Here is a 115,343-nt window from a genome sequence, read left to right on the forward strand (position 1 = left end):
GGGTAATGTCGATGTTCTTTAATAATGATCTTTTCCACTGTGTTTACTTTAATGTAAACCCATTTCCGGACAAGACAGTTTGTAGAATAATGTGAATTTAATTTTAGCGTGCCGTAGGTACGCAACTCCCGCTTTTCTCATCGACGCTACAGCTCATCATTGCATTTTAATAAAACGATTCCCCATCACTGGCACAGCTATTGTTTTAACTACCCTGCATCAAAACTATACGCTATGAAATCATTAAAAATAAAGCTGGCCATGATGTTACTGGGATTAACGCTCGGAGCTGCTGCACCGGTATTGGCACAGTCATCAAAAGATACTTCATCATTAACTACAAAGGCCAACGGCGCCGGGGCCGGAAATGGGGCCAGCCAGGGAGCGCCTGGTACAGCTACGGTATCCGGTACCGGGACTGGCACCTTGCAGGATAGCGATAAAGCCAGCGTTCCCAGCGGCGATGCCAGTATAAAACAGAACACAGATCAAAAAATGGTAAACCCTTCGCAATCGGCCGGATACTGGATATTGGGAGCGTTTAGTTTGGTTGGACTGATCATGTTGATCATATTACGCAGAAAGAGGCATGTAAATCCATGATCAGGTATGATGCTGACTATTAGCTTCGCGCTCTTTGATAATGCGGTAGCCAAATTTTTGAGCAGGCAGCTCAATAAAGTGATGTAAAAATGTGGAAATAAGCATGCTGGCCGATAACACTATTATTAATCTTATGATGTAATTGGCTATGGCGCCGGCTGGGCCTTGCACCGGCAAATAGTCAATTATATGAAAACGGGTTAGCCAATGCAGTACAGCAAAATGGCTTAAATACATGCTGAAACTTATTTTGCCGGCATAGGCAGTAAAGCGGTTAACTAAAATTTTGTATTCGTGCCTGCTTAATGCAAGTGCCAGCACAAAAAACGCGATGGTACAAAATACATGATCAGGAAGAAGCACTACACCCAGATATTGTGTTAGTAAAAACAGTGCAGCAATCAGTATAGTATAGGGCTTAACCCTGGGCTGGTAATTATCTTTAATGATAAAATAAAACAGTATGCCCAATGCAAATACGGGCAACTGGGATGGCAGATAAAAATAAAGATAGTTATACCACAACATATCATTTTGCATCAGGTGAAAGCGGCGTAGTATGATATCGAGCACAAAACGAAGAACAAGTGTTAAAAGAAAGAATACCGTGGCCTGCTGGGTGTTTTTGATTTTATAAAATAAAAAAGGGATGGTGAGATAAAAAAGCATCTCAACAGCAATTGACCAGCCGCCAGGCACAAGGCTGTTTATCCAATAAGCATTAAACCCGTGTATAAAAAATACATTGCCGGTTATATTGCCGATAGTTACACCCAATGCATCGCCTAACCAAAAACGCGGGCCGAAGCCGTCCTGCCATAGGTAATAAATTATGGCGATGTAATACATTGGGGCAATCCTAAAAAAACGGCGGATGAAAAAATTGCCCGTAAAATATTTTTCCTTTTCATATCTCGCATTTACAGAAAGAAACAGCGTGAATGCACTCACAAAGAAAAATAGCTGCACTCCGTTTATACCGCGGCTTATTGCATGAACAAGCATAGCCGGCAACAGTGTATTGTTACCAAACTGCGAAGTATGGGTAATTACAACTGCTAAAATAGCCAAGCCTCTTAAAGCATCAATATATCTTAATTTTAGCATGCCCGCGCGTATAGTAAACTACTCATCTTCATTTCAGAGGGCCTAAAAATGTAAAAAAGATAACAGAATATAAAGGCTGAAAGCATAATGCATAAAGCCCAAAGCTAATAAATTGATTATTAATTAGCTTCAGGCTTTATATAACTTGTTTTCCTTGCGGTTATTAGTTTACCTCTATGATCTTAACACCCCATGGTTCCAGCTTTAAACTGGCTTTTTTATTAACGTTATCACCCGATAGCAATTCTTTACCATTGCCGTAAGGGTAGGTGAGGCTGGTTTCACTGGCCGAATAATTAAAATAATAATGTACCGTTTTGCCGCCCTGGTTTACCCCTTGTTTGGTAATAACCGGCCAGGCTATCTGCTGATCGGCTCCCCATAAGCCAATGGATTTTACTTCATCGGCGAGTAGTTTATCGGTAACGGCGCCGGTGGTGAGCGTGCCTATATAGGTAGCTACACCTTTACCATATTTGTTTTGGGTGATAGCAGCGTATTTACCCCAAACCGGGTGATCGTAATAAGCCAGTACCTTGGCCGTGGTTGGAGTAATGAGCTCCATCCAGGTGTTTAGTCTTTTATCTTCGGGTTTCAGGTTCCAGTCGTCGGCTTTTAATGCGGTATTGCCTGGTTCGGTGAACTGGCTGTAGTAAATACCACAAGCTTCGTCAATAATGCCCGGCTGATGCGTGGTGCGTACCTTTACGTTTTCATCGGCGAAGCCACTTTTGAAGGTATAAATGATATGTCCGCCGTTTTTAACGTAGGCATTAAGGCGTTTCAGCAAACTATCCGGTGCTGCATACAGCAAAGGCACTACCAGCAGTTTATAATCTTCAATATTTTTGCTTGTCGGGTCTACAAAATCACAGCCTACGTTCATGTGGTACAGGCCATCGTAAAACTGTCGCAATATATCGTTGTAGCCGGTTCGTGTTCCCCAGCCAAAGCCAAAAGCTTTAAAACCGGTAAGGGCTTCGTTGCTGAACAGGATAGCTACATCGTTTTTCTTTTTCAGGTTGATGAGCTTGCTGCTTAACCTGTCGAAATCTTTGCCGATGGTTTTGGCTTCATCATAAACCGGGTTGGGCTCAAAATCATGACTTAGCAAACCTTTCCAGTAAGTTTCGGCAGAGTTATGGATAGAATGCCATGGCCAGTAGCTCACCATATTGGCGCCTGATGCCAGGTGACTAAAAGCCTGCAACCTTAGCTGACCGGGATACGGTACCCATTGGGGAAAGCCCTGCGCCTCGGTTTCGATAGTAAGATAATTTTTACCGCCCTTCATGGAGCGGGCTACATCGCCGCCGAAAGAAATTTCTACGCCGGTAAGCTTATCCTGGCTGGGGTGATAAATATCTATGCCTGCAATATCCAATGCTTTAGCTGCTGCAAAGTGGTCAACATCCGGCTGGATGCCGAACGAATAGCCATGCCATTCCAGATCGAAATTTTGGGTGATGAACTGGTCGGGCCGTTTGTATTCGCGCACTATGGCGGCCTGCCATGCTAAGTAATCGGTAACCAGCTGGCGTTGAAATTTCGCAAACTCCGATGAAAGACTACCGTTGATCGTATTAACCATCGACGGAAAATCGTCCCAGTTATTGATGCGGTTGCTCCAGTAATCGAGCCCAAAAATGTGGTTAATATTATCCAGTGTTTTATACTTTGCCTTCATGTAGTTAACAAATAAGGCCTGCACGTTTGGTCCCGCCGTACCGTACGATTTGGTTTCGTTGTCAACCTGGTATCCTATCACTGCCTTGTTGTCTTTCACATGCTCCATTATCTTGCGGATAACACGTTCGGCATAAAAACGATAATCTTTATTAGTGATATCCATATTTTGCCTTGGCCCATACTGGTTTTGACCCGATGGGGTAATAGCTAAAATTTCCGGGTGCTTTTTTACCATCCATGTGGGTACGGCATAAGTTGGTGTACCGATGATAACATGGATCCCCGCTTTTTGCATGGCATTTAATACTCTGTCAATATGGGTAAAATCGAAAACACCATCCTGCGGTTCTTCTGTGCTCCAGGTTGACTCGGCAATGCGCACTACGTTAATGCCGCAGGCTTTCATCATTTGCACATCCTTGTCCAGCCTTTCGTAAGGCATGTACTCGTCATAATAAGCCACGCCATAAAGCAGCTTATCCATTTTGGGATATTGTGCGAAAGCGGATACAGCGAAAAGTAATTGCACGATGAAGAGCAGCAGGTATTTCTTATTCATAACAGCGATATTTAGGGTAATTGGCTTACGCTGATGAAAGTACGAATTAATTGTATTTTTAACACACATTAAAAAATATTTTACGATGTGAAACAGATGTAGTAGTACACAAAACATTTATTGCTGTTTAAAAACTGATATTAGCCCCCTGTTGTAGTACCATTATAACCTGTTAGTATTTCCTTATGAAAACAGTTATCCGTTACCTGCTTATCCTGATGTTTTGTTGCGCGATGAGCGCCCATGCGCAACAAAGGCGCCTTACCTACTGTAACCCGCTTAACCTCGATTATGGTTACACCCCCTTCGAAACATTTGCAGGCTGGGGTAAACACCGCGCTACTGCCGACCCAACTATGACTTTGTTTAAGGGCAAATACTACCTGTTCTCAACCAATCAATTCGGTTACTGGTGGAGCGATGATATGCTGAACTGGAACTTTGTTTACCGCAAATTTGTCCGCCCGTATAACGAGGTGAAAGGCGATGAACTTTGTGCTCCCGCTACATTAGTTTTGGGCGATACCCTGCTGGTGATCGGATCTACCTATAATAAAGATTTTACCCTGTGGATGAGCACTAACCCAACTCATGACGACTGGAAAGCCGCCAAAGATTATTTTAAAGTAGGTGCCTGGGACCCGGGCATGTTTGCCGATGATGACGGCAGAGTTTATATTTATCATGGCTCAAGCAATACCCTGCCGCTTTACGGGCAGGAGATTGACAGGCATACTTTTGAACCCATCGGCCCTAAAAAAGAAATGGTTAAACTTAACCCCGAAGAGCACGGCTGGGAACGTTTTGGCGAACATAATGATAACGTTTTCCTGCTGCCCTTTATTGAAGGCTCGTGGATGAACAAGTATAAAGGCAAATACTACCTGCAATTTGGCGCTCCCGGTACCGAGCAAAGTGGTTATGGCGATGGCGTTTTTGTGGGCGATCATCCGCTTGGGCCTTTTGCTTATCAAAAACATAACCCATTCTCGTACAAACCCGGTGGTTTTGCCAAAGGTGCAGGTCATGGCGCTACCTGGGCCGATAAATATGGCAATTACTGGCATATCAGCACGATGGGGATCTCGGTGAAAAATAACTTTGAGCGCCGTATTGGTTTCTGGCCTGCCGGGTTTGACCAGGACGGTGTACTGTACAGCAATACTTCCTACGGCGATTACCCGCACTATTTATCCAATGGCCCGGAAGACCACCTGAAAAGCAATTTTACCGGTTGGATGATCCTTAATTACAATAAACCCGTAGAGGTTTCGTCAACCCTGGGGGCTTATGCGGCTAACAATGCTGTTGATGAGGATATCAAAACTTACTGGAGTGCCAAAACAGCCAACAAAGGAGAATGGTTAAAAACCGACCTGGGTGAAGTGAGCACAGTAAACGCCATCCAAATAAACTATGCTGATCAGGATGCCGGTTTTATGGGTAAATCGTTAGGCGTGTACCATCAATATATTATCTACTCATCCCTCAACGGCAAAACATGGCAGCCGCTTATCGACAAAAGTAAAAACCGTAAAGATGTACCACACGATTACATCGAACTAAAAACTCCAGCCAAAGCCCGCTATATCAAAATGGTAAACCTGCACATGCCTACGGGCAAATTCGCACTATCCGGCTTAAGGGTATTTGGCAAAGGAGCCGGTGCAAAACCCGATACCGTGCAAAACCTCATTGTGCTGCGTGGCGACAGCGAGCGCCGTAACGCATGGCTTAAGTGGAAACCAAACGACAATGCCACCGGTTACACCGTTTATTTTGGCATAGCACCAGATAAGTTGTACAATAGTATGATGGTTTACGGCAAAAATGAATACTATTTTAATGGGATGGATAAAAGCCTGCCATACTATTTTCAGATAGAGGCGTTTAATGAAAACGGTATTTCGGCAAGGACGAAGGTTGTGAAGGTGGAGTAGTGTTGACTCACTGTTATTGTCATCCTTCGTACTTCAGCATGACACAATTAAAAAAACGTTCCCGTCAGCAGTTAAGCTTCGGGCGAAAGCAGGCAGAACAATGGTGGCCCGAGCGTAGGAAAGGGCATAGCAAGTTTTGCAGAAGCAGGGGTAAGCGGGAGCGCAGCAGGGCAAAATAATTGCAGCCGTGGTTCTGACTGATTTGCGGGGCAAGGCCTGTGCGGCAAAGAAGCCTATCTGCTGACTTGATTTTTTGGGTACTTTTGTATCAAGACAAAAGTACCTGGCGCCGCGCGGCCAAGAGCGCGACGATGTAAGTTAAATACCCTTAAGCTAATTATCCCCCCAATGCTAAAAACTATCTTCCCCCTCATCATAACCCTAATGCTCAGCATTGCTGCAAAAGCCCAGCAGGCCGACAGCACCCTGAAAAAATCGCCCATAAAAACGCTGAGCGATAAACAGTTTACGCTGTTAATTACCGGCGAGTATCTGTTTGACGATATGGAGCAGGTAGCCCGGCTAAACCATTACCCCATGCCCGATGCTGCACTGAAGTTCAAAAAAGAGCTAAGCCTGAGCCCTATGCAGGTAACCAAAATAACCGCTATAGCTACCGAACTGCACCGTAAACGGATGGAGATGGGCAATTTTATAGTCACCAATGAAACTACGCTTGATAAATTGATGAAAAAAGGGACGGATAATGGTAGTATCATCTTTTACTCCAACCGCTCGGGGTTATATTATGGCGAGCTTCGCAACGCCATTTTACAGGCCTGTTTAGGTACGGGGAATGCCCTTGCGCCTCAGCAAATCACAAAGTTAGAAACACTCGCTGCTCATAATTGAAAATATCCCGTTTGATTTGCTTAATTTAGCGCCTCCAAATAAAGTGTATGAAGATTACGTTTGATTTTGAAAAACCACTGGCTGAGCTACAGCAGCAGATAGAGAAGGTAAAACAGGTTGAGGAAAAAAACAAACTCGACATGTCGGCAACAGTAGCCGAGCTGGAAGGAAAGCTGGAAGAAGCCAAAAAAGATATATACAACAACCTTACAGGCTGGCAAAAAGTACAAATTTCCCGTCACCCTGAAAGGCCATATACGCTGCAGTATATTGAGCTGATGTGCGATGATTTCATCGAGCTGCATGGCGACCGTACCGTTGGCGATGACAAAGCTATCATCGGCGGTTTCGGTACGCTGAATGGTCAAACAGTAATGTTTATCGGTCACCAGAAAGGCCGTAATACAAAGGAGCGTCAGTACCGTAACTTTGGTATGGCCAACCCAGAAGGTTACCGTAAAGCCTTAAGGCTAATGAAAATGGCCGAGAAATTCAATAAGCCTGTAGTTACCCTGATAGATACCCCCGGAGCATTCCCCGGTTTGGAGGCGGAAGAGCGTGGACAAGGTGAAGCCATTGCCCGCAATTTGCTCGAAATGTCTGTGCTTAAAGTGCCTGTAATTTGCGTGATCATTGGCGAAGGTGCATCAGGTGGTGCATTGGGCATTGGTATTGGCGATAGGGTTTTAATGCTGGATAACTCCTGGTACTCCGTGATCTCTCCCGAAAACTGCTCAACTATCCTTTGGAAGACCTGGGAAAATAAAGAACGTGCTGCCGAAGTGCTTAAACTAACCTCGACAGAGATGTTGAAGAACAAACTGATCGACGGTGTGATCAAAGAACCACTTGGCGGTGCACACCAGGATCCTGTTGCTATGGCCGGCATCCTCAAAAAACAATTACTAAAAGACCTCAAAACCCTTAAAGAGCGTAATATCGAAGAGCTTGTAGCCGAGCGAATTGATAAGTTTTGCTCAATGGGCGTGGTTAATGAATAATAACAAGGTATCGCGATGCAATCGCTAAACCATATTAAGCGCTCGTTGCAAACGAGCGCAAGTTTAAGAAGAAAAAGAGCTGCCTGTAAGGCGGCTCTTTTTCTTTCAATAGCTAACTTCTTGCGCTCGTTTGTAACGAGCGCTTAACATGGGTTTACGTTTGTAACGTAAGCAAATTAAAACTTTTGCTCTTGCGCTCGTTTGCAACGAGTGCTTAAAATGGGTTTACATTTGTAACGTAAACAACCTAAAATTTTACTGAGATAAAGCCCCTATCCAATAAAATAACCTCCAATAGCCCCTTCTCCCCGGCATAGTTAATTGCCGAACTATAAATATAATGTTCAGGATGGCTTACAATTTCTGCCCGTACAGGGTTATCATGGATGTAATCCAGCTTTTGAAAAAGTATTTCTTCCCGGTCACACTCAATAGAATGATAGCCATCTTGCCATACTTTATAATTTTGTATCCGATCGTCAAATCTTGCATTATACTGAAACCGGTATAGCATCCAATCCCGACGGCTTTCATTTTCTGTTTCTACCAGTTTAATGAGTTGTTTGTTGGTGTGCTTTTTAAAGTCGCGCACGATGTCAGGCAATCGTATCGGGTGTTTGGCTGATACCAATAAATGAAGATGATTGGTCATCAAGCAAAAAGCGTATATCTCTAATCCCTTATTTTGCTGGCAATAGATAAGTGAATCGATAATAAGTTGTTTGTAAGCTGGTCTGATGAAAACATCAACCCAATCAATTATAGTAAAAGTAATGAAATGGATTTCTTCATGGTTTCTAACCCGGTATTGATGCGACATTGTGGATAAAGGTTTAGGCTAAATTAATGATCGTGCGATACAATCGCAAAACCATGTTAAGCGCTCGTTGCAAACGAGCGCAAGAGACAACGAGCACAAGAGAAGAATTACAAACCCCACCCCACAATAGTCGCAAATGCCCCTTACATAAAAGTTAGTTTGATGGTAAATTTAATCATCAATTAAACCATGCATTATGAAGACTGAAGAATCAGAAAGCCCTTTTGGCAAATTGGGTAACCCGGCCCGGCGTGCACTGGCCAATGCGGGGATTACATCATTACTTGAACTGTCAAAACTTACCGAAAAAGAATTTTTGCATTTGCACGGTGTCGGCAAAAGTTCGGTGCCGGTGGTGAAAGAGAAAATGAAGGCCGCAGGGTTAAGCTTCAAAGAATAAAAGATTAAAAACAACCGGGTTAGCTTTTTAAAATGGGTGGTGGTTTTAATATAAATCGCTGTAACTTGTATGCTGAAGTTTGCGTCACACCTCTAAAATACAAAAGCCATGAAGCGCCTGATCTTTTTGCTGTTTTTGCTTCCGGTTTTAACAACTCATGCCCAGCAAATCAATACTGTTAAGCTTGATAGCCTGTTTACTTCACTTGCCAAAAATGATGAAGCAATGGGGAGTATCGCCATAACAAAAAACGGGAAGGTAGTATACCAAAAAGCAATGGGATACGCGGTAACGGAAAGCAATACCGTGGCTGATGAAAATACAGAATATCATATCGGTTCCATAACAAAAATGTTTACCGCAGTTTTGGTTTTTCAGCTCATTGAAGAAAATAAGCTTTCTTTGGATGATACACTTTCCATGTTTTTTCCTCAGTTGCCAAATGCAGGTAAGATCACCATAAGTAACTTGCTTTATCACCGTAGTGGTCTTCCTGGTTTTACGAATGATACCAATTTCCCAGATTGGACGGATAAACCTAAAACGCATGAGGAGTTACTGGGGTATATTGTTGGCCGAAAACCTGATTTTGAGCCCAACGCCAAAGCCGATTATAATAATTCCAATTACCTGGTATTGAGTTATATTATTGAAAAGGTTTGCAAAAAAACTTATCAAGAGGTTTTAAAGCAAAATATAACCGACAGGCTAAAGCTTACCAAAACATATTATGGCGTTGACGCTGTGCTGCATCCAAATGAAAGTGCCTCATACACTTACTTTGACAATAAATGGAAAAAGGAAAAGGCTGCCAACCTGAATAATTATTGCGGTGCGGGAGCAATAGTTTCAACACCTGCCGATCTGGCCAAATTTATCGACGCGTTGTTTAATTATAAACTGGTAAAAAAGCAAAGCCTCGAAAAAATGAAAACCCTGGTTGATGGCTACGGAATGGGGTTGTTCCCATTTGAATCCGGCACAAGAAAGGGGTATGGGCATAACGGGAAAACAGAAGGCTTCTCTTCCTCACTTACCTATTATCCTGATGAGAAATTGGCTGTTGCCTATTGCACCAATGGCGAAATTTATCCCAAAGCCGATATTTTAAATGGTGTTTTAAGTATTTGTTTTAACACACCATATGTGATACCAACATTCCAACCGTTAAAATTAAGCGCTGCCGAACTGGATAGGTATTGCGGCACCTATTTATCAAAACAGCCGCCAATTGAAGTGATTTGTACAAGAAAGGATAGTGTTTTAACACTGCAAACCAAAGGACAGATTTTTACTGTCGAGCCCGTTGAAAAGGACAGGTTTATGAATAAACAGTTTGGATTTTTCTTTGATTTCGACTTATCAAAAAAGCAGCTGGTAATAGAGCAGGGCAGTGTTAATTATTACCTTGATATAAATAAGTGAACCCCTGTGCCTTCCCGCACAGGGGCGTAAAGCTTACAGTATATAATATACGTCGGCTTTAGCGGCGGCAGGTTGTACTGCTGCCTTTTCACTCTCATGTTTATCGTTAAGCATCTGCTTTAAATCGCGTTCAATGGTTTGCGATATGGCAGTTGTTGGGGTATCTGTTGGTTTGTTTTCAAATGGGTCCTGCAGGTGGATAGCCATTTTTTCTACCAGTAAAAATGCCGCTGCTATGGCTATGATCAAAGGCACTTCAAACATGCCGAAGAACTCGATCAAACCAAATGGCAACAGTATAATGAACAGGTACAAACAAAAATGGATGTACAAGCTGTAAGTAACCGGGAACACCGTGTTCTTGATCCGCTCGCATTTACCCATGGCATCGCACAACCGGGTAAGCGTACCGTCTATTTGTACCTGCTGGTAATCATTAAGCCATCCGTTTTTATAAGCCAGTTTCAGGTCGAGCCCGTGTAGCTTTAACAAGCTGTTAGGCATGTTGTTAAAACGATGGGTAAACTTCACTTCTTCGTCAACCAACAAATGCGCGTTTTTGGCATAAGGATCTTGTTTACGTAACGACTGGCTCAAGCCGTAGCACCAGGCTATCTGCCTGTAAACAAAACGTTTTTTAAAACCTTCTACCTCCTCGCACGCAGCATTATCGCCATCTAAAAAGGTGATTAATTCGCGGGTGAGGGATCTTGAATCGTTAACTATCGCTCCCCAGATGCTCCGGGCTTCCCACCAGCGGTCATAAGCCTGGTTTGAGCGGAAGGCCAGCAACAACGATATGATGGTTGCCAATATGGCCGGTACAGCAATTGGAATTGAGATCCTGTATTCGGGAAAAAAACGATGGAATAAAGCTATAGATACCGCATAAACAGCAACCAGTAAAAGCTCATTCTTGATTTTCCCTACCACATATTTTACCGGGATATTTTCTTTCAATAGCATAGATTATCTTTTTAAATGAATTTGATAAATATTAAACTTCCAGTAATTCGTGTTCGGTTTGGGTTTTAAGTACAGTTAAAGGCTGCTTCACTTCAGCTTTAAGGGTGATTATTTTGTACCTGCTCCGTTCCATTAGTATGGTAGGATCAAAACTGTTGGGTGTTAACCTTTGGTAGTTATGATTTTCAGGCATGGCTATCAGGTCGGTTTCTTTTGCTTCAAGATAGTTTTTAAATACCGCTACTGTGTTGCCATAGAAAAAGTCGGGTGTGATGCTGATGATCTGATCCGGGTAATCGGCTTTAAGCATGGTACAACCGGCATAAAATTCATCGCTGATGAGCTGGTATTCCCTGCTTCTGCGTGATAATAATAACAGGTCGGATATGGAGTCGGATAATTGCAGGAAGTGAACGAGCGAGATATTGAGCTTTTGCTTTGGATACCGCTCTGCTAAAACAGGTATAATGTTTAATGATGATAAGGCGAAATCAGACGGGATAATGATGTTTAATGTTTTCATGATGATACCTTTTTTGTGAATACTACTGTTTGTTGATACAATAGTAGGTACCGGGCATTAAAGCCATTTAAGAAAGAAATTAGAATGTGATTAGAGTTTTTAAATAATGAAGAAATTATGTGGGTCGATTGGACAGGGAGGAGTGAGATGGAATAATATCTTCCCGTCATGCCGAACTTGTTTCGGCACCCCACAAGTCAGATAGGCGATTTGATTAGCCGGCGGCTCAGCGCATGGGATCCCGAAATAAATTCGGGATGACGCAGGGGGCAAAGCTACTAATTTTTCTCCACCTCATAAACCGGCAACATCACCCTTATCTCGGTGCCTTCACCCTCTTTAGAAACAATGCCGATATTGCCCTTATGCAGCCTCACAATATTTAGCGCCAGCGGAAGCCCCACGCCATGGCCCTCATATTTACCTGTATTTGAGGCGCGGAAAAATGGCTCGAAAATATGCTGAACATCACTTTCAGGGATACCAATGCCCTGGTCCTTTACACTAAAAATGATGCTGTTGTTTTCGGCATATACTTTAAGCACTACGGGTTTGTTCTCGGAGTATTTACAGGCATTGAGGCCTATATTACTTATAGCCAGTTTGAGCAGGTTGATGTTTCCCTGTGTTACCAGGCTATCCACATCATCGGGTAGCGACGAAAAATCAATGCTGAGCTGGTTGGCCGGGTTGATGTGATCAACAGCCTCTTTAACCATAAACGCCATTTCATCGGCACGGATCTGTTCCCAGTTTTGCTTTTTGCCGTCGAAACCGCTTTGAGCCAGTCCGAGCAGACTGGTAATAATATCCTGCAGACTTTGAGTGCCGGTTAATATTTCCTGCAGGTTTTTATGCAGATCGGCACCGGGTTGGTCTATGTTTTTGAGCGAAAGCTCGGCCTCTCCTTTAATAATGGCCAGCGGCGTACGCAGTTCATGCGAGGCATTGCTGATAAAGTTGTTCTGCGTTTCAAAGGCGGTTTCCAGCCTGTCGAGCATATTATTAAAGGTTTGGGTAAGCTCGGCTATTTCGTCTTTCCCGCTGTAATCTTCCAAACGCAGGTGCAGGTTACTGGCCGTAATGGTGTTTACTTTTTTGATGATGTTACGTACCGGCTTAAAGGTATGGTATGAAAAACGGCGGCCAATGAGGTAAACAATTAATATCGAAATCAGGAAACTAACAATCAATACCTGTTCAAGGTCATTAAGCTCACTAAGGCCCGAAGGATTGGTTGCCGAAACTACAATAATAGCGTCACCTTCGGGAAAGTGAAATATATTGCCGGCATAAAATACATTGTTGGCCTTAAATCTTGATTTTCCGTTAGTAAGGATATTATCTATCAGTTGGCGCGGAACACCTTTTACTGTTTTGCCTTTTGTATAAACCTCCGGTTTAATGACATATTGCTTTTCGGCAATGAGGCGCTCAAGATAGCGCTGGCGAATTTCCCTGTACATGCCAAGGCTGTCGCGATCATTAAGGTGATGGATTTGTGAGGATATGTTTACCCTTGTTTCCAGACGTTTAAAAAAATCGTCGAAGGTAAACTGGTGTACAAAATAAAAAATGGCGCCGCTAAATACCAATATTACCGATACCGTTAAGGCCAGGAACAGCAGCGCAACTTTTTTCTGGATGCTCATTTAGGCTGCGTTGTTTTTTAAAATATAGCCCATGCCTATAACCGTGTGGATAAGCTTGTTGTCAAAATCTTTATCCACCTTTTTGCGCAGGTAGTTGATATACACATCAACCACGTTGGTCCCCATATTAAAATCAATGTTCCAAACATGCTCCAATATCTCAATGCGGCTAAGCATATGGTTTTTATTTTTGGCCAGAAACTCCAGCAGGCGGTATTCGGTAGCTGTAAGGTCGATGGTTTTATCTCCGCGCTTAACTGATTTTTCGTCACCGTTAATTACCAGGTCGGCAATTTGGATCACGTTTGCCGGTTGTGTAAGATTTGAATTGCGACGGGCTAATGTCCGGATGCGCGCGTTGAGCTCGGCCAAACTGAAAGGTTTAACCATGTAGTCGTCGGCTCCGCTGTCAAGGCCTACTACCACGTTTTCGGTAGTGCCGAGTGCGGTAAGCATTAATATGGCAGCGTTTTGGTTGGCTTGCCGTAAGCGGCGACAAACCTCGATGCCATTAATACCGGGCAGCATAATATCCAGAATGATCAATTGAAAATCCATTTTAATGGCCATGTCCAGCCCGGTTGTACCATCAAGGGCAACACTTATTTCGTGGCCTTCGGCAGTTAGGTCGCGCTGGATAATGGATACCAGTTTAGCTTCATCTTCTATGAGGAGGATCTTCATTGTGGCAAATATATATTACGCTTATTATAAACAATAAATAACGCCGATGTTTTAGTTAAACTCATCAGGAATATCGGTAAATTAATGCAATATTAATTGTAAGCCAGATTATGCCTAATCCTTTCAAAATCATCAGTATTTTAGCCTGTATCGTGTTCCTGTTAGGGGCATTGGGGTGCCATCCTGCAAGTAAACCGGCAGATAAACAAGCGTCGAAAAAAACAGCCGGAAAAAAAGTAAAAGAATATAAAGAGATCAAATATTCATACGAACAGCTTATTGCTTTTTTTGACAGTGTGGGTAAACTACCTGTTGACCCAATGGCAAACAAAGTGGCTTTCTATGCCGATTCCGTTTTTAAAACTTTTACTAAACCAGTAAACCGCCAGCTTTCGGCTGCCGATTTTGCATTGTTAAAACAAGCCATACGGGCTAAAAGAATAAACGTGCATATCGCAAAAAAAATATTCGGGGAGTTTACGGTGGATAGTAATTGCAATTCAAACGGCTTATTTGATTCGGTCAAGAGAGGATATGTTTATTTGGAGGCCTATCCTTTTATCCGTAATAAAAATAAGTTTGATGAATTTGCGGTTGGCGTGGCTGATCGCGGACATTGTCCGGGCGCTATGATCTATTATTTTAGAGGAAGTAAGATTATAGCAAAACAAGACGGTTATTCGCGATATGGAAGTGAGCCGGAATATTTTACTAACGTGGATGGCGAAAATATTGTTTACAGGCAATATGAGTTTGCTGTAGGATCAGGCGTTGGATGGTTTAATTACTTTTTTTATAAATACGATGGCGATAGATTAATCCCGGTGTTAAATGAACTTGCAACCGGGAATGTGCAGGGAAGTTGGATAGGACGGGTTATATGGCTGGATGCATCAATTAAGAAAACAAATCCACTTACCTTAAAGATGGTTTACTACAATCATTTTGTTAAGGATGATAGAACTGGTTGGGGGCCTGCGGTCATCGATGATTCAACAATGGTTAGCTATAGGTGGGATGAAAAATCAAAAACATTTATCGGGCAATACGAAAAATCTAAAATTAGTAAAGCTCAGATTTTGTCATATTATCTGGATGATAATGATCTGTTATTTATTAATGTTTTTAAGAAGCCTTTAAGGGGGGCTTTAAATAGCAAAGAAAACAGGCAGTTAATATTGAGATACCTCACTAATGTAAAAGCCTATCAGGATACCATTAGTAAATGATTTTATTCTGTTCTAAAGCTTCGACTAATTCTCAAAAGCTGTTTAAAAACCAGAGAAAATATTTTTGTAGAGACGCATAATTGCGTCTCCCGGAGGACAAGCCGATTTCAAAAGCGTCTCTACTGCCGTAAATTGCAAGCGGGAGACGCAATTATGCGTCTCCTACATTAAAAAAACTGTCGTTTTTAACGGCCTCTCAGGTGAGTAAATAAAACAAAATGCCCGCTTTTGGCGGGCATTTACATATCAAAAATGAAACTTACCTTTTTCCTGTCACTCCAAATTTCTTTTCAAACCCACTTAACTGCGCGCTGAACTTGTTGAATAATTGTGGCTGCTTGTATTGTTTGCTAAACTCAACCAGGCCGCCCAAAATCTGCATTGAATATTGCAGATCACGGTTTTCGAGGTTAGTTTCACCTTTCTGGATCAGCGCATAGCTGTAATCGAGCTGGTTATTTACATAATCATCAACCAGGTTAGCCAGTTTGTTGCCCAATTGAATATCATTTAAGCGATATGCGTTTTCAATCATGTAATATTTGCGCACCGCTATCTCTAACGAGTTGATGGTGGTTGGCATTACCTCGTCATATTTTTTAAGCACTTTGCGGGCCGAATCCGGTTTGCCTGCTTTTGCCAGATCATCGGCCAGGGTTGAATAAAGCCTGGTGATCAGCGGGTAAAACATGGTCATTGATTCGTGATCAAGATAGCTGGCGTTTTTCATGTTGCCCCATTTGTATTTGGTCATCATGTTTTCGTACATCTTACCTGTGTTGCTGGCTTCAAGAGGGCCAACTGCAGTATCCGGTTTTAATGGCAGCAAACGGTAAGCAAAACCTTCGTTATACATGTATTTATCCAAGCCAATCATGTTGCTGTTAGGTACAGTAACTGAAAAATAGATAGGGCGTTTCCAGTCGTTGTGCGATAAGATATCCATCATCGCCAGTACATCTTTGGTAACATAACGGCCGCTAAATGTCCAGTCCATTTCAGGAGCTATCTTGTCTTTGTCGGCTGCCGCTACGGTGCCGGTTTTAACAACCTCATCGGCATTAACGGTCAATTTGAATTTGTTGGTTGGCAAATAATTGGCAACATCGCCGTTATTGTATTCAACCATGGCTTCTTTTTTATCAGAAGTAATAAAGTCAAAAACGTCTTTTAACTCGGTGGCTCCGGGAATTTTCTGATCACTAAAATAGATCACGTCGCGTACGCCCGGTTTAAACTTGTCGTTTGTCATGCTGATCGGCAATGGCTCCGACTCATTCATCTTGTTTTTCATGCCACGGATATACCAGTCGGTACCCAGCAAGCTCAGGTTCACGATGCGTACATCGGGACGCACATTTTCAACCTCCTGGATATACCAGAGCGGGTAGGTATCATTATCGCCATAAGTAAACAAAATGGCATTTGGTGCACATGAGTTAAGATAGTTATAAGCCATGTCATGCGGTGTAAGCTTGGTTGAGCGGTCGTGATCGTCCCATTCCTGGTTAGCCATTAGTAAAGGCGCCGCAACAAGGCAAACTGCTGTAGAAATGATTGCGCTCACCTTTGCATTAAGCTTTTTGCTCAGCACATCGGCAATGCCAATCACGCCCAGACCTATCCATATCGCGAAAGCATAAAAGGAGCCGGCATAAGCATAATCACGTTCGCGTGGCTGCAGCGGGTCCTGGTTTAGGTAAAGCACAATGGCTAAACCGGTGCAAACAAACAGGATGGCAACAACACCGGCTTCGCGCTGGTTACGTGCAAAGTGAAATACCGCGCCAAACAAACCTATGATAAGCGGTAAAAAGAACAGGCGGTTGTAGCTTTTACTTTCGGTAACAGAATAGGGCAGAGGTTTGTTAAAATTCCATCCGCTAATCCATTCACCATCGGCACCTGAATTTAAACTTTGACCATCGAGATCGTTTGACCGGCCTGCGAAATTCCACAGGAAGTAGCGGGTATACATCTGGTTAATTTGCCATTTAGCAAAAAAGTTAATGTTTGAGCCAAAGGTAGGGTGTTCGCTTTCGCCAAGGCCAGTCCACTCCCGATAAAATTCCGGGTGACCGGGCTTATCGCTGAACATACGCGGGAATATGGTATTTCGGTCGTAAACGGTATTGAGTTTTTTGCCGGCAATTTCGTATTTGGTTGCGCCGCGGCGGTAAATATTGGCTCCTTCTGTTTGTGCTGTAGCTTCCGAATCAAAAAACTGGCCGTACAATAATGGGGTATCGCCATACTGGTCGCGGTTAAGGTAGCTGTTCAGGGCGAAGGCATTCTCAGGGTCGCTGTTGTTAAGATTAGGATTGGCTTTTGCACGCACCACGATCATCACAAACGAGCTGTAGCCGAACAGGATAAATAACAGGCAGATCAAAAAGCTGTTAAGTGCAAAACGCTTTTCGCGGATTTTTACGACGTATTCCAGCAGGGCTAAAATACCTACGCTTACTATAAGGCCAACTATGCCACCACTAATACCTAATATCAGCACAAAACATGCGGCAGCTAAAATAATAGCGGGTTTAACCGGATTTATAGTGTAGTAAATGCCTGCAACAATGGTGATGATCAACAACAGGAAGAATACCACCGCACCACTGCCAAAGCCCATACCCAGCGTATTAACAAAAAGCAGATCAGAAAACGCTGCACCTTTTACGGTATACTGAATAACTCCCCAAAGCACAAATGCAAGTGCTACAACGCTTGCCAAAAAGGTAAGTAATGTGCCTTTTGTAGTAACATTTTTTGCCCTGCGGAAATAGATCACCAAACCGATAGCAGGTATCACCAGCAAGTTTAATAAGTGGATACCTATGGAAAGGCCCATGATATATGCAATAAAAACTATCCACCTGTCGGCATGTGGTTCATCTGCGTGGGCATCCCACTTTAATATTGCCCAAAATACAACAGCGGTACAAAGAGATGATTGCGCGTAAACTTCCGACTCAACGGCCGAAAACCAAAAGGTATCCGACCAGGCATAGGCTAAAGCACCTACAATGCCCGAACCGATGATCAGGATCAGGTTTGTTGAATTGAGCTGCTCCTCTGTTTTAACCAAAAGCTTTTTGGCAAGGGCCGTAATGGTCCAAAACAGGAACATGATGGTAGCGCCGCTGGCCAGTGCCGATGCCATGTTGGCCCAATAAGCCACTTTGGTATTATCACCCATAGATAACAAGGTAAATACCTTGCCTATCATGGTAAATAAAGGGGCACCGGGCTGGTGAGCTACCTGTAAACGATAGATACAGGCTATAAATTCGCCGCAATCCCAGAAGCTTGATGATGGCTCAAGGGTTAAAATGTAAGTTACTGTGGCAATAATAAAGGCTACCCAGCCAAATATATTGTTGAGTTTTTTGTAATTCATGATTGGACACTATGTGAAAAAACAGGATTAATGCAGCCGAAAATAGTAAAACTATTGGGATGTTACCATCAAAAACGGGCTTTTGAGCCCTGTTTTAATTTTATTTTGCTGTATTTGAGGTGTTAATGAAATTTTTTAAAATTCTATTTTGACTTTCAAATATTCGCGCTATATTTGCATTCCTTTTCGGGGAGTAAGACAAACCAAAGGAGATTGCCTGATAGTATAATGGTAGTACGACGGTTTTTGGTACCGTTTGTCTAGGTTCGAATCCTGGTCGGGCAACAATAAAAATTCGGATTTCGGATTTTCAATTTCGGATTTATTCTGATTGGAAAACTTGAAATCCGAATTGTGTTTTAAGGCGTTTGTGAGCGGGATGTCTTATTTTTATAAGGCAGAATAATCAATCCGAAATCGAACATCCGAAATCCAAAATCAAAGAAAATGCCCTTACAATTTAACCCGGTTAAATTATTTGCAGGATCAGGCTCACAGGAGCTTGCGCGTTTGATAGCTGATGCTTATGGCCGCGAATTAGGTGAAGTTGTGATATCGCGTTTCAGCGATGGTGAATATCAGCCGCATTTTAATGAATCTGTAAGGGGGAGTGATGTTTTCCTGATCCAGTCAACCCACCAGCCTACCGATAATTTAATGGAGTTACTCATGATGATTGATGCCGCCCGCCGTGCATCTGCCCATTATGTAAACGCTGTTATACCTTATTTTGGTTTGGCGAGGCAAGACAGGAAAGATAAACCACGTGTTGCCATTGGCGCAAAACTGGTAGCTAACCTGTTGGTAGCAGCCGGCATTAACCGTATCATGACCATGGATTTGCACGCAGCGCAAATTCAGGGCTTTTTTGATGTTCCGGTTGATCACCTGGATGCTTCTATCATTTTTGTGCCTTATATTAAAAGCCTTGGTTTAGGTCACCTTACCATTGCTTCGCCTGATATGGGCGGTTCATACAGGGCCCGTAGCTTTGCTAAGTTCTTTAATGCCGAAGTGGTAATTTGCGATAAACGCCGTAAACGCGCTAACGAAATTGAAGCCATGACGCTGATAGGTGACGTTACCGACCAGGACATTGTACTAATCGATGACATCTGCGATACCGCAGGTACATTGGCAAAAGCAGCCGGACTGATCATGGAGCGTGGTGCGCGCAGTGTACGCGCGGTTTGTACACACCCGGTATTATCAGGTAAAGCTTATGAAACTATCGAAAACTCGGCTTTAACCGAATTGATAGTTACAGATACTATACCGCTTAAGCAACAAAGCCCGAAAATTAAGGTACTTTCAACTGCCGAACTTTTTGCCAAAGCGATAAGCAATGTAAATGAGCATGGCTCGATAAGCACCTTGTTTAAGGTGGAGTAGTAGGTAGTTCATGGTTGATGGTTCATAGATCATAGTGAACATTTATCATGGAAAATAAAAAGAATAAAGTAATTGGGAAATTAGGCCATGAACAATGATCTATGAACCATGAACTAAAAAAAGGCTTTGTGGAAAGTAGAACAATGATCTATGAACCATGAACTAAATAAATAAAATAAATAAAAATGAAATCAATTGCTATTAGCGGTTCTCCAAGAGAGAACGTAGGGAAAAGAGACGCGAAAGAGCTGCGTTACAATGGCCAGGTGCCTGCAGTGCTTTACGGTGGTGCTACCCAGACCCACTTCTATGTGTCCGCAGCTGATTTGAGAGCCGTTGTTTATACTCCGGTTGTTCATTTCATCGATCTTGAAATTGCCGGTGTTAAATCACAAGCTATCATCCAGGACATTCAGTTCCACCCACTAACTGAAAAAATCACTCACGTTGACTTTTTATTGTTAGACGAGAAAAAACCTATCGCTATCGAGATCCCAGTTAAATTAACCGGTACTTCTCCAGGTGTTAAAGTAGGTGGTAAACTGGTTCAAAAATTAAGGAAACTGCGTATCAAAGCGCTTCCTAAAGATCATCTTGATGCTATTGAAGTAAGCATCGAGTCTTTAGAAGTTGGTAAATCAGTAAAAGTATCTGATATTAAATTAGATAACTTAACTATCACCAACGCTAAAGAAGATACCATTGTTTCTGTAACTACCTCACGTGCTTTACGTCAGGCTGAGCAGGAAGCAGCTCAAGGTAAAAAATAAGCCCCTAACCCCCTGAAGGGGGAACAAGAGGTGAAATTAAAAACAGCGGTAGAGTATCTCTATCGCTGTTTTTGTTTGGGCAATAAATAATATCTTCGCATAAAAATTTAAGCAAATCAAAAAATTCTCTGTCGGCTGACGGAGGTTAGGGGGCATGAAATATTTAATTGTAGGTTTAGGAAATATTGGTCCGGAGTATGCCGATACAAGGCATAATATCGGTTTTATGGTGTTGGACGAACTGGCTAAGCAGGAGGGAACAAGGTTTCAAAACTCGCGCCTGGCCTACTATACCGAAGTATCGCACAAAGGCCGTACGCTTTGCCTTATAAAACCTACCACCTACATGAACCTGAGTGGGAAAGCCCTCAGCTACTGGATGAAAGACCTGAAAATTCCGATTGAAAATGTTTTGGTTATTGTAGATGATCTTGCATTGCCATTAGGTACCCTGCGTTTAAAACCCAAAGGCAGTGCTGCCGGGCATAATGGCCTCAAAAATATTGAAGCTGTGCTTGGTAACACCAACTATGCCCGCCTGCGTTTTGGTATTGGCGATAATTACCCCAAAGGCCGCCAGGTTGATTTTGTACTGAGTGCTTTTGATAAAGACGAACTGCCCGAACTCCCGGCATTGATTGATCGTTCGATAGAAATGGTGAAGAGCTTTGCCACTATTGGTACTGAACTTACCATGACCCGCTATAATAAGTAACAACACCGTTACAAACTAATATTTTAGTTAAAATTCCGTTCAAATCATGATTCGCGTTGTAACGCGGATGACGTTCTTACGTCTTGTAAACCTAAATAACCTTATGAAACAAATCCTACTAACGGTACTTTGCTGTTGCTTTTCCACCATCATATTTGCACAAACAAAAACTGCTGCTACGGTTGCAACGGCAGTTCCTAATATCACCGTAAAAGGAATTATCATTGATTCGGCTAACAACAAGCCTATGGGGTATGTTACCGTAGCCCTGCAGGATGCTGCTTCCAAGGCCCCTGTAAAAAGTACCCTTGCCAAAGATGACGGCAGTTTTGAATTAAAAGCCCCCGAAGGTAAAACTTACCAGTTGGTAGCTGTTTTCATTGGCTACGCTACTAAAACCATCCCGGTAAAACTTACAGGCAATACATTTAATGCGGGTAGAATCCTGCTTTCGGCATCAAGTAAGCAATTGAAGGAAGTTACCGTGACTGCGATAAGGCCTGTAATGAAACAGGAGGTTGATCGCCTGAGTTATGACGTGCAGGCCGATCCCGAAAGTAAATCAATTACAGCACTGGATATGATCCGCAAGGTGCCGTTGTTATCTGTAGATGGTAGTGACAATATCAAATTGAGGGGTAACGATAATTATAAGATCCTGATCAACGGCAAGGAATCGGCCATGATGGCCAAGAACCCATCGGATGTGCTTAAATCGATGCCTGCCGCTAATATCGAAAAGATAGAAGTGATCACCACGCCGCCCGCAAAATATGACGCTGAAGGCCTGGCGGGGATCATCAATATCATCACAAAAAAGAATGCCGACCAGGGCTATAACGTAAACATCAACACCGGCTACAACAATGTTTTTGGCGAACGTGCTAATGTGAACATAACAGTTAAGCAAGGGAAATTTGGTTTTAGTGGCTATGCCGGATACAACCATAGGCCTGTGCAAACCTCGTCTTTTGAAAATATCAGCAACTTTTATCACCCGGTATCATCACTTAGCCAAACCGGAACAAGAGGTAACGGGGCCAATAACGTTTATGGTAGTGGCGAGTTAAGCTACGAAATTGATAGCCTGAACCTGGTTACAGGTATGTTTGATTTTTACAATGGTAAGGGTAAACAGCAAAATAACCAGGTTACCAGTATTAAAGATAGTGTTGATGCCGTTACCCAGTTTTATCGTTTGTTCAATGCCGGTAACAGCACTTTTCATGGCTCTGATTTAGGGCTGAACTACCAGATAGGCTTCAGGAAGCATAAAGATCAATTGCTTACCGTATCCTACAAATACAACAATAATAATAATGGCCAAAATAATGGCGCAACAGTAGCCGCCGATTCAATAGGTAAGGCGCCTACCGATTATAAGCAATACAACAAATCGGGTTCAAAGCAGCATACGTTCCAGCTTGATTATATTCAGCCCCGGAAAATATTGACTCTTGAGGCCGGCGGTAAAATTATTTTAAGGGATAACTACAGCGATTTTTATACCGACCTGAAGCAACCCGATGGAAGCTATAAAACTGATGATAGCCAAACCAATGATTTTACCTATGATCAGGATGTTTATAGCTTGTATAATTCGTACTCGGTAAAACTCAGCAAATGGTCGTTTAAAGGTGGCTTACGTTTAGAGCACACAAAAGTAAACGCCGACTTTTCAACCACTAACAGTACCGTTCACCAGGATTATAATAACCTTGTGCCATCGGTATCTATTCAGCGCTCGTTAAAGAGCAGCAGCCTTACATTGGGCTTTACTCAACGCATCCAGCGCCCTGGCATCTACCAGTTAAACCCCTATACCGACAGGACAAATCCGCAATACATTAATATGGGAAACCCCAATCTGAAAGCTGCCGTTACCAATAACTTTGAGCTGGGGTACAGCAATTTTGCTAAAGGCTCCATCAACTTAACTACTAATTACTCATTCGCCAATAATACTGTGCAGAACCTGGCGCGGGTTGATTCGGTCGGAGTAACTACCAACACCTATGATAACGTAGGCTCCAACAAAAACTGGGGTTTTGATGCAAATATCAATTATCCTATTACTTCAAAACTAAACGTAAACATCAATGCCGAATTATTATTTGTTTGGCTTAAGGGCTACTATAACGGCTCGCTTTATAAAAACAGTGGTAACCAGGGACATATTTTTACTTATACCAGTTATAAGTTTGACGGCGGTTATCGTGCCGGCGTCAACATAGGTTATGACAGTCGTTATGTATTGCTGCAGGGAAAGGATAATTACTACTTCTTCAGCTCCATCAGCGGTACCAAAACCATGTTTAAGGAAAAGGCCACTTTATCAGTTAACGTTAACAATCCTTTCAAAAAATTTAACAAACTCGACTTCTACACCAAAACACCCGACTTTGATACCTATACAGCCAACAACAACTTTTATCGCACCATTAACGTGAGCCTGAGCTACAAATTTGGCAGGCTTAACAGTAGCATAAAGAAAAATCAACGTGGTATTAATAATGATGACACCAGCAGCGGAAGCCGCAATTAATAACCTGAGTAACTAATCCGTTACCCGGCGCTGGCAAACGTTAAAAAGTGTTAAACGCATACTTTTTGCTGTCACACCCGGGTATCTTAAACGTCTTATGACCAAAATCGCAATTATGAAACAATTTTTACTAACAGTGATCTGCTGTTTTGTCACGGGGATGGCTATGGCCCAGGCCGCAGCGCCGGTTCCTGTTCAAAATATAACTGTTAAGGGCACCGTGATCGACTCTGCAACCAACAAGCCATTGGGGTATGGTACTGTCGCACTGCAGGATGCCGCTACCAAAAAACCGGTAAAAAGCACCCTCGCCAAAGATGATGGCAGCTTTGAGCTGAAAGCACCCGAAGGAAAAATCTATCAATTGGTGGTGGCTTCTGTTGGATACGCAACCAAAGTACTCCCGGTAAAAATGACTGGTAAAACGTTTGATGCCGGGCGCATCCTGGTGGCAGCATCAAGCAAACAATTGAACGAAGTAACCATTACTGCTGTAAAACCGGTGATGAAACAGGAGGTTGACCGCCTCAGTTACGATGTTACCGCCGACCCTGAAAGCAAAGCTGTTTCTGCATTGGATATGATGCGCAAGGTACCGCTTTTGGCTGTAGATGGTGATGATAACATCAAGTTAAAAGGCAGTGGCAAATACAAGATCCTGATCAACGGAAAAGAATCGGCGTTGATGGCCAAAAACCCGTCGGATGTACTGAAGGCAATGCCTGCTACCAATATTGAAAAAATTGAGGTGATCACTACGCCGCCTGCAAAATACGATGCTGAGGGTTTGGCCGGTATAATTAACATTATCACTAAGAAGAACGCCGATCAGGGCTATAACGGCAGTGTTAATATGCGCTATAATACTGTTTGGGGCCCGGGCTATAACCTGAACATGACCGCCAAGCAGGGTAAGTTTGGAGTTTCGGGTTATGCGGGTTTTGGTAATCAAAAGCGAAATACCAATACATCAACCACCAAACAAACCTTTTTTGATCCTGAGTCAAACATTCTGCAAACAGGCAATAATTCATTTGGCGGCAAGTATCGTTATGCCAATGCAGAACTGAGCTATGAGATTGATACACTGAACCTGCTTACTGGTTCATTCGAGTTTTTCCATGGCGAATTTGACCAGGACGGCTCACAACGATCGGCCCAGACGAATGCTGCCGGGGACCTGACCCAGGGTTATAACCTGTTGAGCAATGGTTACAACCACGATCAGGGATTGGACGCATCTATCAATTATCAGTTAGGTTTTAAAGGTCATAAAGATGAATTGCTGACCTTATCTTATAAATACAGCTATGGGCCGAGCAAAAATTTTACCGACAACCAGTTTTCGGACAGGGTTAATTATTACAATGCCCTTCAGCCCGATTTCAGGCAGTATAATAATGCAGGTAACCGCGAGCATACCTTTCAGTTAGATTATGCTTATCCATTAAAAAAGATCAGTATTGAGGCGGGCGGTAAAGTAATTCTTCGTAACAATTTCAGCGATTACAGGCGCGAAGATAAAGATTCAACCAGCTCGGTATATAACGTAAATACGGGTCAAACCGGTGCATTTGATTACCACCAGGATGTGTACAGTGCTTATAACTCGTACCAGTTAAAGTTTGATAAATGGACAGGCAAGGCGGGTTTGCGTTTAGAGCATACACAGGTAAATGCGGTGTTTACGGGTACGCCGCTTGATAAAAATTATAACAATTTTATTCCTTCGATATCTATCCAGCGTTCACTGAAAAGCAGCAGCATCAGTTTGGGCTTTACCCAGCGTATCCAAAGGCCGGGCATTTACCAGTTAAACCCTTTTATTGATAAATCGAACCCTAAATTCATCAGTACCGGTAACCCCGATCTGAAACCGGAGCTGAACAATACTTTTGAGCTGAACTACAGTAATTTCTCAAAAGGATCAATTAATGTCGGCTTGAGCTATGCGTTCTCCAACAACGCTATCCAGAATGTGACCAGTTTGATTCAAAACAACATGGGCGATCATATTGATACGGTTACCTTTACTACTTATCAAAATTTGGGCAGTAACCGTTCTCTTGGCTTAAACCTTAATACCAATTACTCAATCACTAAAAAGTTTACGGTTAATATCAATGGGCAAATTTCGCACATCTGGTTAAAGGGAACTTATAATGGTCAGTTTTATAAAAACGACGGTTACACCGGCAATGCTTTTGCCAATATCGGTTACAAGTTTGATGGGGGCTACCGTTTAGGGCTTGATGCAGGTTTCTTTAGTGGTGATGTTACATTACAGGGTAAATCGAGCAACTTTATTTTTAACTCCTATGTGCTCTCTAAAGAGTTCCTGAATAAAAAGCTAACCATTTCGGCAGTAGCCAACAATCCATATAGCCAATATCGCACTTTCAGATCAACCACGCATACTGTTGATTTTGACCAGGAATCGTTGTATCACAACCGCTACAGGAATTTTGCTGTGAGGTTAAACTTTAAGTTTGGCAAGCTGAACGGCGATATTAAAAAGAACCAGCGCGGCATTAATAACGATGATACCAAAGGCGGCGGCAAAAGTAATGGTGGCGGCAACGGTTAATTGTTAAAGTATTTTTATGAAGAGAGGCGCGTAATTGCGCCTCTTTGTGTTTTGTATCGAGCTATTGTAAAAAGAGACGGATTGGAGGCAATCACACCTCTTTAAGAAATTTCGAAATCCGTAAATTTACCACATGAAAGTTTACGGAATAACCAATTGCAATACAGTAAAAAAAGCCCTCGACTGGCTTAAAGAAAATAAAGTAGCTTATGATTTTCAGGATTTCAAAAAACTGGGAGTAAGCACCGAAAAGCTACAGGAATGGGATACCAAAGCAGGCTACGAAAAATTCATGAACAAACAAGGCCTCACCTGGAAGCAGCTTGATCCGGCAGTTAAAGAAAGCATCAAAACCAACACCGATGCACTGCAATTATTACAGCAAAAAACCAGCATGATCAAACGTCCGGTTATTGAGGATAATGGTTTCCTTTTCTTCGGCTTTGATGAAAAGGTTTATGCCGATCATTTTTTGGGGAAGTAGGGATAGCAGGACTAACGAAGCCGAAAGGCTTCGTTAGTTTTAGTTACTTCAAACTCATCCGGGTTTCGTCTCTCGCCGTTGTTGGTGTTGTCACCAACAACTCTACGCCATCCAATTAATAATCTCGGTTAACCCATCCAATCGTTGTCACCAACAACTAATACATATTAATCCTCATCCAAATCCACCTGATATATAGGCTTTAAGCATGCATTTAATTATTTAATAAATCGGTAACAATCGTTTTACCAATCTTTTGCATCTGCCTAATTTGTAGTATACTTGTTCCTTTACGCAATTTATTTGACTGAACATGAAACTAAAACTGACGGCAGGTTGCAGCCTTGCCTTAATGTTGGCCGCAAGCGTAAGTTACGCCCAGCAGCCAGCACCTACCACCACTACCACTCCCGCCGGATCTGTTTATGATTATCACGAAACTTTTGGTCCTGGGTTTTACACTAAAAACGGCACCGAATTTCGCGCGGCAAGCGGCGAACCAGGATATAAATACTGGCAAAATCGCGCCGACTATCAATTGGCTGCCAAACTGAACGATCAAACCAATGAAATTACCGGGTCGGAAGTTTTAACGTATACCAATAACAGTCCGCAAACATTGGGCTTTATGTGGATGCAGTTGGATCAGAACTTATTTAAGCTTGATTCAAGAGGTACAGCCATTGTTCCGCCTGCGGGCAGCCGTAACTGGGGCAGGGGCGAAGCATTTGACGCCGGTTATAAAATTAAATCGGTAAAGGTTGCCGGCCTGAAAGGCGAATATGTTGATGTTAAATTCCTGATTACCGATACCAGGATGCAGGTTTTCCTTCCGAAGGAAATTGCGGCTAATGGCGGTCAGGCTAAACTGAAAATTGAATATTCATTTGTGTCGCCAAATTATGGATCAGACCGCATGGGGTATTTGCAAACTAAAAACGGTAAAGTTTATACCATTGCACAATGGTATCCACGCGTATGTGTGTACGATGATGTAATGGGCTGGAACACGCTCCCATACAGCGGTCCGGGAGAGTTTTACCTGGAATATGGTGATTTTGACCTGAGCATCACCGCTCCGGCAAACCATATCGTAGTAGCATCCGGTGAATTATTGAACCCGCAGGAAGTATATACCCCTGAGCAATTGAAACGTTGGGCTGCTGCCGAAAAAAGCGAAAGCACTGTCATCATCCGCTCGGCTGATGAGGTTACCGATCCAAAATCGCGCCCGGCTGGTAAAGCACAGTTGACCTGGCATTTTAAGATCAAGAATGCCCGCGATGCTTCATGGGCTTCATCAGCAGCATTCATTGTTGATGCTGCCAAAATGGATTTGCCAAGCGGTAAAAAATCAACTGCAATATCTGCCTACCCGGTTGAAAGTGATGGCAATGATGCATGGGGCCGCTCAACCGAGTACGTTAAAAAATCAATTGAGTACAACTCATCAAAATGGTTCGAATACCCTTATCCTGCTGCTACTGCCGTTGCCGGTATTGTGGGAGGTATGGAATATCCTGGTATCGTATTTTGCGGAGCTAAAGCAAAAAAGGCAAGCCTTTGGGGTGTAAACGACCACGAGTTTGGTCACACCTGGTTCCCGATGATAGTTGGTTCAAACGAGCGTATGTACGGTTGGATGGATGAAGGGTTCAACACGTTCATCAACACGCTGTCTACAGCTAACTTTAACAATGGCGAATACAAAAACACCCGCGTTCAGGACATGCACGCTACCGGCGCTTTCTTTACCAGGCCCGATCTTGAGCCTATCATGAGCCAGCCGGCCAACCTGAAAGAAAGAAATACAGGTACTTTGCTTTACTCTAAACCAAGTGCCGGTTTAGTATTACTGCGTGAGCAGATCTTAGGCCCTGAGCGTTTTGATTTCGCATTTAAAACATATATTAACCGCTGGGCATTTAAACACCCAACTCCCGATGACTTTTTCCGTACCATCGAAAATGCAGCCGGCGAAAACCTGCAATGGTTTTGGAGAGGCTGGTTCCTGAACGACTGGCGTTTGGACGTTGCTGTAAGCGATGTAAAATATGTTGATAACGATCCAACCAAAGGTTCATTGATCACTTTGGATAACCTGGGTAAAATGGCGATGCCGGTTATCCTGGAGATCAAAACCAAAAGCGGTAAAGTTGAACGAATGAAACTCCCTGTTGATATTTGGGAGCGTTACGCTTCATGGACATTCAAATATCCGTCGACGGAAGAAATTGAATCAGTTACTTATGATCCGGACAAAGTATTGCCTGATTACAACCAAGACAATAACGTTTGGAAGAAATAAGCGGCCCTCTAAATCTCCCCTAAAGGGGAGACTTTTAAAAGCGACAAGAGAAAAACTTGTCGCTTTTTTGTTTTTCTCAGACTTAAGTGTAGCCGCCCATCGCCGTTGTTGGTGTTGTCACCAACAACTCTTTTGATCCCAGATGTATTTATAGCGCCGGAAACTTAACTTCAAAAGCGGTGTGTAAAGCTGTTGGTGACAACACCAACAGCGGCAGAGAAACGGTGGTGAGTGTTAGCTCATCGCCGTTTTTAGTTTTGTTGCTGTTGATGGAAAATGAAAGTCGATTGCAAAAAAACATGTCATTGCTGAGGCACGAAGCAATCGCACGGAGGCAGGGCCGCTCTGTATAGCATGCGATTGCCTCGTCGCCCCCAGAGCTCATTCCCATTTCGCTCCTCGCAATGACATGTTTACTATTTGTGGAAGAGGATTAGAAAATCCTCTTCTCGCTGCTGTTGGTGACAACACCAACGGAGTTAAAGCCCTCTCCTTTGGAGAAGGTTGGGGCGAGGTCTTTGTAACAATGAAGTTCAACTGACAAACAATTAGATACGACTTCGTTATTTTACATGATCAAACACAAACTATCATGAAAAACAAAGTGTGGTTAATAACCGGTTGCTCAACCGGCTTCGGCAGGGAGCTGGCAAAGCTTGTTTTGCAATTGGGCTATAAAGCCGGTGTTGCAGCGCGCAATACAGATGATGTAAAAGACATTGTTGAAGGTTACCCCGAAACGGCTGTTGCACTTAAACTTGATGTAACAAAGCCTGAAGAAATCAAAGCTGCGGTTGAAACTATTACACAAAAGTTTGGCACTATTGATGTATTGGTGAACAACGCAGGTATTGGCTATTTCGGTGCTATTGAAGAGAGCGAGGAGGATGAAGTACGCCGCATGTTCGAGATCAACTTCTTTGGCCTTGCCAATATGACCAAGGCTGTTTTGCCAATTATGCGTAAGCAGAAAAGCGGGCATGTAGTTAACATAGCATCTATCGGCGGACTGGTTGCTTTTCCGGCAGTTGGTTTTTACAATGCAACAAAATTTGCTGTGGATGGCTATTCTGAAGCGTTATCTAAAGAAACCAAACATCTTGGTATTAGAGTTACGGTTATTGCACCAAGTGGTTTCCGTACCGATTGGGCAGGCCGTTCGGCTAATAACAGTAAGATTGTTATCGACGATTATAAAGAAACTGCAGGCACCAACAAAAACAACATCCGCGGCTATAGCGGCAAACAGCCCGGCGACCCGGAACGTGCTGCCAAAGCTATTGTTGACGCAGTTGAAGCCGAAAACCCACCGTTACGTTTGTTATTAGGCAAAGCCGCATTGAGAGGCGCCCGCAACAAACTACAGGAACTACAGAAGGATTTTGACACATGGGAAGCGACTACCGTAGGTGCTGATTTTCCGGAAGGGGAATGACATTGAATTTGTAGGTTTAAGCGTCTGCGCTTGAACCCATACATTGGTAAGCGTCCACGCTTAATTTATTAAGTTAATAACCGGGAGCGTGGACGCTCCATTTAAAAAAGGTTCAAGCGTCAGACGCTTAAACCTGCATGATTTACTTTCTGAAATTTGTCATTTCGATTGAACTGGGGCGGAATGTGCATGAGGGCGAAAGAGAAATCTTATACGCCAGGCACGGGCGCTATGCAAATCCGCTTTATATGTTGTACAAGATTTCTCCCTACGGTCGAAATGACATTTTTTTCGATTGTACATTAGAAAGGATCTCTATTTAAAAGCCCCGCAGTTTTTTCGTAAATTGCATTTACAATAAACTGAAACCTATGGGACAGATTGTAATTGTTGCCTATAAACCAAAACCAGGCAAGGAGGAAGCACTAAAACAATTGATGAAAACGCATTTACCCCGTCTGAAACAAGAAGGGCTGGTAACCGATCGTGAATCCATCATCATGGAAGCTGCCGACGGCACCATCATTGAAGTTTTTGAATGGTTGAATGCCGAAGCTATCGCAAATGCCCATCATAATAAAGCAGTGCAGCAAATGTGGGGCGAATATGCTGAAGTATGCGATTATGTGCCGTTGAATACATTAAAGGAGGCTGGTGATATGTTTGCCGGTTTCAAGCCTGTTGATTAAGATGGTACTAATTTATCCACCTATCTGCAACCGCTCATTCTTTAATTTTTTTTGCACATCCTGCTTATAATTACGGCCTATAGGCAACTCATGCCCTGCGACATCCATACTATAGGCATAGAAAGAATCTATTTTGTTGAGCGCTACTATAAATGACCGGTGAATGCGTACAAAACGGCTCTCGGGAAGCATTTCTTCCAGCAGGCTGATCTTTTGCCTGGTGATATGGACCTGGTTATTAACAGCCACTACCTTCACGTAATCGCGCAGGCTTTCTATCCATAAAATATCGTTAATATTCACCTTGATGGTTTTGCGGTCTACCTTCAGATAGATGAATGTGTGCGCATCGCTTACAGGCTCTTCGTGGGTAATAACAGGTTTGCCTTTATGCTCGTTCAATTGGTAGATCTTATCAACAGCCCGCAAAAAACGTTCGAAAGAGATCGGCTTCAACAGGTAATCAACCGCGTTCAGCTCAAAACCATCAAGCGCATATTCACTATGGGCTGTAGTGAAAATTACCTTAGGCGGATTCTTGAGACTTTTTAACAGATCGGTACCCTTTATTCCCGGCATCTGGATATCAAGAAACATCAGGTCGATAGGTTTTTGTTGCAACAATCTGAAAGCCTGGATGCCATCGGTACAGGTTGCGGTAACCTCCATCTCGCTGAAACGCTCAAGGTAATTTTTCAGTACCTCAATGGCGTGCGGCTCATCGTCAACTATAAGCGTGCGGATTTTCATGCGGTTACCATTTGTGGGGTTGCGGTTTGCTTTACAGTTTTCAGGTCGAGATCAAGTACAACAAAAAAAGTATCTTCTTCGTTCACGATCTTCAGGCGTGAGCTGTGAGGGTAAAGCAGGTTAAGCCTTTTAGTCACGTTTTTTAACCCGATATGCCCTGGCGTGTCGCTACTATCGATAACTTGCTCGGGCTTGCTGTTGGCTACTTTTAGTTTAAAATGATTGAGTGTAAGGCTGATATCAATATTGATCCAGGCAGCGCCTACCTGTTCGCTGGTGCCATGTTTAAAAGCGTTTTCAATAAAAGGTAAAATCAGGAGCGGTGCTATGGTTTTTTCTTTCAAATTACCTGTGATGTTAAAGTTGATATCGATGCGCTCTTCATAGCGGAGTTTTTCCAGCTTTACATACTGCTGCATCATAAACACCTCTTTTTCCAAAGGCACTTCGTTATCTGAGCATTCATAAAGCATATACCGCAATAGGTCCGACAGGCCAATAATAGCCTGCGGCGATTTTGGAGAATTGTTGAGGCTCAACGAGTAAAGGTTATTAAGCGTATTAAATAAAAAATGCGGATGTACCTGGGCTTTCAGCGCATTGAGCTCGGCCTCAAGAGCTGCCTGCTTACGTTCATACCACATTTTAAAAAGCTTTATGGCCAAAACAAAACCCGTGAACAGGTTGGTTCCTTTAAACGAGTTTACAAGGCTTTGTCCATCCAGCAATTGCTCAAGAAAAGGGCGGTGGGTAGAGGCTATATAGCCTGCATCGGTTACGCGCATTACCCTGATCAGGTAGGGCGCAACAAAAGTAATCCCGATGGCGCGGCTGATAAACATGCACGCAAAAACAAGCGGTATCAGCATCAGGAAAAACATTATATATCGTTTTTCAAAAACGTATTTGGGTACCAACCAATAGGCAATAGCATAGTAATAAGCAATTTGTATGGGCATGTACAAAAGGTTATTGCGAAAGGAGACCCAAAAATTGGTTTGCAATGAATAAAGCGTGGTGATAAAAAATGACACTATTACCCAAAATATCACATGCTGCCAAAAGCGCGGCAGTTTGATATTATTAAGTATCATATCAAAACCATTATTCATATAGCTAATTTACTGCAAAACAGTTTAATTGAGCGGTTTTTTAAATGAATTGCGACAAACTGCAGTCAATTGATGACGAACTGCATGAAAGGGACGAGCTTCAGTACATTTTGTGTGATAAATGTGCATTCGTCGCATAAAAATACAGTTTATCATACCTGGCCGGTAATGCGCCTACGTTGTTTTTGCCGGATTTTATAATGCCTTAAGTTTAGTTTATAATTTAAAAATAAGGCCATGAAAAAGTTAATTATCACAATTTGCATCCTGGCATTTGCAGCAGCTGCAGTGCAGGCCCAGAATAAAACAACAGATGTACACGGATTTTGGGTAGTTGAACACAACGTTAATTTACCCCGCGTGCAAACCGTTAAATTTTATAACGATAGCAATAAGCTTATTTACGAAGAAACAGTTTACAGCAAACTCAATATCCAAAAGAAAAAGACCCGTCTGGCCCTTGACCAGATACTGGACAGGCTGAATGAGCGTACAGCTTATATCGAAAATAAGAACCTCGTAATGCTGAGCCTTAATTTAAGGAATTAAGATTTTTTTAAATATACGTTTAAGAAACCGGTTGCCAACGCGAGGTATGGTGCCGGTTTATTTTTTGTAGGAAATTCTTTTTCTGTCCCCGTCAGCAGGTAAGCTTCGGGCGAAAGCGGGCAGAACAATGGTGGCCTTTGTGTGGAGGAAAGGGCATAGCAAGTTTTTGCAGAAGCGGGGCCAAGAGCGTGCGCAGCAGGGCAAAATAATTGCAGCCCGTGGTTCTGCCCGGTTTGCAGGGCAAAGGCACTGAGCGCAAAGAAGCCTCCCTGCTGACTTGATTTTTGGGTTACTTTTGTGTCAAGACAAAAGTAACAGCCCTCCCGCGGCAATTGAGCGGGCCGATGATGTTATGTACAACTAAATCCTATTGCTACCCTTAATTGGAAGTTTGGTAACTAATTTTTTAATACTCCAGATACTTCTCCACCCTTACCGCCACAAAATCCCCTTCAACATATTTCCCGGTCTCTTCACTTAAAACCCGGAGAATAATACCGCCATGCTCAAGGATCAGATCCTCATAAAAACCTTTAAACAATACCTGCTTAACAACCCAGTTTTTTACCGCGGCTATCAGCTTTATTTTGATCTGCTCTGGGTAAATAACAGCATATTCCTTTGAAATTTCAATACCGCAAAGGTGGGCTTCATGAGCAGTAAGTACATTGCAGTTGCTCAAAAGCTGTGCGGTATAAAGAAATTTAGGGTGTTGGTATAATGATTTAGGTGTCCCGTGCTCTACTACTTCGCCTTTATTAAGTACGATGAGCTCATCGGCCATGGAAAGTACTTCGGCAGGGTCGTGGGATACCATAATCACGGTTAATCCCGTTTCTTTAACTATTTGCCTGATATCGTGCTGTAAGCCTTCCCTGAAGGATGTGTCTACCTGGTTAAAAGGCTCATCGAGTAGGAGCACCTCGGGATGAGTAACGATGGCTCGGGCAATGGCTACCCGCTGTTTTTCCCCTCCGCTCAGGTCGGCCACCCGCTTATCGGCCATGGCAAACATGTTGAGCTGTTTAAGCACCCTTTCGGTTTTCTCCTGTTTGGCTTTGAGGTCGGTTGCGGGGAGCATAGCTGCTACGTTATCCCAGACTTTGGCAAAAAGGTTAAGATCGTCAGTATGCTGTGTCACCATTTTCATGGCATCATGACCGGGGATCAGCTTTTCTTCGGGACCCCAAATGCGTTCGCCTTTAAAGTAAACAGTACCTTCATCGGGCGAAAGCAGCCCATATAGCAATCTTAGTAAAGTACTTTTACCGCTACCGCTTTCGCCGATAATGGCCGTGATTTTACTGGGCTCAATAATCAGTCCGGTTTTTTTTACGCCGGCCTGCTGCTTTCCCGGATATATTTTACTTACGGCAACCGCCTGCAAAAAAGGAATCTCTGACATCAGGGGCAAAGATAAACCGTTGATGCTTATGATTACGTTGATTGCGTTGATTTTTTACCGTTGATTCCTTTCTTGATTCCGCTGATTTCGTTGACGTTTTTATCGTGCGGGTTTTGATTGCTCAAAATCATCGTAGCTTAAATCTATTTAATCACTACAAATGAGGACAGAATCAGCGAAATCAACGCAATCAAATAAATCAACGGTCAGAAGCCAAAAGTCAACCCGAACGAGAAGTTTCTCAAGCCTTTTTGATCCGGGCTGTTCTCAAACATATCGTTGAAGTAATACTTGGCATAAAGGCCCATGATGCCGTAACCCATGCGTACAAACACGCCTTTACGCAGTTTGGCAAAATGATAATCGTCGTTAAATTTCTGTTTGCCGTTTTCCTCACTGATCTGTTTTACGCGGCCATTAAGCAAGATGCCAATCTCCGGACCTGCAACTAACCTGAAATAGTTCCCCCGGTCATCTTCATGGCTGCGGTAATAAAACGATAGCGGGATACGCAGGTAAGTTGATGAAAAACGGTTTTTGCTGAAATGGATGCTATCCTGAACGTAGGTTAATACCGGCGCATTACGCTGAATGGTGATATCATTACGCAGGCGGATGTGTGTCCAGTCGAAACCGCCGGATACATAGATTTTGAAAGCGCTGTTAAAGCGATAGCCAAATTGCAGCACATCAAAACCAAAATTGCTTGTTTTCCACTGGCGGTAGCTTAAAAATTTGTTTTTGTCGGATAAAGTAAAGCTGCCGTTGTCAATCAGCGTAGCAAAACCAAGGTCGATCCTTGAAAAGGTTACCCCAAATGAAAAGCCAGGTGCTTTATGTGCGTGATAGGTGGTATCGGGCTCATCATTATTAATATTAACCTGCGTTACATCATCCCCAAAGCCAAGTTTTACTTTAACATGCTTTTTATGTGTGGTAGTATCAGATGTGTTTTGTGCAGAATCGGCAGGTGTGCTTTGAGCAAAAGCAAAGCTCGCGGCAAGGCATATTGTGATGGTAAAAATAAGGCGTTTCATATGTTGTGGTATATATCTATCGTTCGCTAAAATATTATTTGTCTTTCTCTTTTTTTACTTTAATAAAGCCCAGGTTTAAACCTGTAATGGTGGCATCATCTTCATCGGTATTGCTAAATTCAATCACTTTATCTTTACGTTTATCAACAGCAGCTATCACCACGTTAAAAACATCGCCAAGGCTGCGAATACGGTGTTTTTTTACAGGTTTGGCCGCAACAGCAGCAGCTTGCGACGGTACCCTGGCTATCAATACCGGCTGTGTACTGTCGTTATTGATAATGGCCAACTTTGGGCTGATCCTGGTTGCTGTATCCGGGACTGCGGCTTTAACAACAGGATAATCCACTGCAGGGGTATTTGCCAGTAAGGGCTCGTCTGTATGGGCAGTTACAGGTGATTGGACAGGGCTTACAGGCTGTGGTACAGATGGCGTCAAATTGCTTTTTGTTTTGATCTTATTAATGTGCGCTAACTGACTAACAGGTGCTATAACCGGATTTGCAGGTACTTTGTTTTGGGCCAGGGCTGGAGGTGCCATATGCTCAACGGTAACTGCAACAGGTTGTTTTACCGGTTGATGGCTTTTAACTATTGCTGTTGAACGGTCATGATGTTTAACCGGTTGTTTAGGGATAAACAGGATGCCTGCGGTGATCAGCAATATAACGCCTGCTGCTGCGCTTAGCAAAGGAAATATTATTCCTTTACGCTTGCCGGCGTTTAATTCGGCGTTGATGCCCTGCCATACCTGGGCCGATGGTTGTATCTCCAGGTCATCAAGCTTTTGTTGAAACAGCCTGTCCAGTTCTTTATCCTGCATATCCATATTTATTGCCCTCCATTTTAGCAATTTGTTCTTTCAGTATTGTACGGGCCCTTGATAGCTGCGATTTAGAGGCACCCTCGGTAATGCCCACAATCTCTGCTATCTCTTTGTGCGAGTAACCTTCAAGCGCATAAAGGTTAAACACTATCCGGTAACCCGGCGCCAGTTGTTGTATTATGCCCATCAGCACCTTTGCATCCAGGTTGGCCGCAGCCAGGGGATTAACGGACGGCTCGTGCCCGGCCTCTTCAATATCAATTACCTGCATCATTTTATGATGTTTACGATAATACTCAATTGAACTGTGAACCATAATGCGCCTAACCCAGCCTTCGAATGATCCCTCGCCCCGGTAATCATTCATTTTTTGGAAAACCCTTATAAAGCCATTCTGCAACATATCTTCGGCCTCCATGCGGTCGGTAGCGTAGCGCATACATACCCCCAGCATTTTTGAGGCAAACTGTTTATAAAGCAGTTCCTGTGCCTTCCGCTCGCCTGCCCGGCAGCGGTCTATCAATTGGTGAATGGTATATTTAGGTTCCAAAAACATCATTTATAAGTAAGATGGTATAGTGATGTAAATGGTTGCATGGTGGTGTAAATATTTTGATGAATAGTTTAAGCGATAGGAAAGAGGGAATATAGTGAATGTAAGAATAGATACTTTATTTAATGTTTTTTGTGTATATTTATTGAAATTCATGTGTATGAGAACCAATGTTGATATTAACGATGAGCTGATAGCTAAAGCTCAAAAGCTGGGTAATATAAAAACAAAGAAAGCAGTAATTGAAGAAGCTTTGAAGTTATATGTTACGATTGAAAATCAAAAGAAGCTTGCCGAATTATGGGGGAAGGTTGAACTCGATGATAAGGCTTTTGAATAATGGATATTATTTTGGTAGATACGTCTGTATGGATCAATTTTTTTAAAGGAATTGAAACAGATTCAAGTAAATTTTTAAGAAATAATTTGGCAAATATCGTAGTGGCAACCTGTCCTACAATAATGCAAGAGATGTTGCAAGGTGTAGTTTCAGAAACCGAAGCAAAGAAAATTAAATCTTATTTTGATAGTATGACCAAATTAAAAGGAGATCCTTATGTAGCCGCTACTGAAGCCACAAGCCTATATCGTGATTTACGAAAAAGAGGTATTACTGTGCGTAAACCAAATGATTGTCTCATTGCTGTTTACGCTATAAAGAATAAAGTAACCCTGTTAAATGACGATAGGGATTTTTATTTCATTGCAGCACATTCACCTTTAAAAGTGATGAACTTCACCTAAGATTACTTCTTCTCCCGGTATCTTTTATAAATCTTCACGGCGATCATCAAAATTCCCCCCAGAGAAACTATCCCGATTACGCCAAATACCCAGCTCAAAGCATCTTTTTTTACAGCGAGGAAAACAATGGCGAAAAGAAAAATAGTGGCCAGCTCATTCCAGAGGCGTAGCTGACTGGAAGTCCATTTGAAAACACCATTGCGCATTTGCTTGATCTTGGATTCGCAAATGTGATGATAACCCACCAGGCCAAATACAAAAGCTAATTTGATATGCAGCCAGGGCATTTTTAACCACGCGGGATATAAATACAGCATGGTACAACCTGCAAGGATGGTAAGCAACATGGATGGTTTGGCTATCACGTTCCACAGCCTGCTTTCCATAATTTCAAATTGTTTGGAAAGTATGGTACGTTCCGGCTCGGGTTTGTCCTGCGCCTCGGTATGATAGATAAATAAGCGCACAATATAAAACAGCCCCGCCATCCAGCAGACTACAAAAATGATGTGTATAGCGAGAACGTATTGGTACATTAGCCCCCCGACCCCCTAAAGGGGGAGTTTTAAATCGTTTATATTATTTGTTACTCCTCCGTTACTCCCCCTTTAGGGGGCTGGGGGGAATTCTTTTATCACTTCCACCGCGTACTTAACATTATCAAACGGGATATCGGGCATAATGCCATGACCCAGGTTAAAGATGAAGCCATTTTCGCCCTTCATACGGTCGAACAGGCGGTAGATACGTTCTTTAATTACTTTTTTATCAGCATAAAGGATGTGCGGATCAAGGTTACCCTGTACTGCTATGCCTGCCGGTAAGCGTTTTTTAATATCTAACAGATCAACATTCCAATCGATAGAAATTACATCCGGTTTAGCCTCGGCCATTAACGGCGCAAAAACCGAGCTGCCTTTACAGAAAGAGATCACAGGGATATCTTTACGGTTTAGTTTGCTAATGATCTCGGCAATATAACGGTGACTAAATTCTTTATAATCATCCCACGCCAAAGCCTGTGCCCAGCTATCGAAGATCTGTACAGCGTTTACACCGGCAGCAATCTGCATGTTCAGATAATCTGCAGTAACGTTGGCAATTTTTGATAACAGCTGATGGGCCATTTCGGGCTCATTGTGCAGCATCAGTTTGGTACGCTTAAAATCTTTTGATGATCCGCCTTCAACCAGGTAGCTCATTACTGTAAACGGCGCACCGGCAAAACCGATAAGCGGAATACGACCGGCAAGGCGCTGTTGAATTACTTTGATGGCATCGCCAACGTATTGCAGTTTATCCAATACATCAGTTTGTAATGCATCAATATCGGCCTGTGTACGTACAGGGTTTGCAAACAGCGGACCAACGCCTGCGTTAAAGCTCAGGTCGCCGCCCATGGCTTCACCTGTTACCAGGATATCTGAAAATAAAATTGCGCCGTCGATGCCTAACAGGTCGACAGGCAGCATGGTAACATCGGCAGCAATCTCCGGTGTTTTACACATTTCAAGGAACGAGTATTTGTTTTTAATGTCCCAATACTCTTTCATAAAGCGGCCCGCCTGCCTCATCATCCAAACCGGTGGGCGTTCTGTTTGCTCCGAAAATGCCGCTTTTATTAATAACGAATCTCTCATATTTTAGTTAGATGCAAGAAGTCAAGAATCAAGAGCCAAGAAGAGAACTTGCCCCTTCATAATTCTTGCTTCCTGACTCTTGCCGTCTTATTTCTTAATATCTCGTCTCTTGACTCTTAAAGTCTTGACTCCTTTTTTCTGGTTCTTTTTTCAATTCCTGCTGAAGGCGGCTTATCACTTCCCTCATTTTGGCAGTTATTTTTTCTTTATGCTGCTCAGTTAATTGCAGGTAGGCTTTGGCTTTTTCAAAATTGCCGCGCCTGATACTAATATTGGCCACGCTAACTAATGCGGCTACGTGGTCATTAACCGACCGTAAGGGGTATTGTGCTGCTATTTCATAGTGCATTTCTGCCCCTTCAAAATCCTGCCTTTGCAGGCATAAGCCACCGTATATGAATTCATAATATCCCCGGCGGTTTTTGCTGAGCCATTCGGGTTTCATGATCTCATTTAACGATGCAGCTGTTTTATCATAATCCTTTACATGAAAATGTTTGGATGCTACAACCAATGTACCCTGCCTGAAATAATCCCAAATAAGCAGGATGATCATCATTACTGCTACTGCTGCAAGCTCATAAATACGGAAATACACCAGTACACCTAACGACAGCAGAAAAATAAACGCAATGAATATACGTGTCCTGTTACTGAACATTAATGCTGGTTATCGGTAAATTTATAGCCTACACCGCGGATAGAGTGAAAATAAACCGGGTTTTTAGGATCTGGTTCAAAATACTTACGGAAGGTTAGGATGAAGTTATCGATGGTACGGGTTGACGGATAAACGTCATAATTCCATACAGTTTCCAGGATCTGCTCGCGCGATACAGCATCATTACGACGCTCAATCAACAGTTTAAGCAGCATGGTTTCCTTTTTAGTAAGGGCGGTAATTGAGCCATCTTCATTAACCAGTTCAAACGAGTTAAAGTGGATGGTTTTATCACCTATTTTGTAGCTGTTAAACTCTTTAAGGTCTTCGCCTTTCAGGCTGCGTTTTACCAGGTTGTTCACCCTTAAAATAAGCTCCTCGAGGTTAAACGGTTTGGTAAGATAATCATCAGCTCCTTTTTTCAAGCCCGAAATCTTGTCCTCGTTGGTGTTTTTAGCCGTAAGGAACATGATAGGTACTTCGGTATTTTCAAGCCTGATGGTTTCGGCAACAACAAAGCCGTCAATCTCCGGCATCATCACGTCAAGTATCACCAGGTTAAAGCGTTCTTCTTTAAATAGCTGTAAAGCTTTTTTGCCGTTTTTAGCCGGAGTTACCTTGTAGCCTTCCAGCTCAAGGTTAAGCTTAATTGCTTCTAACAAATGCTCTTCGTCTTCGGCCAATAAAATCCTTTTTTTGTTTGGCATGCTCATATTTCAATTTAGGTTAATCCAAATGTAACTTCAAAAATACTACCAGCAGGGCGGTTATCTTTAACCCTGATACTGGCCTGGTGTTTATCCAACACCTCCTTAACAATATAAAGGCCCAGTCCGGTACCTTTAGTGTTACGGGTTTCTTCGCTGCCTACGCGGTAAAAGCGCTCAAAAATGCGGGTCTTTTCCTCGTCGGCTATGCCGATGCCATGATCGGCTACCTGTAAATAAACTTTATCGTCTTTCGAAAATAGCTTTACCCCAACAGATGAGCAGGGGCTTGAATATTTTACAGCGTTTTCGATTAAATTGGTCACTACCGATGTAAGGGCAAATTTATCGCCTACAATCTCCACTTTAGGTTCTATCTCGGCCTCTATGATCTGCTGATTGCAATCGCATTTGGAGATCTGCAGGCGGTTAACAATGCTGTCAACCAAAACCGAAAGGTTAAAGCTGGCCTTAGGGAAGCTGTATGAACGGTTTTCGATCTTTGATGCCAATAGCATATTCTCAACCATATCGTCCAAACGCTCTACGTCGTTCAGTGATTTCTCAATAAAATCAAGAAGCTGTTCTTTGGTCAGGTGACGCTTTTGAATAGTTTGCAGCAGGATCTTAATAGATGCCAGCGGCGATTTCAACTCATGCGTTACCGAAAGCAAAAAGTTCTTTTTTTGCTCCTGCAGGCGGCGTTCTTTATTGAAAGAACGGTGCAGGTTAATTGCGCCAATTAAAAATACGGCTACAAACATGGCCCCTTCGCCCAGGATCATACCGGTACGGCGCGGTTGCAGCGTAACCAGCATATAGCCCCACCACACCAGTTCGGCAACGGCATAGGTGATAAGCGCGTAAAAAATAACAAATGACTTCTTCATAAACCCCCTCTAAATCTCCCCCGAAAGAGGAGACCTTCTATGATTATTTAATGCCACCTCGCAATAGCCCTCCCTTTGGGGAGGGTTGGGTGGGGTTATTTACCGTTAAATACTAAATCTAAACTATCAAATATAGCACGTTTTGTTTTCTCCAGGTCGGTTTTGGTGTGTGCCGATGATATAAAGCCAACTTCATACCCCGACGGGCCTAAATAAATACCCCTGTTCAGCAATTCGCGGTGGAATTTTTTGAATTTCTCCATGCTTGAAGCATCAATATCTTCTGCTTTACGAATATACTCTTTATCTGTAAAAGCAAACCAAAATATAGAGCCTATACCAAACACCTTGAACTTGTAATTGCGGGCTGTGGCAAAACGCTGAATGGCTTCTACGAATTCTTCTGTTTTATTGTTCAGGTCGCGGTAAAAGCCCATGCGCAAAAGCTCACTAAGCTGGGCGATACCGGCACCCATGGCAACCGGGTTACCCGATAGTGTACCCGCCTGGTAAACCGAACCTTCTGGTGAGATATTACTCATGATTACTGCCGATGAGCCATAAGCACCAACAGGCATACCGCCACCAATGATTTTACCATAAGTGATAATATCAGGTTTGATTTGGTAGTAACCGGCAGCGCCTTCAAAACCAACGCGGAAACCAGAGATCACCTCATCAAATATCAGCATGGTGCCGTTTTGCGTACAAATATCGCGCAGGTATTGCAAGTATTCTTTTTCCTGCAATAGTAAACCATTGTTGGCCGGCACAGGCTCAATGATTACTGCCGCAATCTGCTCTTTAAATTCGTCAAAAGCTTTAGCCAAAGCTTCTTTATCATTAAGTGCTACCACAATGGTTTCGTCGGCAACTGATTTTGGTACACCGGCTGATGAAGTTTCACCAAACGTAACCAGGCCCGATCCTGCTTTTACCAATAAGGCATCGGCATGACCGTGATAGCAACCTTCAAACTTCAGGATCTTATCGCGTTTGGTATAGCCTCTTGCTAACCTGATGGCCGACATTACGGCCTCGGTACCCGAACTTACAAAACGGATCTTTTCAATAAACTTATTGTTTTTCAGGATCAGTTCGGCCAGTTCATTTTCCAATGCGGTAGGTGCTCCGAAGCTCATGCCGTTTTGCATTACTTCGATAACTTTTTCCCTTACTTTGGCATTGTTATGGCCCAGGATCAGTGGTCCCCATGAGCAGCAATAATCGATAAACTCGTTGCCATCGGCATCCCAAATATGGCTGCCATCACCTTTTTGAATAAACAGCGGTGTACCATAAACAGATTTAAAAGCCCTTACCGGTGAGTTTACCCCACCCGGAAAATAGGTTTGTGCCTTGGCGTAAAGCTCGGCCGATTTTTCACGACTGATATCGGGCTTTCCCGTAGTATTTACCGGTTCATCCTCTGCTGAAAACATCTTTTTTATTGAATCGAACATATATGTTGAAATTCTAAACTCTGATTTTATTTAACAATTACTACCTGCTTTCCTGTAATTAGGTAATTGTAGGTAAGGGGTATTAATTGTGCTTTTCGATTATGTCTTATTACTGTGGGCGTTGCCTGCGGCCCGGGCTTTTCGTTGCAAGTCCTCGCCTTGCCTTCCCTTAATCCCAGCCCGCGCTGCGGGCTTTCCACTGCAATCCCTAACGCGCCCTACGCACTAACCTCTTATAACTGACTAATCTCTTATCTCTAACCTCTAATCACTACCCTACAACCACTTATTCTCCAAAACCTCTTTGGCATGGTAAGTTAAAATAGCAGTTGCGCCTGCACGGCGGATGCTGGTAAGCACCTCGGTGATGGCACGCTGCTCGTTTAGCCAGCCGCGTTGTATGGCAGCTTTGATCATGGCATACTCGCCGCTGACATTGTAGGCTGCAACAGGCAGTTCGGTATTGTCTTTTATTAATTTAATAACATCCAGGTAGGGCAGGGCAGGTTTCACCATCAGGAAATCTGCGCCTTCCAGTTCATCCAGTTCGGCCTCAATCAAGGCTTCGCGCTGGTTGGCGGGGTTCATCTGGTACGTTTTTTTATCGCCAAACTTTGGTGCTGAGTTTAAAGCATCCCTAAACGGGCCATAAAACGCGCTGGCATATTTAGCTGAATACGACATGATAGACACGTTGGTAAAACCATTATCGTCAAGCACATTACGGATATACCCAACACGGCCATCCATCATATCCGATGGGGCGATGATATCAGCACCTGATTGCGCATGTGCTAAAGCCATTTTGCCCAAAACATCCAGCGTTTCATCGTTCAGGATCACGCCGTTTTCCACAATACCGTCATGTCCGTCGCTGCTGTATGGGTCCATGGCTACATCGGTAATAACGCAGGCTTCCGGGAAGTTTTTCTTTACCTCGCGGATGGCGCGTAAGTAAAGACTTTCATCGCGGTAGCTTTCGGTAGCAAATTTATCCTTCAGCTCTTCGGCTATATTAGGAAACAGGTCGAAAGAGTTTAAGCCCAGTTTAAGGCAGCTTTCAATTTCGCGCAGCAGGTTATCGATAGAATAACGGAAGATGCCCGGCATTGACGCCACTTCACTTTTCTGGTTCACGCCATCAATAATAAAAAGCGGGAAAATCAGGTTAGCGGCACTAACATGCGTTTCCTGCACCATCTGGCGTATCACTTCACTCTTGCGGTTCCTTCTTGGTCGTTGTAACATTTTTTAGTTCATTAGTTCACTGGTTCATTAGTTTATTGGTCTTTTCTCAGTTGCAAAGCTTATCAAAGCGATACTAATGAACCAATGAACAAGTGAACCAATGAACGTTTTATAATCCAAACACTGCCTCTGCCAGCCCAACTTCGTCGGGTGAGTAGGGGAGCGTGTATTTTACACCCATTTCGTCAAATTTTTTGCCGGTTGATTTGCCTATGGCTACAACTTTTTGGTATGGGTCGAGCAGGTTATCGGCAAAATAAGCCTCTACGTTTGATGGACTGGTGAATACCATTACATCTGCGCCGCTGGCCTCAACATCCTCTTCCAGTACTGTTTCGTAAACTGGCAGGTCGATAATTTTGGTATCGGCAGATAGGCCTTGCTGTATGCTCCTCATCGGGCTTTCGGCACCGGGGAACAGTACTATTTTACCATTAGCCAGCTTGGCAAATTCTTCGGCCACTTCGGCAGTGTCGGTGCCTTCGCCAACATAATCGGTAAAGTGACCTTTACGACGCAGCATTTCTTCACTGCCGCTGCCCATTACCCCAAATTTTACTTTTTTAGGAAATTGTGGGTTTAGCTGGAAAAAGTACTCAACCGCGTTTTTGCTGGAGAAGAATACCCAGTCGATATTTTTTAAAATATAAGAGTCAAACCGGGTGATCACAGGAACTGTACGGATCAGCGAACGGTCTTCTATCTGGATACCATGTTTTTCAAGCGCTTTGCGGAAATAGCTTTGCTCGCCAAGCTCGCGCGAAATAAATACACTTGATGGGTGCTTGCGGTCTTTTGCAAATTTGGCTACAACTTTTTCTGCCAAACCTTCGGTGGTTGGCGCTTCTAAAAATAACCTGTCCGGAAATTCATCTCCTTCGTTGGCCTTTGAAGTAAACACCTGGAAAAGGCCATCTTCCTTACGGCAGTAACAGCCTAAAGGCAGGTGGCAGCCACCGCCAAATAATTTTAATACGGTACGTTCAACGGCCAGTTCTTCAGCAACATCTGCATGGTGTAAGGCCTGCAGCGCTTCGTAAAGCTCATGGTCAGTTTCGCGGATCTGGATAGCCAGTGCACCTTGTGCCGGTGCAGGGATCAGTTCAACCGGGGTGATCTCTTCCACATGAAACTCGCTCAGGTCGAGGCCTAAGCGGGTGACACCAGCTTTTGCCAGCATAATGGCATCATATTTTTCATCGCGAAGCTTACCGATACGGGTAGGTACGTTACCGCGAAGATCTTCAATTTCAAGATCGGGGCGGTGGGCCAGTAGCTGGGCTTTGCGGCGGTTTGATGATGTGCCCACGATAGCACCGTATTTAACAGATAGCTTTTGATGAACATCAACACAATCCTTAAGGATCAACAAAAGTTCGGCGGGGTCTTCCCGTTCTGAAACTGCCGCGATAATGAGTCCCGGAGGATTTTCAGTTGGCAGGTCCTTATGTGAGTGCACGGCGATATCAATAGTGCCGGCAATTAATTCTTCTTCTAATTCTTTGGTAAAGAAACCCTTACCTTCCAGCTTGTCAAAGCTGAGGTTCAGGATACGGTCGCCCTGGGTTTTAATGATCTTTAACTCGGCGGTAATGTTAATGGCAGCAAGGCTATCTTTAACAAAATTGGCCTGCCATAAAGCCAATTCACTGCCACGGGTTCCTATAATCAGTTTTCTGTCCAAAAGAATGAATGTTTGCAGCTGCAAATTTAAATTTTTATGCCGATGATAAGGTACATCAACTTAATGAATTATTGTTAATTGCAACAAAATGACTGTAATGTGTGGGTTTTGATGGTCGTACAAATTTGCCTTGCATATTTCATACTTAGCATATTTACCACAAGACACTGCCTTGCGGCCGCGACTTTATTACTGTAACAAAGTGGGTGTCCCAATTTTTTGATTCCCGAAAAAAAATGAAAAAGTTTGGCGTGTCTTTTTCTTGAAAAACAGCTATGTTCCGTTTTTTAAGTGTGAAACAGTGGAACGGTTGTTAAACGTTATTAATTGATAATCAGCAATTTAAGTTTTGATATGAGACATGCCTAACCTATTGATAATCAACATTTAAAGCTTTTTGGAGTGATGGCAGGGTGTTCCACTGCCTCTGTAGATAAAAGCTGATTTTTGCCACATTTTTTATACTTTTTTTTATGATTTTTTAAATCGGGCCGGGTGTTTGATTTTGATAGTGACAAAACGCTGCCACCATGGATTAAGGCAAGGATGCTTAGCTTTGGGGTTTTCTTTGGCACGGACGAAGCGTAGCTTCGTCCGTGCCAGGTTAAAGGGTTTCCATAACGCTATGCCGGGCAAAAACGCACACCCGTTGTAACGTTTCCGAACGGTATTATAAATAAAATAATATTAATGTATTGTTTGTCAGCGCTTTAAATAGGTGGCATGGGTTTTAGGCACTACCAGTTTGTCAAATAGTTTATTTAAGTTTAACAACGCCTACAATCAGCATATCTATGTTAAAAACATATTTTAAATTGGCCTACCGGAACATAATCAAGGATAAAGCTTATTCCATTATCAATATATCGGGTTTAGCTATTGGCCTTGCCTCAAGTATCCTGATTTTGCTTTGGGTGCAAAATGAATTAAGCTACGATAAATTTCATGAAAATGCAGGCCAGATCTATCGTATCGACAGTGATTTCGGCGATTCAAAAACCGCCGCCAGTTCGGCGGGGATGCCCGCAGGTTTGAAAGCGGAGATCCCCGGCGTTAAAAATGCAGCCCGTTTATACCCCGGTTTTCCTTCCGTTTTATTTGACATCGGCAACCGGAAATTTCAGGAAGAACACGTTTTTTATGCTGATCCGGGCTTTATGGACATGTTTTCATATCCTTTATTAAAAGGTGACAAGGCTACAGCTTTAAATCAGGCAAACGGCATTTTAATAACAGAAGATATCGCCACAAAATACTTCGGAAAAGAAGACCCTATTGGTAAGGTAATCCGGAAAGATAACAAGGAAAACTTAGTGGTAACAGGTGTTATGGCTAATATCCCTACCAACTCCGATCTGCAATTTGACATCCTGCTTCCGATGGCTTTAATAGCTCAAACCAACAATGATCTGAAAAATAATATATGGGATAATTTTAACTTTTACGGATATGTTCAATTCGATAAGAAATTTGATTCTTCTGCTGCTAACGTGTCTAAACTGGAGCAACAAATAATTCAGATTTTTCATAAACATAGTCCCGGCACTAAGGCCACATTTAAATTACAGCCTTTAACCAAAATCCACCTCGATCCCGAAAGGTTAGGGGATTCGCCCGGCCATGGGAACGCGCAATACGTCAGCGTCTTTTTTGTGATTGCGATACTGATACTTGTTGTAGCTTGTATCAATTTTATGAACCTGGCTACCGCGCGCTCGGCACGCAGGGCTAAGGAAATAGGCTTACGTAAAGTTGCAGGCGCTGTTCGCGGACAATTGGTGCTTCAGTTTTTAAGCGAATCGGTTTTTATTTCTTTCCTGTCCATGTTACTTGCACTTGTGATTGTAAAGATGTTTTTGCCGGTGTTTAATGACCTGGCCAACAGGAAGCTTATCATTAATCTGTCGGACGCTAAACTTTGGTTAAGTCTTGTTACCATCGCGTTAATAACCGGTCTTATCTCGGGTAGCTATCCAGCTCTGTTCCTTTCGGGTTTTAACCCGGTTAAAGTGCTCAAGGGCAACGTAAAATCAATGGGCGGTAATTTGTTTTTTTGGAATGCCCTTGTCGTGGTGCAGTTTATGGTATCCATCGTATTGCTGGTGGGCACGGTAGTGATCTACAACCAGCTTAAATTTATCAGGGACCGGAACCCCGGTTTTGAGAAAGCCAATCTTTTATATATGCCAATGACGGGCGAGATCTGGAGCAAACAGGAAGCCCTTAAAAATATGTTAAGGCAAACCTCGCTCACAAGCGATTTTTCCATAATTACCGATTTGCCTACCGAACTTGGCGGCTGGACACTCAATGTACAGTGGAATGGCAAAGACCCGCGGTCGCAGTTATCTATCCCTGTAATGGCCGTTGATGAGGATTTTACGCACGCATTCAGAATGAAGATGGCGGCCGGGCGGAGCTTTTCTGCTGCATTTAAAACCGACTCGAACAATTATATGATTAATGAGAAGATGGCAAGCGTTATGGGTTTTACTGCAACCACTACCGTGGGTAAGCCATTATCGGTTTGGGGTAATAAGGGGACAATTGTTGGTGTTGTGAAAGACTTTAATTTTAAACCTGTTCAGCAAACCATTGAACCGCTGGTTTTACCTTTTAATAAAACAGGCGGGTATGTTGTAATCAGGACTTTGCCCGGAAAAACCAATGCTACTATAAAAACGCTGGCAGCCATGAGCCAGGCGCTTAATCCTGCCTACCCCTTTAAATTTGATTTTATTGACCAGGAACTATCCAAACTTTACAAAGGCGAGCAGCAAATGGGCAATATCTTTAACCTTTTTGCCGGCCTGGGCATTTTTATTTCGTGCCTTGGTTTATATGGTTTATCGGCATTTATGGCCGAGCAGCGTACCAAAGAGATTGGCGTACGCAAAGTATTGGGTGCATCTGTATTAAACCTGGTTTATTTACTGTCCTCCGGGATTACGAGGTTGATTCTCATCGCCATAATTATAGCTGTACCGCTATCGTGGTATGCCGTTAATAGCTGGTTGGCTGGTTTTGCCTATCACATCAATGTGGGGTGGCTGGTGTTTTTCATGGCTTCTATAGCCGCATTGGGTATCGCCTGGATCACGGTTAGTTATGAATCTGTAAAAGCAGCGACCGTTAACCCGATAAAGAGTTTGAGAACGGAGTGATTATTTGTTTAGCTTTCCATCTCCTCCGTGCCGTTGTTGGCGACAACACCATGGGGTTCGGAAGATGAAATTATCTCAGTTTTTAAAAAAATAGGTCTTTGCAAGTGACCAGGAGGGAATCCCTGAAAAAAACTGCGATGACGTGTAAAATATATTTAGGGATGTTGTGCGGGGGCCGCGTTAGGGATTGCAGCGGAAAACCCGCAGCCTGCGCAGGACTTTGTGCTTAGGGAAAGGCGAGGATTTGCAGCGTAAAGCCCGGACCGCAGGTAACGCCTATATTATAAAACAGATAAAGAAAATAAGCTTAATAATCAATAATTTACCATCACGTCATTAGTGCGGCAATCTCATAACAAATGCATATCCGATCTGTAGAGCTACGGGATCGCCGCGTTGCCCCAAATGCTTTTGTCCACGCCGCTCTTCGCAATGACATGGCTTTTTAACCAGCATTTTCAACCGGTCTTTATCTTCCGAACGCTATGGTGAAAATACCAACAACGGCAACGGTATCAGAAAACATTCTGGTAATTCTTAAATTCGGGTTCTGGCAAAAGCAAGCATCCTGTTAATCCTCAAATTCTGCAAATTCTGATTCAGACGGTTTTAATTTTCATTGATCAATATATCCTTCGCCATGATCATGGGTACGCTGATATATTTTTTCTCCATGTAGTTGATCACCTTTTCCAGGATTTCGCGTGATTGTTCATCCAGGCCTTGTACCTCGTCGGCAAAAACGGTGTTGATAGCGTTATTACGGATTTCTTTGATTTTTTCAGGAACCTGGCGCATGGCTACTTCAATACGGCGCTGTTTAAGCTGCTGTATAAATTCGGCAATGTTTTGCTCAATAATAGCTTCTGCATGTACCAGTTCGTGATAACGTTCCTGCAGGTTCTTTTTGGCAACTTCGTTAAGGGAGTGTACTTCAATAAAATTAACCGGGAATTGTTCCAATACTTCAGGAGCGGTATCGTTAGGGATGGCAAGGTCAACAATCGTTTTCCTACCGGTTTCGCCGTTTAGCAGCGATTGGTAAATTTCGGTAGTGATGATAGGCTCAACTGCAGATGTACAGGTGATAATAGCATCAAAACCTTTTTTATAGGTTTTCAAAGCTTCCAGGTCAAACGCTTCACCACCCAAATCGGCAGCTAATTTTTCGGCATTGGCCACGGTACGGTTAAACACCGCGAAGTTTGAAAATTTATGTTTTTGAAGATATTTAGAAATGTTGCGGTTAGTTTCGCCTGCGCCGATGATCAAAACACGGGCATTTGAACATAGATTGAGATCTTTTAACTTACGGTACGCCAACGATACTACCGAGATTGGGTTTTTGGAGATGTTGGTATGCGTATAAACTTCCTTGGCTGTTTTCACCACGCAGTTCATGATCATGCGCATGGCATCGCCGGTTAGGCCGGCCTCTTTACAATGCTCATAAGCTTTGCGCAACTGGGCAAGGATCTCCTTTTCGCCCACGATCAAACTCTCTAACGAACATGAAGTACGCAACAGGTGTACCATAGCTTCCTGATCTTCATAAATAGATGCGCTATTCATAAAGGTGCTTAGTGAATCATGGCAAAGCTCTGTGTTAAAGGCTTCTATGAATTTTTTGGCGAAGTCTTTATCAACCGATTGCGGTGTGGTCATCACAAATTCCACACGGTTACAGGTAGCCAGATAGAAGATCTCGGGTATATTAAACTGCTCTTTAACCTGCGCAAGTTTATCTGTCAGATTTTCCTGGCAAACCACCAATCTACCCAATTCCTTCAGTTCAATCTGTTTGTGCGTAAAAGCTATTACCTTTAGATACTTCAAAGCAGTTTTAAAATTTGACCGAACAAAAGTATCACTATTCGGCACATCCTATGTCAACACTTTGTCAAACAGGATTATTTGGAATGGTTATAAATTGTAAAAACGGCTTGTTTTGCAGTATTTAAACTGTTTTACCATACGTATCACAAAATATTTGTAAATTAAAACATGGATAAGTATAAAAAAATAAGCCTGGTAATACTCGTGGCGTTTTATGTGCTTGCAGGCCTCAATCACTTCCGCGATCCTGACTTTTATTATGCCGTTATGCCCAATAATTTGCTTTACCCAGAGGCAGTTAACATATTGGCAGGGATAGCCGAAATTTCATTAGGACTGTTACTGATTTGGCCTAAAACAAGGTACTGGGCTGCCTGGGGAATTGTATTAATGCTGATAGCTTTTTTACAGATCCACGTGAGCATGGCGTTTAAAGCGCCGATGAAATTAAATTCGATGACAGTTACACCTTTTTTAGCATGGCTGCGTTTAGCGCTGCAGTTTGTGCTCATATACTGGGCCTGGTGGCATACATCAGACCAAAAAAAAATAGCCTAAACCAAAAGTGGTTTTGGCTGTTGGGAGATGGGGCAGGATTACGGAGGAAGTGATGTTAATGAAGTAAGTTTGTCACTATAGCTTGTCGAAGACTTGCGTGCAGGGGCCGGTCCACTATGTTTCGGCAGGCTACCCGTGAAATTTTCTTTAGTTTGTCATGTTGAACAAAGTGAAACATCTTCTTCGCCATGCTAACCGGAGAAGATTCTTCGCTATCACGCAGGATGACGAGGAAAAAACTGATACAACAAATTACCTATGGATCTGCAAAGTATTGAAATGCGTAACTTGGAGGTACAGGACTACCAGGAGCTTAAAAAGTCAATGAAATCGGCCTATATGGATATGGATGAGGACTATTGGGACGCCAATTCTATCCGCAGGCTCATCAAAATATTCCCCGAGGGACAGATCTGTATCACCGTTAATGATATGGTTGTAGGCTGTGCGCTGGCTATTATTGTCGATTATCAGAAATTTGGTGATAACCACACCTATAAACAAATAACCGGCGACAGCACTTTTAAAACCCATAATGACAATGGCGATGTGTTGTATGGTATTGATGTGTTTATCCACCCTAAATATCGGGGATTGCGCCTGGCCCGCAGACTTTATGATGCCCGCAAGGCCCTCTGCGAAAAGTTGAACCTGAAAAGCATTATTGCAGGCGGGAGGATCCCCAACTATCAAAAATTTCAGAACGAGCTTACGCCCCGGCAATATATCGATAAGGTAAAGTATAAGGAGATCTATGATCCTACGCTTTCTTTCCAGTTATCAAATGATTTTCATGTGCGCAAGGTGTTGAGAAATTATCTGCCGGAGGATAGCCGCTCTAAAGGGTTTGCTACACTTATTGAATGGAACAATGTGTATTACGAAGAGGTAAGCGATGTTATTAATCATAAAACTGTGGTGCGCATTGGGTTAGTACAATGGCAGATGCGATCATATAGCAACATCAGCGAACTCATGAAACATGCCGAATATTTTGTTGATGCCGTGAGTGATTACCAGGCCGATTTTATCTTGTTTCCCGAACTGTTCAACACGCCGCTTATGGCTGATTATAATCACATGGATTCGGCCAAGGCCATGCGTGAGCTGGCCAAATATACCCAGCCCATTATCGAGGAATTTTCAAAGCTGGCGGTATCCTACAATGTGAATATCATTGCAGGCAGCATGCCTTATATTTTCGAAGAATCGTTGTATAATGTATCTTACCTGTTCAGGCGGAACGGCAGTATGGAGGAGGTATACAAAATTCACCCCACCCCAGCCGAGATCAGCTCATGGGGCATGCGTGGCGGCGATGAGGTGAAAGTTTTTGATACCGATTGCGGCAAAGTAGGCATCCTGATTTGTTATGATGTGGAGTTTCCGGAACTATCACGCATCCTTGCCGGCCAGGATATGCAGATCCTTTTTGTGCCCTTCCTTACCGATACCCAAAACGGATACAACCGGGTTAAGTTTTGCGCCCAGGCCCGAGCTGTTGAAAACGAATGTTATGTAGCCATTGCGGGCTGTGTAGGCAATTTGCCTAATGTTAATAATATGGGTATCAGTTATGCACAATCAGCGGTGTTTACGCCTTCGGATTTTGGTTTCCCGACCAATGGTATTCAATCGGAAGCTACGCCAAATACCGAGATGATCGTTATTGCCGATGTTGACCTTTCATTGCTGGATGAGCTGCATGAATATGGGAGTGTGCAGAATATCAAAGACAGGCGCACCGATCTGTATAATATTACTTTTAACGGGAAGAGGGTGTAGAGATTAATTTTAAAAGTATAATAAGAAGCGTCATTCAAAAAACTGTCCCATCAGGGTCTCTCGCAGAGGACCCTGATGCTCTACGTCATACCAGCTGCTATGTTTAATTAAAGCAGCCTCACTGGTTTCACATGATTAACTGTCCCATCAGGGTCTCTCGCAGAGGATCCTGATGTTCTACGCCATGCCAGCTGCTATGTTTAATTAGAGTAGCCTCACTGGTTTCACATGATTTATGTCTGCCCAAAAATCCCGGTAATCAGTAATAATTACAAGTTTATGAGGTTTTGCCAAATGATAGAAAGTCGCGCTGCTATGTGGGTATTCGGTAAAGTCATTACAAAGCGACCATTTTCCTGATACCGGATTATGATGTATGTAATCTATTTTTTGATGAAGAAACGCCGTGGAGTATATGGGTTTGGCATCAAACGATGGTTCAAAAACCTTATGCTTTTGTCCTTTGATTTTTTCTTTTTCAGTACACGCCGCCGAAAGCTGATCAAGGATATCGGTTCTGCCTGATGCAGATAGTTTTTTAACAAGCTCATAAGCCATAAACCTTTTGCCGTTACTGATCATCTTATTAAGCCCTCCATCTGTATCAGGCATTTTAATAATCAGATGGACATGATTAGGCATCAATACAAAAGCATGAGTTTGCACCTGATAACGTTCTGCTATAAACCCGAACCAATCATATAGTATGTTATACGATTGTGTGATCTCGAATAAAGGGATCCAGTTATAACATGTAAACGTTATAAACCAGGTTTCGCCAGGATCGTTGTGTAAGGTATGGGTGGCCATGGTTAAATATAAAGATAATTATGGATCTTAAGATGATTGTCAACCTCAGGGTCCTCTACGAGAGACCCTGAGGGGACGGGAAGACAGGCGCACCGATCTGTATAATATTACTTTTAATGGGAAGAGGGTGTAATGCGGCATATTTTATATATTGCGATGGTGTAATCCATTGTAATGAAAACCGTTGACATTAAACCTAAGCCATATATTAAGTTGCGCATCATAGCTACATTGATAGATTACGGCATTTATTTTGTTTTCTTTTATACCTACGTAACGGTATTTAATCAAAGTCCTGTACCGGGTGTTTCCCGGGTAGATGGTATAATGGCGTTGCCCATATTTATAGCATGGTTTCTTTATTTTGTTGTAATTGAGTCGGTAAATGGAACTACGCCGGGGCATGATATATGTAAATTGAAAGTAATCAAAGTAGACGGCGGTAAATTAACTTTAGGTGATGTGTTTAAACGCAGGATATGTGATTGTTTTGATATACTCTTTTATGGATTGCCGGCAATTATCTGTATCAAAAAAACAGAAAAGCACCAACGGATAGGTGATCTTTTAGCAGGAACACTTGTTGTAAAGCGCTCGGATATTACCGAAACCGAGATAATATTTTAATATGATCAGGAAAGATAATTTCACCCTTCCCGGTGCCAAGGGGAGGCCAATGCTTATTGATGTTACCTATGATGATGTTTTTAAAAACGCACCGCTGGTAATTTTTGCCCATGGCTTTAAAGGGTTCAAAGATTGGGGTACGCATGATCTTTTGGCCCGGTACTTTGCCGAAAAGGGTTTCCGTTTCCTGAAATTTAACTTTTCGCACAATGGCACAACACCCGCCAATCCCTTAGACTTTGCCAATCTGACTGCCTTTGCCGATAATACCGTCTCTATCGAACTGGAGGACCTCGACACCATCATTGATTTTGCCTGTAGCGGTGCAAGCATCCCGGTTGCAAACGGAGTATATCTAATAGGGCATAGCATGGGCGGAGGTGTAAGTATTATCAAAACTGCCGAAGACGCCCGCATCAAAAAGCTGGTGAGCATGGCTTCTATATCCGGTTTCCGGAACTTGTGGCCTACACAAATAGAACAGCAATGGCGCTTGCAGGGTGTTTTTTATTTTGAAAATAAACGTACCGGTCAGCAAATGCCTGTCAAATCGACCTTATTGGATGACCTGGACAAGCACCCGCTCAGGCTGGATATTATCAGGCAGGCAAGCCTCGTAACGCAACCATGGCTCATCGTTCATGGTGATGCCGATCCTACGGTGCCTGTAAGTCACTCACAACAACTTCACGAAGCTAATCCTGCTGCCGAATACATCGTACAAAAAGGGGCCGATCATACTTTTGGCGGTGAACACCCTTTTACAGGTGACGCTTTGCCGGCTTCGCTGATTGAGTTTTGTGATACGGCAATATCATTCTTAAGTAAATAAAGGTTGAGCCGCTTCAACCATTCGTAACTTTTTTGCGTTAGTTATATCATACCTGATATAAGTACTATAATTGCTACTATGAGTTTACCCGCATCGCGTAAAAAAGGACGAAAATATCAAAATACCATACCCACTGATGAAGCCGGCTTTGGCAAAATGATCCCTATTTTGAGGGAATACATGAACAACAAGGCCGAGAATACGCCTAAAAAAACTTTAGGTCCGTTTAAAACAGATCCATCAGTTTATAGCACTCCGCCCGCATCGGGTTTACGCATTACCTGGATCGGCCACTCCAGTGTCCTGATCGAGATCGATGGTAAACGCATCCTTACCGACCCGGTCTGGAGCGACAGGGTTTCGTTTTCACAGTCATTCGGGCCTAAGCGGTTTTTTAACCCACCGATAGCTTTGGAGGATCTGCCTCCGCTGGATGCCGTGATCCAATCACATGATCATTATGATCATTTAGATAAGGCCACTATTAAATTTTTTGCTGATAAAAACATCCCCTTTTTCTGCTCGATGGGGGTAGCGCAATATCTAACCAATTGGGGTATGGCAGCCAACTTCATCACCGAAATGGATTGGGGCGACAGCGCCATGATCGGTAATGAAATTGTGCTCACGTCAACACCCTCGCGCCATTTTTCGGGCAGAGGAATTATCGGACGGAATGAAACGCTGTGGTCATCATTCGTGATCAAAGGACCGCAGCATAATATTTACTTTGGTGCAGATTCCGGCTACTCGCCCGAATTTAAGGCGATAGGGGAGGCTTTTGGGCCATTCGATCTGACCATGCTGGAGATAGGCGCTTACGGAAAATTCTGGCCGGATATTCATATGGGGCCGGATAATGCTTCAAACGCGCATCTCGATCTGAAGGGAAAACTGATGATGCCAATTCATTACGGCACATTTAACCTGGCCCCACATGCCTGGTACGAGCCTGTTGAATGGTTAGTGCCGATGGCAAAACAAAAACACATCAATTTATTTGTACCCAAACCCGGTGAACCAACCGAAGTAAAAGGTGCCTATAATTCTGATTGGTGGAAGGAATATTTATCTTAGTGGGATAAAACAAATAAAATAATGTCATTGTGAGTAACCACCAGAGAGACCCTGGAAAAAATCGTGATGACGTGCAAAATATATTTAGGGATGTTGTGCGGAGGCCGCGTTAGGGATTGCAGTGTAAAGCCCGCAGCGTGTGTAGAGAGTGAGGGCAGGAAAGGCGAGGACTTGTAACGGAAAGCCCGGGCCGCAGGCAACGCTCATGTTATAAAATCGATTTTTAAAAAAAAATATATTTAATAATCAACAACTTACGATCACGTCATTATAAGCGTAGCGTGGCAACCGCACGGAGGCAAGTCGGCCCTGTATAGCATGCGATTGCTTCGTCGTTCCTCCTCGCAATGACATGGTTGTGTAATTGATCATTCCATGCCCCAATCCTATATATTAGTCATTAACGGTAAACCCGAAGGCCCTTTTACCTTTCCTGAGCTCAAAGCCCGCGGCATTAAACCCGGTGATTTTGTAAAGACCGATGATATGGTAGATTACAAAGAAGCCCATGAAATTGCCGAATTAAGAGAATTGTTCGGCTTTGCCCGGCCTAAACTACTGATGCAGTATTACGGCAGTTTTGACCAGCGCTGGCTGGCTTCGGCGTTGGATTGGTTTATCCTGTTTGGGGTGTTTATTTTACTTGCGGCTATGGCGGTGTTCCTGTTTATTACAGATAAGCAGGAGCGCATATATGCTTCAATTGGTATAGTTGCTTTTACGCCAATTGGTAAATTTATTTATCATGTTGTGATGGAAAGCTCGGCTAAACAAGCTACTTACGGTAAACAAATGCTCAAAATTAAAGTGGTTGATATGGACGGAAACAGGATCACTGTTGGCAAAGCCATTGGCCGTAACCTGGCCAAGATATTTTCGGTACTGACTTTTTTTATCGGCTACCTGATAGCATTTTTTAATAAGCAACAACAGTGTTTACACGATATGATAGCTGGGACGCTGGTGATTAAGGATAGGTTGGTGTGATTTTACTTAAAATATCGTTTGGTGTGTAGCACCCGGTAAATTGTGATTTTGCTCTTGCTTTCTTTGTAATGTATCCCGTAAGGAAAGCGATATAACGGCGCTATTCTGATTCCCCTGTATCTTACTTGAAATAGCTGAGGCGTATCTTCGATGAATTGCATCGTTTCGAAAAACTCTTTAAAGAATTTGTCGGTAATAGAAGGAAGAATTTCGTTGTAGTAATCCTGAATATCTTCCAAATCTTTTTCAGCTTCAGCCCTGAAAACAAGCTCCCTGATCATTTAGCTTGAAACTTGTCTTTAATGTGCTGAAGCGAAACATATTTAGCGTTGCCTTTGTCTTCATCCTCCAACATCGAATCTATCATGGTTTTATATTCATCGGTTAATTCAAGATTAATATGATGTTGATGCAGCAAATTTTCGTATTCGCTTATCGGAATAATTACAGCGGTTTTTTTACCTTTTTCATTAGTGATGAACTGAGTTGCCATATTCAAATTTAGTGAATATTGTTTGTATTTAATAAGTGGTGAAAGTGCATTTAACCCAAACATTACAGCCTTTAAACATTACAACTTCCTCCCATCAAACAACTTTCGTATTTTTGCATTCTAATTTCCATCATTGATGAATACTGATGCTGTTAAAGTGCTGCCCGGCCGTTATTGTAATTCGTTAACCGAATATTCACGCTTTGTTACCCGCGAGGTTAATATTGGCGACGTGCCTATGGGCGGGAATAATCCAATCCGCATACAAAGCATGACCACTACCGATACCATGGATACCATTGGTACGGTTGAGCAGTCAATCCGCATGGTTGATGCCGGTTGCGAGTATGTGCGGATCACGGCCCCCAGCATCAAGGAGGCCCAAAACCTGGCCGAGATCAAAAAACAGCTTCGTGCCCGTGGTTATACTGTGCCGCTGGTTGCTGATATCCACTTTACCCCAAATGCGGCCGAGGTGGCTGCCCGCATAGTTGAAAAAGTGCGCGTAAACCCCGGTAACTATGCCGATAAAAAGAAATTCGACCAGATAGATTATACCGACCTGGAATACCAGGGCGAGCTGGAACGCATCTTTCAGAAATTTACACCGCTTGTAAAAGTTTGTAAAGAGTATGGCACTGCCATGCGCATCGGCACCAACCATGGTTCGCTGAGCGACAGGATCATGAGCCGTTACGGCGATACCCCGCAGGGCATGGTTGAATCGGCTATGGAATTTATGCGGATGTGCGAACAGCTTAATTTTTATAACCTCGTGATCTCCATGAAATCGAGCAATCCGCAGGTAATGGTGCAGGCCTACCGTTTGTTAGTGGAGACCATGGTTGCAGAAGGTATGAACTACCCGCTGCACCTTGGCGTAACCGAAGCCGGCGACGGAGAGGATGGCCGTATTAAATCTGCCGTAGGCATAGGTACCTTGTTGGAGGATGGCCTTGGCGATACCGTACGCGTATCCCTCACCGAAGAACCCGAAGCCGAAGCACCGGTTGCAATTGAGTTGGTTCGCCGTTACACTTTGAGGGAAAAGGCGAAAAGCGAAAGGCAAAAGGCCGAAACTCCGGGAGAAAATAAAAACCTTTCGCCTTTAACCTTTGACCTTTCACCTTCAAAACACAATCCCTACGAATATAAAAAACGCGAAACCTACGAGGCCAACGCTTTTATCGGCGGACATTTAGTGCCGAGGGTTGTTGTTGATCTATCTAAAAAGAACCTTAAAGATCCTGCTGTGTTGAACGAGGCCGGCTACCTGTACTCGCCTTTACTGGATAAGTATAACATGGCCGAGCAATCGGTTGATTTTGTTTACCTGGCGGATGAATTACCTTCATTTACCCTGCCGGGCAACTTAAAGCAGCTTTATAATTACAACACCTGGCTTAAACTTGCCGATAAAACCAATTGCCATCCTGTATTTACCTTACAGGAATACATTGGCGATGTTGACCGTTCATCAAAACTAAACCTGGTACGTTTAAAACCAGCCGATATTGACTCGGATACTTTCGGATCTATCCAGCTGGATAATTCACTGGTACTGGTACTTGAAACAGATGCTCTGCATGGCATGGCCGAACAGCGTTCTTTCTTCTTCAAAATGGAAGAACTGGGACTTGATGTACCGGTGATTGTGAAGAGAAGCTATGCTTTTGAGTCCGAAAGTCCGGAAGTCGGAAAGTCCGAAAGTGAAGCTGATCTCAAATCTCAAATCTCAGATCTCACATCTAAATTACAACTCTACGCCTCAACCGATCTTGGCGCTTTATTGGTTGATGGTTTTGGTGACGGCATCTGGATTGATGCACCTGAACTGCCTACAAATGTAATAACCTCTACCGCGTTTGGTATTTTGCAGGCTACCCGCTCACGCATCTCTAAAACGGAATATATTTCATGTCCAAGCTGCGGGCGTACTTTGTTTGATCTGATGGTTACCACCCAGATGATCAGGAGCCGTACCAGTCACCTTAAAGGTTTGAAGATTGGTATCATGGGCTGTATCGTAAATGGTCCCGGTGAAATGGCCGATGCCGATTATGGTTATGTAGGCTCTGGTACCGATAAAATCACCCTCTACCGTGGTAAAGAAGCTGTGAAGAAAAATATCAGCTCGGCCAATGCACTTGATGAATTGATCAATATCATTAAAGGCGATGGCAATTGGATTGATGCGGTGCAGGAGTAATTGTCTGAACGGGGATTAAACTGAGTTAAGGAATTTGCAGAATAAGCGTGATGAGAAACTTACGAAGTTTTTAAAACTTCGTAAGTTTTCAAGCGATAAGCAAAAAATGACTTAATGACTAATGACTATAAAAGGTCAAAGCCTATATCTTTCCTAAAGTACATACCGTCATAATAGATCCGGCTTGCATCGGCAGTGGCTTGTTGCAGGGCGCTGAACATATCATCCTGTATAGTAGTAATAGCCAGCACACGGCCGCCTGTAGTTATTACATCGTCTCCATCCATTGAAGTACCTGCATGGAATACGATCGAGTCGCGCACGTTTTCGGTACCGGTGATCACTTTATTCTTCAGGTATTCGCCGGGATAACCGCCTGCAACCATGACTACGGTGGCAGCTGTTTTAGGGCTTATGATGATCTCTTTTTCGTTCAGATTTCCTTCGGCAACGCCTAATAGTAGATCTACAAAATCCGAATCTATACGGCGCATCACGCTTTCCGTTTCCGGGTCGCCCATGCGGCAGTTATATTCAATTACCCATGGCTCGCCGTTGCTGTTCATCAGGCCGATAAAAATAAAGCCTTTATAAGGTATGCCATCTTTTTTTAAACCCTCAACAGTAGGGATAATCACGCGCTCTTCTACCTTTTTCATATAGGCGGCGTCTGCAAACGGAACGGGGGAGATAGAACCCATACCACCGGTATTTAAACCTGTATCGCCTTCACCTATGCGTTTATAGTCTTTTGCTTCGGGTAAAATTTTATAGCTGTTGCCATCGGTCATCACAAACACCGATAGCTCAATGCCTGTTAAAAACTGTTCAACAACCACGCGTGAGCTTGCTTCGCCAAATTTGGCATCGGCCAGCATAGCGGTAAGCTCGGTTTGAGCTTCCTCTAACGTAAGGCAGATCAGTACGCCTTTACCGGCTGCAAGTCCATCAGCTTTAAGCACCACCGGTAAACCGGCAGTTGCCAGATAGGTAAGGCCATCCTGTAAAGTATCTTTAGTGAAAGTTTTATAGGCGGCAGTAGGGATATTGTGTTTCTCCATAAACTGCTTGGAGAAATCTTTACTGCCTTCCAGCTGTGCGCCTTCCTGTTGAGGCCCAACAACCGGGATATTCTTCAATTGTTCATCGGCCAGGAAAAAGTCATGAACGCCTTTTACCAGCGGCTCTTCAGGGCCAACCAATACCAGGTTAATGCCCTCGTTTAAAACAAGCGCTTTAATACCTTCAAAATCGGTAACCTTAATATTTACGTTTGTACCGTACTGGGTGGTACCGGCATTGCCGGGAGCAATAAAAAGTTTGTCGCACTTAGGGCTTTGGGCTACTTTCCAGGCGAAGGCACTTTCCCTTCCGCCCGAACCAAGAATCAGGATGTTCATGCGGCAAAGATAGTTTTTTTAATAAGCCTTTAATACTATATATGAGGCTACTTGTGTTATAAGTAGTAAATTTACCACATGGCCCGTAGACTCGAAAAGTTTGAAAAGCTCCCGGTATACCAAAAATCGCAGGAATTATTTGACCTGGCAGATGTAATTGCCGAATCATTAAAAGAAGACAGCATGAAGGAACATCTGGCTATCCAGATGTGCAGTAATGCCGCCCTCATCCAGGCAAAAATAGCCGGCGCCGAAGGTGGAAGCCTGTATTCGCTGCGGATGCAGAATGCTGTGCTTATTAAACTGGCTGTGCAGGATATGTTCAACGCGGTGTCTTTTGCATCGATGGTAAAAATTAATGAAGAGGATTATGTGCAGTTGATGCGGGAAAAAGTGGAAGAGTTTCGGCTGGTTTTTGTAGAATGGATCAGGGGATTTGATAAAAGTTACGATATTCCGGATAACTGGGCCATTCGCTTTGACACCAGTACGCCCGAACAGGAAAAACTGGAAGAACTGATGTTTGACGAAGACCGCTTTTTTGGCGAGTTTAATGAAGATGACGAAGACACGGGCGATTTTGATGATTTTGACGATGATGACAGATATGATGATGAAGGGGATGAGGATAAAAGCAATAATGATAAATAGAATGATATTTCGGATGTTCGATTTCGGATTTTTTTTCTGAACTCGAATTAAACGAATTAAAGAATTTTTGGAATTTTTTCACCCCGTTGCCGTGTCCTCACGGCAACTGACCGGCCTAAACGTAGCACATGAATGCATGTTGTCGTAAGGACACGACAACGGGGCGAATCATAACAATAACAAACACCACAATGTCAATCTTACACCCCATACAGCGCTTTAAGCCTTTATCCTTTCGGCTTTCGGCGCAAAATCTTACATTTGCCTGTCAATTTGGCTCTAATGGCTGCTATGGCGCAATTGTTGAACCGGGTTGTATCATAATAAAATAATATGTTAAATTTTATCAGTAAGCTTTTCGGAAGCAAATCAGAACGGGATGTAAAAAGTATACAGCCTATAGTTGAGAAAATTAAGGCTGAATATGCAAAACTTGGCTCCCTGAGTAATGATGAGCTTAGGGCTAAGACCATATATTTTAAAGAAACCATTGCCGAAGGCCTTTCAGGTATCGACAGTGAGATACAAGCCATTAAAGATCGTACAGAAAACGAGCTTGATATGGATGTAGCCGAAAAAGTTGAGCTTTATACTCAGCTTGATAAGCTTGAAAAAGACCGTAACAAAGAGCTTGAAGATATATTGATGAATATATTGCCGGAGGCATTTGCTGTAGTTAAAGAAACAGCAAGCCGCTTGTCTGCCAATAGTTCATTAGAAGTTACCGCTACCGACTTTGACCGCACACTGGCTGCCCGCAAATCAAATGTTACTATAAAAGGCGATAAAGCCTTCCATAGCAGCACCTGGATTGCTGCCGGTAACGAGGTTACCTGGAACATGGTCCACTATGATGTGCAGCTGATTGGTGGTACCGTATTGCACCAGGGTAAAATATCGGAGATGGCAACAGGTGAAGGTAAAACGCTGGTAGCCACGCTGCCTGCATACCTGAATGCCCTTGCCGGACAAGGTGTTCACATCGTAACGGTGAATGATTACCTGGCCCGCAGGGATAGTGAGTGGATGGGCCCGTTGTATGAGTTCCACGGTTTGTCGGTTGATTGTATCGACAAGCATGAGCCAAACTCGGAGCAGCGCCGTGCTGCTTATTTAGCTGATATTACTTTTGGTACCAACAACGAATTTGGTTTTGATTACCTGCGTGACAATATGACACGCAGTCCCGAAGAGCTGGTACAACGCAAACTGCATTATGCCATGGTGGATGAGGTTGACTCTGTTTTAATTGACGATGCCCGTACACCTTTAATTATATCTGGCCCTATCCCACGTGGTGATGAGCATGAGTTTTACGAGCTGAAACCACGCATTGAGCGCTTGGTTAATGCGCAGAAAAACTACATCAACGGTGTATTGAACGAAGCCAAAAAAGCGATTAACGATGGTAATACCGAAGTTGACGGCGGTGGTTTGGCGTTATTACGTGCTTACCGTGGTTTGCCAAAAAACAAAGCACTCATTAAATTCCTGAGCGAAGGCGGTAACCGTACCATCCTGCAAAAAGTGGAAAACCATTACATGCAGGATCAGGGTAAAGAAATGCCTAAGGTTGACTCTGAACTTTTCTTTGTTATTGACGAGAAAAATAACCAGGTTGAACTTTCTGAAAAAGGTATTGAGCTGATCACCGCGTCTGGCGAAGACCCCCATTTCTTTGTGATGCCTGATGTAGGTACCGAAATTGCCGAGATCGAAAAATCAGCTTTAAGTACTGAAGAGAAAATTGCTCACAAAGATGAGTTGATGCGTGATTTCTCTATTAAATCTGAGCGTATCCACTCGGTTAACCAGTTGCTTAAAGCTTATACCCTGTTTGAAAAAGATACAGAATACATCCTTGACGAGGGCAAAGTAAAAATCGTTGATGAGCAAACCGGTCGTGTATTGGACGGTCGCCGTTACTCTGATGGTTTACACCAGGCTATTGAAGCTAAAGAAAACGTTAAGGTTGAGGATGCAACCCAAACTTTTGCTACCATCACGCTGCAAAACTACTTCAGGATGTACCACAAGCTTTGCGGCATGACCGGTACTGCTGTTACTGAAGCAGGCGAGTTCTGGGAAATATATAAACTGGACGTGGTTGAAATTCCAACCAATTCGGGTATTGTACGTGATGACCGCCAGGATTTGGTTTATCGTACCGTACGTGAAAAATACAACGCAGTTGCCGAAGAGATTGTTAAGCTTACACAAGCTGGCCGTCCGGTATTGGTTGGTACAACTTCGGTTGAGATCTCTGAATTATTGAGCCGTATGCTTAAGCTGCGCGGTATTAAACATAACGTACTGAACGCCAAAATGCACCAGAAAGAGGCCGATATTGTGGCCGAAGCCGGTAAAGCAGGCACGGTGACCATTGCTACCAACATGGCTGGTCGTGGTACGGATATTAAATTAGGCCCTGGCGTTAAAGACGCAGGAGGTTTAGCTATCGTAGGTACTGAGCGTCACGAATCACGTCGCGTTGACAGGCAGTTACGCGGTCGTTCTGGTCGTCAGGGCGATCCTGGTTCTTCTCAGTTCTTTGTATCGTTAGAGGATAACCTGATGCGTTTATTCGGATCAGAACGAATTTCAAGCCTGATGGTACGTATGGGTATTGAAGAGGGCGAGGTTATCCAGCACTCTATGATCTCTAAATCAATTGAGCGTGCACAGAAAAAAGTAGAAGAAAACAACTTCGGTATCCGTAAACGTTTGCTGGAATATGACGACGTGATGAACTCACAGCGTACGGTGATCTACACCAAACGTAAAAATGCCTTGTTTGGCGAACGTTTAGACGTTGACCTGAGCAACACCATTTTTGATGTGGTTGAAGATATTGTTACCGAGTATAAAGAAAGCGCTAACTACGATGGTTTCACTTTAGAGGTGATCCGTTTGTTCTCTGTTGATATTGAGCTTAGTGCTGATCAATTTACATCAACAACAATTCCGGCATTAACAGATTTGACCTTCCAAACGGTAATGGATTTCTATAAACGTAAACAGGAAGCGGTTGCACAACAGGCTTACCCGGTTATTAAAGATGTTTATGAAACCCGCGGCCAATACGTTGAAAATATTGTTGTTCCGTTCAGCGACGGTATTCACGGCATCCAGGTAGCTGTTCCGCTTAAAAAAGCGGTTGAAAACCACGGTCACGAGGTGTTTAAATCGTTTGAGAAAAACGTTACCCTGTACCTGATTGATGATGCCTGGAAAGAGCACCTGCGCGAAATGGACGAGTTAAAACAATCGGTACAAAACGCGGTTTACGAACAAAAGGACCCATTGTTGGTTTATAAGTTTGAAGCGTTTGAACTGTTCAGAGGCATGTTGGCCAATGTGAACAAGGAAATTGTAAGCTTCCTGTTCCGTGGTGGAATCCCGGTTCAGCAGCAGGCCGAAGAGGTAAGGGAAGCAAAGCCCGAACCAAAGCTTGATCTGCGCAAAATGAAAACCACCAAGGCCGAGGTAGTAAGCGAAAGCAACGGTGTGCCAATGGATGATTTCCCTCAGGAACAGCAAAAAATCACCCCGGTAAGGGTTGAAAACAAAATAGGCCGTAATGACCCTTGCCCTTGCGGTAGCGGTAAAAAATACAAAAACTGCCACGGCGTAGGGCAGAATTAACCCCTCCCAACCCTCCCCGGAGGGAGAGGGCTTTAAAAACGTAACTAAAAGACTACCATAAAAAAGTCTCCCCCTCGGGGGAGATTTAGAGGGGGTGACTATGAAAAAAGCAGTATTTGATCATCAAGCTAAACCAGCCATCATCAGATACTGCTTTTTTATTTTATTGCTATTGGCATCCACCCAAACCTTTGCCCAAACCCGCGGCAAAGTTGAGATTATAAAAGATCCATTATTGGACAGCCTGATAGCCAAACGGTTTTCACTCAATGGTGCAACCGGTACCGATGCGGCCGGTTATTCATCATACGGTTACCGGGTGCAATTCTTCAGTGGTTCAAACCGGAAGGATGCCTATAACGCACAAAATCGTTTACAGCAGCAATATCCCGAGCTGCGTACCTACATCAGCTACCGAGAGCCCAATTTTAAAGTAAAAGCAGGCGACTTCCGTACCCGGCTCGAAGCCGAAAAACTGGTACAGGAGCTGCGTTCGTCGTTTTCGAGCATATTCATCATTTCCGAAAAAATTAATCTTCCTAAAACGGATCCTAATAATGATTAAAGAGCAAATACAGGAATTATCCGCAAAAATATTCAATGAGGTAGTGGCCAACCGCCGTCACCTGCATGCCAACCCCGAGCTTTCATTTCATGAACTGCAAACCTCGGTGTTTGTAGCCAACAAGCTTGAAGAGCTGGGTTTGGAATACCATAAAATGGCCGATACCGGTTTGGTGGCCCTTATCAAAGGTGAAAAGCCATCTGATACAAACAATGTAGTAGCATTGCGCGCTGATATGGATGCCCTGCCGATACTGGAAGCTAATGATGTTCCTTATAAATCGCAAAACCCGGGCGTGATGCATGCCTGCGGTCATGATGTGCACACTTCATCATTATTGGGGACCGCTAAAATATTAACCGAACTGAAAAGCCAGTTTGCAGGTACCGTTAAGCTGATCTTTCAACCAGCCGAAGAAAAGTTACCCGGAGGTGCAAGCATCATGATCAAAGAAGGAGTTTTGGAAAATCCAAAACCTGCAGCTGTTTTAGGCCAACACGTAATGCCGCTGATTGATGCCGGTAAAGTTGGTTTCCGCGCGGGTAAATATATGGCCTCAACCGATGAGCTTTATGTTACCGTTAAAGGTAAAGGCGGCCATGGCGCACAGCCACAGCAAAATATCGACCCTGTAATTATTACTGCTCATATATTAACTGCTTTGCAACAGGTGGTAAGCCGTTTTGCCGATCCTAAAAGCCCGTCGGTACTGTCGTTTGGTAAGGTGATTGCCAATGGCGCTACCAACGTGATCCCTAATGAGGTTTACCTGGAAGGTACTTTCCGTACCATGGATGAGAAATGGCGCGAGGAAGCCCACAAACGCATGAAAAAAATGGCCGAAGGTATTGCCGAAAGCATGGGCGGAAGCTGCGATTTTAATATCATGCGCGGTTATCCGTTCCTGATCAACGAAGAAAAATTAACCCATGCCACCCGCGGCCATGCCGAGGATTATTTGGGTAAAGAAAATGTGCTCGACCTGGATATCTGGATGGCAGCCGAAGATTTTGCCTACTATTCGCAAGCCGCCGATAGCTGTTTCTACCGCCTCGGCACCCGCAATGAAGCCCGGGGTATTACTTCTTCTGTACACACACCAACTTTTGATATTGAAGAAGATGCATTTAAAGTAAGTACCGGTTTAATGGCCTATCTGGCGGTTAAGCAGTTAGGTAACTAATTTTGAGCTGAAAGGTAAAAGGCGAAAGGCAAAAGGTGCAGCTACCTTTAACCTTTCGCCTTTTACCTTTAACCTAATTTTACTATGAAAAAACTACTCCTGATCCTTATCCTTACTACCGCAAGTCTGTTCGTGAAGGCGCAACAGATCAACCGCTTCAATCCGGATACCATTCGTACTATCGTAATCGACTCGCTGGTTGATATTCGTTCGCATAAACTTAATGCACAGGATTTTATTGATGCTGTATTGGCCGATACCGGTTTCTACCAAGCTTTCCAGAATATGAAGAAATTCGGCTTTACTGCCGAAAACCGCATTTTTACTTACGATAATAAGAATAAGGTAAACGGGCGCATCTACCGCAAAATTCTGCATAGCAACGCGGCCGGTAAACATAAAATTGAATATATAGCCAAAAAGGATAGTGGCGATGTTTATAAAAAGAACGGCAAATACCAATTGTACACTGTGGAGATGTTCGATTTTATTTTCATGAACGCCTATAATTCTGATTTTACCAAGGGGGATGCCCTGCCAGGTTCGGGGGGTAAAAATGAATCGTACAAAAGCAAACTCAAAACGCTGATTTTTACGCCGGGCCGTAAGGTGAGCGGGATTCCTTTCATCAGCAGCAAAACAGAGATATTCTCGGGCGATATGCGCCAGTATTACTATTACGAATTTGCCCGTGGCAAATACCTTGATACCATTCCCGTTTACCGTTTTAAGGTGAGGTGCAAACCCAGCACGTCCGACAGTGATACCATGATCAAGGAAATGACTACTATTTTTGATGAACGCACCTTCCAGATCCTTGGTCGCTATATCGATATGAAATTCAGCAATATGTTCTTTGATTTCAATGTGCAGATGAACATCGAACTTAATAATTTCCAGGGAGAACCATTACCTACCAAAATCACCTACCAGGGTAACTGGAACATCCCTTTCCATAAAGAAGAACGCGCCAGTTTTTTGATTGTGCATAAGGATTATAAGAAAGAGTAGATGGCCCCTAACCCCTAAAGGGGAATGATCTTAAGGGGTAACGATAAAAAGCTATGTCATTGCGAGGTACGAAGCAATCGCACGTAAGCACGGCCGCCCTGTATAGCATAATGAAAGGAAATATAATAAGCTTATTTTTCATATTAGCAGGCTTTTGTATACTAATAGTTAACTTTTTAAATGCGAGGATTGTTTGGGATAAGTGACTGTTTTGCAGTGTATAATATATTCATGGTTTAGCAGGTTTTTATGCACCGGCGTAACCAAAAAAATATATTTTTGGTGGTTCGATGTTTATATTCCCAACCGTTTAATGCCTTTTAATACAATTAAATTATTTCTGTTGGTCTTGTTTGCGTTTGCTTGTGTACAAGTTAGAGCGCAGACGGTTGTTTGTAACGGAAGTTATGGCGACCCGGTGGTGAAACTTGATTTTGGATCGGGAGTTAGTCATACCGGCCCTCCACTGGCTACAGGTATTACAACTATGAACTACACTTCTGATTGTCCAAAAGACACGTATTATTCAATTGTAAGCAGTCAGACCGCATGCCACCATGACACATGGCATACGGTACTTCATGATCATACAGGAAATACCGGCGGCTACATGATGCTCGTGAACGCGTCATATGAGCCGAGTGTTTTTTTTACCGAAGCAAAGGACCTTAATCTTTGCGAGAATACGACTTACGAGTTTTCGGCGTATGTACTTAACCTTATGAAGCTTTCATCAAGCGATGCAGATACTAAGCAGCCCGATTTATTATTTACCATAAAAAAGCCAGACGGAACAATTTTGGTTCAGTACGATACCTATACCATACAGCCTACCGCAGACCCTCAATGGAATAAATATAGCGTGCCGTTTTCAACAGGTGCCGGGGTTACTCAAATTGTATTGGAGATCTCAAATAATGGTGCAGGTGGTAATGGAAATGATTTGCTTCTTGATGATATTGAATTCAGGGCCTGTGGACCTACTATCAAGGTGGGATTTACCACCGTTGACGACACCCAGCCTAAAAATAGCTGTAAAGGGCAGGTTCAAAGCTATAACCTTATAGCCGATCTGAATAATGGCTACAGCAATCCCAAAGAACAATGGCAAAGCAGTACCGACGGTGGTGTTACCTGGGTAAATATACCCGGAGCAACAAATCTCAGTTATTCATTTCAATTTGATGAAAATAAACCGGTTGGCACTTACCTATATAGGATGGCTGCTGCCGAGGGGGACAATATCAATTCGCCTAATTGCCGCGTTTATTCAGATGTGCGTACTGTAACTGTTAACGCTTACCTGGACAAACCTACAGTTACTGCTCCTGCAGTATGCGAAGGTGACGCGCTTACACTCGCAGCTACCGCGCCCGGAGCGGTGAGTTATGAATGGACGGGGCCGGGCGTTACTGCTGCCAATAAAAATCAAAATCCGTTAGTCATCGACAATGCCACTGTTGCTGCAGTAGGTGACTACCAGGTTACCGTAGTTTCGGCCGGCGGATGTCCCACCCCATCGGATAAAGTAAAGGCAACCGTCAATTTAAAACCCGTGATACCGGCTATTGCCCCTGCTCCAATTTGTAAAGGGAGTGCCACCATTCTCAATGAAACCACGCCTAACGCCAAAAGCTATAGTTGGTCGCCGGTGGCAGGCTTATCTGATCCAACGGCAGCGAGTCCCGCTGCTAAACCTGCCGAAACCACTACATATACTGTAACCGTAATCAGTAATGAGGGTTGTACAGCCACCCAAACGGTAACCGTAACGGTTATGCCTGTACCCGAGGCAAGTATCATTCCGCAAAAAAAGATTTTTGAAGGGCAGTCTGTAGTACTGGATGCCCAGACGCAATATACCGACACGTACTTATGGAGTCCTGCCACCGGGCTTGACGACCCTACTAAAAAGAATCCTGTTGCCAGTCCTACCGATGATATCACTTATACACTGAAAGCTACATCAGGTATTGGCTGCGGATCTGCCTATGCCTCAATTTTTGTACGGGTGTATAAAAAAATTGTTATTCCTACCACGTTTTCGCCTAATGGAGACGGTTTAAATGATTATTGGGATATCGAAGCTTTGTCAACCTATCCGCAAAGTACGATGAATGTTTTTAGCCGCAGCGGGCAAAAAGTATATAGTTCCACAGGTTACGACAAACCCTGGAATGGTGCCTATAAAGGATATGTTTTGCCATCGGGTACGTATTACTACGTGATTGATCTTAAAAGTGGCGCACCACTTTTATCGGGTTGGGTGCTTATTGTCCATTAATGAGCTTTAGTCTTTAGCCTAAAGTCATAAGTGCTAAGAAGCTTTTGAATTTGATTGTTTTTCTAAGAGACTGTTTAAAAACGATAGTTTTTGAATGTAGAGACACATAATTGCGTCTTCCGCTTGCAATTTACGGCAGCAGAGGCGCTTTGAAATCGGCTTGTCTTCCGGGAGACGCAATTATGCGTCTCTGCAAAAATACTTTCTCCCATTTTTAAACAGCTTCTAAACAATCCGATTTGTGACTTCCGACTTAGGACTATTGACTTAATTTATAAAACTGACCGTTGACTGCTGCCTGAATTAGAGTGGTTGAACATACTTTTGATGTTTTAAGTGTTGATTCGGTCATGCACGTGCGTCTTTCCCCGATTTTTTTACTGTTGATGTTATTTTGTACCAGTGTCAATGCTCAAAGCATGGATTGTACCGGAAAATTAGGGCATTGGTTATTCAGGGAAGATTTTGGCTCGGGCATCGGACATGGGCCTGCATTACCGGCTGGTGTTACCAATATGGTCTATACACCCTATTGCCCGGCCGACGGCTTTTATACACTGGTTAATACTTCGGAAGGCTGTGCTGAAGAGTCCTGGAATAAGGTGATACATGACCATACCGGTAATAATAATGGCTATATGATGATGATCAATGCATCAAACGAGCCGAGCACTTTTTATACCCGCATGGTGCCCTCTCTTTGCCCCGCTACAACCTATGAGTTTTCGGCCTATATCCTTAACCTGCTTAAAAATACCGTAGTTGGGCCAACGGTGCAGCAACCGGATATTCTTTTTTCTATCGAAACAACAACCGGCGAAGTGCTTGAAACACTGCGTACGGGGCCGATAGCTGCAACGTCGGGGCCGGTATGGAAAAAGTATAAGCTGGTTTTTAAAACGCCGGATAATGTAAGCAGCCTTGTTTTAAAAATAAGCAACAATGCCCCCGGCGGTCCAGGTAATGATTTGTTGCTTGACGATATCGAATTTATAACAAGTGCGCCTAAATTAACCATCCCTACTGCATTTTCGCCCAATGGCGATGGGGTTAATGATGTGTGGAATGTTGTTAATCTTGATGCTTATACCGATTGTGTTTTGACTATTTATGATCGCGGCGGTGCAGTGATTTTTAAAAGCATAGGCTATAACACCCCCTGGAATGGTACCCGTAACGGTGCCCCTCTTGACACCGGGACTTATTATTATGTAATTGATTTCAAGAATGAGATCCCAAGGGTATCGGGATGGGTGTTTTTGATTAGATAGGTTTTTGGGGATTACACCGATTATTTTTTGATTTCACCGATACTCAGCTGATTTAATTAGTTCCGCCCAATGTTGAAATCTTTCTTTTATCAAAATAATCCCTGCAATCGCAGAAAAAAGGAATCGGTGTAATCAATTCCAATCGGTGCAATCTCCCAAAATCAAAATCTAATGATCTTATCGATCTGCTCGTTTACAAACTTTATGGTATCGGGTTTAAACAGGTTTTCTTCTTCGTCAAACTCTTTGTGTATGGCTGCTATGTGCAGTTTAAGCGCCATGATGTTGAGGTGCAGGTAGTGGCAAACGCCGGTGAAATGGTCAACGCCGCGAATGTTGCCGTATTTACCCGATGATAAGCCTACCAAAGCCGCTTTTTTATCGTAAAAACTTTCCGGAAAACTGCAGGCATCAATAAAAACCTTGAGTACGCCCGGAAAGCTGCCATTGTATTCGGGGATAAGAAAAATAAATTTATCGGTATTGGTAACTACCTGCTGTATAGGCTCAAACTCAGCGCTCCTTTTATTATACAGGTCGGTTTCAATAATATTAGGCGGTAGTTGTGCAAGCGATAAAATACCTGCTTCCACGCCTTTTTCGCGTAGCTTTTGCTGGTAAACATGCGCAAGCTTAAGCGTTGAGCTTCCGGGCCTGTTGGTTGACGATATAATGGTTATCATTTATTATTGGTAAATTGCTGATCGGTTTGATTAGTGATATTGCTATTTTTTTTATTATTAATATTCTGTTAATGAGTGCTTTAATTTTGAATATGATTTAAGCAATAATATTCACCCGCTTATTAAGTTGATAATTCACTAATTGATCAATATTGTTTGTAAATAGGCAAAAGCTGTGGAATTCTGCATTATTTAATTCCGTATCTTTATCACCGGATAAAAACTTTACGAAAGTAGAAATTTCTGTTTCTATTTAACGTTGTTATAAATCACAGAACTATAAATTTTTTTAAACTATAGAATGAGTAAAATTATTGCTTTAGCCAACCAGAAAGGCGGCGTAGGGAAAACTACATCATCTATAAATCTGGCTGCAAGTTTAGCTGTATTAGATTATAAAACTTTGTTGGTTGATGCCGATCCGCAGGCCAATTCAACTTCGGGTATTGGCTTCGATCCCCGCAATATAAAAAACAGTATTTACGAATGTATCATCAATGAGGTTGACCCTCATGAGGCCATTCAGAAAACTGAAACCCCTAATCTTGATTTATTGCCCGCACATATTGACCTGGTAGGTGCCGAAATTGAAATGATCAATTTAAGCGGCCGAGAGTACAAAATGAAGCAGGTATTTGACAAGGTGCGCGACGAATATGATTTTATCATTATTGATTGTTCACCGTCATTAGGTTTGATCACCATTAATGCTTTAACCGCTGCCGATTCGGTAATTGTACCTGTACAGTGCGAGTATTTTGCGTTAGAGGGTTTGGGTAAATTATTAAATACTATCAAAATTGTTCAGTCGCGCCTTAACCCGCAGCTGGAAATTGAAGGTATTTTGTTAACCATGTACGATGTCCGTTTGCGCCTGAGCAACCAGGTGGTTGACGAGGTTAAAACCCACTTTGAGGATATGGTTTTTGATACCATTATACAGCGTAATACCCGTTTAAGCGAGGCGCCAAGCTTTGGTGTATCGGTAATTATGCATGATGCTACCTGTAAGGGTGCAATCAATTATTTAAACCTTGCCCGCGAAATTTTGGAAAAAAACGGGTTGGTTAAGGGTGAACAGGCAACAGCTACAGCAACAGTATAGTAAATGAGTGGTGAAAAGAGAAATGCCCTGGGCAAGGGACTGAGTGCGCTATTGAACGACACGCCTAACGTACAGCCATACCAAAACAGAAATAAAGAAACTGCAAGCCCTGCCGAGGTAAATGACCTGGGCTCGGTTAATGAAATAAAACTAACTGAAATTGAGGTAAACCCTTTTCAGCCCCGTACCGATTTTGATGAGCAGGCACTAACAGAGCTTTCGGAGTCGATTAAATTGCAGGGTTTAATTCAGCCTATTACACTCAGGAAATTAAGCGCGCATAAATACCAGCTAATATCGGGCGAGCGCCGTTTTCGTGCATCAAAGCTGGCTGGTTTAACCCAGATCCCGGCTTATGTGCGTACTGCCAATGATCAGCAAATGCTGGAAATGGCACTCATTGAAAACATTCAGCGCGAAAACCTGAATGCCATTGAGGTTGCCCTGAGCTTTCAGCGTATGATTGAGGAGTGTAACCTGAAACAGGAAGAACTTGGCGACAGGGTGAGTAAAAACCGCTCGACAGTCACTAATTACCTGCGCCTGTTAAGGCTGCCACCGGTTATCCAGGCTTCTATTCGCGATGGGGAGCTTACTATGGGTCATGCCAAAGCTATTTTAACGTTAACTGATCCTGCAAAACAATTATTTATACATCAGCATATTATAAAGGAAGGTTTATCCGTTCGTAAGGTTGAAGAACTGGTAAGAGAGATGCAAAAGTCGCCGGTAAAAAAGGAGGGCAAACAGCCTGAGCCGGTATCATACCAGTTGCAAAAGATCCAGGATGACCTGGCTTCAAAATTTAGTACAAGGGTAAAGCTAAAAGTTGGCAGCCGCGGAAGCGGCGTTATTGAGATTCCTTTCCTGTCGGAAGATGACCTTGGCCGCATCCTTGAAATGCTTGATTGGTAATTGTTAATTTTAAAAATGTATAAATTCCTGTTTTTTTTAGGTGTATTCACTTTTTTTATTTTTGCTGCACAGGCTCAAATAGTTGATAGTACGGAGAATAAAAAAAGTGATACGCTGAAAGTAAAGCATCCCGTTAAAACCCCTTCAGGCTCGTTTGCCCCAAAAATCGATCCTGCTAAAGAAAAGATCTATCACCCGGATAGTACGCACATTCCGCATAAAGCAGTAATACATTCATTGATGGTACCGGGCTGGGGACAAGTATATAATCACAGGTGGTGGAAAGTACCGTTAATTTACGGTGGTTTAGGCCTGTTGACTTCGGCCATTATTTATAATCAGCATTATTATCACGAGTATTTAATATTATCGAGATATCGCCAGGGCAACCCGCCAAATCCCGGCGATCCTTATTATAACGAATATTTTTTATATAAGGATGTACCCGATGCCAACCTGAGCGACGCGCGTGAAAACTCAAGGCGTAACCGCGATTTAAGTATTTTTGGTTTTTTAGCCGTATGGGGTATCCAGGCTATTGATGCTTATATCGATGCCAAGTTTATTCACTCGTATACGGTTGATAATAATTTGTCGTTTAAGGTAACCCCCGGTTTAATTAATCAGCCGGTGTATGCGCAGGGTGCTAATAATGCTTATATTCCGGGTTTAAAAGTTACCTTTACGTTTTAATAAGGAAAACCACAATACCTGAAATGAAGATAGCACTACTTGGCTACGGAAAAATGGGCAAAATCATTGAAAAGATAGCCCTTAGCCGCAAGCACGAAATTGTACTTACCATTGATCATGAAACCCTTCATGACCTTACCACCGAAAACCTGCAAAAAGCAGATGTTGTAATTGAATTTACCACACCGGCATCTGTCTTGTCAAATATTGAACATTGCTTTAATGCCAATGTTCCTGTTGTTATTGGTACAACGGGCTGGTACGAGAAACTGCCGGAAGTAAAGCAGCAATGTATTGACGGGAATAAATCATTATTGTGGGCTTCAAACTTTAGTGTTGGTGTTAATGTGTTTTTCCATGTGAATAAGCTGCTGGCTAAAGTGATGAACAAGTACCCTTATTATGAGGTACAGGTTGAAGAAATTCACCATACGCAAAAAATGGACTCGCCAAGCGGTACGGCCATAACCATTGCCGAGGGGATTATTAATAATACCGATACCAAAAACGAGTGGATTAATGTATTAACTACCGATGACAAGGATGACGATGCTAACGTTGCCCCAAATCAGTTGCTCATTGAATCGTTAAGAATTGACAGCGTACCGGGCACTCACACCGTTATTTATGACTCGGAGGTTGATAGCATCGAATTTAAGCATACTGCGCATAACCGTAATGGCTTTGCTTTAGGCGCTGTACTGGCTGCCGAATGGCTTCACGATAAAAAAGGCTTTTATTCGGTTGAAGCCATGTTTGATTTTAACAGCTAATAGCTTTAATATAAATGGCAATAGCGGGCTATATTGGGTTTTATATCATGATAAGCCCGCTATTGGTTTTAATACTGGCCGGATACTGGAAACTTTTTGAAAAGGCCGGTCGCCCGGGCTGGGAAGCGCTCATTCCGGTATATCACCTTTATATTATGCTCAAGTTGAGCCAGCGGCCGCTCTGGTTGCTTTTGCTGCTTTTAATACCGGGTATTAACTTCATTATAAGCATCGGTATCCTCATTGATTTTATTAAGTCGTTCGGGAAAGTTGGTATAGGGCAAATTACCATGTCTGTACTGCTGCCTTTTATATTTATCCCTAAATGGGGGTTTGATAAAAGTACCCGCTATGTTGGACCATCGGCAAGTGATGATTTCAGAGAGAAATACCGGGATCTCAGTAAATCGCCCGTACGGGAATGGACAGAAGCCATTCTTTTCGCTGTAATAGCGGCAACCGTTATCCGCGGGCTTTTCCTGGAGGCTTTCACTATCCCTTCATCATCTATGGAAAGCTCGCTAATGGTTGGCGACTTTTTATTTGTAAGCAAGATCAATTACGGTGCCCGCCTGCCTATGACCCCGATAGCATTTCCGTTTGCACATCATACTCTGCCGCTTACGGGTACTAAAGCCTATTGGGATGGGATAAAGCTGCCATATTACCGCTTACCCGGTTTTAGCCAAGTTAAAAAAGGTGATGCCGTGGTGTTTAATTATCCTATGGATGCCGATTCGCCGTTTTATCGACCGGTTGATAAGCAGGAAAATTATATAAAACGTTGTCAGGGCAGCCCCGGCGATACCATTAAACTTGAGTATGGCCAGGTGTATGTAAATAACCAGCCGATGCCAATTCCGCGAAGTGGAGAAATGGAGTATCGCATACGTACAGACGGTTCGGTAAAAGGAATTGACCCCGGTACGCGCTATAACCTGCATATGGAAGATCTCCAGCAGTTTACAAGGGTTGATTTTACAGCGAATATGACGGTGCAATCGGCCGAAAAGCTGAAAGCCTATCCTTTTGTTAGAGCAGTGAAACCCGATATTAAATTAAGGGGCGTGTATGATCCGGAAGTTTTTCCGCACGATCCGCACTTTAGATGGAACGAAGATAACCTGGGGCCAATCATTATACCGAGAAAAGGCTGGACAGTGACGCTGGATAGCTTGACCATGCCTTTTTATCAGCGTGCTATTGAGGTGTATGAAAATAACAAGGTGCAGATTAAAGGCAATGAGATATTGATTAACGGTACTAAGGCCGATAGTTATACCTTTAAAATGGATTACTATTGGATGATGGGCGATAATAGGCACAACTCCGAAGATTCGCGTTTTTGGGGTTTTGTTCCCGAAGATCACATTGTTGGCAAGGCGGTGTTTGTATGGATGAGCTGGGATGCCAACGCGCCGTCATGGTGTAAGATAAGATGGGATAAGGTGTTTAGGCGGATCAATTAATGTGCGGATGAGGGAAGATGTGCGGATGTGCAGATTTCAGATGTGCAGATGAGGAAGGATGTGCGGATGTGCAGATTTCAGATGTGCAAATGATTGAGGAAGGATGTGCGGATGTGCAGATTTCAGATGTGCAGATGATTGAGGAAGGATGTGCGGATGTGCAGATTTCAGATGTGCAGATGGGGGAAGATTTGGGGATTTCAGATGTGCAAATGATTAGGAATGGGTGCGAATGAATGATTTGATTGGCATCTTTTAATTATTATTGGGGAGCGTAACATATAACGTGTAACATATATCTTATACATAAAATATAAACATTAAAAAATCTGCACATTTGCACATCTGAAATTTGCACATTCGATATATCATATGAACTGGAAATTCTGGAAAAAGAAAGATTCAACTAAAGTAAAAAAGAAAAAAAGTGCGCTTCGTGAATGGGGCGATGCCATCATATTTGCAGTAATAGCCGCTACCCTGATCCGTACGCTGTTTATCGAGGCTTACGTTATCCCCAGTGGTTCGATGGAAAACTCGCTTTTAATAGGCGATTACCTCTTTGTAAGCAAGGTTAATTATGGTGCAAGGATGCCAATAACCCCTGTTTCATTTCCTTTTATGCACCATACTACGCCTTGGGGAACTCAGGCTTACTGGGGCGGAATAAAATTGCCTTATTATCGCCTGCCAGGATTAAGTGACATAAAAAAACAGGATATCGTGGTTTTTAATGCACCAATCGAGGCCGATTCACCTTATTTCAGGCCGGTTGATAAACGCGAAAACATTATCAAACGTTGCCAGGGCACGCCGGGCGATACATTGAGCGTTGTTAATGCGCAGGTGTACATTAACGGTAAGGCTGCGCCAAATCCCGAAAGAGGCAAGGAGGGTTATTTTGTTGAAACTAACGGGCAGGAATTTAACCCCGCTATTTTAAATGAACTCAAGATAGGGATCAGGGGGAACACCGGCAATCGTTATGAAATGATGATGGCAAAGGAATCGGCCGCTACTTTGAAAACTTATTCAAATGTAAAATCGGTAGTGCCCGCAGTAACACTCAGAGGTACCAGCGATCCGCTGAACCCGGTTTACCCTGCCAAGTATCCGCGCTATAAGATCACGCCTAACTTCCCGGATTTTAAATGGAACGTTGACAACTACGGCCCTATCATTATCCCTAAAAAAGGCTGGACTGTTAAATTAGATAGCCTTACTTTCCCGGTTTATGGCCGCGCCATTGAGATTTATGAAAATAATAAAGTAAATGTTGTAGGTAAGGATATCATGATTAACGGAAAAAAAGCCGATACTTATACCTTTAAGCTCAACTACTATTTTATGATGGGTGATAACCGCCATAACTCGGAAGATTCGCGCTTTTGGGGTTTTGTTCCGGAAGATCACGTAGTAGGCAAGGCATTATTTACCTGGATGAGTATTGATAGTACAGCCACTTTCTTTGATAAAATAAGGTGGAACAGGCTATTCAGGGGCATACATTAATTGAAAATATAAAAACACTGAAGTGAACGTTGTAGGATTTGTAATTGCATTTATTATTTTAATCATATTGCCTTACGTAGGCTTATGGAAGTTATTTGAAAAGGCCGGCAGACCGGGTTGGGAAGCTATAATTCCGCTCTACAATTTTTATATAATGATCAAATTAAGCGGAAGGCCTGGCTGGTGGTTTGTATTGTTACTTATACCGGGGTTGGGCTTTCTTGTTGCCTTGGGTATAACAATTGATTTTATTAAATCTTACGGCAAGTTTACGTTTGCCGAACATTGTGCAGGTGTTGCACTGCAATTTATCTACCTGCCAAAATGGGGTTTTGATAAGGATACCAAATATTTAGGCCAATCGGCCAGTCCTGAGTTCAGGGCTAAATACAAGATCGCCTTAAAGAAAACCCAGGCACGTGAATGGGCCGATGCTATCATTTTTGCAGTGATAGCCGCCACGCTGATCCGTACGCTGTTTATTGAGGCGTATGTAATCCCTAGCGCTTCGATGGAAAGCTCGTTGCTTATTGGTGATTACCTGTTTGTAAGTAAAGTGAATTACGGGGCACGTTTACCCATGACGCCCGTTGCATTTCCTTTTGCACATCATACCATGCCGCTAATTAATACCAAGGCATATTGGGATGGCCTTGAGTTGCCATATTATCGTTTGCCAGGTTTAAGCGATGTGAAAAAAGGCGATGTGGTAGTTTTTAACTATCCTATGGATGCCGATTCGCCATATTTCAGGCCTGTTGATAAACGCGAAAACTATATTAAACGCTGCCAGGGCACTCCTGGTGACACTTTGAGCGTCGTTAACGCACAGGTATTTATAAACAACAAAGCGGCTATTACGCCGCCAAAAGGGGAGATCACTTATGATGTTAAAACAGACGGAAATGAGCTGAACCCGCAGATAGCAACGGATTTGCATTTGTCTGATATCTCATCGATAAATAACACCGAATTTGTTACCAATACTACCGAGGAGTCGGCAAAAGCACTGAGGGGATATTCAAACATCAAATCGGTTACACCGAGATTAACACCCAGGGGTGCTTCTGATCCTATGAACCCGGTTTATCCTGCCATTTTCTCCAATTACAAAATAGGGGCAAACATTCCTGATTATAAATGGAACGTTGACAACTTTGGGCCTATCATTGTACCTAAAAAAGGCTGGACAGTAAAGCTGGATAGTTTAACCTTCCCGATCTATGGCCGCGCTATCGCTGTATATGAAGGTAATAAAGTAGAAGTAAGCGGTAAGGACATCCTAATCAACGGACAGAAAGCCGATAGCTATACTTTTAAAATGAACTATTATTTTATGATGGGCGATAACCGTCATAATTCGGAAGATTCACGTTTTTGGGGCTTTGTTCCTGAAGATCACATAGTAGGTAAGGCGCTATTCATTTGGATGAGTGTTGATGATAACGCTTCATTCATTCATAAGATTCGTTGGAGCAGGTTGTTTAACCTGATCCATTAGGCTCCCTAACCCCTAAAGGGGGAACAATAGACAAGGCCTGTTTTGCAGAGCAAAACAGGCCTTGTGCTTTATTGTATACGCTGCCGCGGGCTTTATTATGGTTTCAGCTTTCAACTGAATTTTATGTAAGCTGGAAGCTTACATCGTAATCCCACAGGTTACGCTGCGCTAAACCTGCGGTAGTGGGTAGTTGTTGATTTAGAACTGTTGTTCCCCCTTTAGGGGGTTAGGGGGCTAATTCCGAACCTTTCCGCAAGTTTATTCAAATCCTCCACAACAGCATCAACTAATGGGATTCCATTGGCAATCCTGTCCGCTTCGGCTTCCATTTCAGGTTCGCCGGGGATGATGACCTTTTGCTCCGGATCAACCGTAGTTGATGATTTAAACCGCTCTATCCAGTTATCTAAATGATTTTTGAACTCATCAACCGGCCGGAAACCATCAACACGCATGGCGCCTAAAAAGTGGCCTATACCTGCGCCAACCGGGGCATTCGGCGGGTCAAGAAAAGCAACGAACGGCGGCACCCAGGGGCCGTAGTTTGCGCCGGATAGTACTGCTGATAATATATCAACGGTAGCGCTCAAGCCAAAACCTTTGTGGCTGCCATGATCACGATCGCTGCCGAGGGGCAGGAGGGAGCCTCCTGTTTTTAAGGCATGCGGATCGGTAGTGTAATTGCCCTCTTTGTCCTGAATCCAGCCTTCGGGAACTTGCTTGCCCAAACGCTGGGCTATTTCAAGTTTACCATTGGCAGCAGCCGAAGTAGCCATATCAACTATGACCGGCGGATATTTACCTGCCGGAAAGGCATAGCACATGGGATTGGTACCCAAAAGTCGCTCACTTGAAAAAGTAGGGGCAACCAGCGGACTGGCATTGGTCATGGCAAAGCCTATCATATCTTTCTCTACAGCCATTAATGCATGATAGCCTGCAATACCAAAATGATTGGAATTGCGTACTGACACCCAGCCCGAGCCGTATAATTCAGCTTTTTTAACGGCTACCTCCATTGCAAAAGGGGCAACCACCAAGCCAAGCCCTGCATCTCCATCTATTGTAGCCGTTGTAGGCGTTTCATGAACTATCCGGATATTGGGTGTTGGGTTAATGCGTTTCTTTTCCCAGAGGCGTACATAGCCGCTCAGGCGGGCCACGCCATGAGAATCGATGCCCCGCAGATCGGACTTGAGCAGCACATCAGCAGCTAAAACAGCATGTTCATGACTGCAGCCTATTGCTTTAAATATATCTTCTGTGAAGGTGCGTAGGGTAGATGGTGATATCAGCATAGGGGCAAAGATAACCGTTGATTTTTTTGATTACGCTGATTTCGTTGATTTTTGTCTGAACCTGGATTTGGGGGGATTTTTGGGATGGAAGGATTTTTTTGTCTGAACTCGAATTTTAAGGAATTATAAGAATTTATCGAATTTGGTGAGCATTCTGCTCATTCCTTAATTCTCCCAAATTCGAGTTCAGACCAAAGCAGGCAGGCAAAATCCTATAATCCGATTAATCCCATAAATCACGGTTCAGGCAAATTCTGCGTTAGGGATGGGAGCGGATACCTGCCCGTGCGTAATGCCTGCAGGCGTATGAGCGTACAGCCCGGGCCGCAGGCAACGCCAATAGCAGTGTGTTTAAATAATTATTAAAATATACGTCATTGCCAGGTACGAAGCAATCGCGAACTATACAGGGATGATTTGCATGGTTGCTCAGTAAAGTTAGGGATTGCTTCGTGCCTCGCAATGACGGGTGGGTGAGGATTGCTTCATTTCCTTACAGCTAATCCAATAAATATCCCCATAAAAAAAAGACCATCCGCTTACGCAAATGGTCTTTTTATTTTTTGATCCCACACCTTTCAGTGGGCCGGTCGTCTATCAAACTTTGATCTCAACCTCAACACCGCTTGGCAATTCAAGCTTCATCAGGGCATCTACAGTTTTTGAGTTAGAGCTGTAAATGTCTAATAAGCGCTTGTATGAGCAAAGTTGGAATTGCTCACGTGCTTTTTTGTTTACGTGTGGTGAACGTAATACGGTGAAGATTTTCTTTTCGGTTGGTAACGGAAGTGGTCCGCTAACTACAGCGCCTGTTGGCTTTACTGTTTTTACGATTTTCTCGGCAGATTTGTCTACCAGATTGTAATCGTAAGATTTCAATTTGATCCTGATTCTTTGGCTCATTGTTAATTTGAATTTTAACTACCCTAAGAGCTATTTATTAGGGATAGTTGATTGTTTATTTACTGTATTTGAAAATTTGGTGATTTGAAGATTTGAAAATTAAAAAGCATCTTCAAATTATCAAATCATCCAATCTTCAAATTAAATTTAGTCGATAGCAACTTGTTTGCGGCCTTTTGATTTGGCAACAACTTCGTCCTGTACGTTACGAGGTGCATCAGCGTAGTGGTCAAACTCCATAGTTGAAGTTGCACGGCCTGAAGTGATAGTACGTAATTGAGTTACGTAACCAAACATTTCAGAAAGTGGTACCATAGCTTTGATTACCTGTGAGCCGTTACGGGTGTCCATACCTTGCAGCTGGCCACGACGACGGTTCATGTCACCGATAACATCACCCATGTTTTCTTCAGGGGTTAAGATCTCGATTTTCATGATTGGCTCAAGCAATACCGGTTTACATTTTGGCAATGCTTCGCGGTAAGCAGAACGTGCAGCGATCTCGAATGATAACGCGTCCGAATCGACAGCGTGGAATGAACCATCAATCAAACGAACTTTTAAGCTTGTAAGCGGGTAACCTGCAAGTACACCATTGTCCATAGCGGCTTTGAAACCTTTCTCAACAGATGGGATAAACTCACGTGGGATAGAACCACCAACAATTTCGTTAACAAACTGCAAGCCTTCTTTGTTGTCGTCGGCTGGAGAGATAACAACCTGGATGTCGGCGAATTTACCACGACCACCAGTTTGTTTCTTGTAAGTTTCACGGTGTTGAATAGTACCGGTGATAGCCTCTTTGTAAGCTACCTGAGGAGCACCCTGGTTAACTTCCACTTTAAACTCGCGTTTTAAACGGTCCATCAAAATATCCAGGTGTAACTCACCCATACCAGAGATAACTGTTTGACCAGTATCTTGATCTGTTTGTACGCGGAAAGTTGGATCCTCTTCGGCTAGTTTACCTAAAGCAATACCTAATTTATCAACGTCGGCCTGAGTTTTAGGCTCAATTGCCAAACCGATAACCGGCTCAGGGAATACCATCGACTCAAGAACCAACTGATGTTTCTCGTCGCAAAGGGTATCACCTGTTTTGATATCTTTAAAGCCTACTACCGCAGCAATATCACCTGCACCTACGTTAGGGATAGGGTTTTGCTTGTTAGCATGCATCTGGAAGATACGGCTGATACGCTCTTTGCTTTCTGAACGCATGTTGTACACGTATGAACCAGCATCAAGGTTACCAGAGTAAACACGGATGAAGCATAAACGGCCCACAAACGGGTCGGTAGCAATTTTAAATGCTAATGCTGCAAATGGTTCTTTAACGTCTGGTTTAACCAAAATTTCGGCACCGGTGTCAGGGTTAGTACCAACAACACCTTTTGAATCAAGAGGTGAAGGCATTAACTCCATCACATAGTCAAGCATGGTTTGTACACCTTTGTTTTTGAAAGATGAACCGCAAGTCATCGGAACGATTTTACCGGCCAAAGTAGCCTGACGTAAAGCGTCTAATACTTCGCGCTCAGTGATGGTTGTAGGATCTTCAAAGAATTTCTCCATTAAAGAGTCATCAAACTCAGCAACTGCTTCCAATAATTTCTCTCTCCACTCAGTAGCTTCGTCAAGCATATCGGCAGGGATAGGCACTTCGGTAAAGGTCATACCTTTATCGTGCTCATTCCAAACAATACCACGGAAGTTGATCAAATCAACCACACCTTTAAACTGGTCTTCAGCACCGATAGGTAACTGTAATGGGATAGCAACGCTGCCCAACATTTCTTTAACCTGTTTTACCACGTTTAAGAAATCGGCGCCAGAGCGGTCCATTTTGTTAACGAAACCAATACGCGGTACGTTGTAGTTGTTAGCCAAACGCCAGTTGGTTTCTGACTGAGGCTCAACACCGTCAACCGCGCTGAATAAGAACACCAAACCATCAAGTACACGTAATGAACGGTTTACCTCTACGGTAAAGTCCACGTGACCCGGGGTATCAATGATGTTCATGTGATAGTTGTGGTTACGGTATTTCCAGTTTACGGTTGTTGCAGCCGAAGTGATGGTGATACCACGCTCCTGCTCCTGGGCCATCCAGTCCATAGTAGCGGCACCTTCGTGTACCTCACCAATTTTGTGGCTTACACCAGCATAGTAAAGGATACGCTCGGTAGTGGTAGTTTTACCAGCATCAATGTGAGCGGCAATACCAATGTTTCTTGTATATTTTAGATCTCTTGACATGTCAATTATTGAGTTTTTGAATTAGTGAATTAGTGATTGAATAAAAACGTGCGGATCAAGTCCTATTGTATCTTCAATTGTTAATTCAATCCTTTTATTTGTTTTTTATGGGATGAATTGCCGAAATAATGAATTATTGATTAGTAAAATGTTACCAAATCAATAATTCACTAATTCAGTCATTCACTAATTAGAATCTAAAGTGAGAGAACGCTTTGTTAGCCTCAGCCATTTTGTGCGTATCTTCTTTCTTCTTAACAGCGGCACCTTCGCCTTTAGCTGCTGATATGATCTCGCCGGCTAATTTCTCCATCATGGTTTTTTCACCACGACGACGTGCATAGCTGATTAACCATTTCATACCTAAAGCTATTTTACGCTCCGGACGAACCTCTGTAGGTACCTGGAAGTTAGCACCACCTACACGGCGGCTTTTTACTTCAACAGCAGGCATTACATTGTTTAAAGCTTTTTTCCAGGTTTCTAAGCCGTTTTCGCTTGTTTTTTTCTCAACAATTTCAACAGCGTTGTAAAAAATAGAGTATGCGGTTGATTTTTTACCATCATACATCATGTTGTTTACAAACCTTGTTACCAAAGTATCATTGAACTTTGGATCAGGAAGGATAATTCTCTTTTTTGGTTTTGACTTTCTCATTGCTTTCTATCCTCCTTAATTATTTCTTTTTACCTTTTGTTGGCGCTGCTGCTACCTGACCTGGTTTAGGACGTTTGGTACCATATTTTGAACGTCGTTGGTTACGGCCAGCTACACCTGATGTATCCAGTGCACCACGTATGATGTGGTAACGTACACCTGGTAAGTCTTTAACACGACCACCGCGGATCAAAACGATAGAGTGCTCCTGTAAGTTGTGACCTTCACCTGGGATGTAAGCGTTTACTTCTTTACCGTTGGTTAAGCGCACACGGGCAACTTTACGCATTGCTGAGTTTGGTTTTTTAGGGGTAGTGGTATACACACGTGTGCATACGCCTCTTCGCTGTGGACAGCTGTCCAACGCTGGTGACTTACTCTTGTCAACCAGAGCTACTCTACCTTTTCTAACTAATTGCTGAATAGTAGGCATTTCTTGCTTTTTTGTCTAATTATTTTATCCCGCATTTCGGGACTGCAAAAGTACGAACATTATTTTTGATTTTCAAGTAGTTGTGTGAAAGTTTTTTTAAGGGGAAGAAGTTGAGGGTGTGAGGATTAAAATTTTGTTTTCGGGTGGTAAATTGTCTGAACTCGAATTTCTGGAATTAAAGAATTAGCAGAAGGAAAAACAAATTCAATAAATTCTAACAATTCATTTAATTCGAGTTCAGACAAAAGCAAACTAACCTCCAATCTCCAATTACTAAACCGGGCAATACCTTCGGCCCGGGCTTTACGTTCATACGCCTGCATGCCTTACGCTCATTGGCCGGTATCCACTTCCATCCCTATTGCGAAATTCGTTTCAATTAATATTATGCCTACAGGTATAATAAAAAAGGGCCGGTTACCGATGTAACCAGGTTTAGGTGACAGCGGGCCGGCCCATAATATTTTATATAATGATTTAATAAGGGAGTTTATTCTTTTACCTTATTCCAGGTATCGCGGTTAAAAGCCAATACTTTGACGGTGTTGCCGCTCGCATCTTTAGTGAATTTTAAAGGAAAGCCAAACGCTTGGTTTAAAAACAGCACATCTGATAGGGGCTTAAAATTGATCTCCTTGCCATCCCATGATTGTTTAAGCGTTAAACCATTGGGTATTGCAGTGATTGTGATAAAAAGATCAGCCCGCTCATCCGACTGGTATTTGCCTGCTAAAACTTTTATTTGGTCGGGCTTCAGCTGTACCTCTTTTGGAGGAGTATAGCTTTTTATTTTAATAAAGGTTTGCCGGCCACCCAAAGAAATTTGGCTGATCTCTCCCGCTTCATTCTTTGAAAAAACAACAGGGATTTTTTCATCTCCATCGTCATCCATAAGTTCAAATTTAAGATCCGATTTGCGGGTTAAAATTAATTTTTGATCTCCTCCAAGTTGTTGAGCAACCAATTTATCGCCATCTGCCACTAATTTATAAACCCTGAACTCGTTTTCCTTTAATTGGTAAATGCCTTCAAATGCTTTGAGCTGGGTATCTGTGATAATAGTTATATGATGTTTGGGAGTTTTGGCTATGGTTGTAACGGCGCTTACTATAAGTGATAAAGTTAATGCAGCTATAAATGCAAGCCTGCATACGTAGCTCATGGTAGATTTAATGCAGTTCATTTTTGATAGGTTTGTAATGTATGGACCAAATTTAGAAAAAAATATTTTTAAAAATCAAATTTTACAGAATTAAATTTTGTTGTAATTTATTTTATGGATTTTTAATTTTGATTTTTTGACAAATAGCAATTAAATACGCAATAAAATTCGGCGTTTATTATAGTCTGCACATATAAAAGAGCACCGGTAAAAACCGGCACTCTCTTTCATCACTCACTAAACTACTTATGGAAAACTTAAACTAACAATCTTAATAACCGCGGTCGTGATAATGGCCATGGTCGTCACCGTCATGGTAGCCATTGTTATAACCATTATTATAACCGTTACGGTATCTATGGTGGTGACCATAATCTTCACGTACTACACAACCTGAGGTTACAGATACTACTGCTGATATTAAAAGTGCCAAAGCAACAAATTTCCTTTTCATGGTATAAAATCTTTAATCATCATCTTTATTGAAGATGTACATATATATGACTAATGGAAATGGAAAAGGATTAATCGGGGGAGATTAATTTGAAAAAGAATAGCTTTGGTAGCTTGTTCATAATCAAGCGTCATTGCGAGGTACGAAGCAATCCCCAAGAAGTAGAGAGGCTATGCAAATCCGCCCTGTAAAGTAGGGGATTGCTTCGTACCTCGCAATGAAGGGATGTAATAAGTAGTCGTTTATCTTAAAAAAATAGCGTGGCCACATTTCGAATCAAACCACCCCCATATTCTCCCTGTACTCCTGCTGAATGATCAACAAACAATTAGCACACAAACACCCGTCATACAGTTCGCTTACATATTGTACCTCATTAATAGTAAGCTGCACGGTACTGCACTGGCACTTGGTGAATGAATTGGCTTTACATTCAAAAGGTGTTTCGCAACGTTCGCAACGGATAATTTCGTGTTTGTGCATTTGTTTTTAAGTCCGAAAGTCGGGAAGTCCGCAAGTCCGAAAGAAGTGGTGCGGAAGTCTTGAGTCAAAGGTATCGAATAAACACAAGTTCTATGTCAGCTCAATCCCACTAAAACAAAAAAGTCCATAAGCTAAAACTTATGGACTTTAAATCTATTGTTCTTTGTCTTTCGGACTTATCCGACTTACGGACTTTACGACTACAAAAAAACTTAAGCTGAGCAAGTCACGCAGCCTTCTTCCATTGAGCAGGTTGGGCCTGCAGGAATTTCGTCGGCAACGGCGTCAACAACGGCAGGGATAACCGGATCCATGTTTTTGCCGCCCTGGTTCTCAACAGTAAATTTAACCGCTTGCGATGCCGCTTGTGTACGCAGGTAGTACATACCTGTTTTCAAGCCTTTTTTCCATGCATAGAAATGCATTGAAGTAAGTTTTGAAGCGTTTGGCGAGTTGATGAACAGGTTCAATGATTGCGACTGGCAAATGTACGCGCCCCTGTCGGCAGCCATATCAATGATGCTGCGCATCTTGATCTCCCAAACAGTTTTGTACAATGCTTTGATATCAGCCGGAATCTCGGGGATTTCCTGGATTGAACCGTTTGCGCTGATGATCTTATCTTTCATGCTGGTGCTCCACAAGCCAAGGTTAACCAAATCGCGTAGCAGGTATTTATTTACTACAATGAACTCACCGCTTAATACACGACGGGTGTAAATGTTTGAAGTGTATGGCTCAAAACATTCATTGTTGCCCAAAATTTGTGATGTTGAAGCAGTTGGCATTGGTGCAACCAATAATGAGTTACGTACGCCATGGTTCATTACATCTAAACGCAGGTTTTCCCAATCCCATCTGCCGCTTTCTGGTTTTACACCCCATAGATCGAACTGGAATTTACCTTGTGACAGTGGTGAACCTTTGAAAGTTTCGTAAGCGCCATCTTTTATAGCCATATCTTTTGAAGCTGTCATAGCTGCAAAGTAGATGGTTTCAAATATCTCGATGTTCAGTTTCTTAGCTTCATCGCTTTCAAACGGCATACGCAGCTGGATGAAAGTATCAGCCAAACCTTGTACACCTAAACCAATAGGACGGTGACGTAGGTTTGAGTACTCAGCTTCCTTAACAGGGTAGTAGTTGCCATCAATGATCCGGTTAAGGTTCACGGTAGCCTGGTAAGTTACTTCGTAAAGTTTTTCATGGTCAAAAGTACCGTTGTTAATGTAACGTGGCAATGCTAATGAAGCAAGGTTACAAACAGCTACTTCGTTTGCATCGGTATACTCGATGATTTCGGTGCAAAGGTTTGAGCTTTTAATGGTACCTAAGTTTTGCTGGTTTGATTTACCGTTGGCAGCATCTTTATATAATAAGTATGGTGTACCGGTTTCAACCTGCGCGTCAAGTACAGCAAACCAAAGTTCCTGTGCTTTTACAGTACGGCGCTGACGGCCTTCTTTTTCGTATTTAACGTAAAGCTCTTCAAACTCTTTACCCCAGCAATCGGCTAAGCCTGGTGCTTCGTGCGGGCAAAATAAGCTCCAATCTTCATTGGCTTCAACGCGTTGCATAAACAGGTCAGATACCCAAAGGGCGTAGAACAAGTCGCGGGCACGCATTTCTTCTTTACCATGGTTTTTACGCAGGTCAAGGAATTCAAAAATATCAGCATGCCATGGCTCTAAGTAAACAGCGAAAGCGCCTTTACGTTTACCACCGCCCTGATCTACATAACGTGCAGTATCATTAAATACACGCAGCATTGGGATGATGCCGTTGCTGGTACCATTAGTACCGCTGATGTATGAACCTGTAGCCCTTACGTTGTGGATGCTTAAACCGATACCACCCGCGCTTTGCGAAATTTTGGCGGTTTGTTTCAAAGTATCATAAATGCCTTCGATGCTGTCATCTTTCATGGTTAACAGGAAGCATGACGACATTTGTGGTTTTGGTGTACCTGCATTGAACAGGGTTGGTGTAGCATGTGTAAACCAACGCTCGCTCATTAAATGGTATGTTTTAATGGCGCTTTCAATATCGTGTTTGTGGATACCAACCGATACACGCATGAACAGGTGCTGAGGGCGCTCGGCAATTTTGCCATCGATTTTTAACAGGTATGATTTTTCAAGGGTTTTGAAACCAAAGTAATCAAAACCAAAATCGCGGTCATAAATGATGGTGCTGTCAAGCAGTTCGGCATTTTCTTTAATCACCTCATAAACATCATCGGCAATAAGGGATGCGTCTTTACCGGTTTTCTTATCAACATATTCATGCAGGAGGCGCATGGTTTCAGAAAACGATTTGATGGTGTTTTTGTGTAGGTTGGATACCGCTATACGCGAAGCCAGCAAAGCATAATCAGGGTGCTTGGTGGTTAATGAAGCGGCGGTTTCGGCAGCCAGGTTATCCAGCTCGGAGGTGGTAACGCCGTCAAACAAACCTTCAATTACCTTTTTAGCCACATCAATAGGGTCAACTAACTGAAACCCGTAGCACAGTTTTTCGATACGTGCGGTGATCTTGTCAAATTTTACGGACTCTCTTCTGCCGTCTCTTTTTATTACGAACATTTTCCCCCTCCTTTTGCCCCGTTAAAAGCGAAGCTTTTTTAGTTAATATTATTGTGATTTGATTATTTTCTGAACCTTGATTTTCCTGATTTTGGGATTAGCCTGAAACCATCTAATCACCAATCTCTAACCTCTTCAATTAAAAATCATCATCAAGCGAAAAGCTCTTGCTTTCGGCCGATGCGTTTAGTACACCACTTTTTTGGTAATCGCCTACGCGTTTTTCAAAAAAGTTGGTTTTGCCCTGCAATGAAATCATTTCCATGAAATCGAACGGATTAGTGGCATTATAATATTTATCATAGCCCAATTCGCTCAACCATCTGTCGGCCACAAACTCAATGTACTGGCTCATCAGTTTGGCGTTCATGCCTATCAGGTTAACAGGCAGTGCATCGGTGATAAATTCTTTTTCAATTTCAACAGCGTCGGTAATAATTTTAGTAACCTGTTCCTGTGGCAGTTTGTTTTCGAGCATACCATACAATAAGCAGGCAAATTCGCAATGTGAGCCTTCATCACGTGAAATCAGCTCATTGCTGAAAGTTAAGCCCGGCATCAGGCCACGTTTTTTAAGCCAGAATATAGAGCAAAAGCTGCCAGAAAAGAAGATACCTTCAACAGCTGCAAACGCTACTAAACGCTCGGCAAAGTTGCCATTGTTGATCCATTTCAACGCCCACTCGGCTTTTTTGCCAACACACGGTACAGTTTCAATAGCGTGGAAAAGACGATCTTTCTCGGCCGGATCTTTTACATAGGTGTCTATCAGCAGGGCATAGGTTTCAGAATGGATGTTTTCCATCATGATCTGGAAACCGTAAAAGCACCGTGCTTCGGGCAACTGTACTTCGCTCATGAAATTTACCGCCAGGTTCTCGTTCACGATACCATCGCTTGCGGCAAAAAAAGCAAGTACATGCGAGATGAAATGTTTCTCGCCCGAATTAAGACTTTCCCAATGTTTGATATCGTCCGACAGGTCGATCTCTTCGGCTGTCCAGAAGCTGGCCTCCGCCTTTTTGTACATTTCCCAAATTGCGGGATACTTGATGGGAAGGATAACAAACCGGTCCTTGTTTTCCCGTAGTAATAATTCGTTTTCCAAACTCATTGGTGCCTACTTTTTTTTAATTTCTTTCTTCATTCAGGTATTCAGACACGAAAGCGGGCCTTACCTTTCAATAAAGCCTTGAATTTTGATGCCTTCGGATCGATCCTTAGCAACTGTATTGTTTAACTTTCTGACAGCCAGTGATTTAATCAGGGGTTGACGAGTGCGTCGGGCTGTCGGCCGAATGCCTTTTTATTACCTTGTTGAGCAAAGTTAATGTTTGAATTGTGTAGTTGTGAATGATAGTTTTTCACAAACCCCCGAGTTATCAACACTTGAATAAGCCGGAGTTATCAACATCAAAAATTAATGAACTTGAAAACAACGTATTAAACGGCGGGGTGAAAATTAATAGCTTCAAAACTTGCGGATTACAATAATTTAACATTGTAAATTACTTGACGCTTTGCCGACAATTATTGCCAATAATGTAAGGCTTTTACTTTGGGCCGATATGAATATCTAAATGAGCGGATAAATTTTCCCGGCGACGAAAATGTGGAAAACAAATACGCCCATAAGTCATCAACTTATGGGCGTATTCCTCAAAGTTTTACGAATTATTTTTAGTCCTCTACCGGAACAAATTTCATTGATACCGAATTGACACAATGACGGGTATTTTTGGGTGTCATATACTCGCCTTCAAACACGTGGCCCAGGTGGGCACCGCAATTAGCACATAAGATCTCTACCCTGCGGCCATCGGCATCCACTTCGCGACGAACCGCTCCGGAGATCTCATCGTCGAAACTTGGCCAGCCGCAAAATGATTCAAATTTATCTTCCGAACGGTACAATGGTGCATCGCAGCGTTTGCAAACGTACAGGCCGTGTGCCTTATTGTTTAGTAACGAGCCGGTAAACGGCCTTTCGGTGCCTTTGTATAATATTACCCTTTCTTCTTCGGGCGTTAATTGATTGTATTCCATATTTTTTTGTTGGGATTACACAGATTTTTGATGATTTCACCGATTAAGATTTTATTCGGCTTTTCGATCTATATAAAGATACGACAAATCGGGTCGATATAATGTTTTACCGGTTGATGTTTACACTGGTTTGACGGGGGAGCGGCAAATGTGTTGATGTGCAGATTTCAGATGTGCAAATTGCAAAAAACAGATAACCGCGGGTTTTTAATCTATATTATGTCAGCTGAAAACCGAAGCTATGCTTAACCGCTGGCTGAAAGCCCGCGGCGGTGCGCTTAGTATCCTGCGTCCAGCTTTTTCAACAACTCAAGGCCATTATCCCATTCACCATAACCTGCTGATACATTGATATGGCCTGCGTCACCTATATTCACTATCTCACTTCCCCAATTGTTTGCAAATAACCGGGCCCGTTCCGGGTTTACGTAGAAATCATTATTACTAATCACAGTTATTGATTTGAATGGTAGTTTGCCTAAAGGCATCGGCGTAAAACCACTTGTGCCGGTTGGATAGCTATCCGCTTCGGTATCGCTCGGCGCAACCAGTAATGCTCCTTTTATGTTAATGTTATATTGCCCGGCCCATCGGGCTATGGCGGCGCAGGCAAGGCTATGGCCAACTAATATCACATTTGCCGGATCATGCCTGTTTACATATTCATTTAGAGTTTTTACCCAATCGCTGCAAACAGGAGTTTCCCAATCCTGTTGTTCAACACGGGTAAAGTTGAACTGCTTTTCCCAGATGCTTTGCCAATGCTGCGGGCCTGAATTGCCCAGACCGGGATGTATAAGAATGTCAGCGTTGAAAGTCATAGTTTCAGTAAGATGTTAAATATCCTAATAATTGAATGCTCAATATATGGATTTTTAAATAGTTGCCCGCAGTAGGCTAAGGCAGTTAAACTCCCCCTTTAGGGGGCTGGGGTGCTTCAGCGATTTGCTTAATCACCGCATTCCGCTTTAATAACAACCTCGTCATATAATTAGATAAAAACAGGAAGTTCGCAGCTTCTCCAAATATCCCTCCGGGCGATTCGAAAGTGAAAATATCACGCATCATAGTTTGGTTAAGGATGGGATAAAAATAGTGCTCGTGGGTAAAGTTTTTAAAAGCACCTTCAACCTGGACATCCGTAAAGTAATTAGGGTATTCCATTTCGGTGATCTTTGAGGTAAGGTTTTGCCACACGCCGAAATGTTTGGCCCGCCATGTAACGGTTTCGCCGAGTTCTATCAGGCCGCTTGTCCGCCCGGCAATAGCCTGCTCGCCGGTATGTTTGGTTGATTCTACATGCACATCAATATTACGGGCAATATCAAAAACTTTTTCAACAGGGGCATTAATATGGGTGGCAAGCAGGATTTGTGATGGCATGTGATATAAAAAAATAGGCTGTTGCATAACAACAGCCTAAATATAAGGTTACGCTTTGCAAATAATCAGCGTAATCATAAAAATCAAAAAACGATCAACGGTTAAAATTCCGCATTCTTAGGAAACCTTGGGAAAGGGATCACATCGCGGATGTTGCCCATACCCGTAACAAACAATACCAGACGCTCAAAACCTAAACCAAAGCCGGCATGCGGACAAGATCCAAAACGGCGGGTATCCAGGTACCACCAAAGCTCTTCGGTAGGAATGCCCATTTCATTCATGCGTTGTTCAAGCTTGTCTAAACGTTCCTCGCGCTGAGATCCGCCAACAATTTCGCCGATACCCGGAAACAGGATATCCATAGCGCGTACAGTTTTACCGTCGTCGTTCTGGCGCATGTAAAATGCTTTAATTTCCTTCGGGTAATCGGTCAGGATTACCGGCTTTTTGAAATGTTTTTCAACCAGGTAACGTTCGTGCTCGCTCTGCAGATCGGTACCCCAGCCTTCAACAGGATAAACAAATTTTTTCTTTTTGTTCGGGGTCGATTCTTTCAGGATGTCGATAGCTTCGGTATAAGTGAGGCGCTCAAAATCGTTATTTAAGCAAAACTGCAATTTTTCGAGCAGCGTCATTTCCGAACGCTCGTTTTGCGGTTTGGTTTTTTCTTCTTCGGTTAAGCGCTGGGTTAAAAACTCAATATCATCGGCATTTTTATCAAGCGCGTATTTGATCACGTATTTCAACATGTCTTCGGCAAGGTCCATGTTGTCAACCAGATCGTTAAAAGCTACTTCGGGCTCAATCATCCAAAACTCGGCCAGGTGGCGGGTAGTGTTTGAGTTTTCTGCACGGAAAGTTGGGCCGAAGGTATAAATATCGCTCAAGGCCATAGCACCAAGTTCGCCTTCCAGTTGACCGGATACGGTTAAGTTGGTAGCACGGCCAAAAAAATCCTGCTTGAAATCGATCTCGCCGGTTTCAGTTTTCGGGATGTTATCCAAATCGAAGTTGGTAACGTGGAATGTTTCGCCCGCGCCCTCCGCATCCGAAGCGGTAATTACAGGTGTATGCAGGTAAACAAAGCCTCTCTCCTGGAAAAACCGGTGTACAGCAAATGCCAGGCTGTTGCGTACCCTGAAAATAGCGCCGAAAGTGCTGGTGCGGAAACGCAGGTGAGCGTTCTCCCTCAAAAACTCAAGGCTATGTTTTTTAGGCTGGATAGGATATTTTTCAGGATCACTATCGCCTAAAATCTCAATTTCAGTAGCTACAACCTCAACAGTTTGGCCTTTACCTAAAGATGCGATGAGCTTACCTTCAACGCTTAATGCTGCACCAACGGTGATGCGTTTAAGCAAAGCCGGATCGGTATTTTCAAAATCGACAACAATCTGGATATTATTATTAGTTGAGCCATCATTCAAAGCAATAAAACGATTTGAACGGAATGCACGCACCCATCCTTTAACGGTTACATCAATTTCGGTTTGCTGGCTTTGCAGCAATGCTTTGATCTTAGTTCGCTGACTCATAAATTGTAATTCTGTATAAAACTGTATAATTTTTAGAGTCGCAAAAATACAATTAATTATCAAAGCACACTTTGAAACATCAGCTAAAAAACATTAGCCGGTTATTATAGAAAGGAAATATCGGAGAGAGGGGTATAGTGGGAAAATGAAATCTATAATCCAAAACATAGCCGGGAACATATGGCATTCCCGGCCATTTCTTTTTGCGCTTACTTGCCTGATACCATAATGGTGTCACGACGGTTTAAGCTTGGTGCCGCCTGACCGCCAACCATAATCGTGTCTTTGGTTTTATTCAACGACTGATTAAGGATGCTTTTTTTAGTACTAACGCTGTCTTGCTTTGGAGCTACGCCATTTTTTTGGCAACCAGCAAGTAACAGGAGTGATACTGAGGCGGTTAGTAATAGAGCTTTTTTCATAAAACAAATTTACAACTAATACGAATAATAAATTCGTTAAGTTACACTAATACGTAAGTTAATACTTGAGTGTTGCTTTAAACTTGCCTTCGCTAAAAAAAACCTTATCCGGGTAACTCCCCGGAGGGTTATCGTTCACTTTCAGAAACCTGAGTTCGAAAAGCCCCTGTAATATCTTATCGGTCTGATTATACGAAATTATAGTTACCGAACTAAGGTGAGTTGGGTCGGGCTTATATTCCACCAATAAGGCTCCGTTTTTTGTAACCCGGTAAAATTTTTCGTTTGCTTTGAGTGTATAATACCCAACCCCGTCAAATACGATTTTGAAACTCATTTGTTCTTCTTCAGTCCCGGTATTGGTTTTTCCTGATATCGTAATAGTATCGCCCAGGATATTTGAACCTGAAGGATCAGCCTCCCATTTGGCATTGTTTTTTTGCGCAAGTATAAAATCAGGAGCAACCGGAAAATTGCAGCAATCCTTCTTTTTGCAAGCCGAAAAAAGCAGCGTCACGGCTATAGTTAACATAAACCGGGGGTATTTCATTGATTTGGTGATGAGAGGTTAACTAATTGTACAGGTAATATAAAGGTATTTAAAAGTAAGGCATATTATACAGGCTTTCAGTAAGTTTGCCGCTCATTTAATTTTTTGCCCATGAACCCCAGATTGAGCCTTGTTATTGGCATTTTATGTATCTCCTTTTCGCCGATATTTGTAAAGCTTGCCGGGGTATCGCCAATTGGTTCGGCGTTTTACAGGGTGTTTGTAGCATGGGTTTGCCTGGCGCCTTTTTGTATAATTAAAAGGAAACTTAAAGTAGATCAAAAGCAACTGTTGGTATCTATAGCTGCAGGAATGGTTTTCGCCATGGATATTGCTGTTTGGAATATTTCATTGTTAAAAATCAGCGCCACTGTTTCAACGCTGATAGCCAACCTGGCACCGGTTTGGGTGGGTTTAATGAGTTTCCTGTTTTTAAGAAAGCGGTCGGGCCTGCTATTCTGGATAGGGACGTTTATAGCCATCGCCGGTATGGTGATATTGGTAGGTTATGAGCATATATTACATATGGAACTTAATACGGGTATATTATTGGCCATGCTGGCCAGCTTTTTTTATGCCACCTACATCATGATCACTAAAAATATTATGGCCGGGATTGATGTGTTTAGTTTTATGTTTTACAGTATGCTAAGTGCCAGTATTTTTTTGCTGGTGATAAATGGATGCATGCATAATGATATTATTCATTTGTCATTAAAAGTATGGCTTTGTTTTATTGGTATGGGGCTTATTTGTCAGTTAGCAGGCTGGCTTACTATTAATTATTCGTTGCGCTATCTCGAATCAACCAAAGTATCTATCGCTTTATTGAGCCAAACAGTTTTTGCCGGGCTGCTTGCTGCATTTTTACTCCATGAGCGTTTGGGTTTTAATGAGATAGTGGGCAGCGCCATTGTTTTGGGTGGCATAGCGGTAACATTTTTAAAGCCACGTAATCAGGCAAATAAAATTGTATCTTAACGATTGTTAATTATCCAACAAGGTTTTGCCCTACATTTGCAGCTAACTCATGATCCAAAAATCCACTATCGACCGTATTATGGAAGCCACCGACATTGTGGAGGTGATAGGGGAATTTGTACAGTTAAAAAAACGCGGGGCCAACTATGTAGGCCTTTCGCCATTTGCCAATGAGCGCACCCCTTCGTTCACGGTATCGCCGGCAAAAGGGATTTTTAAAGATTTCTCAACTGGAAAAGGTGGCTCGGCGGTTACATTTTTAATGGAGCTGGAAAAGTTCAGCTATCCCGAAGCCCTGAAATGGCTGGCGAAAAAATACGGCATCGAGGTTGAAGAAACCGTTGAGGCTCCCGAAAACCGTGAGGAAGAGCTTCGCCGCGAAAGCCTCATGATCGTATCAGCCTTTGCCGCTAAGTTTTTCCATGAAACCATGCTCGAAACCGAAGAGGGGCAAAGCATTGGTCTCAGTTACTTTAAAGAACGGGGGTTTACTGCCGAAACCATCAAAAAATTTGAGTTAGGCTATTCGCCCGATCAATGGGAAGCTTTTACCGGTGCTGCTATCAGAAACGGCTATAAAGAGCCATTTTTGGTTGAAAGCGGCCTGTCGGTAAAGCGGGATAACGGTGCGCTGTACGATAGGTACCGCGGCAGGGTAATGTTCCCGATTCATAGCTTTACGGGCAGGGTGATAGGCTTTGGTGGCCGTACGCTAAAGAAAGATAAGAACGTAGCCAAATACGTTAACTCGCCCGAGTCTGAGATCTACCATAAATCAAATGTACTTTACGGGCTTTATTTTGCCAAAAAAGCTATCCGCGAGCAGGATAACTGCTACCTGGTAGAGGGTTATGCCGACGTACTCTCGGTACACCAGGCCGGGGTTGAAAATGTGGTGGCCTCTTCGGGTACATCGCTTACTACCGAGCAGATCAAGCTCATCGCTCGTTTTACCAAAAACATCACCATATTATATGATGGCGATGCGGCGGGGATAAAAGCCTCGCTGCGTGGTTTGGATATGATCCTGGAAGAGGGACTCAACGTAAAAGTGGTGCTGTTCCCGGATGGGCATGATCCCGATTCGTTTGTACAGTCGAAGGGTTCAAGCGCTTTCAAAAAACATATCGAGGAAAATAAAAAGGATTTCATCCTCTATAAAACCCAGATCCTGCTTAAAGAAGTTGGCAACGATCCGATAAAAAAAGCCGACGTAATCCGTGAAGTGGTTGAAAGTATTGCCAAAATCCCGGATAGCATTAAGGCTTCGGTATTTATAAAAGAGTGTAGCGGTTTATTACAGATAGATGAGCGCGCCCTTTTATCCGAGCTTAATAAAATGCGCACGGCTAAAGCCAAAAAAGAGGAGCAGCAGCGTCAGCAGCAAAACAACAGGTTTGCGGAAATGCCCGATGAACCTCACTTTTTTGATGAGCCGATAGAACCGGAACCCCAGGTTGCCAAGGACGACGCTTTCCAGGAGAAAGAAATTGTGCGTTTATTGCTGCATTACGGTAGCAGGATGATTGACTGGGACGGCATTGCCAATACCTACATAGGCCCCTTCATTATAGCTGAGCTAAGTGATGTTACCTTTGATCACCCGGTTTGTAAGCAGATCGCAGAAATTTACCGTCGCGAGGTAGAAAACGGTGTACTGCCGGATGAGGCCTATTTTATTCATCATAAGGATAAAGCTATCGTTGATTTAACCATTAACATGTTAGCCAGTAAGTATTCGCTTAGCGAAAACTGGTACGAAATGCATAAGATCACGGTGAACGATGAGCAGGCGAATATGAAGGCTACTATTCTCGGTGCGATATTTCACCTTAAAAAACATAAGGTTGGCAAGATGCTGGAAGACCTGCGCACACAACTTCAAAAAGCTGATACTGAGGCCGACCAGGAAATACTGCTTAATCAGTACATGCGCATGAAGAAAGTAGAAAAATCAATATCTGACTTTTTGGGATCCGTAATTATAAAATAATGGCCCAACACCTCGATCTTGGTCGCACCGGCGAAGCATTAGCTAAAACCCATCTTGAAAAGGCAGGCTACGAGATACTTGATGAAAACTGGACTTTCGGAAAAGCCGAAATAGATATTATTGCTTATAAAGACAAGGTTATTATATTTACCGAAGTAAAAACCCGCACGGGCAATGGCTTTGGCGAACCGGAAGATTTTGTTGATAACCGTAAACAAAAGCTCCTGGCCGAAGCTGCCGATGAATATATTTACCTCATGAACCACCAGGGAGAAGTGAGGTTTGATATCATCGCCATTTTGTTTGACCGCGGCGGAAATTATATACTAAACCATATAGAAGATGCGTTTTGGCCTTCGGCCACATAACACTTATGAATAACAATAAATTAAAGCTATTCTTTGCCGCCCTTGCCCTAACGGCTTTGGGTTACAGCTGTAAACATAAACCAGATAGTTCGGCTACAGATTATACCATAACCCCCGATGCCGGCACCAACTACAAAGCCGGCGATAAAATTGATATTAAAGTAGGTTATCCCGCAGGTAGTAAAGTTGATTCGGTAGTTTACCTGCTCGATTCCGCAAAAATTGCTTCCAGTAAGGATACTGCAGGTATCAGCCTTAAAACCGATACCATTGGCTTAGGCATCAGGATGATCACCGCCAAGGTTTATGAAGGTGGTAAAAGCAATGAGGTAACAACCAATATACTTCTTCTGGCTGCGAAGGCACCTGCCCGGTACACCTATAAGGTCGAAAAAGTATTCCCTCATGATACCGCCGCTTATACCGAAGGCCTGCAATACGTTGATGGTATTTTATACGAAAGTACCGGCGACTATAAACACTCGTCCATCCGTAAGGTAGACCTCAACACCGGCAAGGTTTTGCAGGAAACCAAGCTCGACACCCAATACTTCGGTGAAGGGTTATCTGTTGTGGGCGATAAAGTAATTCAGCTTACCTGGAAGGAAAAAGTAGGTTTTGTATACGATAAAAATACGTTGAAGCTACTTAACAACTTCACCAACAATGTTGGCCCGGAAGGATGGGGAATGTGCTTTGACGGTAATAAGTTGTACATGGATGACAGTACCAATCGTCTTTGGTTTTTGGATAAGAACAACTACCGCCCGATAGGGCACGTTGATGTATGCGATGATAAACAACAGATAGATTCGATAAACGAACTGGAATTTATCAACGGAAAGATCTATGCCAATGTTTATCAAACGGATAACATATTGGTGATTAATCCTAAAACCGGCGCTGTTGAGCAGGTGATTGATATGAAAGAAATTTACCCGGTAGCCAGCCGCCCGCAGGACAGGGATTGGAACAACAATGTACTAAATGGCATAGCCTGGGATGCCAAAGGTCAACGCCTGTTTGTAACCGGCAAAAAGTGGCCTCATTTGTATCAGGTTAAGTTTGTGCCGTTTCCTTAAGCCCCCTTGTCCCCAAAAGGGGAACTATTGTTTGAAATAAGAATTTTTATAAACGCGAAATGCCCGGAAAATCCGGGCATTTCGCGTTACAGTAGTATACTACCGCGAGTTTAGCGATAGCGTAACTCGTGGTTGGCATGGTGTAAGCTGAAAGCTTACATTCCACCAGCTGAAAGCTGAAATAGTATTAAACCATGGGCTGGGAGCCCTCGGCAGTATCATAATCAAGCTGCATCTTAACAAATAATTATTCTTTGATTTTATATCTAAATAATATCTTTAAACCAGTTAATTTATTCCTAACCTAATCATTTAAACATGTTTCAGAATTTGTTTTCTTTTGAAGGCCGTATTCGTAGAACGGAATACGGCATCAGCTTTATCATTTATGCCATTTGCTATTTGGTAATAATTAGCATTATACCGGGTGGTAGCGCAGTTTCAATGGTTGCATTCCTTGCTTTCATCCCGTTGCTTTGGTTTTTTTGGTCGCAGGGTGCAAAGCGTTGCCACGATTTGGGTAAGAGTGGTTGGTTCCAGATCATCCCTTTTTATTTTATAGCCCTTCTATTTTTTGATGGTGAAGCCGGTGAAAACCAGTATGGTGATAATCCGAAAGGCATAGGGGCCTCATTTGACCCGGCCGATTACCAAAGCCCTTTTCCGCCACCGCAAAGTCAGTCCACAGAAAGTTATTCGGAGACAAAAGAATAGTGATACACTACCGCGGGTTTAGCGATAGCGTAACTCGTGGCTTACGATCCATCAGCTGAAAGCTGAAGTCATGCTTAACCACGGGCTGAAAGCCCGCGGAAGTGTTTTAAACAAGAAACGCCCGGAAAATCTGGGCGTTTCTTGTTTAAAATTATAAAACTCCCCCTTTAGGGGGCTGGGGGGCGCTTACCTCCACGCTTTATACTGATTGATCAAGCCATTGGTTGATGAATCATGGCTGCTGATCTCAGCGTTATCTTTTAACTCAGGAAGGATCTTGCCGGCAAGTTGCTTGCCAAGCTCAACGCCCCATTGGTCAAAGCTGTAAATGTTCCAGATAATGCCCTGGGTAAAGATCTTGTGCTCATACGCAGCTATCAGTGCGCCTAAAGTATATGGGGTGATCTTTTTAATCAGGAATGAGTTTGTTGGACGGTTACCTTCAAACACTTTAAATGGAGCAATTTTAGCAATCTCTTCGTCTGATTTTCCGGCTGCTTTTAGCTCTTCAATAACCACCTCTTCGGTTTTACCGTTCATTAAAGCTTCGGTTTGAGCAAAGAAGTTTGAAAGCAACATATTGTGATGCTCGCCCAGCGGATTGTGTGACTGTGCCGGAGCGATGAAGTCGGCAGGGATCAGTTTAGTACCCTGGTGAATCAATTGGTAAAATGCATGCTGACCGTTTGTGCCTGGTTCGCCCCAAATGATCGGGCCTGTTGAGTAGTCAACATCTTTACCATTGCGGTCAACATGTTTACCGTTACTTTCCATATCACCTTGCTGGAAATAAGCCGAGAAACGGTGCAGGTATTGATCGTAAGGCAAAATAACATTGGTTTCGGCCTCAAAGAAATTGTTATACCAGATACCGATCAAGCCCATAATAACCGGGATGTTTTGATCAAACTCGGCAGATTTAAAATGGTTGTCGGTAGCATGTGCACCGGCAAGCAGGTCGGCAAAGTTTTCAAAGCCAATGCTCAGGGCAATTGATAAACCAATCGCGCTCCATAAAGAGTAACGGCCACCAACCCAATCCCAAAATTCAAACATGTTTTTAGTATCGATACCAAATTTTTCAACAGCTGCGGCATTGGTTGAAAGGGCTGCAAAGTGTTTAGCAACATCAGCTTCGGTAGCACCGCTGGCCAGGAACCAGTCGCGGGCGCTGTGCGCGTTGCCCATGGTCTCCTGTGTAGTGAAGGTTTTTGAAGCCACCAGGAAAAGGGTGGTTTCCGGATCAACCGCTTTCAGGGTTTCAACTATATGAGTACCGTCCACATTACTTACAAAGTGGAGGTTCAAATGATTTTTGTACGCTTTTAATGCTTCTGTAACCATTACCGGGCCCAGGTCAGAACCACCGATGCCGATATTAACTACATCAGTAATAGCTTTGCCGGTATAGCCTTTCCACTCGCCCGAGATAATGGCTTCGCTGAAGGCTTTCATCTGGTCAAGCACTTTATTTACATCAGGCATAACATCTTTACCATCAACATAAATAGGGGTGTTGCTGCGGTTACGTAATGCTATGTGCAGTACCGGCCGGCCTTCTGTAACGTTAATTTTTTCGCCCGAGTACATGGCGTCTATCGCCTCTTTTAGTGAACATTCTTTGGCCAGCTGTATCAATAAAGCGATGGTTTCGTCATCAATACGATTCTTTGAATAATCGAGCAGGATATCCTCAAACTGGATCGAGAATTTATTAAAGCGCTGGTCGTCAGCATCAAACATTTCCTTCAAACTTTTTGATACAATATCAATGTAATGATCTGTAAGATATTTGTAGGCCTGGGTTGTTGTAAAATCGGTAGTTGGCAGCATAATTGTGTTATTTTTTAACAAAAGTAAAAAGTTAATTGAAAGGTGATTGTTAAATAAAATAATAGTCTGTCTTAGTGTTAATTAAACACAGGCGGCATAGTGTTTACTTTACACCTAAAAATTATGAGAATTACAAAAGAATTACAAATATATTTTGAAGTTTTAAATTTTTATTTGATATATTTGTTTCGATGGTAATCAAATAAGGTATTTATCATCAATTTGTAAATTTACTTTAAAAGCACGTATTACTATGTTTGAAAAACTGTTTTTGCTTGTAAAAGATAACGCCGGGACGGCTGTTATCAACAACCCGGTGATTCCTGCTAAACATCATGATGCAGTGATCAATGAAGCTTCAAGTTCTATCATTGAAGTATTGAAAGGCCAGCTTGAAAGTGGCAAGGTGAAAGAGCTTATAAAGTATTTTCAGTTTTCGGGTAAGTACAACAATTCATTAGTATCAAGCATAACTTACAGTTTTGCCAGCAAGCTTAACATATTTTACAGCATCGATCCGGCCCATGCTTTGGCTGTTGCCAAGGCTTTGATCCCTGCCGTAATGAATGAGCTGGTTAAAGAAACCAAAAGTGGTGAGGCCAAAGAATTTGCCCTGGGCACTATGTTAACTAAACTAAACGGTAACCGTACAGATCTGAACCCGCTTGTGAACAACCTGATGGTTGCTTAATATATTATTACATCTGCCTGATGAACGGGCCTGCTGATTGTTAAACAATTTGCAGGCCTTTTTTATTTATAGCAATTTTTCAAATTACATATATTTGCCGCATGACTAAAGAACAAGTTCAGGATTTAAGGGATAGAGTAACTTCCCTGAGGAGGCATCTTTGACATCGATAAGAAGCTGGAACTACTACAAGAGGAACAGGAAATAACCATTGGTCCGCATTTTTGGGATCACCCTAAAGAGGCCGAAAAGGTACTGGCATCTATCAAAGTAAAAAAAGTATGGACAGATGCTTTTCAGAAAGTGGTATCGGTTGTTGATGACGCCGGTGTGCTTTTTGAATTTTACCAGGGAGGTGACGCTACTGAGGCCGAAATGCAGGAACAATATAATGCGGCTTTAAAGGCTGTTGAAGAGCTTGAATTTAAAAACATGCTTTCGGCCGAAGAAGATCAGCTGAATGCCGTACTTCAGATCACAGCCGGTGCAGGTGGTACCGAAAGCTGCGACTGGGCCGGTATGCTCATGCGTATGTATATTATGTGGGGTGAAAAGAATGGCTACAAAGTAACCGAACAGGACTACCAGGAGGGCGACGTAGCCGGGGTAAAAACCGTTACGCTGCAATTGGAAGGCGAATTTGCTTATGGCTATTTAAAAGGTGAAAATGGTGTACACCGTTTGGTGCGTGTATCTCCGTTTGATGCCAACGCCAAACGCCATACTTCGTTTGCTTCGGTATACGTATACCCGCTGGTTGATGATACCATTGAAATTGAAGTAAACCCTGCCGATATCGAGTTTGAAACCTTCCGTTCGGGCGGTGCCGGTGGGCAGAACGTGAATAAGGTAGAGACTGCAGTGCGTTTATATCACAAACCATCGGGCATTATCATCAAAAACCAGGAATCACGTTCGCAGTTACAAAATAAGGATAACGCCATCCGCTTGCTGAAATCGCAATTATATGAAATTGAGATGCGCAAACGTATGGAACTGACCAATGCCATTGAAGGTAACAAAAAGAAAATAGAGTGGGGCTCACAGATCCGCAACTACGTTTTACATCCGTATAAACTGGTGAAAGACCTGCGTACCGATCATGAAACTTCAAACGCGGCAGCAGTGCTTGACGGTGACCTTAACGATTTCCTGAAAGCTTACCTGATGGAATTTGGCGGCCCGAAGAGTTAAGGAATAAAAAACACTTGTCATGTTGAGCGATAGCGAAACATCTTCTTCACCAAGCATAGCTAATTTGCAGGGCGAAGAAGATACTTCGTTCCTCAGGATGACAACGTAAAAAGGGGGCAGCCCGCTGTGAATGATATAAAAACGGAGTTATCAGAAATGATACTCCGTTTTTTGTTTTCAGCATATTAATTGTATTTTAGACACATCCAATTTGCCCTTTAACAATATGAAAACTATCTTATCTGCCTTTGTGTTGACAGTTATAGCTTTTGCTTCCTTTGCACAGGAAAAACCTATGCCGCTTTATCCCAAAGGTGTTCCTAATTCAAAAAAATCCCCGGCAGCCTATGTTGAAAAAACAGACAACAGGAGCTGGATTACTTTGGTTACAGAGCCAACGTTAACGCCTTATTTGCCAGAGAAAGGCAAGGCTAATGGCGCAGCAATTGTTGTTTGCCCTGGCGGCGGATATTCCGGGCTGGCTTCAGATCATGAAGGCAAAGCCGTAGCCCAGGCTTTTGCGCAGATTGGAGTAACCGCTTTTGTGTTAAAGTACCGCTTGCCAAGCGATGATATCATGGCTGATAAATCTATCGGTCCATTGCAGGATGCGCAAATGGCTGTATACACCGTGCGCAAAAATGCTGCTGAGTGGAATATCAATCCGTCTAAAATAGGTATTATAGGTTTTTCGGCCGGCGGTCACCTGGCTTCAACTGAGGGTACGCATTTTGATAAACCGGTTATTGAGGATAAAGAAAATATCAGCGTACGCCCTGATTTTATGATGCTGATTTATCCTGTAATTTCTTTTGGAGAGTATGCCCACGTTGGCTCGAGGGAAAACCTGATAGGTAAGAGCCCGTCAGCAGAGCAGTTAGATCTGTATTCGAACGAGAAACAAGTGACTGCAAACACCCCGCCAACATTTTTAGTGCATGCCGAAGATGATACCGTAGTACCTGTGCAAAACAGTCTGTTGTTTTACGATGCGCTTTTAAAAAATAAAGTGAAGGCCGAAATGCACCTTTTCCAGGAAGGTGGCCATGGCTTCGGGATGAACAACTCTAAAAATAAAGGCAAATGGTTTGAATGGGGTGCTTCATGGCTGGAAGAAAATGGCTTTTTGAGCGGGAAATAATTCCACAGGAGCGATTTTTTTTCTGCTGTAAAACAGTAAGCCAATTTTATTGTTGAGGTAGACAGTCTTTTTTTGAGAAGTTCGACCTTAATGATCATTTTATGTTGAAAAGAATGCTGTTGGCAGTGTTGCTCATTACCGGTGCCTGCTTTAACGTTATCGCCCAATCCATCAAATACAAAAGCGTATCCGATCAGGATCTTACTTACGTTTTAAATAACCTGCAAAAGCGTTATGTATATACCGATCATAAAACGCTGAATATTGCGGTGTACCTTGTCGCCGATCAGCAGGGAGACGCTGATGCTCCGGCAGATTGCAAAACGCCGGGTTCTATTTATATAGCGGTAGCTGAAGTTAAACCCCAGCCCCAGCAATATGCTTATAAACTGAACCCGGTATGCGATCCCAAGTTTGTTAACTGGATCAAATCAAAAAAGATGTATAAGATCGCTTTCAGCTATGGCCCGGCAGCTAAAAGGAAAACAGCAACTATCGGGATTACGTTGAAAAAGCTGGTGGTGGAGTAGATTAAAAAACGTCATTGCGAGGAAACACAAGGGAAGCTCTGGAAAAAAACAAGATGACGTGCAAAATATGTTTTAGAGATATTGTGCGGGGGCCGCGGAGGGATTGCAGTGAAAAGCCCAAAGCTTGCGCCGGTTTTGTGCGCTGGCAAAGTGAGGACTTGTAACGAAAAGCCCGGGCCGCAGGCAACGCCCATGTTATAAAATTCAACCTTAAAATATATCTAATAATCAATAACTTATAATAATGTAGTGAAAAGTATAGGTTCTTTAATTCCAATTGAGAATCAACTAATATCCATTATCCCAATAATCTTTTCCTCATCAAAAGTAAAAATAGAATGTCCTTTCAGGTTTAGCTCATCGCCTTTTTTTAAGCCATTTGGTAGATCAATGGCTAAAATAGCGTTATAGTCAATAGCTATTTCGGTTTTGTTGCCGGTATGCTTAAATGACCGGATAATTTGCTCGCGGCGCTCAAAAAGCTTTACAGCTTGTTCGGCCTGATTTCTGAATGCTTCGATACCATCAAGTTCCATATTTACGTCACCATTGGATATATTCTGGAATTTAACGGATGGTGCAAGATTTTTAATCATGCCTATAACATCAAAGTTGTTATAGGTCTTTACATAATTGCTGATGATAAGTTCGCGGTGCTGCATATATTAAAGTTAACGATTATCGGATAGATTTAAGACTTACGAAGTTTTTAAAACTTCGTAAGTCTGCATAGTTTTACAGAAGTGCCAAAAGGGGGACAACAATCTGAATAATCTATTTGATCATCCCCAAATTCTGAATATAAGCGCCACCTACAGGCAACATAAAGCCATTGATGGTTACCTGGTGGCGCTCTATCTTATCAATTTTACTTACGGCAGCAATAAACGACCGGTGGATCCTGATAAATTTCTCAGCCGGAAGCAAGGCTTCAACTTCGGTAATGGTCATTCGGGTAACTACCTTGCTATCCTTCAACACAAAATTGACATAATTGCCTGTGGCTTCCAGGTGATAGATTTCATCAAAATTAACGCGTACCTGGTCATAGCCGGTTTTCAGGAAGATATAATCCTTAACATCGGTGGTGTTCCTGAAGTTGTAAAGTTCATAGGCTTTATTGCAGGCTTTGATGAACCGCGTAAGGGCGAAGGGTTTCAACAGATAATCAACCGCGTCGAGCTCAAAACTGGTAACGGCATGTTCGGTATAGGCGGTGGTAAATATTACTAGCGGTTTTTTGTTGAGGCACGTTAACAGGTCGATGCCCGAAATGTCGGGCATCTTAATATCCAGGAACAGCAGATCGACCGGCTCACGCTGCAGGTAGTCCATCGCCTTAAAGGCATCGGTAAATTCGGCCTTCAGATCAAGGAAGGGTACCTTGGCAGCGTGCGAGCGGATCACATCAAGTGCTATAGGTTCGTCATCAATGGCTATGGCAGTAATCAAAGCTTATTGCAGTTGGATAGTTAAATGTATGAAAAAATCTTTGGCGCTTTCGCGGATCACCAGTTCATGTTTGTTGGGATATAAAAGCGCCAGCCGCTGTTTAACGTTCTCCAGCCCTACACCGTTGTTATATTTTTCGGTATCGTTAACAACTTTAGGGTGAATGCTGTTGTGCACATCAAAGTAAAGCGTATTCTCTTTGGTCTGCAGGCTGATGTTGATATGCGATGGTTCGCGCAGGCTGATGCCATGTTTAAAGGCGTTTTCAATAAAAGGGATAAGCAGCATCGGTGCAATTTGCAGGGCATTCACATGATCTTCAATTTGCAGCACGATACTAATATCCGGTGAGGTTTGGGTGCGGAGCTTTTGCAGGGCGATGTAATTATTCAGGTAATCGATCTCGCGTACCAGCAATATTTTTTCCTGCATGTTTTCCTGCAACATGAAGCGCATCATATCACCCAGGCGCTGTACACCTTCGGCGGTACGTTCGGCATCTTCCTGCAGGGCAGTGCCATATAATGTATTCAACGCATTAAATAGGAAATGCGGATTAATTTGTGAGCGAAGAAAATCCAGATCGGCGGTGGAGCGGCCAAGGGCGGTTTTAAGATAGGTAATTTCCTGGTTGCCGGCCAGCTTGCGTTTGTAAACAATCCAGGCAAAGGGGCCCGTAATAAGTAGTTGTATACCGCAATTAAAGCCGCCAATAATAAATGTCGGCTCCGATGATTCAAATATCAAACTTGTTAAAATACCTATTGGGATGCTGATCAACAACATAATACCTGCAATTTTGAACAGGTAGTTAAAGATGCCACGATTTCTGGCCAGCGTTTGTGGGATTAAACTATAGAAAGACAGGGCATAAACGCCGATGGCCGCCGGTGCTATAATCACGAAAGTAGTGATCAATTCAACCGGGAAATCCGCAAGTGCCATCATAAAGGCAATGATCATACAAATTACAATCGCGATAATACAATCATGGGTAAGCACCCTGTATTTGGCTTGTATTTTATCTACATTACTTAACAGGAAATTTGCCGAATACTTGATCATGCTGTAAAAAGTAAGCATCATCATCACCCATAAAGCATACAACACATTTGTTTTAAAAACCAGATTATACACATAATCGGCAGATTTGTGGTAAAAAAGGTAGCCCTTTAGCCATGTATCGGTTATGCCGAATAAACCCCAAAGAGCAACAAGCAGGGCCAAGCCTAAAATGATGTTCCAGGCAATTCGTCTTTTTTCGGCCAGGGCAGGAACGATTACGAAGTTCCAAATTAAAAAGCCGCCATAATAGCCCGTATATCTAAATACTTCCGGGAAAAAGTAATATTTAGAATAGGAGTAATGCAGGTGGTAGTTGTTGAACATGTACCTGTATGGGGTCCATATTTCTTTGTAATTACTGTCGGCAACTTTGGTTAGCAACAGTAAAACGGCAAAAGCGTAAATAGTGGTTGCGGCCCAAAATTCAATTTTGCCAAGGTTCAGGTTCTTTTTTAGCAGATCGTTCATAGTGTTTTGAATTATGCCCGCAAGGTATAATGCACAATACTACTGAATAAATAAATGGGATGAAATACAGGATCGGTGTGATGAAGAGCCCCCTAACCCCCTAAAGGGGGAACAATGGCAGGAACGAAAGATGAAACCATGCAAATAAAAAGCACCCCCTTCAGGGGGCGGGGGGGGCGTAATCCATGATTTGTAGCAGCTCGTTCAGCTCCCGCACCTTCTCGGCCGAGCCCAGGTTTTCATAGGCGCTGATGAGGTTGCGGAGCACGCGCTTAATAATATCGGTATTAGAGCATGGCTCGTAAAACTGTTTATCGAATTTAAGGTTAAGCTGTTTCAGGAACATATCCACATCGCGTCTGCCAAACAGGAAACCTTTATTAAAGGCGTTGATATAAAACAGGATCCCGCTTTCAAATTCGCTTTGCATGCTTTCGTCAAGGTAGGCGAGTATAAAGTGCTGTGGAAGGTTCACACCATACACCGGTATATCCAGTTTTTGCGCTATGATAGAATAAATGATGGCTAACGAAATCTGGTTGCCTTTTTTGGTTTCGAGCACCTGGCTCAGGTAGCTGTTTTGAGGATCGAGATGATTGGCCGTGTTGCCGCTAAAACCATAGATATTGTAAAATACATGGTTGATCAGCTTAATTTGCTCTTTTGGACTGGCCTCGTTCATCATCTGGATCCAGATATCACGTTTGATTGCTTCTATCTGGTTAATTACCTTTTGTTCGTCAAGATCGGGGTACTGGTAGCGGTTAATGATGAGGATGCCCTGCAAAAGGTCGAAGGCACCGCTTTGGTTCCAGAGTTTCAGGTCGTTTTTAAGGTTGTTGAACTGAATTTCATGAACCAGGTTGGCAATGCGTTCCTGAAGGATAGGGTCAAAAGCCTGCTCGAACGCCGACTCAAGATAGCTGATAGCTTCGGCACCATATGAAAACAATTTGCTATACACATGTTCATATATCTCGCCGTCAGGATCATCCAGCAAGCGGATCAATGAATTTACTTCAGTTGGATTTATCATACGCTGTAATGCTAAAATACTAAACCTTTTTTATTTTTACAGCAATGTATAATATAAGGTATGGGCTTAATTATCTGCGGCACCGTTTGGGGGCCAACAACAGGCACGGCATACACTCTCCATTTGTTTACAAGCTGATTGATACGGTTATTTACGATTATCACGGCCAAAAAGTGTATCGTGAGATTGAAGAAACCATCAGAAAGCAACATTCTGACAAGGGCATGATAAATACGCTGCCGTTAAAATTTTACCGTTTACTTTATCGGTTTGCTGTTTACTTTAATCCCCAAACGATATTATTAGCTGATGCAGAGGATTACATCAGTGAACTTGTTATCAAACAAGCTAATCCAGAAGTTCAAAGTATAACATTAGCTGCACAAGGCATTTGCCCGGCTGATATGATCCTGGCGGATGCCTTGAAACAGAGCCGTGCCAATTATGCGGCAGAGATTATGCCATTCATTCATGATAATACCGTTATCATATTTACAAACATCCATCGCAATGCATCCACCAAACAATCATGGGAGCAGCTTAAATTGAATCAACAGGTTAGGGTAACTATTGATCTGTTTTATATCGGCATGGTATTTTTTAAACCGGGGATGAGCAGGGAAGATTTCAGGGTGAGGTATTGATAGCTTATGGTTCATAGATCAGGGTTCATAGCCGAAGCCACTAAATTCATCTATGATACGATATTATGCATGAACTATGAACCATCAACCATGAACTCAAAATCAAAACGACTGCCCCAACCCAATATAAAAGCCGGTTAATCTTTTTTCGTTAGGGATCTTCTGGCCAACACCATAGTCAATACGTACGGCAAGTCCTTTTTCTACATCAAAAAAGTAACGGACGCCGCCGCCATAATTGGGTTTTAGTTCGGATGCGCTGAAGCTGTTTTTAAAAACTTCGCCTCCGCCTACGAAGCCTGCAAAACCTATACGGTTACTTAACCGGTAACGCAGCTCGGCCTGCCCGGCTAACATATTCCTGTCGCGGAAACGGCCGTTGTAATAGCCTCGCATTAACTCGTCGCTTCCCAGATCGGGCAGTAAATAAAATGGCGAGGTGCTGCCGGTTAAACTTTGCTCCTGTACGTCGAGGCCCAATACCCATTTAGGTGCCAGTAAAAAAAACTGGGAGTATTCGATATTAAAGAAACCGCCTTTATAATCATTGTTACCAAAGATGCCATGTATGGCCTGGAAGTAGGCGTTTACAATAAGCCCTTTGGTGGTATAAGTGTTGTTGTTCCGGTTGTCAAATATAATGGTAGGGCCTATATAAACACTTGGTCCGCCGCTGCGGTTTTCAACACGCGGATCAGTATAAAAGATACCTGTTTTATCGTCGTCATTGAATTTGTAATCCCAGGCACCGCCTATTATGCCGGCATACAGGTTATTGGAGATCTTTTTTTCAGCAGTAAAATTTACCTTGAACCGTTTTTGACCAATCCTGTCGGAGTTGGCCTTTAATGTATTGTTGCCGATGCCATAAAAATCGAAAGGGAAATTAATGTAACTGACGCCGGCAGTGAGGTGATAGTCGTTCCCGGGTGTCCAGTAGCTGGTAGTAAGGCTTAACCGGCTTTGACCTTTAGTTGTTATAGTGGCGTAACCAAAAACATTGGATACGCGGGTATTAAGTTTTGAAGTATCGGTATAAAAAGAAAGGAGGCCTGCACCGCCAACCTCAAGCCCGGTTTCGGGAGCTGAGCTTAATACCGGTAATATAACAAAACTACTTTTGCGTGTAGTATCTTTATCAAAATACATGCGCTTTATAGCCCGGGATATTTGTGAAAAGGCACTGGTTGAAAGGGCACAGAACAGTATTAATATGGCAAGTTTCTTCATAGATGTTTGTAATGGCTAATATAACCCATTTTGTTGTATAAGGTTCTGTGAGGGGTATTTTAAAATTATGATGACAATATGAAGATGGATAGGGGAGGTGGGAGCGCTAAATTTAAATACGAAATGGTTATAAAAAGATAAAGTTCCATTTAAAATTCAATTTAACTAAAATGTCTACTTTTGCGGCTGAAATTTTATTGAAATATTATGAGCACTACAAGAGGACCTATTTCGCAGTTTATTGAAAGAAATTATCTGCACTTTAACGCCGCGGCATTAATGGATGCAGCTAAAGGCTATGAAACACACCTTGAAGAAGGCGGTAAAATGATGGTAACCTTAGCTGGTGCCATGAGTACTGCTGAGCTGGGTATTTCGCTGGCCGAGATGATCCGCCAGGATAAAATTGCTATTATTTCATGTACAGGCGCCAACCTTGAAGAGGATATCATGAACCTCGTGGCACACTCACACTACAAAAGGGTACCTAACTATCGCGACCTGAGCCCTCAGGAAGAGTGGGATCTGCTTGAAAATCACTATAACCGTGTTACCGATACCTGCATCCCGGAAGAAGAAGCTTTCCGCCGTTTGCAAAAACATATCCACAAAATCTGGAAAGATGCTGATGACAGCGGCGAGCGCTATTTTCCACATGAGTACATGT

General features: G+C 42.9%; 102 protein-coding genes and 1 tRNA gene (1 of these 103 running past the window's edge). 53 read left to right on the forward strand and 50 right to left on the reverse strand.

Annotated features, from left to right (window positions below; translation table 11 throughout):
- The first annotated feature begins 234 nt into the window (after nt 1-234).
- Nucleotides 235-603, forward strand: coding sequence for a hypothetical protein (locus AC59JO_RS09870; RefSeq protein WP_413666060.1), 369 nt, complete (start codon nt 235-237; stop codon nt 601-603).
- Here AC59JO_RS09870 and AC59JO_RS09875 read toward each other — a convergent pair whose 3' ends face one another.
- Together AC59JO_RS09875 and AC59JO_RS09880 are read right to left on the reverse strand one after the other, a co-directional pair.
- Nucleotides 604-1,710 (reverse strand): acyltransferase family protein, encoded by a 1,107-nt coding sequence (locus AC59JO_RS09875; RefSeq protein ID WP_413666061.1) that lies wholly within the window; start codon nt 1,708-1,710, stop codon nt 604-606.
- 163 nt (nt 1,711-1,873) lie between these two features.
- On the reverse strand, nt 1,874-3,958 hold the full coding sequence (locus AC59JO_RS09880; RefSeq protein WP_497305059.1) for a beta-galactosidase: 2,085 nt from the start codon (nt 3,956-3,958) through the stop codon (nt 1,874-1,876).
- 185 nt (nt 3,959-4,143) lie between these two features.
- On the opposite strand from AC59JO_RS09880, the gene AC59JO_RS09885 reads away from it, so the two are divergent.
- The 3 genes from AC59JO_RS09885 to AC59JO_RS09895 all read left to right on the forward strand — a co-directional run bounded on the left by AC59JO_RS09885 (nt 4,144) and on the right by AC59JO_RS09895 (nt 7,751).
- Nucleotides 4,144-5,898 (forward strand): discoidin domain-containing protein, encoded by a 1,755-nt coding sequence (locus AC59JO_RS09885; RefSeq protein ID WP_497305061.1) that lies wholly within the window; start codon nt 4,144-4,146, stop codon nt 5,896-5,898.
- Between the two features lie 348 nt (nt 5,899-6,246).
- On the forward strand, nt 6,247-6,750 hold the full coding sequence (locus AC59JO_RS09890) for a hypothetical protein (protein WP_413666064.1): 504 nt from the start codon (nt 6,247-6,249) through the stop codon (nt 6,748-6,750).
- Between the two features lie 47 nt (nt 6,751-6,797).
- Nucleotides 6,798-7,751 carry an acetyl-CoA carboxylase carboxyltransferase subunit alpha gene (locus tag AC59JO_RS09895; RefSeq protein WP_413666065.1) on the forward strand — a complete coding sequence of 318 codons (954 nt, stop codon included), beginning with the start codon at nt 6,798-6,800 and terminating at the stop codon, nt 7,749-7,751.
- 247 nt (nt 7,752-7,998) lie between these two features.
- Here the strand turns inward: AC59JO_RS09895 and AC59JO_RS09900 are convergent, their stop codons facing one another.
- Nucleotides 7,999-8,571: an REP-associated tyrosine transposase gene (locus tag AC59JO_RS09900; RefSeq protein ID WP_413666066.1), complete on the reverse strand. Its 573-nt coding sequence runs from the start codon at nt 8,569-8,571 to the stop codon at nt 7,999-8,001.
- 196 nt (nt 8,572-8,767) lie between these two features.
- Here AC59JO_RS09900 and AC59JO_RS09905 point away from each other — a divergent pair, with 196 nt between their 5' ends.
- Nucleotides 8,768-8,971 carry a helix-hairpin-helix domain-containing protein gene (locus AC59JO_RS09905; protein ID WP_413666067.1) on the forward strand — a complete coding sequence of 68 codons (204 nt, stop codon included), beginning with the start codon at nt 8,768-8,770 and terminating at the stop codon, nt 8,969-8,971.
- Nucleotides 8,972-9,079: 108 nt separating this feature from the next.
- Nucleotides 9,080-10,396, forward strand: coding sequence for a serine hydrolase domain-containing protein (locus tag AC59JO_RS09910; protein ID WP_497305064.1), 1,317 nt, complete (start codon nt 9,080-9,082; stop codon nt 10,394-10,396).
- Nucleotides 10,397-10,429: 33 nt separating this feature from the next.
- Here AC59JO_RS09910 and AC59JO_RS09915 read toward each other — a convergent pair whose 3' ends face one another.
- The 4 genes from AC59JO_RS09915 to AC59JO_RS09930 all read right to left on the reverse strand — a co-directional run bounded on the left by AC59JO_RS09915 (nt 10,430) and on the right by AC59JO_RS09930 (nt 14,221).
- Nucleotides 10,430-11,362 (reverse strand): bestrophin family protein, encoded by a 933-nt coding sequence (locus tag AC59JO_RS09915; RefSeq protein ID WP_497305066.1) that lies wholly within the window; start codon nt 11,360-11,362, stop codon nt 10,430-10,432.
- Nucleotides 11,363-11,393: 31 nt separating this feature from the next.
- Nucleotides 11,394-11,885, reverse strand: coding sequence for a hypothetical protein (locus tag AC59JO_RS09920; protein WP_413666070.1), 492 nt, complete (start codon nt 11,883-11,885; stop codon nt 11,394-11,396).
- A gap of 278 nt (nt 11,886-12,163) precedes the next feature.
- Nucleotides 12,164-13,537 carry a HAMP domain-containing sensor histidine kinase gene (locus AC59JO_RS09925; RefSeq protein ID WP_497305068.1) on the reverse strand — a complete coding sequence of 458 codons (1,374 nt, stop codon included), beginning with the start codon at nt 13,535-13,537 and terminating at the stop codon, nt 12,164-12,166.
- Entirely contained in the window at nt 13,538-14,221 is a 684-nt protein-coding gene (locus AC59JO_RS09930; protein WP_413666072.1) for a response regulator transcription factor, read from the reverse strand.
- A 110-nt stretch (nt 14,222-14,331) separates the two neighbouring features.
- On the opposite strand from AC59JO_RS09930, the gene AC59JO_RS09935 reads away from it, so the two are divergent.
- Nucleotides 14,332-15,450 carry a hypothetical protein gene (locus AC59JO_RS09935; protein ID WP_497305071.1) on the forward strand — a complete coding sequence of 373 codons (1,119 nt, stop codon included), beginning with the start codon at nt 14,332-14,334 and terminating at the stop codon, nt 15,448-15,450.
- A 259-nt stretch (nt 15,451-15,709) separates the two neighbouring features.
- On the opposite strand, the gene AC59JO_RS09940 is transcribed toward AC59JO_RS09935, so the two are convergent.
- Nucleotides 15,710-18,847, reverse strand: a complete 3,138-nt coding sequence (locus tag AC59JO_RS09940; protein ID WP_497305073.1) for a DUF2723 domain-containing protein — start codon at nt 18,845-18,847, stop codon at nt 15,710-15,712.
- Between the two features lie 214 nt (nt 18,848-19,061).
- Between AC59JO_RS09940 and AC59JO_RS09945 the strand changes: the two genes are divergently transcribed.
- From AC59JO_RS09945 to AC59JO_RS09990, 10 genes are all read left to right on the forward strand, one after another.
- Nucleotides 19,062-19,132: transfer RNA gene (locus AC59JO_RS09945), tRNA-Gln, on the forward strand.
- Nucleotides 19,133-19,294: 162 nt separating this feature from the next.
- The gene (locus AC59JO_RS09950) at nt 19,295-20,239 is read left to right on the forward strand and encodes a ribose-phosphate pyrophosphokinase (protein WP_497305075.1); all 945 of its coding nucleotides are present in this window, start codon (nt 19,295-19,297) and stop codon (nt 20,237-20,239) included.
- A 185-nt stretch (nt 20,240-20,424) separates the two neighbouring features.
- Nucleotides 20,425-21,009, forward strand: a complete 585-nt coding sequence (locus tag AC59JO_RS09955; protein ID WP_091212752.1) for a 50S ribosomal protein L25/general stress protein Ctc — start codon at nt 20,425-20,427, stop codon at nt 21,007-21,009.
- A 154-nt stretch (nt 21,010-21,163) separates the two neighbouring features.
- A complete protein-coding gene (gene pth / locus AC59JO_RS09960) occupies nt 21,164-21,724 on the forward strand; it encodes an aminoacyl-tRNA hydrolase (RefSeq protein WP_497305077.1) in 561 nt (186 codons plus the stop codon).
- A gap of 103 nt (nt 21,725-21,827) precedes the next feature.
- Nucleotides 21,828-24,269, forward strand: coding sequence for a TonB-dependent receptor domain-containing protein (locus tag AC59JO_RS09965; protein ID WP_497305079.1), 2,442 nt, complete (start codon nt 21,828-21,830; stop codon nt 24,267-24,269).
- 115 nt (nt 24,270-24,384) lie between these two features.
- A complete protein-coding gene (locus AC59JO_RS09970; RefSeq protein WP_497305081.1) occupies nt 24,385-26,856 on the forward strand; it encodes a TonB-dependent receptor domain-containing protein in 2,472 nt (823 codons plus the stop codon).
- A 133-nt stretch (nt 26,857-26,989) separates the two neighbouring features.
- A complete protein-coding gene (locus AC59JO_RS09975; protein ID WP_112572923.1) occupies nt 26,990-27,340 on the forward strand; it encodes a Spx/MgsR family RNA polymerase-binding regulatory protein in 351 nt (116 codons plus the stop codon).
- 313 nt (nt 27,341-27,653) lie between these two features.
- Nucleotides 27,654-29,648, forward strand: coding sequence for a M1 family metallopeptidase (locus AC59JO_RS09980; RefSeq protein WP_413666080.1), 1,995 nt, complete (start codon nt 27,654-27,656; stop codon nt 29,646-29,648).
- Between the two features lie 592 nt (nt 29,649-30,240).
- Nucleotides 30,241-31,083, forward strand: coding sequence for an oxidoreductase (locus AC59JO_RS09985; RefSeq protein WP_497305084.1), 843 nt, complete (start codon nt 30,241-30,243; stop codon nt 31,081-31,083).
- 371 nt (nt 31,084-31,454) lie between these two features.
- Nucleotides 31,455-31,772: a hypothetical protein gene (locus AC59JO_RS09990; protein ID WP_497305086.1), complete on the forward strand. Its 318-nt coding sequence runs from the start codon at nt 31,455-31,457 to the stop codon at nt 31,770-31,772.
- Nucleotides 31,773-31,784: 12 nt separating this feature from the next.
- Here AC59JO_RS09990 and AC59JO_RS09995 read toward each other — a convergent pair whose 3' ends face one another.
- Together AC59JO_RS09995 and AC59JO_RS10000 are read right to left on the reverse strand one after the other, a co-directional pair.
- The gene (locus AC59JO_RS09995; protein WP_497305088.1) at nt 31,785-32,522 is read right to left on the reverse strand and encodes a LytR/AlgR family response regulator transcription factor; all 738 of its coding nucleotides are present in this window, start codon (nt 32,520-32,522) and stop codon (nt 31,785-31,787) included.
- Nucleotides 32,519-33,616 carry a sensor histidine kinase gene (locus AC59JO_RS10000; RefSeq protein ID WP_497305090.1) on the reverse strand — a complete coding sequence of 366 codons (1,098 nt, stop codon included), beginning with the start codon at nt 33,614-33,616 and terminating at the stop codon, nt 32,519-32,521. Before AC59JO_RS10000 ends, AC59JO_RS09995 begins: the two co-directional genes overlap by 4 nt.
- A 255-nt stretch (nt 33,617-33,871) precedes the next feature.
- Here AC59JO_RS10000 and AC59JO_RS10005 point away from each other — a divergent pair, with 255 nt between their 5' ends.
- Nucleotides 33,872-34,183, forward strand: coding sequence for a hypothetical protein (locus tag AC59JO_RS10005; RefSeq protein ID WP_413666085.1), 312 nt, complete (start codon nt 33,872-33,874; stop codon nt 34,181-34,183).
- Between the two features lie 406 nt (nt 34,184-34,589).
- Here the strand turns inward: AC59JO_RS10005 and AC59JO_RS10010 are convergent, their stop codons facing one another.
- The 4 genes from AC59JO_RS10010 to AC59JO_RS10025 form a co-directional block, all read right to left on the reverse strand.
- Nucleotides 34,590-35,588: an ABC transporter ATP-binding protein gene (locus tag AC59JO_RS10010; protein WP_497305092.1), complete on the reverse strand. Its 999-nt coding sequence runs from the start codon at nt 35,586-35,588 to the stop codon at nt 34,590-34,592.
- A gap of 206 nt (nt 35,589-35,794) precedes the next feature.
- Complete coding sequence (locus AC59JO_RS10015) at nt 35,795-36,625, reverse strand: outer membrane beta-barrel protein (RefSeq protein WP_413666087.1); 831 nt, start codon at nt 36,623-36,625, stop codon at nt 35,795-35,797.
- 34 nt (nt 36,626-36,659) lie between these two features.
- Nucleotides 36,660-37,448 carry a hypothetical protein gene (locus tag AC59JO_RS10020; RefSeq protein ID WP_497305095.1) on the reverse strand — a complete coding sequence of 263 codons (789 nt, stop codon included), beginning with the start codon at nt 37,446-37,448 and terminating at the stop codon, nt 36,660-36,662.
- Nucleotides 37,438-38,007 carry an RNA polymerase sigma factor gene (locus tag AC59JO_RS10025; RefSeq protein ID WP_413671142.1) on the reverse strand — a complete coding sequence of 190 codons (570 nt, stop codon included), beginning with the start codon at nt 38,005-38,007 and terminating at the stop codon, nt 37,438-37,440. Before AC59JO_RS10025 ends, AC59JO_RS10020 begins: the two co-directional genes overlap by 11 nt.
- Nucleotides 38,008-38,164: 157 nt before the next feature.
- Here AC59JO_RS10025 and AC59JO_RS10030 point away from each other — a divergent pair, with 157 nt between their 5' ends.
- Both AC59JO_RS10030 and vapC read left to right on the forward strand, forming a co-directional pair.
- Nucleotides 38,165-38,344, forward strand: a complete 180-nt coding sequence (locus AC59JO_RS10030; protein ID WP_091166939.1) for a type II toxin-antitoxin system VapB family antitoxin — start codon at nt 38,165-38,167, stop codon at nt 38,342-38,344.
- Entirely contained in the window at nt 38,344-38,748 is a 405-nt protein-coding gene (gene vapC, locus AC59JO_RS10035; protein WP_413666089.1) for a type II toxin-antitoxin system VapC family toxin, read from the forward strand. Before AC59JO_RS10030 ends, vapC begins: the two co-directional genes overlap by 1 nt.
- 2 nt (nt 38,749-38,750) lie before the next feature.
- Here vapC and AC59JO_RS10040 read toward each other — a convergent pair whose 3' ends face one another.
- From AC59JO_RS10040 to hemC, 8 genes are all read right to left on the reverse strand, one after another.
- On the reverse strand, nt 38,751-39,284 hold the full coding sequence (locus AC59JO_RS10040) for a CopD family protein (protein WP_497305098.1): 534 nt from the start codon (nt 39,282-39,284) through the stop codon (nt 38,751-38,753).
- A gap of 72 nt (nt 39,285-39,356) precedes the next feature.
- Entirely contained in the window at nt 39,357-40,388 is a 1,032-nt protein-coding gene (hemE, locus tag AC59JO_RS10045; protein ID WP_413666091.1) for a uroporphyrinogen decarboxylase, read from the reverse strand.
- A gap of 94 nt (nt 40,389-40,482) precedes the next feature.
- Entirely contained in the window at nt 40,483-41,049 is a 567-nt protein-coding gene (locus AC59JO_RS10050) for a hypothetical protein (RefSeq protein WP_497305100.1), read from the reverse strand.
- On the reverse strand, nt 41,049-41,756 hold the full coding sequence (locus tag AC59JO_RS10055) for a response regulator transcription factor (RefSeq protein ID WP_090529686.1): 708 nt from the start codon (nt 41,754-41,756) through the stop codon (nt 41,049-41,051). The genes AC59JO_RS10050 and AC59JO_RS10055 overlap by 1 nt, the downstream gene beginning before the upstream one ends.
- 14 nt (nt 41,757-41,770) lie before the next feature.
- Entirely contained in the window at nt 41,771-42,646 is an 876-nt protein-coding gene (locus AC59JO_RS10060; RefSeq protein WP_091212796.1) for a sensor histidine kinase, read from the reverse strand.
- A 95-nt stretch (nt 42,647-42,741) separates the two neighbouring features.
- Nucleotides 42,742-44,109 (reverse strand): glutamate-1-semialdehyde 2,1-aminomutase, encoded by a 1,368-nt coding sequence (hemL, locus tag AC59JO_RS10065; RefSeq protein WP_497305103.1) that lies wholly within the window; start codon nt 44,107-44,109, stop codon nt 42,742-42,744.
- Between the two features lie 276 nt (nt 44,110-44,385).
- Nucleotides 44,386-45,357 carry a porphobilinogen synthase gene (gene hemB / locus AC59JO_RS10070; RefSeq protein WP_121233467.1) on the reverse strand — a complete coding sequence of 324 codons (972 nt, stop codon included), beginning with the start codon at nt 45,355-45,357 and terminating at the stop codon, nt 44,386-44,388.
- A 109-nt stretch (nt 45,358-45,466) separates the two neighbouring features.
- Nucleotides 45,467-47,041 (reverse strand): hydroxymethylbilane synthase, encoded by a 1,575-nt coding sequence (hemC, locus tag AC59JO_RS10075; protein WP_413666095.1) that lies wholly within the window; start codon nt 47,039-47,041, stop codon nt 45,467-45,469.
- Nucleotides 47,042-47,835: 794 nt separating this feature from the next.
- Between hemC and AC59JO_RS10080 the strand changes: the two genes are divergently transcribed.
- Nucleotides 47,836-50,205 carry an ABC transporter permease gene (locus AC59JO_RS10080; protein WP_497305106.1) on the forward strand — a complete coding sequence of 790 codons (2,370 nt, stop codon included), beginning with the start codon at nt 47,836-47,838 and terminating at the stop codon, nt 50,203-50,205.
- Between the two features lie 609 nt (nt 50,206-50,814).
- Here AC59JO_RS10080 and hemA read toward each other — a convergent pair.
- Nucleotides 50,815-52,041, reverse strand: coding sequence for a glutamyl-tRNA reductase (gene hemA, locus AC59JO_RS10085; protein WP_497305108.1), 1,227 nt, complete (start codon nt 52,039-52,041; stop codon nt 50,815-50,817).
- A 168-nt stretch (nt 52,042-52,209) separates the two neighbouring features.
- Here hemA and AC59JO_RS10090 point away from each other — a divergent pair, with 168 nt between their 5' ends.
- On the forward strand, nt 52,210-52,599 hold the full coding sequence (locus AC59JO_RS10090; RefSeq protein ID WP_413666097.1) for a DoxX family protein: 390 nt from the start codon (nt 52,210-52,212) through the stop codon (nt 52,597-52,599).
- A gap of 258 nt (nt 52,600-52,857) precedes the next feature.
- Nucleotides 52,858-54,384 (forward strand): carbon-nitrogen hydrolase family protein, encoded by a 1,527-nt coding sequence (locus tag AC59JO_RS10095; protein WP_413666098.1) that lies wholly within the window; start codon nt 52,858-52,860, stop codon nt 54,382-54,384.
- Between the two features lie 204 nt (nt 54,385-54,588).
- On the opposite strand, the gene AC59JO_RS10100 is transcribed toward AC59JO_RS10095, so the two are convergent.
- Nucleotides 54,589-55,194 (reverse strand): REP-associated tyrosine transposase, encoded by a 606-nt coding sequence (locus tag AC59JO_RS10100; RefSeq protein ID WP_497305111.1) that lies wholly within the window; start codon nt 55,192-55,194, stop codon nt 54,589-54,591.
- A 174-nt stretch (nt 55,195-55,368) separates the two neighbouring features.
- On the opposite strand from AC59JO_RS10100, the gene AC59JO_RS10105 reads away from it, so the two are divergent.
- From AC59JO_RS10105 to AC59JO_RS10120, 4 genes are all read left to right on the forward strand, one after another.
- Complete coding sequence (locus tag AC59JO_RS10105) at nt 55,369-55,821, forward strand: RDD family protein (RefSeq protein WP_497305113.1); 453 nt, start codon at nt 55,369-55,371, stop codon at nt 55,819-55,821.
- A gap of 1 nt (nt 55,822) precedes the next feature.
- Nucleotides 55,823-56,653, forward strand: a complete 831-nt coding sequence (locus AC59JO_RS10110; protein WP_497305115.1) for an alpha/beta hydrolase family protein — start codon at nt 55,823-55,825, stop codon at nt 56,651-56,653.
- Between the two features lie 78 nt (nt 56,654-56,731).
- The gene (locus AC59JO_RS10115) at nt 56,732-57,730 is read left to right on the forward strand and encodes an MBL fold metallo-hydrolase (protein ID WP_497305117.1); all 999 of its coding nucleotides are present in this window, start codon (nt 56,732-56,734) and stop codon (nt 57,728-57,730) included.
- A gap of 375 nt (nt 57,731-58,105) precedes the next feature.
- The gene (locus AC59JO_RS10120; RefSeq protein WP_497305119.1) at nt 58,106-58,717 is read left to right on the forward strand and encodes an RDD family protein; all 612 of its coding nucleotides are present in this window, start codon (nt 58,106-58,108) and stop codon (nt 58,715-58,717) included.
- Between the two features lie 2 nt (nt 58,718-58,719).
- Here the strand turns inward: AC59JO_RS10120 and AC59JO_RS10125 are convergent, their stop codons facing one another.
- Both AC59JO_RS10125 and AC59JO_RS10130 read right to left on the reverse strand, forming a co-directional pair.
- Complete coding sequence (locus tag AC59JO_RS10125; protein ID WP_413666104.1) at nt 58,720-58,998, reverse strand: type II toxin-antitoxin system RelE/ParE family toxin; 279 nt, start codon at nt 58,996-58,998, stop codon at nt 58,720-58,722.
- Nucleotides 58,995-59,210, reverse strand: a complete 216-nt coding sequence (locus AC59JO_RS10130) for a hypothetical protein (protein ID WP_147446080.1) — start codon at nt 59,208-59,210, stop codon at nt 58,995-58,997. Before AC59JO_RS10130 ends, AC59JO_RS10125 begins: the two co-directional genes overlap by 4 nt.
- Before the next feature lie 136 nt (nt 59,211-59,346).
- On the opposite strand from AC59JO_RS10130, the gene ispG reads away from it, so the two are divergent.
- On the forward strand, nt 59,347-61,419 hold the full coding sequence (gene ispG, locus AC59JO_RS10135) for a (E)-4-hydroxy-3-methylbut-2-enyl-diphosphate synthase (RefSeq protein WP_413666105.1): 2,073 nt from the start codon (nt 59,347-59,349) through the stop codon (nt 61,417-61,419).
- 125 nt (nt 61,420-61,544) lie between these two features.
- Here ispG and purD read toward each other — a convergent pair whose 3' ends face one another.
- Nucleotides 61,545-62,819 (reverse strand): phosphoribosylamine--glycine ligase, encoded by a 1,275-nt coding sequence (gene purD, locus AC59JO_RS10140; RefSeq protein ID WP_413666106.1) that lies wholly within the window; start codon nt 62,817-62,819, stop codon nt 61,545-61,547.
- 78 nt (nt 62,820-62,897) lie between these two features.
- Here purD and AC59JO_RS10145 point away from each other — a divergent pair, with 78 nt between their 5' ends.
- From AC59JO_RS10145 to AC59JO_RS10175, 7 genes are all read left to right on the forward strand, one after another.
- Complete coding sequence (locus AC59JO_RS10145) at nt 62,898-63,470, forward strand: hypothetical protein (protein ID WP_413666107.1); 573 nt, start codon at nt 62,898-62,900, stop codon at nt 63,468-63,470.
- Nucleotides 63,471-63,803: 333 nt separating this feature from the next.
- On the forward strand, nt 63,804-67,115 hold the full coding sequence (secA, locus tag AC59JO_RS10150; protein WP_413666108.1) for a preprotein translocase subunit SecA: 3,312 nt from the start codon (nt 63,804-63,806) through the stop codon (nt 67,113-67,115).
- Nucleotides 67,116-67,215: 100 nt separating this feature from the next.
- A complete protein-coding gene (locus AC59JO_RS10155; RefSeq protein WP_497305123.1) occupies nt 67,216-67,680 on the forward strand; it encodes an SPOR domain-containing protein in 465 nt (154 codons plus the stop codon).
- Complete coding sequence (locus tag AC59JO_RS10160) at nt 67,673-68,863, forward strand: M20 metallopeptidase family protein (RefSeq protein WP_497305125.1); 1,191 nt, start codon at nt 67,673-67,675, stop codon at nt 68,861-68,863. Before AC59JO_RS10155 ends, AC59JO_RS10160 begins: the two co-directional genes overlap by 8 nt.
- A gap of 84 nt (nt 68,864-68,947) precedes the next feature.
- Nucleotides 68,948-69,874 (forward strand): hypothetical protein, encoded by a 927-nt coding sequence (locus AC59JO_RS10165; protein ID WP_413666111.1) that lies wholly within the window; start codon nt 68,948-68,950, stop codon nt 69,872-69,874.
- A gap of 313 nt (nt 69,875-70,187) precedes the next feature.
- Nucleotides 70,188-72,158 (forward strand): T9SS type B sorting domain-containing protein, encoded by a 1,971-nt coding sequence (locus AC59JO_RS10170; protein ID WP_497305127.1) that lies wholly within the window; start codon nt 70,188-70,190, stop codon nt 72,156-72,158.
- A 419-nt stretch (nt 72,159-72,577) separates the two neighbouring features.
- The gene (locus tag AC59JO_RS10175) at nt 72,578-73,429 is read left to right on the forward strand and encodes a T9SS type B sorting domain-containing protein (RefSeq protein ID WP_413666113.1); all 852 of its coding nucleotides are present in this window, start codon (nt 72,578-72,580) and stop codon (nt 73,427-73,429) included.
- A gap of 161 nt (nt 73,430-73,590) precedes the next feature.
- On the opposite strand, the gene AC59JO_RS10180 is transcribed toward AC59JO_RS10175, so the two are convergent.
- Nucleotides 73,591-74,112, reverse strand: coding sequence for an NADPH-dependent FMN reductase (locus AC59JO_RS10180; RefSeq protein ID WP_497305129.1), 522 nt, complete (start codon nt 74,110-74,112; stop codon nt 73,591-73,593).
- 301 nt (nt 74,113-74,413) lie between these two features.
- Here AC59JO_RS10180 and AC59JO_RS10185 point away from each other — a divergent pair, with 301 nt between their 5' ends.
- From AC59JO_RS10185 to lepB (AC59JO_RS10215), 7 genes are all read left to right on the forward strand, one after another.
- Nucleotides 74,414-75,217: a ParA family protein gene (locus tag AC59JO_RS10185; protein WP_274990071.1), complete on the forward strand. Its 804-nt coding sequence runs from the start codon at nt 74,414-74,416 to the stop codon at nt 75,215-75,217.
- 3 nt (nt 75,218-75,220) lie between these two features.
- Nucleotides 75,221-76,132, forward strand: a complete 912-nt coding sequence (locus AC59JO_RS10190) for a ParB/RepB/Spo0J family partition protein (RefSeq protein WP_497305132.1) — start codon at nt 75,221-75,223, stop codon at nt 76,130-76,132.
- A 15-nt stretch (nt 76,133-76,147) separates the two neighbouring features.
- Entirely contained in the window at nt 76,148-76,825 is a 678-nt protein-coding gene (locus tag AC59JO_RS10195) for a DUF5683 domain-containing protein (protein WP_413666116.1), read from the forward strand.
- Between the two features lie 23 nt (nt 76,826-76,848).
- On the forward strand, nt 76,849-77,598 hold the full coding sequence (gene dapB, locus AC59JO_RS10200) for a 4-hydroxy-tetrahydrodipicolinate reductase (RefSeq protein ID WP_497305134.1): 750 nt from the start codon (nt 76,849-76,851) through the stop codon (nt 77,596-77,598).
- Nucleotides 77,599-77,645: 47 nt separating this feature from the next.
- Nucleotides 77,646-79,067 (forward strand): signal peptidase I, encoded by a 1,422-nt coding sequence (gene lepB, locus AC59JO_RS10205; RefSeq protein ID WP_497305136.1) that lies wholly within the window; start codon nt 77,646-77,648, stop codon nt 79,065-79,067.
- 372 nt (nt 79,068-79,439) lie between these two features.
- Nucleotides 79,440-80,579: a signal peptidase I gene (lepB, locus tag AC59JO_RS10210; protein WP_497305138.1), complete on the forward strand. Its 1,140-nt coding sequence runs from the start codon at nt 79,440-79,442 to the stop codon at nt 80,577-80,579.
- A gap of 22 nt (nt 80,580-80,601) precedes the next feature.
- Nucleotides 80,602-82,080 carry a signal peptidase I gene (gene lepB, locus AC59JO_RS10215; protein ID WP_413666120.1) on the forward strand — a complete coding sequence of 493 codons (1,479 nt, stop codon included), beginning with the start codon at nt 80,602-80,604 and terminating at the stop codon, nt 82,078-82,080.
- Nucleotides 82,081-82,298: 218 nt separating this feature from the next.
- On the opposite strand, the gene AC59JO_RS10220 is transcribed toward lepB (AC59JO_RS10215), so the two are convergent.
- From AC59JO_RS10220 to AC59JO_RS10295, 16 genes are all read right to left on the reverse strand, one after another.
- Entirely contained in the window at nt 82,299-83,378 is a 1,080-nt protein-coding gene (locus tag AC59JO_RS10220; RefSeq protein WP_497305140.1) for an Ldh family oxidoreductase, read from the reverse strand.
- A gap of 597 nt (nt 83,379-83,975) precedes the next feature.
- Nucleotides 83,976-84,281 (reverse strand): 30S ribosomal protein S10, encoded by a 306-nt coding sequence (gene rpsJ / locus AC59JO_RS10225; protein ID WP_022830652.1) that lies wholly within the window; start codon nt 84,279-84,281, stop codon nt 83,976-83,978.
- 147 nt (nt 84,282-84,428) lie between these two features.
- Nucleotides 84,429-86,540, reverse strand: a complete 2,112-nt coding sequence (fusA, locus tag AC59JO_RS10230; protein WP_090530243.1) for an elongation factor G — start codon at nt 86,538-86,540, stop codon at nt 84,429-84,431.
- A gap of 190 nt (nt 86,541-86,730) precedes the next feature.
- Entirely contained in the window at nt 86,731-87,198 is a 468-nt protein-coding gene (gene rpsG, locus AC59JO_RS10235) for a 30S ribosomal protein S7 (protein WP_022830654.1), read from the reverse strand.
- 19 nt (nt 87,199-87,217) lie between these two features.
- The gene (rpsL, locus tag AC59JO_RS10240; protein WP_073405808.1) at nt 87,218-87,631 is read right to left on the reverse strand and encodes a 30S ribosomal protein S12; all 414 of its coding nucleotides are present in this window, start codon (nt 87,629-87,631) and stop codon (nt 87,218-87,220) included.
- Between the two features lie 490 nt (nt 87,632-88,121).
- A complete protein-coding gene (locus AC59JO_RS10245) occupies nt 88,122-88,814 on the reverse strand; it encodes a hypothetical protein (protein ID WP_413666122.1) in 693 nt (230 codons plus the stop codon).
- A 250-nt stretch (nt 88,815-89,064) separates the two neighbouring features.
- A complete protein-coding gene (locus AC59JO_RS10250) occupies nt 89,065-89,247 on the reverse strand; it encodes a hypothetical protein (RefSeq protein ID WP_090530234.1) in 183 nt (60 codons plus the stop codon).
- 276 nt (nt 89,248-89,523) lie between these two features.
- Complete coding sequence (locus tag AC59JO_RS10255; RefSeq protein ID WP_413666123.1) at nt 89,524-89,730, reverse strand: cysteine-rich CWC family protein; 207 nt, start codon at nt 89,728-89,730, stop codon at nt 89,524-89,526.
- A gap of 212 nt (nt 89,731-89,942) precedes the next feature.
- Entirely contained in the window at nt 89,943-92,315 is a 2,373-nt protein-coding gene (locus tag AC59JO_RS10260) for a ribonucleoside-diphosphate reductase subunit alpha (protein WP_413666124.1), read from the reverse strand.
- A 139-nt stretch (nt 92,316-92,454) separates the two neighbouring features.
- A complete protein-coding gene (locus tag AC59JO_RS10265; protein WP_413666125.1) occupies nt 92,455-93,429 on the reverse strand; it encodes a ribonucleoside-diphosphate reductase small subunit in 975 nt (324 codons plus the stop codon).
- Nucleotides 93,430-93,995: 566 nt separating this feature from the next.
- Nucleotides 93,996-94,361 carry a methionine-R-sulfoxide reductase gene (locus AC59JO_RS10270; protein ID WP_497305146.1) on the reverse strand — a complete coding sequence of 122 codons (366 nt, stop codon included), beginning with the start codon at nt 94,359-94,361 and terminating at the stop codon, nt 93,996-93,998.
- A gap of 278 nt (nt 94,362-94,639) precedes the next feature.
- Nucleotides 94,640-95,182 (reverse strand): RBBP9/YdeN family alpha/beta hydrolase, encoded by a 543-nt coding sequence (locus tag AC59JO_RS10275; protein ID WP_497305148.1) that lies wholly within the window; start codon nt 95,180-95,182, stop codon nt 94,640-94,642.
- An 85-nt stretch (nt 95,183-95,267) separates the two neighbouring features.
- Nucleotides 95,268-95,744 carry an SRPBCC family protein gene (locus AC59JO_RS10280; protein ID WP_413666128.1) on the reverse strand — a complete coding sequence of 159 codons (477 nt, stop codon included), beginning with the start codon at nt 95,742-95,744 and terminating at the stop codon, nt 95,268-95,270.
- 101 nt (nt 95,745-95,845) lie between these two features.
- The gene (gene asnS / locus AC59JO_RS10285; RefSeq protein WP_497305150.1) at nt 95,846-97,282 is read right to left on the reverse strand and encodes an asparagine--tRNA ligase; all 1,437 of its coding nucleotides are present in this window, start codon (nt 97,280-97,282) and stop codon (nt 95,846-95,848) included.
- A 209-nt stretch (nt 97,283-97,491) separates the two neighbouring features.
- Nucleotides 97,492-97,704: a hypothetical protein gene (locus AC59JO_RS10290; protein ID WP_413666130.1), complete on the reverse strand. Its 213-nt coding sequence runs from the start codon at nt 97,702-97,704 to the stop codon at nt 97,492-97,494.
- Between the two features lie 58 nt (nt 97,705-97,762).
- Nucleotides 97,763-98,254 (reverse strand): DUF6252 domain-containing protein, encoded by a 492-nt coding sequence (locus tag AC59JO_RS10295; RefSeq protein WP_413666131.1) that lies wholly within the window; start codon nt 98,252-98,254, stop codon nt 97,763-97,765.
- Between the two features lie 111 nt (nt 98,255-98,365).
- On the opposite strand from AC59JO_RS10295, the gene AC59JO_RS10300 reads away from it, so the two are divergent.
- The 5 genes from AC59JO_RS10300 (at nt 98,366) to AC59JO_RS10320 (ending at nt 103,392) form a co-directional block, all read left to right on the forward strand.
- The gene (locus AC59JO_RS10300) at nt 98,366-99,235 is read left to right on the forward strand and encodes a DMT family transporter (protein WP_497305152.1); all 870 of its coding nucleotides are present in this window, start codon (nt 98,366-98,368) and stop codon (nt 99,233-99,235) included.
- Between the two features lie 49 nt (nt 99,236-99,284).
- Entirely contained in the window at nt 99,285-101,228 is a 1,944-nt protein-coding gene (gene dnaG / locus AC59JO_RS10305; RefSeq protein ID WP_497305154.1) for a DNA primase, read from the forward strand.
- Complete coding sequence (locus tag AC59JO_RS10310) at nt 101,228-101,596, forward strand: YraN family protein (RefSeq protein WP_413666134.1); 369 nt, start codon at nt 101,228-101,230, stop codon at nt 101,594-101,596. The genes dnaG and AC59JO_RS10310 overlap by 1 nt, the downstream gene beginning before the upstream one ends.
- 5 nt (nt 101,597-101,601) lie before the next feature.
- Nucleotides 101,602-102,678: a glutaminyl-peptide cyclotransferase gene (locus AC59JO_RS10315; protein WP_497305156.1), complete on the forward strand. Its 1,077-nt coding sequence runs from the start codon at nt 101,602-101,604 to the stop codon at nt 102,676-102,678.
- 318 nt (nt 102,679-102,996) lie between these two features.
- Entirely contained in the window at nt 102,997-103,392 is a 396-nt protein-coding gene (locus AC59JO_RS10320) for a DUF805 domain-containing protein (RefSeq protein WP_497305158.1), read from the forward strand.
- Between the two features lie 186 nt (nt 103,393-103,578).
- On the opposite strand, the gene pgi is transcribed toward AC59JO_RS10320, so the two are convergent.
- Complete coding sequence (pgi, locus tag AC59JO_RS10325) at nt 103,579-105,225, reverse strand: glucose-6-phosphate isomerase (RefSeq protein WP_413666137.1); 1,647 nt, start codon at nt 105,223-105,225, stop codon at nt 103,579-103,581.
- A 253-nt stretch (nt 105,226-105,478) separates the two neighbouring features.
- Here pgi and AC59JO_RS10330 point away from each other — a divergent pair, with 253 nt between their 5' ends.
- From AC59JO_RS10330 to AC59JO_RS10345, 4 genes are all read left to right on the forward strand, one after another.
- Nucleotides 105,479-105,916, forward strand: coding sequence for a hypothetical protein (locus tag AC59JO_RS10330; protein WP_413666138.1), 438 nt, complete (start codon nt 105,479-105,481; stop codon nt 105,914-105,916).
- Between the two features lie 101 nt (nt 105,917-106,017).
- Nucleotides 106,018-107,110, forward strand: a protein-coding gene (gene prfB / locus AC59JO_RS10335) for a peptide chain release factor 2 (protein WP_497305160.1) whose coding sequence is annotated in 2 segments (ribosomal slippage) — nt 106,018-106,077 and nt 106,079-107,110 — 1,092 coding nt in all. Because the reading frame shifts where the segments join, the coding sequence is not laid out codon by codon here.
- 226 nt (nt 107,111-107,336) lie between these two features.
- Nucleotides 107,337-108,251 (forward strand): alpha/beta hydrolase, encoded by a 915-nt coding sequence (locus AC59JO_RS10340; protein WP_497305162.1) that lies wholly within the window; start codon nt 107,337-107,339, stop codon nt 108,249-108,251.
- A gap of 101 nt (nt 108,252-108,352) precedes the next feature.
- Nucleotides 108,353-108,781: a hypothetical protein gene (locus tag AC59JO_RS10345; RefSeq protein WP_413666141.1), complete on the forward strand. Its 429-nt coding sequence runs from the start codon at nt 108,353-108,355 to the stop codon at nt 108,779-108,781.
- 284 nt (nt 108,782-109,065) lie between these two features.
- Here AC59JO_RS10345 and AC59JO_RS10350 read toward each other — a convergent pair whose 3' ends face one another.
- The 4 genes from AC59JO_RS10350 to AC59JO_RS10365 form a co-directional block, all read right to left on the reverse strand.
- Entirely contained in the window at nt 109,066-109,443 is a 378-nt protein-coding gene (locus AC59JO_RS10350; protein ID WP_413666142.1) for a nuclear transport factor 2 family protein, read from the reverse strand.
- 112 nt (nt 109,444-109,555) lie between these two features.
- Nucleotides 109,556-110,233 (reverse strand): LytR/AlgR family response regulator transcription factor, encoded by a 678-nt coding sequence (locus tag AC59JO_RS10355; RefSeq protein WP_497305165.1) that lies wholly within the window; start codon nt 110,231-110,233, stop codon nt 109,556-109,558.
- Between the two features lie 3 nt (nt 110,234-110,236).
- The gene (locus AC59JO_RS10360; RefSeq protein ID WP_497305167.1) at nt 110,237-111,766 is read right to left on the reverse strand and encodes a sensor histidine kinase; all 1,530 of its coding nucleotides are present in this window, start codon (nt 111,764-111,766) and stop codon (nt 110,237-110,239) included.
- A gap of 160 nt (nt 111,767-111,926) precedes the next feature.
- Nucleotides 111,927-112,802 carry a transglutaminase family protein gene (locus AC59JO_RS10365; RefSeq protein ID WP_497305169.1) on the reverse strand — a complete coding sequence of 292 codons (876 nt, stop codon included), beginning with the start codon at nt 112,800-112,802 and terminating at the stop codon, nt 111,927-111,929.
- Nucleotides 112,803-112,846: 44 nt separating this feature from the next.
- Here AC59JO_RS10365 and AC59JO_RS10370 point away from each other — a divergent pair, with 44 nt between their 5' ends.
- Nucleotides 112,847-113,446, forward strand: coding sequence for a hypothetical protein (locus tag AC59JO_RS10370; RefSeq protein WP_497305171.1), 600 nt, complete (start codon nt 112,847-112,849; stop codon nt 113,444-113,446).
- Nucleotides 113,447-113,548: 102 nt separating this feature from the next.
- Here AC59JO_RS10370 and AC59JO_RS10375 read toward each other — a convergent pair whose 3' ends face one another.
- A complete protein-coding gene (locus AC59JO_RS10375) occupies nt 113,549-114,676 on the reverse strand; it encodes a BamA/TamA family outer membrane protein (RefSeq protein WP_497305173.1) in 1,128 nt (375 codons plus the stop codon).
- A 207-nt stretch (nt 114,677-114,883) separates the two neighbouring features.
- On the opposite strand from AC59JO_RS10375, the gene AC59JO_RS10380 reads away from it, so the two are divergent.
- Nucleotides 114,884-115,343, forward strand: the start of a protein-coding gene (locus AC59JO_RS10380; protein ID WP_090530168.1) for a deoxyhypusine synthase family protein. It continues 521 nt past the right edge of the window; only the first 460 of its 981 coding nucleotides appear in the window; its start codon is at nt 114,884-114,886; its stop codon lies off the right edge, out of view.

This window comes from Mucilaginibacter sp. A5337 (assembly GCF_059690695.1).

Coding starts and splice junctions, on each gene's coding strand:
- AC59JO_RS10375 (WP_497305173.1), bottom strand. CDS start 114,676: ATGAAGAAACTTGCCATATTAATACTGTTCTGTGCCCTTTCAACCAGT.
- secA (WP_413666108.1), top strand. CDS start 63,804: ATGTTAAATTTTATCAGTAAGCTTTTCGGAAGCAAATCAGAACGGGAT.
- vapC (WP_413666089.1), top strand. CDS start 38,344: ATGGATATTATTTTGGTAGATACGTCTGTATGGATCAATTTTTTTAAA.
- asnS (WP_497305150.1), bottom strand. CDS start 97,282: ATGAGTCAGCGAACTAAGATCAAAGCATTGCTGCAAAGCCAGCAAACC.
- AC59JO_RS10030 (WP_091166939.1), top strand. CDS start 38,165: ATGAGAACCAATGTTGATATTAACGATGAGCTGATAGCTAAAGCTCAA.
- AC59JO_RS10290 (WP_413666130.1), bottom strand. CDS start 97,704: ATGAAAAAAGCTCTATTACTAACCGCCTCAGTATCACTCCTGTTACTT.
- fusA (WP_090530243.1), bottom strand. CDS start 86,540: ATGTCAAGAGATCTAAAATATACAAGAAACATTGGTATTGCCGCTCAC.
- AC59JO_RS09975 (WP_112572923.1), top strand. CDS start 26,990: ATGAAAGTTTACGGAATAACCAATTGCAATACAGTAAAAAAAGCCCTC.
- AC59JO_RS10000 (WP_497305090.1), bottom strand. CDS start 33,616: ATGATACTTAATAATATCAAACTGCCGCGCTTTTGGCAGCATGTGATA.
- AC59JO_RS10185 (WP_274990071.1), top strand. CDS start 74,414: ATGAGTAAAATTATTGCTTTAGCCAACCAGAAAGGCGGCGTAGGGAAA.
- AC59JO_RS10105 (WP_497305113.1), top strand. CDS start 55,369: ATGAAAACCGTTGACATTAAACCTAAGCCATATATTAAGTTGCGCATC.
- AC59JO_RS10120 (WP_497305119.1), top strand. CDS start 58,106: ATGCCCCAATCCTATATATTAGTCATTAACGGTAAACCCGAAGGCCCT.
- AC59JO_RS09955 (WP_091212752.1), top strand. CDS start 20,425: ATGAAATCAATTGCTATTAGCGGTTCTCCAAGAGAGAACGTAGGGAAA.
- AC59JO_RS10130 (WP_147446080.1), bottom strand. CDS start 59,210: ATGGCAACTCAGTTCATCACTAATGAAAAAGGTAAAAAAACCGCTGTA.
- AC59JO_RS10370 (WP_497305171.1), top strand. CDS start 112,847: ATGTATAATATAAGGTATGGGCTTAATTATCTGCGGCACCGTTTGGGG.
- AC59JO_RS10190 (WP_497305132.1), top strand. CDS start 75,221: ATGAGTGGTGAAAAGAGAAATGCCCTGGGCAAGGGACTGAGTGCGCTA.
- lepB (WP_497305136.1), top strand. CDS start 77,646: ATGATAAGCCCGCTATTGGTTTTAATACTGGCCGGATACTGGAAACTT.
- AC59JO_RS10125 (WP_413666104.1), bottom strand. CDS start 58,998: ATGATCAGGGAGCTTGTTTTCAGGGCTGAAGCTGAAAAAGATTTGGAA.
- AC59JO_RS10320 (WP_497305158.1), top strand. CDS start 102,997: ATGTTTCAGAATTTGTTTTCTTTTGAAGGCCGTATTCGTAGAACGGAA.
- AC59JO_RS10095 (WP_413666098.1), top strand. CDS start 52,858: ATGGATCTGCAAAGTATTGAAATGCGTAACTTGGAGGTACAGGACTAC.
- AC59JO_RS10360 (WP_497305167.1), bottom strand. CDS start 111,766: ATGAACGATCTGCTAAAAAAGAACCTGAACCTTGGCAAAATTGAATTT.
- AC59JO_RS10110 (WP_497305115.1), top strand. CDS start 55,823: ATGATCAGGAAAGATAATTTCACCCTTCCCGGTGCCAAGGGGAGGCCA.
- rpsL (WP_073405808.1), bottom strand. CDS start 87,631: ATGCCTACTATTCAGCAATTAGTTAGAAAAGGTAGAGTAGCTCTGGTT.
- AC59JO_RS10020 (WP_497305095.1), bottom strand. CDS start 37,448: ATGCAGGATAAAGAACTGGACAGGCTGTTTCAACAAAAGCTTGATGAC.
- AC59JO_RS09930 (WP_413666072.1), bottom strand. CDS start 14,221: ATGAAGATCCTCCTCATAGAAGATGAAGCTAAACTGGTATCCATTATC.
- pgi (WP_413666137.1), bottom strand. CDS start 105,225: ATGCTGCCAACTACCGATTTTACAACAACCCAGGCCTACAAATATCTT.
- AC59JO_RS09950 (WP_497305075.1), top strand. CDS start 19,295: ATGCCCTTACAATTTAACCCGGTTAAATTATTTGCAGGATCAGGCTCA.
- AC59JO_RS10080 (WP_497305106.1), top strand. CDS start 47,836: ATGTTAAAAACATATTTTAAATTGGCCTACCGGAACATAATCAAGGAT.
- AC59JO_RS09890 (WP_413666064.1), top strand. CDS start 6,247: ATGCTAAAAACTATCTTCCCCCTCATCATAACCCTAATGCTCAGCATT.
- lepB (WP_497305138.1), top strand. CDS start 79,440: ATGAACTGGAAATTCTGGAAAAAGAAAGATTCAACTAAAGTAAAAAAG.
- AC59JO_RS09870 (WP_413666060.1), top strand. CDS start 235: ATGAAATCATTAAAAATAAAGCTGGCCATGATGTTACTGGGATTAACG.
- AC59JO_RS09970 (WP_497305081.1), top strand. CDS start 24,385: ATGAAACAATTTTTACTAACAGTGATCTGCTGTTTTGTCACGGGGATG.
- AC59JO_RS10175 (WP_413666113.1), top strand. CDS start 72,578: ATGGATTGTACCGGAAAATTAGGGCATTGGTTATTCAGGGAAGATTTT.
- AC59JO_RS09895 (WP_413666065.1), top strand. CDS start 6,798: ATGAAGATTACGTTTGATTTTGAAAAACCACTGGCTGAGCTACAGCAG.
- AC59JO_RS09900 (WP_413666066.1), bottom strand. CDS start 8,571: ATGTCGCATCAATACCGGGTTAGAAACCATGAAGAAATCCATTTCATT.
- AC59JO_RS10220 (WP_497305140.1), bottom strand. CDS start 83,378: ATGCTGATATCACCATCTACCCTACGCACCTTCACAGAAGATATATTT.
- AC59JO_RS09940 (WP_497305073.1), bottom strand. CDS start 18,847: ATGAATTACAAAAAACTCAACAATATATTTGGCTGGGTAGCCTTTATT.
- AC59JO_RS09910 (WP_497305064.1), top strand. CDS start 9,080: ATGAAGCGCCTGATCTTTTTGCTGTTTTTGCTTCCGGTTTTAACAACT.
- AC59JO_RS10115 (WP_497305117.1), top strand. CDS start 56,732: ATGAGTTTACCCGCATCGCGTAAAAAAGGACGAAAATATCAAAATACC.
- pth (WP_497305077.1), top strand. CDS start 21,164: ATGAAATATTTAATTGTAGGTTTAGGAAATATTGGTCCGGAGTATGCC.
- AC59JO_RS10005 (WP_413666085.1), top strand. CDS start 33,872: ATGAAAAAGTTAATTATCACAATTTGCATCCTGGCATTTGCAGCAGCT.
- dnaG (WP_497305154.1), top strand. CDS start 99,285: ATGATCCAAAAATCCACTATCGACCGTATTATGGAAGCCACCGACATT.
- AC59JO_RS10310 (WP_413666134.1), top strand. CDS start 101,228: ATGGCCCAACACCTCGATCTTGGTCGCACCGGCGAAGCATTAGCTAAA.
- AC59JO_RS09905 (WP_413666067.1), top strand. CDS start 8,768: ATGAAGACTGAAGAATCAGAAAGCCCTTTTGGCAAATTGGGTAACCCG.
- AC59JO_RS10155 (WP_497305123.1), top strand. CDS start 67,216: ATGAAAAAAGCAGTATTTGATCATCAAGCTAAACCAGCCATCATCAGA.
- AC59JO_RS10250 (WP_090530234.1), bottom strand. CDS start 89,247: ATGAAAAGGAAATTTGTTGCTTTGGCACTTTTAATATCAGCAGTAGTA.
- AC59JO_RS10015 (WP_413666087.1), bottom strand. CDS start 36,625: ATGAAACGCCTTATTTTTACCATCACAATATGCCTTGCCGCGAGCTTT.
- rpsG (WP_022830654.1), bottom strand. CDS start 87,198: ATGAGAAAGTCAAAACCAAAAAAGAGAATTATCCTTCCTGATCCAAAG.
- AC59JO_RS10270 (WP_497305146.1), bottom strand. CDS start 94,361: ATGGAATACAATCAATTAACGCCCGAAGAAGAAAGGGTAATATTATAC.
- AC59JO_RS09875 (WP_413666061.1), bottom strand. CDS start 1,710: ATGCTAAAATTAAGATATATTGATGCTTTAAGAGGCTTGGCTATTTTA.
- ispG (WP_413666105.1), top strand. CDS start 59,347: ATGAATACTGATGCTGTTAAAGTGCTGCCCGGCCGTTATTGTAATTCG.
- AC59JO_RS10195 (WP_413666116.1), top strand. CDS start 76,148: ATGTATAAATTCCTGTTTTTTTTAGGTGTATTCACTTTTTTTATTTTT.
- AC59JO_RS09925 (WP_497305068.1), bottom strand. CDS start 13,537: ATGAGCATCCAGAAAAAAGTTGCGCTGCTGTTCCTGGCCTTAACGGTA.
- AC59JO_RS10180 (WP_497305129.1), bottom strand. CDS start 74,112: ATGATAACCATTATATCGTCAACCAACAGGCCCGGAAGCTCAACGCTT.
- AC59JO_RS10350 (WP_413666142.1), bottom strand. CDS start 109,443: ATGCAGCACCGCGAACTTATCATCAGCAATTATGTAAAGACCTATAAC.
- AC59JO_RS09995 (WP_497305088.1), bottom strand. CDS start 32,522: ATGAAAATCCGCACGCTTATAGTTGACGATGAGCCGCACGCCATTGAG.
- AC59JO_RS10340 (WP_497305162.1), top strand. CDS start 107,337: ATGAAAACTATCTTATCTGCCTTTGTGTTGACAGTTATAGCTTTTGCT.
- AC59JO_RS09935 (WP_497305071.1), top strand. CDS start 14,332: ATGCCTAATCCTTTCAAAATCATCAGTATTTTAGCCTGTATCGTGTTC.
- AC59JO_RS09915 (WP_497305066.1), bottom strand. CDS start 11,362: ATGCTATTGAAAGAAAATATCCCGGTAAAATATGTGGTAGGGAAAATC.
- dapB (WP_497305134.1), top strand. CDS start 76,849: ATGAAGATAGCACTACTTGGCTACGGAAAAATGGGCAAAATCATTGAA.
- AC59JO_RS10300 (WP_497305152.1), top strand. CDS start 98,366: ATGAACCCCAGATTGAGCCTTGTTATTGGCATTTTATGTATCTCCTTT.
- AC59JO_RS09980 (WP_413666080.1), top strand. CDS start 27,654: ATGAAACTAAAACTGACGGCAGGTTGCAGCCTTGCCTTAATGTTGGCC.
- rpsJ (WP_022830652.1), bottom strand. CDS start 84,281: ATGAGCCAAAGAATCAGGATCAAATTGAAATCTTACGATTACAATCTG.
- AC59JO_RS10275 (WP_497305148.1), bottom strand. CDS start 95,182: ATGACTTTCAACGCTGACATTCTTATACATCCCGGTCTGGGCAATTCA.
- AC59JO_RS10170 (WP_497305127.1), top strand. CDS start 70,188: ATGCCTTTTAATACAATTAAATTATTTCTGTTGGTCTTGTTTGCGTTT.
- AC59JO_RS09880 (WP_497305059.1), bottom strand. CDS start 3,958: ATGAATAAGAAATACCTGCTGCTCTTCATCGTGCAATTACTTTTCGCT.
- AC59JO_RS10315 (WP_497305156.1), top strand. CDS start 101,602: ATGAATAACAATAAATTAAAGCTATTCTTTGCCGCCCTTGCCCTAACG.
- AC59JO_RS10265 (WP_413666125.1), bottom strand. CDS start 93,429: ATGAGTTTGGAAAACGAATTATTACTACGGGAAAACAAGGACCGGTTT.
- AC59JO_RS09985 (WP_497305084.1), top strand. CDS start 30,241: ATGAAAAACAAAGTGTGGTTAATAACCGGTTGCTCAACCGGCTTCGGC.
- AC59JO_RS10165 (WP_413666111.1), top strand. CDS start 68,948: ATGAAAAAACTACTCCTGATCCTTATCCTTACTACCGCAAGTCTGTTC.
- AC59JO_RS10010 (WP_497305092.1), bottom strand. CDS start 35,588: ATGTCAGAGATTCCTTTTTTGCAGGCGGTTGCCGTAAGTAAAATATAT.
- AC59JO_RS10100 (WP_497305111.1), bottom strand. CDS start 55,194: ATGGCCACCCATACCTTACACAACGATCCTGGCGAAACCTGGTTTATA.
- AC59JO_RS10060 (WP_091212796.1), bottom strand. CDS start 42,646: ATGAAGAAGTCATTTGTTATTTTTTACGCGCTTATCACCTATGCCGTT.
- AC59JO_RS10255 (WP_413666123.1), bottom strand. CDS start 89,730: ATGCACAAACACGAAATTATCCGTTGCGAACGTTGCGAAACACCTTTT.
- AC59JO_RS09920 (WP_413666070.1), bottom strand. CDS start 11,885: ATGAAAACATTAAACATCATTATCCCGTCTGATTTCGCCTTATCATCA.
- AC59JO_RS10025 (WP_413671142.1), bottom strand. CDS start 38,007: ATGTTTTTGGAACCTAAATATACCATTCACCAATTGATAGACCGCTGC.
- AC59JO_RS10365 (WP_497305169.1), bottom strand. CDS start 112,802: ATGATAAATCCAACTGAAGTAAATTCATTGATCCGCTTGCTGGATGAT.
- AC59JO_RS09965 (WP_497305079.1), top strand. CDS start 21,828: ATGAAACAAATCCTACTAACGGTACTTTGCTGTTGCTTTTCCACCATC.
- AC59JO_RS10055 (WP_090529686.1), bottom strand. CDS start 41,756: ATGCCAAACAAAAAAAGGATTTTATTGGCCGAAGACGAAGAGCATTTG.
- AC59JO_RS10280 (WP_413666128.1), bottom strand. CDS start 95,744: ATGCCATCACAAATCCTGCTTGCCACCCATATTAATGCCCCTGTTGAA.
- AC59JO_RS10260 (WP_413666124.1), bottom strand. CDS start 92,315: ATGTTCGTAATAAAAAGAGACGGCAGAAGAGAGTCCGTAAAATTTGAC.
- AC59JO_RS10330 (WP_413666138.1), top strand. CDS start 105,479: ATGTTTGAAAAACTGTTTTTGCTTGTAAAAGATAACGCCGGGACGGCT.
- AC59JO_RS09885 (WP_497305061.1), top strand. CDS start 4,144: ATGAAAACAGTTATCCGTTACCTGCTTATCCTGATGTTTTGTTGCGCG.
- AC59JO_RS10050 (WP_497305100.1), bottom strand. CDS start 41,049: ATGTTCAGTAACAGGACACGTATATTCATTGCGTTTATTTTTCTGCTG.
- AC59JO_RS10160 (WP_497305125.1), top strand. CDS start 67,673: ATGATTAAAGAGCAAATACAGGAATTATCCGCAAAAATATTCAATGAG.
- AC59JO_RS10295 (WP_413666131.1), bottom strand. CDS start 98,254: ATGAAATACCCCCGGTTTATGTTAACTATAGCCGTGACGCTGCTTTTT.
- hemB (WP_121233467.1), bottom strand. CDS start 45,357: ATGTTACAACGACCAAGAAGGAACCGCAAGAGTGAAGTGATACGCCAG.
- AC59JO_RS10145 (WP_413666107.1), top strand. CDS start 62,898: ATGGCCCGTAGACTCGAAAAGTTTGAAAAGCTCCCGGTATACCAAAAA.
- AC59JO_RS10040 (WP_497305098.1), bottom strand. CDS start 39,284: ATGTACCAATACGTTCTCGCTATACACATCATTTTTGTAGTCTGCTGG.
- AC59JO_RS10090 (WP_413666097.1), top strand. CDS start 52,210: ATGGATAAGTATAAAAAAATAAGCCTGGTAATACTCGTGGCGTTTTAT.
- hemL (WP_497305103.1), bottom strand. CDS start 44,109: ATGTTCGATTCAATAAAAAAGATGTTTTCAGCAGAGGATGAACCGGTA.
- purD (WP_413666106.1), bottom strand. CDS start 62,819: ATGAACATCCTGATTCTTGGTTCGGGCGGAAGGGAAAGTGCCTTCGCC.
- AC59JO_RS10245 (WP_413666122.1), bottom strand. CDS start 88,814: ATGAACTGCATTAAATCTACCATGAGCTACGTATGCAGGCTTGCATTT.
- AC59JO_RS10345 (WP_413666141.1), top strand. CDS start 108,353: ATGTTGAAAAGAATGCTGTTGGCAGTGTTGCTCATTACCGGTGCCTGC.
- hemE (WP_413666091.1), bottom strand. CDS start 40,388: ATGAGAGATTCGTTATTAATAAAAGCGGCATTTTCGGAGCAAACAGAA.
- AC59JO_RS09990 (WP_497305086.1), top strand. CDS start 31,455: ATGGGACAGATTGTAATTGTTGCCTATAAACCAAAACCAGGCAAGGAG.